The 95,168-nt window shown below is 36.0% G+C and carries 92 protein-coding genes, 7 tRNA genes, 1 rRNA gene, 1 other RNA gene and 1 pseudogene; 13 read left to right on the forward strand and 89 right to left on the reverse strand.

What is annotated here, in order from left to right; genetic code table 11:
• Window positions 1-759: 759 nt before the first annotated feature.
• From KQI71_RS05805 to KQI71_RS05875, 15 genes and pseudogenes are all read right to left on the reverse strand, one after another.
• Window positions 760-1,668 (reverse strand): sensor histidine kinase, encoded by a 909-nt coding sequence (locus KQI71_RS05805; protein ID WP_216434984.1) that lies wholly within the window; start codon window positions 1,666-1,668, stop codon window positions 760-762.
• 3 nt (window positions 1,669-1,671) lie between these two features.
• Window positions 1,672-2,517: an ABC transporter permease gene (locus tag KQI71_RS05810; RefSeq protein WP_216434985.1), complete on the reverse strand. Its 846-nt coding sequence runs from the start codon at window positions 2,515-2,517 to the stop codon at window positions 1,672-1,674.
• Window positions 2,510-3,463, reverse strand: coding sequence for an ABC transporter ATP-binding protein (locus KQI71_RS05815; RefSeq protein WP_216434986.1), 954 nt, complete (start codon window positions 3,461-3,463; stop codon window positions 2,510-2,512). Before KQI71_RS05815 ends, KQI71_RS05810 begins: the two co-directional genes overlap by 8 nt.
• A 51-nt stretch (window positions 3,464-3,514) precedes the next feature.
• The gene (locus tag KQI71_RS05820; RefSeq protein WP_216434987.1) at window positions 3,515-4,198 is read right to left on the reverse strand and encodes a response regulator transcription factor; all 684 of its coding nucleotides are present in this window, start codon (window positions 4,196-4,198) and stop codon (window positions 3,515-3,517) included.
• A gap of 323 nt (window positions 4,199-4,521) precedes the next feature.
• Window positions 4,522-6,069, reverse strand: coding sequence for a glutamine-hydrolyzing GMP synthase (gene guaA, locus KQI71_RS05825; protein WP_216434988.1), 1,548 nt, complete (start codon window positions 6,067-6,069; stop codon window positions 4,522-4,524).
• A gap of 74 nt (window positions 6,070-6,143) precedes the next feature.
• Complete coding sequence (gene metK, locus KQI71_RS05830) at window positions 6,144-7,328, reverse strand: methionine adenosyltransferase (RefSeq protein ID WP_216434989.1); 1,185 nt, start codon at window positions 7,326-7,328, stop codon at window positions 6,144-6,146.
• A gap of 119 nt (window positions 7,329-7,447) precedes the next feature.
• The gene (locus KQI71_RS05835; protein ID WP_216434990.1) at window positions 7,448-8,086 is read right to left on the reverse strand and encodes a phosphate-starvation-inducible PsiE family protein; all 639 of its coding nucleotides are present in this window, start codon (window positions 8,084-8,086) and stop codon (window positions 7,448-7,450) included.
• A 15-nt stretch (window positions 8,087-8,101) separates the two neighbouring features.
• Window positions 8,102-9,397, reverse strand: coding sequence for a UDP-N-acetylglucosamine 1-carboxyvinyltransferase (locus KQI71_RS05840; protein WP_216434991.1), 1,296 nt, complete (start codon window positions 9,395-9,397; stop codon window positions 8,102-8,104).
• An 86-nt stretch (window positions 9,398-9,483) separates the two neighbouring features.
• The gene (locus KQI71_RS05845; protein ID WP_216434992.1) at window positions 9,484-9,987 is read right to left on the reverse strand and encodes a shikimate kinase; all 504 of its coding nucleotides are present in this window, start codon (window positions 9,985-9,987) and stop codon (window positions 9,484-9,486) included.
• Window positions 9,968-10,564, reverse strand: coding sequence for a flavin reductase family protein (locus tag KQI71_RS05850; protein ID WP_216434993.1), 597 nt, complete (start codon window positions 10,562-10,564; stop codon window positions 9,968-9,970). Before KQI71_RS05850 ends, KQI71_RS05845 begins: the two co-directional genes overlap by 20 nt.
• Window positions 10,565-10,577: 13 nt before the next feature.
• The gene (locus KQI71_RS05855) at window positions 10,578-10,994 is read right to left on the reverse strand and encodes an HIT family protein (RefSeq protein ID WP_216434994.1); all 417 of its coding nucleotides are present in this window, start codon (window positions 10,992-10,994) and stop codon (window positions 10,578-10,580) included.
• Between the two features lie 331 nt (window positions 10,995-11,325).
• Window positions 11,326-12,480 (reverse strand): annotated as a pseudogene (locus KQI71_RS05860) (MFS transporter).
• 8 nt (window positions 12,481-12,488) lie between these two features.
• Complete coding sequence (locus KQI71_RS05865; RefSeq protein ID WP_216434995.1) at window positions 12,489-12,848, reverse strand: sugar phosphate isomerase/epimerase family protein; 360 nt, start codon at window positions 12,846-12,848, stop codon at window positions 12,489-12,491.
• Between the two features lie 19 nt (window positions 12,849-12,867).
• On the reverse strand, window positions 12,868-13,314 hold the full coding sequence (locus tag KQI71_RS05870; RefSeq protein WP_216434996.1) for a Gfo/Idh/MocA family oxidoreductase: 447 nt from the start codon (window positions 13,312-13,314) through the stop codon (window positions 12,868-12,870).
• Window positions 13,302-13,994, reverse strand: a complete 693-nt coding sequence (locus KQI71_RS05875) for a Gfo/Idh/MocA family protein (RefSeq protein WP_216434997.1) — start codon at window positions 13,992-13,994, stop codon at window positions 13,302-13,304. The genes KQI71_RS05870 and KQI71_RS05875 overlap by 13 nt, the downstream gene beginning before the upstream one ends.
• 231 nt (window positions 13,995-14,225) lie before the next feature.
• Here KQI71_RS05875 and KQI71_RS05880 point away from each other — a divergent pair, with 231 nt between their 5' ends.
• Window positions 14,226-15,053, forward strand: coding sequence for an AraC family transcriptional regulator (locus KQI71_RS05880; protein WP_216434998.1), 828 nt, complete (start codon window positions 14,226-14,228; stop codon window positions 15,051-15,053).
• Window positions 15,054-15,126: 73 nt separating this feature from the next.
• Here KQI71_RS05880 and recR read toward each other — a convergent pair whose 3' ends face one another.
• The 3 genes from recR to dnaX all read right to left on the reverse strand — a co-directional run bounded on the left by recR (window position 15,127) and on the right by dnaX (window position 17,768).
• A complete protein-coding gene (gene recR / locus KQI71_RS05885) occupies window positions 15,127-15,723 on the reverse strand; it encodes a recombination mediator RecR (RefSeq protein ID WP_216434999.1) in 597 nt (198 codons plus the stop codon).
• A 6-nt stretch (window positions 15,724-15,729) separates the two neighbouring features.
• Window positions 15,730-16,080, reverse strand: a complete 351-nt coding sequence (locus KQI71_RS05890) for a YbaB/EbfC family nucleoid-associated protein (protein WP_216435000.1) — start codon at window positions 16,078-16,080, stop codon at window positions 15,730-15,732.
• Between the two features lie 86 nt (window positions 16,081-16,166).
• On the reverse strand, window positions 16,167-17,768 hold the full coding sequence (gene dnaX / locus KQI71_RS05895; protein WP_216435001.1) for a DNA polymerase III subunit gamma/tau: 1,602 nt from the start codon (window positions 17,766-17,768) through the stop codon (window positions 16,167-16,169).
• Between the two features lie 166 nt (window positions 17,769-17,934).
• Between dnaX and KQI71_RS05900 the strand changes: the two genes are divergently transcribed.
• Window positions 17,935-18,627: a sensor histidine kinase gene (locus KQI71_RS05900; RefSeq protein WP_216435002.1), complete on the forward strand. Its 693-nt coding sequence runs from the start codon at window positions 17,935-17,937 to the stop codon at window positions 18,625-18,627.
• Here KQI71_RS05900 and KQI71_RS05905 read toward each other — a convergent pair.
• The 15 genes from KQI71_RS05905 to KQI71_RS05975 form a co-directional block, all read right to left on the reverse strand.
• The gene (locus KQI71_RS05905) at window positions 18,578-19,501 is read right to left on the reverse strand and encodes a rhomboid family intramembrane serine protease (RefSeq protein WP_216435003.1); all 924 of its coding nucleotides are present in this window, start codon (window positions 19,499-19,501) and stop codon (window positions 18,578-18,580) included. The two genes, KQI71_RS05900 and KQI71_RS05905, sit on opposite strands and share 50 nt — an antisense overlap.
• 63 nt (window positions 19,502-19,564) lie before the next feature.
• Complete coding sequence (locus tag KQI71_RS05910) at window positions 19,565-20,737, reverse strand: DUF6382 domain-containing protein (RefSeq protein WP_216435004.1); 1,173 nt, start codon at window positions 20,735-20,737, stop codon at window positions 19,565-19,567.
• A complete protein-coding gene (locus tag KQI71_RS05915; RefSeq protein ID WP_216435005.1) occupies window positions 20,712-21,227 on the reverse strand; it encodes a TadE family protein in 516 nt (171 codons plus the stop codon). Before KQI71_RS05915 ends, KQI71_RS05910 begins: the two co-directional genes overlap by 26 nt.
• The gene (locus tag KQI71_RS05920) at window positions 21,215-22,066 is read right to left on the reverse strand and encodes a pilus assembly protein (RefSeq protein WP_216435006.1); all 852 of its coding nucleotides are present in this window, start codon (window positions 22,064-22,066) and stop codon (window positions 21,215-21,217) included. Before KQI71_RS05920 ends, KQI71_RS05915 begins: the two co-directional genes overlap by 13 nt.
• Window positions 22,067-22,085: 19 nt before the next feature.
• Entirely contained in the window at window positions 22,086-23,606 is a 1,521-nt protein-coding gene (locus KQI71_RS05925) for a DUF5702 domain-containing protein (protein ID WP_253287961.1), read from the reverse strand.
• Window positions 23,603-23,764, reverse strand: coding sequence for a Flp1 family type IVb pilin (locus KQI71_RS05930; RefSeq protein ID WP_216435007.1), 162 nt, complete (start codon window positions 23,762-23,764; stop codon window positions 23,603-23,605). Before KQI71_RS05930 ends, KQI71_RS05925 begins: the two co-directional genes overlap by 4 nt.
• A gap of 13 nt (window positions 23,765-23,777) precedes the next feature.
• Window positions 23,778-25,094 carry a secretion protein F gene (locus tag KQI71_RS05935; protein ID WP_253287962.1) on the reverse strand — a complete coding sequence of 439 codons (1,317 nt, stop codon included), beginning with the start codon at window positions 25,092-25,094 and terminating at the stop codon, window positions 23,778-23,780.
• Window positions 25,084-25,848, reverse strand: coding sequence for a type II secretion system F family protein (locus KQI71_RS05940; protein ID WP_216435009.1), 765 nt, complete (start codon window positions 25,846-25,848; stop codon window positions 25,084-25,086). The genes KQI71_RS05935 and KQI71_RS05940 overlap by 11 nt, the downstream gene beginning before the upstream one ends.
• Window positions 25,787-27,019, reverse strand: a complete 1,233-nt coding sequence (locus KQI71_RS05945; RefSeq protein WP_216435010.1) for a CpaF family protein — start codon at window positions 27,017-27,019, stop codon at window positions 25,787-25,789. The genes KQI71_RS05940 and KQI71_RS05945 overlap by 62 nt, the downstream gene beginning before the upstream one ends.
• Window positions 27,016-27,858, reverse strand: coding sequence for a hypothetical protein (locus KQI71_RS05950; protein WP_216435011.1), 843 nt, complete (start codon window positions 27,856-27,858; stop codon window positions 27,016-27,018). Before KQI71_RS05950 ends, KQI71_RS05945 begins: the two co-directional genes overlap by 4 nt.
• Window positions 27,846-28,364: a prepilin peptidase gene (locus KQI71_RS05955; protein WP_216435012.1), complete on the reverse strand. Its 519-nt coding sequence runs from the start codon at window positions 28,362-28,364 to the stop codon at window positions 27,846-27,848. The genes KQI71_RS05950 and KQI71_RS05955 overlap by 13 nt, the downstream gene beginning before the upstream one ends.
• Window positions 28,365-28,468: 104 nt before the next feature.
• Window positions 28,469-28,738: a pro-sigmaK processing inhibitor BofA family protein gene (locus tag KQI71_RS05960; RefSeq protein ID WP_216435013.1), complete on the reverse strand. Its 270-nt coding sequence runs from the start codon at window positions 28,736-28,738 to the stop codon at window positions 28,469-28,471.
• Between the two features lie 58 nt (window positions 28,739-28,796).
• Window positions 28,797-29,654 (reverse strand): DUF1002 domain-containing protein, encoded by an 858-nt coding sequence (locus KQI71_RS05965; RefSeq protein ID WP_216435014.1) that lies wholly within the window; start codon window positions 29,652-29,654, stop codon window positions 28,797-28,799.
• Window positions 29,651-32,272: a YfhO family protein gene (locus KQI71_RS05970; RefSeq protein ID WP_216435015.1), complete on the reverse strand. Its 2,622-nt coding sequence runs from the start codon at window positions 32,270-32,272 to the stop codon at window positions 29,651-29,653. Before KQI71_RS05970 ends, KQI71_RS05965 begins: the two co-directional genes overlap by 4 nt.
• Entirely contained in the window at window positions 32,262-32,978 is a 717-nt protein-coding gene (locus tag KQI71_RS05975) for a glycosyltransferase family 2 protein (RefSeq protein WP_253287963.1), read from the reverse strand. The genes KQI71_RS05970 and KQI71_RS05975 overlap by 11 nt, the downstream gene beginning before the upstream one ends.
• A gap of 185 nt (window positions 32,979-33,163) precedes the next feature.
• Between KQI71_RS05975 and gdhA the strand changes: the two genes are divergently transcribed.
• Window positions 33,164-34,498: an NADP-specific glutamate dehydrogenase gene (gene gdhA, locus KQI71_RS05980; RefSeq protein WP_216435016.1), complete on the forward strand. Its 1,335-nt coding sequence runs from the start codon at window positions 33,164-33,166 to the stop codon at window positions 34,496-34,498.
• 101 nt (window positions 34,499-34,599) lie between these two features.
• Here gdhA and KQI71_RS05985 read toward each other — a convergent pair whose 3' ends face one another.
• From KQI71_RS05985 to KQI71_RS06055, 15 genes are all read right to left on the reverse strand, one after another.
• On the reverse strand, window positions 34,600-35,943 hold the full coding sequence (locus tag KQI71_RS05985) for an MATE family efflux transporter (protein WP_216435017.1): 1,344 nt from the start codon (window positions 35,941-35,943) through the stop codon (window positions 34,600-34,602).
• Complete coding sequence (locus KQI71_RS05990; RefSeq protein ID WP_216435018.1) at window positions 35,940-36,173, reverse strand: hypothetical protein; 234 nt, start codon at window positions 36,171-36,173, stop codon at window positions 35,940-35,942. The genes KQI71_RS05985 and KQI71_RS05990 overlap by 4 nt, the downstream gene beginning before the upstream one ends.
• Window positions 36,174-36,272: 99 nt before the next feature.
• Window positions 36,273-37,142, reverse strand: a complete 870-nt coding sequence (locus tag KQI71_RS05995) for a LysR family transcriptional regulator (protein WP_216435019.1) — start codon at window positions 37,140-37,142, stop codon at window positions 36,273-36,275.
• A 543-nt stretch (window positions 37,143-37,685) separates the two neighbouring features.
• Window positions 37,686-38,312, reverse strand: coding sequence for a V-type ATP synthase subunit D (locus KQI71_RS06000; protein WP_216435020.1), 627 nt, complete (start codon window positions 38,310-38,312; stop codon window positions 37,686-37,688).
• Window positions 38,313-38,324: 12 nt separating this feature from the next.
• Entirely contained in the window at window positions 38,325-39,710 is a 1,386-nt protein-coding gene (locus KQI71_RS06005; RefSeq protein WP_216435021.1) for a V-type ATP synthase subunit B, read from the reverse strand.
• An 11-nt stretch (window positions 39,711-39,721) separates the two neighbouring features.
• Complete coding sequence (locus tag KQI71_RS06010; protein ID WP_216435022.1) at window positions 39,722-41,488, reverse strand: V-type ATP synthase subunit A; 1,767 nt, start codon at window positions 41,486-41,488, stop codon at window positions 39,722-39,724.
• Window positions 41,481-42,077, reverse strand: coding sequence for a V-type ATP synthase subunit E (locus KQI71_RS06015; RefSeq protein ID WP_216435023.1), 597 nt, complete (start codon window positions 42,075-42,077; stop codon window positions 41,481-41,483). The genes KQI71_RS06010 and KQI71_RS06015 overlap by 8 nt, the downstream gene beginning before the upstream one ends.
• 20 nt (window positions 42,078-42,097) lie before the next feature.
• The gene (locus KQI71_RS06020) at window positions 42,098-42,406 is read right to left on the reverse strand and encodes a V-type ATP synthase subunit F (RefSeq protein WP_216435024.1); all 309 of its coding nucleotides are present in this window, start codon (window positions 42,404-42,406) and stop codon (window positions 42,098-42,100) included.
• A 16-nt stretch (window positions 42,407-42,422) separates the two neighbouring features.
• The gene (locus tag KQI71_RS06025) at window positions 42,423-42,857 is read right to left on the reverse strand and encodes an ATP synthase subunit C (protein ID WP_216435025.1); all 435 of its coding nucleotides are present in this window, start codon (window positions 42,855-42,857) and stop codon (window positions 42,423-42,425) included.
• Between the two features lie 12 nt (window positions 42,858-42,869).
• The gene (locus KQI71_RS06030) at window positions 42,870-44,816 is read right to left on the reverse strand and encodes a V-type ATP synthase subunit I (RefSeq protein WP_216435026.1); all 1,947 of its coding nucleotides are present in this window, start codon (window positions 44,814-44,816) and stop codon (window positions 42,870-42,872) included.
• Entirely contained in the window at window positions 44,813-45,880 is a 1,068-nt protein-coding gene (locus KQI71_RS06035) for a V-type ATPase subunit (protein WP_216435073.1), read from the reverse strand. Before KQI71_RS06035 ends, KQI71_RS06030 begins: the two co-directional genes overlap by 4 nt.
• Before the next feature lie 43 nt (window positions 45,881-45,923).
• A complete protein-coding gene (locus KQI71_RS06040; protein ID WP_216435027.1) occupies window positions 45,924-46,235 on the reverse strand; it encodes a hypothetical protein in 312 nt (103 codons plus the stop codon).
• A gap of 216 nt (window positions 46,236-46,451) precedes the next feature.
• Window positions 46,452-48,497, reverse strand: a complete 2,046-nt coding sequence (locus KQI71_RS06045; RefSeq protein WP_216435028.1) for a hypothetical protein — start codon at window positions 48,495-48,497, stop codon at window positions 46,452-46,454.
• A gap of 4 nt (window positions 48,498-48,501) precedes the next feature.
• Window positions 48,502-49,545 (reverse strand): hypothetical protein, encoded by a 1,044-nt coding sequence (locus KQI71_RS06050; protein ID WP_216435029.1) that lies wholly within the window; start codon window positions 49,543-49,545, stop codon window positions 48,502-48,504.
• On the reverse strand, window positions 49,542-50,033 hold the full coding sequence (locus KQI71_RS06055; protein WP_216435030.1) for an RNA polymerase sigma factor: 492 nt from the start codon (window positions 50,031-50,033) through the stop codon (window positions 49,542-49,544). The genes KQI71_RS06050 and KQI71_RS06055 overlap by 4 nt, the downstream gene beginning before the upstream one ends.
• Before the next feature lie 181 nt (window positions 50,034-50,214).
• Between KQI71_RS06055 and KQI71_RS06060 the strand changes: the two genes are divergently transcribed.
• Complete coding sequence (locus tag KQI71_RS06060; RefSeq protein ID WP_216435031.1) at window positions 50,215-51,492, forward strand: glutamate-5-semialdehyde dehydrogenase; 1,278 nt, start codon at window positions 50,215-50,217, stop codon at window positions 51,490-51,492.
• 60 nt (window positions 51,493-51,552) lie between these two features.
• On the opposite strand, the gene KQI71_RS06065 is transcribed toward KQI71_RS06060, so the two are convergent.
• The 14 genes from KQI71_RS06065 to spoVG all read right to left on the reverse strand — a co-directional run bounded on the left by KQI71_RS06065 (window position 51,553) and on the right by spoVG (window position 62,796).
• Window positions 51,553-52,275, reverse strand: a complete 723-nt coding sequence (locus tag KQI71_RS06065; RefSeq protein ID WP_216435032.1) for an amino acid ABC transporter ATP-binding protein — start codon at window positions 52,273-52,275, stop codon at window positions 51,553-51,555.
• Window positions 52,262-52,939, reverse strand: coding sequence for an amino acid ABC transporter permease (locus KQI71_RS06070; RefSeq protein WP_216435033.1), 678 nt, complete (start codon window positions 52,937-52,939; stop codon window positions 52,262-52,264). The genes KQI71_RS06065 and KQI71_RS06070 overlap by 14 nt, the downstream gene beginning before the upstream one ends.
• Window positions 52,940-52,963: 24 nt before the next feature.
• Window positions 52,964-53,752 (reverse strand): basic amino acid ABC transporter substrate-binding protein, encoded by a 789-nt coding sequence (locus KQI71_RS06075; RefSeq protein ID WP_216435034.1) that lies wholly within the window; start codon window positions 53,750-53,752, stop codon window positions 52,964-52,966.
• An 18-nt stretch (window positions 53,753-53,770) separates the two neighbouring features.
• The gene (locus KQI71_RS06080) at window positions 53,771-54,595 is read right to left on the reverse strand and encodes a MetQ/NlpA family ABC transporter substrate-binding protein (RefSeq protein ID WP_216435035.1); all 825 of its coding nucleotides are present in this window, start codon (window positions 54,593-54,595) and stop codon (window positions 53,771-53,773) included.
• A 67-nt stretch (window positions 54,596-54,662) separates the two neighbouring features.
• Entirely contained in the window at window positions 54,663-55,706 is a 1,044-nt protein-coding gene (mutY, locus tag KQI71_RS06085) for an A/G-specific adenine glycosylase (RefSeq protein ID WP_216435036.1), read from the reverse strand.
• A 26-nt stretch (window positions 55,707-55,732) separates the two neighbouring features.
• Window positions 55,733-56,443 (reverse strand): ComF family protein, encoded by a 711-nt coding sequence (locus KQI71_RS06090; RefSeq protein WP_216435037.1) that lies wholly within the window; start codon window positions 56,441-56,443, stop codon window positions 55,733-55,735.
• A 53-nt stretch (window positions 56,444-56,496) separates the two neighbouring features.
• Window positions 56,497-57,837, reverse strand: coding sequence for a replicative DNA helicase (dnaB, locus tag KQI71_RS06095; protein WP_216435038.1), 1,341 nt, complete (start codon window positions 57,835-57,837; stop codon window positions 56,497-56,499).
• A 1-nt stretch (window position 57,838) separates the two neighbouring features.
• Window positions 57,839-58,282, reverse strand: a complete 444-nt coding sequence (gene rplI, locus KQI71_RS06100) for a 50S ribosomal protein L9 (protein ID WP_216435039.1) — start codon at window positions 58,280-58,282, stop codon at window positions 57,839-57,841.
• A gap of 2 nt (window positions 58,283-58,284) precedes the next feature.
• Complete coding sequence (locus tag KQI71_RS06105; RefSeq protein ID WP_216435040.1) at window positions 58,285-60,348, reverse strand: DHH family phosphoesterase; 2,064 nt, start codon at window positions 60,346-60,348, stop codon at window positions 58,285-58,287.
• A gap of 542 nt (window positions 60,349-60,890) precedes the next feature.
• Window positions 60,891-61,145, reverse strand: a complete 255-nt coding sequence (gene rpsR / locus KQI71_RS06110) for a 30S ribosomal protein S18 (protein ID WP_216435041.1) — start codon at window positions 61,143-61,145, stop codon at window positions 60,891-60,893.
• Window positions 61,146-61,161: 16 nt separating this feature from the next.
• A complete protein-coding gene (locus KQI71_RS06115; RefSeq protein WP_216435042.1) occupies window positions 61,162-61,611 on the reverse strand; it encodes a single-stranded DNA-binding protein in 450 nt (149 codons plus the stop codon).
• Window positions 61,612-61,629: 18 nt separating this feature from the next.
• Window positions 61,630-61,917: a 30S ribosomal protein S6 gene (gene rpsF / locus KQI71_RS06120; RefSeq protein WP_216435043.1), complete on the reverse strand. Its 288-nt coding sequence runs from the start codon at window positions 61,915-61,917 to the stop codon at window positions 61,630-61,632.
• 95 nt (window positions 61,918-62,012) lie between these two features.
• On the reverse strand, window positions 62,013-62,204 hold the full coding sequence (locus tag KQI71_RS06125) for a DUF951 domain-containing protein (protein ID WP_216435044.1): 192 nt from the start codon (window positions 62,202-62,204) through the stop codon (window positions 62,013-62,015).
• A gap of 304 nt (window positions 62,205-62,508) precedes the next feature.
• Complete coding sequence (spoVG, locus tag KQI71_RS06130) at window positions 62,509-62,796, reverse strand: septation regulator SpoVG (RefSeq protein WP_216435045.1); 288 nt, start codon at window positions 62,794-62,796, stop codon at window positions 62,509-62,511.
• 299 nt (window positions 62,797-63,095) lie between these two features.
• Between spoVG and murC the strand changes: the two genes are divergently transcribed.
• The 4 genes from murC (at window position 63,096) to KQI71_RS06150 (ending at window position 68,057) form a co-directional block, all read left to right on the forward strand.
• Entirely contained in the window at window positions 63,096-64,481 is a 1,386-nt protein-coding gene (murC, locus tag KQI71_RS06135; protein WP_216435046.1) for a UDP-N-acetylmuramate--L-alanine ligase, read from the forward strand.
• 244 nt (window positions 64,482-64,725) lie between these two features.
• Entirely contained in the window at window positions 64,726-65,820 is a 1,095-nt protein-coding gene (locus KQI71_RS06140) for a DnaD domain protein (protein ID WP_216435047.1), read from the forward strand.
• A 16-nt stretch (window positions 65,821-65,836) separates the two neighbouring features.
• Window positions 65,837-66,829, forward strand: coding sequence for an ATP-binding protein (locus tag KQI71_RS06145; RefSeq protein WP_216435048.1), 993 nt, complete (start codon window positions 65,837-65,839; stop codon window positions 66,827-66,829).
• 58 nt (window positions 66,830-66,887) lie between these two features.
• The gene (locus KQI71_RS06150; RefSeq protein ID WP_216435049.1) at window positions 66,888-68,057 is read left to right on the forward strand and encodes a ribose-phosphate pyrophosphokinase; all 1,170 of its coding nucleotides are present in this window, start codon (window positions 66,888-66,890) and stop codon (window positions 68,055-68,057) included.
• Between the two features lie 65 nt (window positions 68,058-68,122).
• Here KQI71_RS06150 and KQI71_RS06155 read toward each other — a convergent pair whose 3' ends face one another.
• The 7 genes from KQI71_RS06155 to tadA form a co-directional block, all read right to left on the reverse strand.
• A complete protein-coding gene (locus KQI71_RS06155; protein WP_216435050.1) occupies window positions 68,123-70,414 on the reverse strand; it encodes a transglycosylase domain-containing protein in 2,292 nt (763 codons plus the stop codon).
• 126 nt (window positions 70,415-70,540) lie between these two features.
• Window positions 70,541-73,030 (reverse strand): hypothetical protein, encoded by a 2,490-nt coding sequence (locus tag KQI71_RS06160; protein WP_216435051.1) that lies wholly within the window; start codon window positions 73,028-73,030, stop codon window positions 70,541-70,543.
• A 153-nt stretch (window positions 73,031-73,183) separates the two neighbouring features.
• Window positions 73,184-73,576 (reverse strand): hypothetical protein, encoded by a 393-nt coding sequence (locus KQI71_RS06165; protein ID WP_216435052.1) that lies wholly within the window; start codon window positions 73,574-73,576, stop codon window positions 73,184-73,186.
• A gap of 66 nt (window positions 73,577-73,642) precedes the next feature.
• On the reverse strand, window positions 73,643-74,287 hold the full coding sequence (locus tag KQI71_RS06170; protein WP_216435053.1) for a GTP pyrophosphokinase: 645 nt from the start codon (window positions 74,285-74,287) through the stop codon (window positions 73,643-73,645).
• 184 nt (window positions 74,288-74,471) lie between these two features.
• Window positions 74,472-74,734: signal recognition particle sRNA large type (gene ffs / locus KQI71_RS06175), an RNA gene on the reverse strand.
• Between the two features lie 83 nt (window positions 74,735-74,817).
• A complete protein-coding gene (locus tag KQI71_RS06180; protein WP_216435054.1) occupies window positions 74,818-76,779 on the reverse strand; it encodes a lectin like domain-containing protein in 1,962 nt (653 codons plus the stop codon).
• The gene (gene tadA / locus KQI71_RS06185) at window positions 76,766-77,248 is read right to left on the reverse strand and encodes a tRNA adenosine(34) deaminase TadA (RefSeq protein WP_216435055.1); all 483 of its coding nucleotides are present in this window, start codon (window positions 77,246-77,248) and stop codon (window positions 76,766-76,768) included. Before tadA ends, KQI71_RS06180 begins: the two co-directional genes overlap by 14 nt.
• A gap of 83 nt (window positions 77,249-77,331) precedes the next feature.
• Here tadA and KQI71_RS06190 point away from each other — a divergent pair, with 83 nt between their 5' ends.
• Window positions 77,332-78,312 carry a DUF6128 domain-containing protein gene (locus KQI71_RS06190; RefSeq protein ID WP_253287964.1) on the forward strand — a complete coding sequence of 327 codons (981 nt, stop codon included), beginning with the start codon at window positions 77,332-77,334 and terminating at the stop codon, window positions 78,310-78,312.
• Here the strand turns inward: KQI71_RS06190 and rsmA are convergent.
• The 4 genes from rsmA to KQI71_RS06210 all read right to left on the reverse strand — a co-directional run bounded on the left by rsmA (window position 78,298) and on the right by KQI71_RS06210 (window position 81,030).
• Window positions 78,298-79,158, reverse strand: coding sequence for a 16S rRNA (adenine(1518)-N(6)/adenine(1519)-N(6))-dimethyltransferase RsmA (gene rsmA, locus KQI71_RS06195; RefSeq protein WP_216435056.1), 861 nt, complete (start codon window positions 79,156-79,158; stop codon window positions 78,298-78,300). The genes KQI71_RS06190 and rsmA overlap by 15 nt on opposite strands.
• Window positions 79,159-79,932 (reverse strand): TatD family hydrolase, encoded by a 774-nt coding sequence (locus KQI71_RS06200; RefSeq protein WP_216435057.1) that lies wholly within the window; start codon window positions 79,930-79,932, stop codon window positions 79,159-79,161.
• Window positions 79,929-80,885, reverse strand: a complete 957-nt coding sequence (locus tag KQI71_RS06205) for an NYN domain-containing protein (protein ID WP_216435058.1) — start codon at window positions 80,883-80,885, stop codon at window positions 79,929-79,931. The genes KQI71_RS06200 and KQI71_RS06205 overlap by 4 nt, the downstream gene beginning before the upstream one ends.
• 74 nt (window positions 80,886-80,959) lie before the next feature.
• Window positions 80,960-81,030: transfer RNA gene (locus KQI71_RS06210), tRNA-Gly, on the reverse strand.
• A gap of 139 nt (window positions 81,031-81,169) precedes the next feature.
• Between KQI71_RS06210 and KQI71_RS06215 the strand changes: the two genes are divergently transcribed.
• Both KQI71_RS06215 and KQI71_RS06220 read left to right on the forward strand, forming a co-directional pair.
• Window positions 81,170-81,742, forward strand: a complete 573-nt coding sequence (locus tag KQI71_RS06215) for a hypothetical protein (RefSeq protein ID WP_216435059.1) — start codon at window positions 81,170-81,172, stop codon at window positions 81,740-81,742.
• Window positions 81,739-82,257 (forward strand): nucleoside recognition domain-containing protein, encoded by a 519-nt coding sequence (locus tag KQI71_RS06220; RefSeq protein ID WP_216435060.1) that lies wholly within the window; start codon window positions 81,739-81,741, stop codon window positions 82,255-82,257. The genes KQI71_RS06215 and KQI71_RS06220 overlap by 4 nt, the downstream gene beginning before the upstream one ends.
• Here KQI71_RS06220 and KQI71_RS06225 read toward each other — a convergent pair.
• From KQI71_RS06225 to KQI71_RS06235, 3 genes are read right to left on the reverse strand one after another with little or no spacing between them, the layout of a single operon-like run.
• Window positions 82,254-82,688, reverse strand: a complete 435-nt coding sequence (locus KQI71_RS06225; RefSeq protein ID WP_216435061.1) for a MarR family winged helix-turn-helix transcriptional regulator — start codon at window positions 82,686-82,688, stop codon at window positions 82,254-82,256. The genes KQI71_RS06220 and KQI71_RS06225 overlap by 4 nt on opposite strands.
• A gap of 23 nt (window positions 82,689-82,711) precedes the next feature.
• Window positions 82,712-84,391 (reverse strand): phosphoenolpyruvate carboxykinase (ATP), encoded by a 1,680-nt coding sequence (locus KQI71_RS06230; protein ID WP_216435062.1) that lies wholly within the window; start codon window positions 84,389-84,391, stop codon window positions 82,712-82,714.
• A gap of 3 nt (window positions 84,392-84,394) precedes the next feature.
• Window positions 84,395-86,191 (reverse strand): DUF885 domain-containing protein, encoded by a 1,797-nt coding sequence (locus KQI71_RS06235; protein WP_216435063.1) that lies wholly within the window; start codon window positions 86,189-86,191, stop codon window positions 84,395-84,397.
• Window positions 86,192-86,313: 122 nt separating this feature from the next.
• Here KQI71_RS06235 and metG point away from each other — a divergent pair, with 122 nt between their 5' ends.
• Both metG and KQI71_RS06245 read left to right on the forward strand, forming a co-directional pair.
• Window positions 86,314-88,263 carry a methionine--tRNA ligase gene (gene metG, locus KQI71_RS06240; protein ID WP_216435064.1) on the forward strand — a complete coding sequence of 650 codons (1,950 nt, stop codon included), beginning with the start codon at window positions 86,314-86,316 and terminating at the stop codon, window positions 88,261-88,263.
• 109 nt (window positions 88,264-88,372) lie between these two features.
• Window positions 88,373-88,636, forward strand: coding sequence for an AbrB/MazE/SpoVT family DNA-binding domain-containing protein (locus KQI71_RS06245; protein WP_216435065.1), 264 nt, complete (start codon window positions 88,373-88,375; stop codon window positions 88,634-88,636).
• A 44-nt stretch (window positions 88,637-88,680) separates the two neighbouring features.
• On the opposite strand, the gene rsmI is transcribed toward KQI71_RS06245, so the two are convergent.
• The 13 genes from rsmI to KQI71_RS06310 form a co-directional block, all read right to left on the reverse strand.
• Entirely contained in the window at window positions 88,681-89,535 is an 855-nt protein-coding gene (gene rsmI / locus KQI71_RS06250) for a 16S rRNA (cytidine(1402)-2'-O)-methyltransferase (RefSeq protein WP_216435066.1), read from the reverse strand.
• 16 nt (window positions 89,536-89,551) lie between these two features.
• Window positions 89,552-90,310 carry a tRNA1(Val) (adenine(37)-N6)-methyltransferase gene (locus tag KQI71_RS06255; RefSeq protein ID WP_216435067.1) on the reverse strand — a complete coding sequence of 253 codons (759 nt, stop codon included), beginning with the start codon at window positions 90,308-90,310 and terminating at the stop codon, window positions 89,552-89,554.
• A complete protein-coding gene (locus tag KQI71_RS06260) occupies window positions 90,291-91,166 on the reverse strand; it encodes a PSP1 domain-containing protein (RefSeq protein ID WP_216435068.1) in 876 nt (291 codons plus the stop codon). The genes KQI71_RS06255 and KQI71_RS06260 overlap by 20 nt, the downstream gene beginning before the upstream one ends.
• Window positions 91,160-92,152, reverse strand: coding sequence for a DNA polymerase III subunit delta' (gene holB, locus KQI71_RS06265; protein WP_216435069.1), 993 nt, complete (start codon window positions 92,150-92,152; stop codon window positions 91,160-91,162). Before holB ends, KQI71_RS06260 begins: the two co-directional genes overlap by 7 nt.
• A 13-nt stretch (window positions 92,153-92,165) precedes the next feature.
• Entirely contained in the window at window positions 92,166-92,783 is a 618-nt protein-coding gene (gene tmk / locus KQI71_RS06270; protein WP_216435070.1) for a dTMP kinase, read from the reverse strand.
• A 12-nt stretch (window positions 92,784-92,795) separates the two neighbouring features.
• Window positions 92,796-94,175, reverse strand: coding sequence for an aminotransferase class I/II-fold pyridoxal phosphate-dependent enzyme (locus KQI71_RS06275; protein ID WP_216435071.1), 1,380 nt, complete (start codon window positions 94,173-94,175; stop codon window positions 92,796-92,798).
• 110 nt (window positions 94,176-94,285) lie between these two features.
• Window positions 94,286-94,358: transfer RNA gene (locus KQI71_RS06280), tRNA-Phe, on the reverse strand.
• 31 nt (window positions 94,359-94,389) lie between these two features.
• Window positions 94,390-94,463 (reverse strand) — tRNA-Met (locus tag KQI71_RS06285).
• An 11-nt stretch (window positions 94,464-94,474) separates the two neighbouring features.
• Window positions 94,475-94,556 (reverse strand) — tRNA-Tyr (locus KQI71_RS06290).
• Window positions 94,557-94,609: 53 nt separating this feature from the next.
• Window positions 94,610-94,682, reverse strand: a tRNA-Thr gene (locus KQI71_RS06295).
• Window positions 94,683-94,705: 23 nt separating this feature from the next.
• Window positions 94,706-94,778, reverse strand: a tRNA-Val gene (locus KQI71_RS06300).
• 11 nt (window positions 94,779-94,789) lie between these two features.
• A tRNA-Asp gene (locus KQI71_RS06305) sits at window positions 94,790-94,863 on the reverse strand.
• A gap of 140 nt (window positions 94,864-95,003) precedes the next feature.
• A 23S ribosomal RNA gene (locus tag KQI71_RS06310) occupies window positions 95,004-95,168 on the reverse strand; the annotation flags it as partial.

Below are 95,168 nucleotides of genomic sequence, written 5' to 3' on the forward strand. Positions count from 1 at the left end.
TTGAAAATCCCCCAGAAGGTATGACGTCCAAGGACATTCGCCATAGGAGCGAGGAGGAACTTCTGGATATGGATGATTTCTTAAATGATGACGAACTTGATGACGATTTCGGTGAAGAAAGTTTCTATATCTTCTAAACTGGCAACCGTTTCTTTGTCATGCCCGCCTCTGTGCGGGCTATTTTCAATTCAACTGAACGCCAACGGCGGTCTTTCCTATAAAGCGAAGAAATCAAGCAGCATCTGCTTGATGACAATATGGTTGTCAAAAAAGACACTGACCGCCTTACTGTAAAAAATTATCCAAATTAGTAAAACCTCCTGAATTATCAAACATAAGATGATAATATCTAATTAAACAGAAAGCACCCACTCCAAAGGTGTATGCTCCGAGTTTAGGTTAATGAATGTCCTTAAGGACACCGCCTATCCTGTTGGCAGACAGGATAGGCATTTTTATTTTCGTCTGCTCTTCCTCGAAGAGCTTTTCTCTTTATCGAGAAAGGCAAGCAACGCTACAATCAAGCTACCAAAGGACATCAACAATGCTAATATCCCAATGAAAATCGAAATGATCTCATAAGCCGTCATCGACGCCATCTCTACGCTCCGCTCCGGTCGGCGCTAAACAATCGTCCCCCCCCCCGGACGCTTAATGCCCTGTCATGGGTACTTTCCTTAGATAGTATCCTAAAATAAGAACTAATGCTTCTGCAAGGATAAATAAAAATTATTGATTATCCCTCTACGTCGCAAAATACTATTTAGCATCGGTTACAATCGGAAAGTTCATTTCAACAATAAACTCTTTTTTTTCTATTTTTGCTTCAATCTCTCCATCCATCCGACTAACCAACTCCTTTGCAATAGATAGTCCCAATCCAGTAGATGTTTTACTTCTGGCAACATCTGCTTTATAAAATCGCTCAAATACCTGATCTATATTAATCTGTTCTGAATGTGTAACCTGATTGCTGATTCTAAGCACCGCCTGATTTTGATCACGTTCCAACACAATGCTAATCTTCTTTTCTCCATGATCCAGCCCATTTTTTATCACATTCTGGATAACACGGCGGAGTTCCTGCCTGTTTCCATGTATATACAACTGTTCTTCCGTAATCTGAATATCCGGCTGAATTTCCATTCTTACCCATTCATCATAGTATGAAAAAACTGTTTCTTTCAAAATCCGGTTCATACAGCACAATGTCAATTCCAAACTGTAAGATTCGTTTTTTAACTTTGTAAACATAAAAAGTTCTTCCAACATTTCATTCAGACTATGAATTCTTTCGTGGATAATGCTTAAATAACGTTTCTGATCCTCTATATTTTCACATTCTTCCATTAGCTGGAAATATCCGTCCAAAGATGTCAGTGGTGTGCGGATATCATGAGAAAGATTTGTATAAGTGTCCGCAATCAGAGCTTCTTTCTCCTGATAATGCTGCTTCTCTTTTCTTCGCAGTTCCAGAAGCTCATTCAACTTGTCAGAAAGCTTTCCTATTCCACCCACATCAAATTCATGGTTAATCAACATGTTACTGTCATGTTTCATCATAAACGCCAATTGGCGGCAGATGTCTTTCACCTGCCGCTGGTATTTCCACATAATAATAAATTGTAAGATAATAATTCCTGCTAATATCCCAATTACGATATACATCCGTTAAATATCCCTCTTTTGAAAAACAACGCTGCTTACTGATATCATCATAACGATGAACACTATTGCCACACCAAATGCCGCCAAACACTCATTTCCACTCGGATTCATAGGAAGCAGTGATAATTTTCCTGTTATCGTATACTTATAAATCTGGAAATTCTGAATTCCTATTTTTTGAATAGCACTATTGATCATCCCATACACAATGGTCATTACATTCATGCTAAGACAGACAGCAATGACCATGCTGATTACATTATTTTTCAAAATAATTGCAATCGCCATACAAATCAGCACAAGTGCATAATGAAGAGCCAGTTCAGTCACAAAATAAGATAAAATTGCCTTTGTATTTCCCCATTCCAATTCCCAGAAAACAATACCATTCGCCGCTGCCTGAAATAAGAATGCACCTGCCATTGTCAGTACCGTAAAGACAGCCAAGGCAATTGCTCTGGAAAAAATGAGAGTTCCTCTATTTCTAACCTGACCTCCTATATTCTTAATATATCCGCTACTGATATCCGCTGTTGAAAACAGAACAGTAAAAATCACCAAAAGCAGTGCATACAATTTTCCTTGGGAATTGGCAAAAAAGATATCATATACCGTCACCTTTTCTCCCGGCTCCGTAGGCAGCGTTACCATCATTCCCACATTAATATTATCCACAGTAGGTTCAGTAACCTGCTCCTGTTTCATGGCATCCTTTTCAGTCAAAAGCTCATAATCTGTCTTGCATAAAAATGTTGTAATCAATAATATTGCTGCCAGTACGATCCAGATTACATACATACTTTTGGTTTTAAGCATCCGGTATAAATCCATTTTTATTATATTAAACATGATCCGCACCTCCCGTCAGATTCAGAAAATAAGTTTCCAGTTCTTCACTGGTTATGGAAATCCCTTTTACCGGAATTCCTGACTTTGCAAGTTCCATATTCAACGCTGCACTTTCATTCAATCGTTCAAAAATATGAATATGCTCTTTATCTGTTACCTGATAGTTGGTAAATCCCATAGAATCCATCACCGGAATCGCCTGTTTCGGATGATCCAATGTCAACTCTATCCGTTCACTGCATCTTCTTATTAATTCTTCTCTTGTAATTTCCTGTAATAAACTTCCATTATGAATAATTCCATAATCAGTAGCAATCTTCGATAATTCCTCAAGAATATGACTGGAAATGCATATTGTCATATTCTTCTCTTTCTGAAGTCTCTGAATCGTATCCCGGATCTCTGCAATACCCTGTGGATCCAATCCATTGATTGGCTCATCAAGAACTAATAAATCTGGTTCTCCAACCAAAGCAAGACCAATTCCCAAACGCTGTTTCATTCCAAGTGAAAAATGTTTTGTTTTTTTCTTTCCCACATCCTCCAGACCGATAATTCTCAATATTTCTTCAATATAACTTTTTTTCTTTATTCCAAACAGCTTGCATTTGATATTCAGATTTTCATATGCAGTCATATTTCCATAAAGTCCCGGTGCCTCAATCAGACATCCTATCCGTGATCGAACTTTTTGCAAATTCTTTCCCTTGTATCCGAACATCTCGATTTCTCCACATGTTGGCTTGGAAAGTCCACTGATCATCTTCAGACAAGTTGTCTTCCCAGCTCCATTCCGACCGATAAAACCATAAATAGCACCTTTTTTAATATGCATATTGACACTGTCCACAGCTTTATGGTGTCCATATTGCTTAGTCAAATTTCTTGTTTCCAATAACATTTCGCTCAAGTTTTTCATCTCCTTTTTCTTATCTGCATTTATCATAAAGGAATAATCCTAATCAAACGCAAATAAATAGTAAAAAAAGAGTAAAGATTATAGATGAAGACGATAACCGATTCCCCAGACTGTTTCAATATATTCCTCAGATGTAACTTTTTTTATCTTTTTACGAATATTGCTTATATGTACATCCAGAGTTTTTGTTTCACCCATATATGGTTCGTCCCACGCATATTCAAAAATGTCCTCTTTACTGAAAACCTGCTTCGGATTTCTGAGCAGTAATTCTAAAATCGCAAACTCCTGTCTTGTTATCTTAGGAAGTATTTTTCCACCAATGCTGACCTGAAAAGTAGCTTTGTTCAATACCATCTCTCTGAACGAAAGGTTAGATTCTTTTATTTCCTTTTCTTCTGTATGACGAAGCTGTACCTGAATTCTTGCCAATACCTCTCTGATTTCAAAAGGTTTCGTTATATAATCATCAGCCCCACTAGTTAAAACCTTTACCTTTTCATCCAAGCTATCTTTCGCAGTCAAAACAATAACCGGAAGATTTCCCTTTTTCCGTATTTCCTCCAGAACTGCTTCTCCTGTAATTCCCGGCAACATCAAATCCAGCAACACCAGTTCATAGCTATGCTCCTGCATATTCAAAAGCAACTTTGCCTCAGTTCCGGAAAACGCCTGCTCACAGGAATAGCCTGCTTTGGATAATGCTTCCTGAAGCAGATTATTGATATTTGTATCATCTTCTACAATCAGTATTTTCTGCATGATAGTTCTCTCCTCTATTTTACACTGTGAAAACATTATTTTCTTGCATTATACGCTTTTCCCTTTTTTCCCGCAATTCCCCCCACAGATCCCCAGAATTCTCCAGTACATAACATACTTTTTGTTCCAGCTGAACTTATAATTTTCAGTATTCCTGAGCTTCCAAGATGCATATATCACTTTTTCCTTACCATTATGCCTTTATTTCTCCATCAGTGCTTTCGCAACCCTTATCCCGCCCACAAATAGAGCCAAACTAGAGCCATTTGATAAAACAAATGCCGGAAGCCCGCATAAATACAGGCTTTCGGCATTTTAATCCGTTATTCAAACTCAATTGTTCCAGGTGGTTTTGAAGTGAGGTCATACATTACTCTGTTGACTCCTTTCACTTCGTTAATAATTCGGTTCATGACTTTGTTCAATACTTCATAAGGTATTTCTGATGCTTCTGCTGTCATAAAGTCGATAGTTTTTACGGCTCTTAATGCTACCGCATAATCATATGTTCTGAAATCTCCCATAACTCCTACACTTCTCATATTTGTGAGAGCTGCAAAATACTGATTGATTTCTTTATCCAGTCCTGCTTTTGCAATTTCTTCTCTGTAAATCGCATCTGCATCCTGTACAATCTTTACTTTTTCTTCAGTTACTTCACCAATGATTCGGATTCCAAGTCCTGGCCCTGGGAATGGCTGACGGAAGACGAGTTTTTCTGGAATTCCTAACTGTAATCCTGCCTGTCTTACTTCATCTTTAAACAGATCACGCAATGGTTCAATAATTTCTTTGAAATCAACGAAGTCTGGTAGTCCTCCCACATTATGATGGGACTTAATCACTGCTGATTCTCCACCCAATCCGCTTTCTACTACGTCTGGATAAATGGTTCCCTGTGCAAGGAAGTCTACAGCTCCAATCTTCTTTGCTTCTTCTTCAAAGATACGGATAAACTCTTCTCCGATGATCTTACGTTTTGCTTCTGGTTCTGTAACTCCTGCAAGTTTGTCATAATATCTCTGCTGTGCATTAACACGAATAAAGTTCAGATCAAACTGTCCGCCTTCTCCAAATACACCTTCTACTTCGTCACCTTCATCTTTACGAAGTAGTCCGTGATCTACAAATACGCATGTCAGCTGTTTTCCGATTGCTCTGGACAGAAGTCCTGCTGCCACAGAAGAATCTACGCCACCAGATAAAGCAAGGAGTACTTTTCCGTCGCCGACTTTCTCACGGATTTCTTTGATTGTACTTTCAACAAAAGCATCCATTTTCCAGTCTCCAGCGCATCCACAAACTCCAAGTACGAAGTTAGACAACATCGTTTTTCCTTCAACTGTATGAAGTACTTCCGGGTGGAACTGAATTGCATATAATGATTTTTCTGCATTTTCTGCTGTTGCTACCGGACAGTCCGCTGTATGAGCAGAAATTTCAAATCCTGGGGCAACCTGTGAAATATAATCTGTATGACTCATCCAGCAAATGGTTTTTTCAGAAACATCTTGAAAGATTTTAGAATCTTTCTTGTCAACAAGAACTTCTGTTTTTCCATATTCACTGACTTCGGCTTTTTCAACTTTTCCCCCAAGAACATGCTGCATTAACTGTGCGCCATAGCATAATCCAAGAACTGGAATTCCAAGTTCAAATAATTCTTTGCTGTATGTTGGAGAATCCGGTTCGTAACAACTGTTTGGTCCTCCTGTCAGAATGATTCCTTTCGGATTCATTGCTTTGATTTTTTCAATATCAATTTTGTAAGAATAGATTTCACAATATACATTGCATTCTCTTACACGACGTGCTACCAGCTGATTATACTGGCCGCCAAAGTCAATCACAATGACTAATTCGTTCTTCACTCGTTTTCCTCCTACATTCAGGAAAATATCCTTATTTATCTTTCGGAATTTTCCATACATATTTTGTCTGGTTTTTATTCACCTTTTAATACATCAACTTTATCCAGTCTTTCCCATGGAAGATCCAGATCGTTTCTTCCAAAATGACCGTAAGCTGCTGTCTGTTTATAAATTGGTCTTCTTAAATCTAACATCTTGATAATTCCAGCTGGTCTTAAATCAAAATGTTTACGGATCAGATCTACTAATTCCTGATTTGATTTCTTTCCTGTTCCAAAAGTATCTACCATAATAGATGTAGGCTCTGCTACACCAATGGCATAGGATAACTGAATCTCACATTTATCAGCTAATCCAGCTGCAACAATATTCTTTGCAACATAACGTGCGGCATAAGCTGCAGAACGGTCTACTTTTGTGCAGTCTTTTCCAGAGAATGCTCCACCACCATGGCGTGCATATCCACCATAAGTATCTACAATAATCTTTCTACCTGTTAATCCAGAGTCTCCATTTGGTCCACCAATAACAAATCGTCCTGTTGGATTAATGAAGAATTTTGTATCTTCATCAACCATAGATTCTGGCAGAATCTTATCAAAGACTTCTCTCTGAATATCTTCATGAATCTGTTCCTGTGTAATTTCAGGATCATGCTGTGTAGAAAGTACAACTGCATCTAATCTAGATGGTTTTCCATTTTCATCATATTCAACGGTTACCTGAGTTTTTCCATCTGGTCTTAAATATGGAAGTGTTCCATCTTTTCTAACTTTTGTCAACTGTCTTGATAATTTATGTGCAAGAGAGATTGGATATGGCATATATTCTTCAGTTTCATTTGTTGCAAAACCAAACATCATACCCTGATCTCCAGCTCCGATTGCTTCGATTTCTTCATCAGTCATATCGGTTCCTCTGGCTTCCAGTGCTTTATCTACACCCATGGCAATATCACTTGACTGTTCATCAATTGCTACGATAACACCACATGTATCTGCATCAAATCCAAATTTTCCTCTAGTATATCCTATTTCTTTTATAGTATCTCGAACGATTTTCTGAATATCTACATAAGCATTTGTAGAAATCTCACCCATAACCATTACAATTCCTGTTGTTGTACATGTTTCGCATGCAACACGGCTCATTGGGTCCTGTTCGAGTAACGCATCTAAAATTGCATCTGAAATCTGGTCACATATTTTATCTGGATGGCCTTCTGTCACAGACTCAGATGTAAAAAGTAATTTATCCATTTTGTGTCCTTTCTTGCATCTCAGCAATAAATCTTTAATTATTTTATTTCCTTTGAAGCATTTTACACCTATCCAAGTGCTTTTTTCAATAGCAAAATACTGAATCTAATGAGAATCTATTACTCCTCTGGCATAAATGGAACATTTTTGCTTCGTATTACTTCGATTTCTAAGATTTTTCCATCGTGTGCTTTTGCAACCCTCAAAGCACCGCCTAAAAAGAAATAACACTGCCCTTCCTGAAATCCGTGTTCATCCGTTTTTACATATTCTATCATTAATTCCTCCAGAGTTTCTCCTTTAAATTCCTCTGGAATCTTCACATGTACTAGTTCATTAATTCCTGCAATTTTTTGTGATGGCAGAAAAATCGTCTTATCTACATCATCAAACTTGCCAAATAAAAATTTCTTAATGGCAAATAAGATGGCAATCGTAACGATACAAATCAAATTTTGCATCGGCGATGTATGTTGTACGATCATTTGTCGTGCAATCGCAAACATTAACACTTCCACAAGGGTATCTGGCGTATGTTTGCATAACATCTTGATAAACTCAATACAGATAACAAGATTGAATGCCACTCCTACAAACTCATAAATCTCTGTTGTATTTGGGTTTGATATCAACAGCTTTACAAGATCTTTCACAAGCCATATTGTCCCGCCAATCACCGCAACTGTAATGATCACCGACAAAATCAGCTCTACCCATTTGGAAACTTTAAACACTTCATTTTTCAGGTATTGTCTCATGCGGGCACTTCTCCTCTATCCTATTTTCAACTTATATTTTGCGGCTTCTTTTTCGCTATTTACAAGCTTGATTTCACCACCAAGCTCTCTTAATTTCTTTTCAAATTCTTCATATCCACGGTAAATATAACCAATTTCACTAACTGTCGTAAATCCTTTCGCTGCTAATCCAGCAATGACAAGCGCTGCTCCAGCTCTTAAATCGGGTGCTTCTACATCTGCACCAGTAAATCCTTCAACCCCTGTAATTACAGCAGTTCTTCCATCTACCTGGATCGTTGCTCCCATTTTTATCAGCTCATCTACATAACGGAAACGATTTTCAAAAATGCTCTCAGAAATTACACTGGTACCATTAGAAAGTGCCAATGTTACTGCTATCTGTGGCTGCATATCTGTAGGAAATCCTGGATATGGCAATGTTTTAATGTTAGTAGATTCCAATCTTTTTGTCGCTGACACGCGAACAGCATCATCAAATTCATCTACCTGTGCTCCAATTTCTATTAATTTTGCACTAATTGCTTCCAGATGTTTTGGAATCACGTTTTTGATCATAACGTCACCTTTGGTTGCAACTGCCGCTGTCATAAATGTTCCAGCTTCAATCTGATCCGGAATAATGGAATACTGACAATCTCCAAAGCGTTCCACACCTTTGATTTTAATAACATCTGTTCCTGCTCCTCTAATTTTTGCCCCCATGCTGTTTAAGAAGTTCGCTACATCAACGACATGTGGCTCTTTTGCAGAATTTTCAATAATTGTATCCCCTTTTGCCAGTGATGCTGCCATCATAACATTGATTGTCGCTCCTACAGAGACAACATCCATATAAATATGACAGCCTCTTAATTCATCTGCCCTTGCACTGATCATACCATTTTCAATTTCAATTTCAGCTCCAAGCGCCTTAAAGCCCTTGATATGCTGGTCAATTGGACGGCTTCCGATTTCACATCCTCCTGGAAGGGCTACTCTTGCTCTTTTATATTTTCCAAGAAGAGCTCCGATTAAATAATAAGAAGCACGAATTTTACGAATAAATTCATTATCAACATCACATTCCGGATGAATCCCTTTTCCACTAATCGTTACTTCGTGCTTACCTGTTCTATCAACTGTTGCTCCAATTTCTCCCATTGCTTGCAGCAATACGTTTATATCTCTTACATCTGGCATATTCTCTATCATACATTTTCCATCGGTCATTACTGCTGCTGCCAGCACAGGTAATGCCGCATTCTTAGCTCCACCAATCACTACTTCACCAACAAGCGGATTTCCGCCTTTAATGATATACTGTTCCATGATACACCTCAATTAATCTATATTATTAAACCTAATTTCTACTTTGGTAATTTTTAAAATCATACATTCTACATTATAACATAATATTATAGGTTTTCCAATACCTTTTCCAATGAGCTTCCTATAGATAATTCATCCAGTTTTACCGTAATATCTGTGTATTTTTCATACAGTGGTACACGTTCACAGTATAAATCATATAAAGTCTGCCCCTCTTTTAACACAACACCTCTTGCTTTTAAATCTCCGAGACGTTTTTCTACAGACTCATAACTAAGCTGTAAATAAATAATCTCACCAATCTCTTTAAAATGTTCCATTGCCTTTTGACAATAAACAACACTCCCCCCAGGTGCAATCACTGCCTCGTTCGCATCAATAGACGCATTTACGTCTTCTTCTATTTCTTTAAATCCATCATTTCCACAATCTGCAATAATTTCCTTTAACAATTTTCCTTCTCTTTGCTGGATAACAAGATCCGTATCGATAAATTCATACCCAAGTGATTTTGCAAGAAGAACTCCTATTGTACTCTTGCCAGAACCTGGCATTCCAATCAGTATATAATTATTTGCTTTTTTTGCCATTGTGTCTTTTCCTTTTCTTTTTTTTCCTTACGGAGTAACCAAATGTACCCAGTTGCTTCCCTGATTCAAAATAACTGCCATGAGAATAAATAAGCGGATTTGTCTTCTCTAAAGCAAATCTTCCATTTTCTTCCATATAATCATCATCTACCATAATATTTACAACTTTTGCCATAAACATATGATGAGATCCCAATGGCACGATCTTTTCTACTTTACATTCAATATTAACCGGACTTTCTGCAATCACTGGTGCATCAATTTCCTGTGCTTCCTGTTTCGTCAGTCCTGTTTCTTTAAATTTATCTACATCTCTTCCCGAACGAACGCCACAAAAATCTGTTGCTTTTACCAAAGCCTTTGTTGTCAAATTAATTACAAAACTTCCACTGTTTTTAATCATCTCATAAGAATGACGTTCCGGTCTTACCGAAATGTATGTCATCGGAGGATTTGTACAAATTGTCCCAGTCCATGCAATCGTAATAATATTATCTTCTCCCTGATCTCTGCATGTAACCATAACTGCTGGAAGAGGATAGATCATATTTCCCGGTTTCCATGATACTTTTGCCATAAATCATATTCTCCTATAATGCATCGCAGATTTCTTTACGAAGCTGTTCCATATCTGCGGCTTCCATCGAATGTTCTTCCCATTTCACTGTAACAGTATCTCCCTCATAACGTGGAATTAGATGCATGTGGAAATGAAAAACAGTCTGACCTGCAATCAATCCATTATTTTGTAAGATATTCATTCCATCGCAGTTTAATGCTTTCTTTAACGCCCTTGCTACAACGGTTGCAAGCTGGAATAATCTTCCTGCTGTTTCTACATCGATATCATAAATATTTGCATAGTGTTCTTTTGGAATGATCAAAACATGTCCTTTACTTGCTGGCGCAATGTCCATGATCACTTTGAACTCCGAATTTTCATAAATTGTATTGGACGGAATATCTCCACTAATAATTTTACAAAAAATACAATCTTCTTTTTTCATGTTTTCAACTTCCTTTCCATTCTTTGACTTTTAATGTACCTGTGAAGTATTTTATCCCATCAGCTGTTTTTTTTCAAGAAGCCTCTTTTTGAATTTTTTGTTACATTTTCATTGCAATTCTATTTTATTTTCAATATTCATAAATATATTCCTAAATTTTTTTTAAGTTTTTGCAATTTTTCACTTTCTATTCACAAATTTTGTGTTATAATAATGGACGTAAAGTAGTTAATACTTTCAAATCCTACCCCTCTTGAGGATGAAAATCCTCTCCTTATTGTTTTAAAAGAAAAGAACCGGCATAAGCTGGTTCTTTTCTTTTTTTATAAAGTTATAATTCTCCTTTTTGCTCACGTTTCATCAGATCTTCAAGAATCTTATCATATTTTTTATCTAACTGATATAATACAAGAACTATTATAACAACAATCCATACAATCATTGGCCCTATTTTATAAACATTCATAATCATACGAATGGCACTTTTCGGCTGACTAATTCCATTTAATGCCGAACTTATATAACCGGCTGCTGATAAAAGACTTGTAATAACCGCTGTTGCAACGCCCGATCCAACTTTTGCTCCAAGGGAACCGCCCGCAAAAATAAGACTTTCCTGGCGAATATGTGTTTTCCACTGTCCGAATTCTACAACATCTCCAAGCAATCCAAAAATAACAGCATTCAATGGTGCAAGACCAATTCCCCTTGTTACACAGCTCATAATAACCCAAGTAAGACTTTCCGGATGAAGAAAATATAACATCTACCCTGCCATTGCAAGAACGGCTCCTGCGAGAGCAATGTTTCTTTTTCCAAACATTTGAAGAAGAAATGGACATAAAAAAGTTGCTGCAATCAAAATTCCAGTTTCCATCAAATACAATGCACTGTAAAGCCACGAACTATTATGAAAAATATATTTACAATAATATGGAAGAATCGTTCCTGTCACACAAAAGATAACATTTTGCATCATCCATAAAATTAGGACTGCCCAGAAATATTGGTTTTTGATCAATGCTCCAAGTGCTTTTTTTATTGGAATCTTTCCCTGTTTTTCTTTTGCTTTAATCTGAACATTCTCTTCACATTTCATAAAGCAAAATTTTTCACGTCCGCGTTTTGCGATCGGTAATGGTATATCAAAAGATTTTACCGGGAACAAATCCTGTTCTACAACAACCCATCCATCATAATTTTTCTCTTCCATAACTTTATGAAGCTTAGCAAAATCAATGCTTCCTTTTCCTGGTTCTACCATGATATCTTCTGTCACTGCTTTTGCAAAAGACCATTTTTCTTCATCCATCTTTGCTTTTACTGCTAAATCACAGTCTTTAATATGAATATATGGAATTCGATCGGCATGTTTTTCATAGAAAGAAATCGGCTCTCCCCCTCCATAAACATGATGTCCTGTATCAAAACACAACTGAACATTTGTATCTCTTAACAATGCTTCTATCTGTTCTTCTGTCTGCACATGGCAATCTACATGAGGATGAAATCCAGATCTGTATACATACTTGAAAGAAGTACAATATATTTTGCTTCTTCAAAATGACTTAAAAGAGCTGCAATATTATCGATTGTTTTGCACATTTCATCTATAGAAGCATCATCTAGGAAATCCCCTCCGACAGTTCCTGCTACCAAAGATAATTCTCTTTTCTCAAGTTCATCTTTTAATTCTGGATATGTATTTGGGAAATATCCCCATGGTCCCAGTTCCACTCCATCATATCCTGCTTCTTTCATCTCATCCATACACCGATTCCATGGTGTCTGTTTTTCATATTCTGGGAACCATACACCCCATGAATCTGGTGCTATTCCCACTTTTATTGCCATCGCTTTTCTCCCTTCCTTCTTATTTTACTTTTACCCATTCATTTGTTTTTGCAGACTTTAAAATTGCTCCTACCGTACGATCAATCTTATATCCAAATTCAAAGTCACATGCGTACTCTTCTCCTTTTGTCAGCGCTGCAAATAACTCATGCACTTCAAGGATCTTCATATCATTATATGCAATAGAAATTCCTCCTGCTGGCTGGAATGCAGAATATCCTTTATGTTTTGGATTTAACAATACTGTTCTAAATCCTCTATCTACTTCATCATCAGACTTTAAATAAACTTGTACTTCTCCCATACGTTCCAGATCATAAAATACAGATCCTTCCGTTCCCTGAATTTCATAAGCAAGATAGTTTTTACGTCCGGTTGCTACACGACTTGCAGCAATTGTTCCAACAGCTCCATTTGCATATTTTGCCATAAATGTAATAATGTCTTCATTTTCTACATCAGCCATTTCAGTGGATCCAGCTTTCTTAGGTCCTTTGGAAATACGGTTGTCGCCATCGCATTGACTTCTGCAATATCTCCCATAATAAACTGAGAAACACTTAACAGATGAGAACCAAGATCTCCTAATGCTCCACATCCTGCCAGTTTATTAATATGTCTCCATATAATAGGAAGAGATTCATCCAAAAGCTGATCCTGATCATAAGTTCCAGTAAAGCGCATAATCTTTCCTAATCTTCCACTCTGTACCAGTTCTCTTACATACGCATTGGCCGGATTCATTGTATTATTAAATCCTACATAATTGATAACCCCTTTTTCTTTCGCGAGCTGTGCAAGTTCTTTAGATTCTTCTGGTGAAATTGACAATGGTTTTTCACAATATACATTTTTTCCGTTTTCTAATGCTGCTTTTGCAACTTCATAATGAAAGGCATTTGGTGTTGCGATATCTACAAGATCGATATCTGGATCTGTCACCAATTCTTTCCAATCCGTTGTAACTCTCTGAAAACCAATCTTATGCTGTGCCTCTTTTGCACTTGCTTCATTTGTATCTGCTACCATTTCAAAAACTGCGGTTCCATAGTCTGGTCCAAACAGCATCTGTGCGTCTAAAAATGCACTACTGTGCGCTTTTCCCATCCATCCTGCACCTACAAGTCCAATACGAATTTCTTTCATCTTCTTTTCCTCCATAAAATTTTAATTACCATTTCATCATTACCATACAACGAAAATGAGTTACATATTTATCCTGATCTATGTTTCTTTCTTTTCTGATGTTTGACTATATTATAGCCATTGATTCTTCAAATGTCATTTCAATCAATGCTCATATTCTATACAAAAATTACTTTTTATGATATACTGTATTCACTTATTATTTTTTATGACAGAAAGGAAGTATCTCTTATGAAAATTGAAGACCGCGGTGTGATCGAACCATCCTTTATGGATTTTACAACTCCATCAAAATTTGCCAGAGAATCTCTTTACTATATTTCAAGATATGGACATTTTTATTGTACAAAAGACTATTGTATTAAAAGAGATTTTCTCGACTCATTTTTGCTTGTCTATATCGTTCATGGAAATTTCAATATAGAAACCCAAAATCAAATTACAGAAGCTTCTGAAAATCAAATCATTCTTCTTGATTGCCATTTTGCACATAAATATTACTGCACTACTCCTACAGAATTTTTGTGGTTTCATTTCAATGGAAATGGCAGCCAACAATACGTTGATTTTTTGCATGAGAAATTTGGATTAATTTTTGAAAACACACAAAGTCTTCGCCATTCCCTTTTATCTATTTTGACCTCTCTACAAACAGCATTGATCAATGAACATCAGGTCTCTTCTAATTTTTCTTCTATTCTCAGTCGACTAGCTGTTCCTGAAAATACAACAATGATTTCTGATCATCCATTAAATCCTTCGGTTTCTTATATCACAAAGCATTATGCCCAAGAAATAAATTTGAATGATCTTGCACACTCCTGCGGACTTAGTGTCTCTCATTTTATCCGTAGTTTTTATCAATATACAGGGTATACTCCTCATGGATTTCTTCTTTCTTTTCGAATTCGTCAGGCGAAACAACTTCTTCTTACAACAACAAAGACGGTAGAAGAAATCAGTGAACTTTGCGGTTTTAACAGTGCTTCCCATTTTGCACGTGCATTTCGAAAACAAGAATCCATGAGTCCTTCTGAATTTCGAAAAATGTCTTTTTAATTTTTTGTTTAAATGGCAATAAAAAAAGATATCTAGTGATAATGATCAATCATTCGATATCTTTTTATTTTTATTAAATTTCTGTTCTGCCTTCCAGTGCGCGAAGCAAGGTAACTTCATCTATATATTCAAGATCTCCTCCTACCGGTACACCGCTTGCAATTTTGCTGACTTTAATTCCTGTTGGTTTTACCAGCTTACTGATATACATCGCTGTTGTTTCACCTTCTAAACTGGAATTCGTTGCAAGAATCAATTCTTTGACATCTCCCTGAAGTCTTGCCATTAATTCTTTTAAACGGATATCTTCCGGTCCGATCCCAAGCATTGGCGAAATTGCTCCGTGAAGCACATGATAAACACCTTCATATTTCCCAGTCTTTTCATACGCCATAAGATCTCTTGTATTTTCTACGACCATAATCGTACTATGATCTCTCTTATCACTGGCACAGATCGGACAAAGTTCCTGATCCGTTAATGTGCAGCATTCTTTACAATAATGGACATTTCTTTTTGCGCTGATGATTGTATCAGAAAGTTTTTTTACCTGCTCTTCTGGCATATTCATAATATGAAATGCCAAACGTCCTGCTGATTTTGGTCCAATACCAGGCAGCTTTCCAAGTTCTTCAATCAGCTGTGTAATCTGATTGCTATAATAATCCATAATCTCTTAGAATGGGAATCCTCCGCCCATTCCACCTAAGCCACCAGTAATCTTGCCCATCTTTGCCTGAGAATCTTCTTCCATTTTGCGAAGAGCTTCATTTGTTGCTGCAACAATTAAATCCTCCAACATTTCAATATCATCTGGATCTACAACTTCTTCTTCTAAAGACACAGAAACAACTTCTTTCTTTCCAGATACAACAACTTTTACAACTCCTCCGCCAGCAGTTGCTTCATATGTGGATTCTTCCAATTCCTTATTTGTTTCCTCCATCTGTTTCTGCATTTTCTGTGCCTGTTTCATTAACTGATTCATATTTCCGCCCATTCCCGGAAATCCTCCTCGTTTTGCCATCTTTTTTTCCTCCTGAATTTATCTTTTTTATTTTATTATACTACAGGTTGATGATCTCATGCCAGTGCTCAGTGATCACACGAACATTATTCCTCAATCTTTACGTCCATATGGATGCAATCTAGATTGATCATATCTGCATCATCCCGTGGATTTTCTATAATTCCAACTTCTAAATTGACATCTCTTCCAGACTGTCGATTTAGTTCCTGCCTCAAAGTTTCAATTCTCTCTGGCTCATCAAGAAAATATCCACTCTCCACATTCATTTCTTTTGGAAACATTACTTTTAAAGCTGTCCCATCTTCATTCACTGTCAGCGTAGCTCGCTGAAGACAAAATTTCATTTGCGGGGAAAGATTTCTTTTGACATCTCTCCAATGATCTACCAGTTCTGTTAATTCTTCCACTTTAGCTTTTGGAAACTTTTCTTCTAATTGCTGCCTTACATTTTTGGGCTGTTGCGTTTTTTCCTGAATCGGCTGTACCTCTTTCTCTTGCACATTTGCCTGAACTGTAATCCCCTCTTTTAAAAGCTTCTCCAACTGTCCTTCCAGTAAACGAACTCTTTCAAGAATGCTACCTTGATCAGATTCCATTTGTGGCTGACAAAGTTTCATCATTTCTACTTCAACAAGAACTCTCTTAGAAGTTGCAAATCGAATCTCATTCAATAGATCTGATAAAATTCTGATATAGCGGATTAACATTGTTTCATTTACCTTTTCTGCTTTTTCCTGCAGCAATTTTAACTGGTCTGTAGAAACATCAAGTGCTTCTCCTGCAGCTGCTCCTTTTCCAACAAGCAAAAGATTTCTCAAATACCAGAGAAAATCTGTAATAAACTGGGACCATTCCCTTCCTTGTTGAGAAGTTTCTGATAAAAGATCCATTACTGCCGTTATATTATGATCCAGGATATCATCCAGAAGATCACTGTAAACTTGAATATCAACAGTTCCAAGAACTTCAAGAGCGTTGTCATATGTAAGTTTTTTTCCAAGATAAAAGGCAATGCACTGATCCATCAGACTCAACGCATCACGCATGGAACCATCTGCCATTCTTGCAATATAAGCAAGCGCCTTATCTTCAACTTCTACCTGCTCTTTATTCATCAAATTTCTAAGCTGATCCTGAATTGTCTGTGCTGTAATACGATGAAAATCATAACGCTGACATCTGGATAAAATAGTAATTGGAATTTTATGAACTTCTGTTGTTGCCAGAATAAAAATCACATATTCCGGTGGTTCTTCCAATGTTTTTAATAGTGCATTAAAGGCTCCAATGGAGAGCATATGCACCTCATCAATAATATATACTTTATATTTTCCTGAAGCCGGTGAATACTGTACCTGTTCTTTGATATCGCGGATATTATCAACACCATTATTAGACGCCGCATCAATTTCGATGACGTTCATAGAACTTCCTTCCATAATCTCCTTACAGGTTTCACATTCATTGCATGGTTCTCCATCCACTGGATGTTCACAGTTTACCGCTTTTGCAAGAATCTTGGCTACCGTTGTCTTTCCGGTTCCTCTTGTACCACAAAATAAATAAGCATGTCCGATTCTCCCGGTCTTAATCTGATTTTTTAGTGTTGTTACAATATGATCCTGACCTTTCACTTGATCAAATGTAGTCGGTCGAAATTTTCGATATAAAGCCATATAAGACATAACGGTCCTCCTTTCTTCCTGATTTTTTACTTCTGAAACATTGTAACATAATCACAACCATTGGAAAAGGGCAAAAAACATCGAACTTTTGCCGACTGTTTTCATTGCGGACATATCTTTTTATGCTCATAATAATAAGTAGAAAAATAGACAGGAGAGATGAAAAATGAATCAGCCTTATGAGCTTACGACATTTTCACACGAGATAAATAATTCATTGACCTTAATTTACGGGCAGCTTCAGTACATAGAAAATACGAAAGAAGAGTTGAAAAAAGATGAACACTGGAAACAAATGAAAGAAGATTTTTCTTCTTTATTTGATCTAATCCGACAGGTTCTTACTCCTTCTGCTCATGCAGCTTCTGCTGCTATGGAACCTCAAGATCTGATTGGAATCTTTCGTGAAGTCCGCTCTTCCTGGGCTTATCGTTTGAATCGTGAAAATATTGGCTTTTATATTCAGGCAAATCCTCCGGGACCTTATTATGTTTACGGATCTAGATCCAAACTCCTACAAATGTTCCACAATCTAATATCAAATGGCGTCAAAGCAATCGAACAAAAGAAAGGTCCTGCAAAATCACCAAATATTACCATTCATTTAAGTCAGGAGCAGGGACATATTGTATTAAATATTTCTGATACAGGAATTGGTATGACAAAAGAACAACAGACAAGAGCTTTCTACCGTGGAGTTTCCTTTCTTCCAAAAGGAAATGGTATTGGTCTGTCTGTTGTTCATGAAATTGCACAGGAAATGCATATTAAAATTCATATGGATTCTGCCATCAATCAAGGCACAACCTTTACCCTTGTTTTTCCGGCCAGAGAACATACAAAACAAAGGCCAGTATAAATCCTGCAACACATCCCCCGATATGAGCTGCATTGTCTGTACCACTGCTTTGAAAACCGTGGTACAGACTTCCTGCAATCATAATAAAAATCCATGGTCCATCAAAATCGTTTAATTGTTTTCTTTTACATAAAAATATTGCTGCCAATGCTCCACAAATTCCAAAAATTGCTCCGGAAGCTCCAACAGACATTGTATGATCTCCAAGCATTCCATAATAAAGAACAGAAACCAGACTGCCAAAAATTCCTGAAGCTGTATATAAAATCAAATACCGGATGCTTCCCATAATCTTTTCAAGTCTTGAACCAAGCAACACAAAGACAATCATATTATTGGCAATGTGGTCCAGTCCATAATGAAGATAATTGGAAGTAAGTAAGCGATAAAATTGGTGTTCTTTTAAAACAAAATCTGATCGGCATCCCCAAAGAGCGTAAATCTTTTCTCCATTCCATTCACATAAAAGAAACAGTAAAATATTAATTATTGTAAGAAGAATCGTGACCTTAAAACTTCCAAAAGAAATCTTTTCTTTTTTCTCTGCTTTTTCTTCTCTCATGGCATATAACATTGCAGAAACTGGTTTATATAATTCTGAAAATTGATTTTCCGGGTCTAAAAATGCATGATTTCCGTGTTCAGAAAGAACAATAATCAAAATCGGAACATAAAATCCAAGTGATTCTTTTCCTTCTTTAACTAATGATTTTAAATCTTCTTCGGAAACTAAACTTCCATCTGGATTTTCATCATAAATAACAAAAATCCCCTTTGTCTTTCCATTCAGTTTTTTCGTATAACATGGTCCAGCTTTTGTACTTACCTGTTGATATCCATGAATCTCCAATAATTGAATTATTTTTTGATACATAAACGCCCCCTGAATCTTTCTTACTTCTTTGCGATCATTGTACCATGGAATCTAATACACTGTCTAATCCTGAGTCTGAGTGAACAGGTATTCTTCTTTTGCAATTTTTATTTGATCTCCTTCTTTCAATTGATGTTTTTTTATTTTCTTTCCGTTAATCTTTGTTCCATTTGTAGAATCAAGATCTTCTATCCATACATTTTCATCTTTCAAAAAAAACTTCAAATGTCTTCGACTCACACCTGTCTTTTCAAGAATATAATCATTTCCCTCCAAAAGACTTCCAATCAAAAAGCCATCACAGGAAATGCAGATTTTTTCTTCATCTTCTTTTTTTGGTATCAGATAACCAAGTGGATCTTCCATTAATAATTCTGTTTTCTGATCGTCTTCTAACAATTGAGTTCTTTCTTCTTCCTGCAAAACAGAAATGTCATGAACTTTAGACCGCTTTGCACTTAACTTATAACAAAAATAGCACAAAGATCCAATAAAACATCCAAGCGCAATTATAAAACCAAGAACAAATTTATAATAAAATCCAAACAAAAAAATTCGAATTGCATATGAAATTGCAATTGCGATTGCAATCAAAAAAAGAAGTGCTGATAAAATCATGAAAGCCATATCTTTTTTCTTTCTTGGTTGTATTATTTCTTGTTTGATCTGTTCTTCTTCCTCTTGTTCTGGTAATTGCAGTTGTTTTAATTCCTTGGGCTGTGGCTTCAGATAATTTTTTACCTGTTCCATATTTGGTTTCTCTTTTACAAGGAAGCTATGAAACTCATAATAAAAACGCACTTTCTGTTTATCTTCATAAGAAATCATTTCCATACAATCTTCCAAAAACTGTCTTAATTGTTCAAAAATATTTTCTTCATATTCTGGAAGATAACAAAATACTGGTTTTTGATTTTTTGTCAGAAAAATAAAGTCCTTCTGAATTTTTAAATGATCTAGATTCAAAAGATAGGATTCTGCCAGTTCCATGGAAGAAAAAAAATCATAGAAAAAAGACCTCGGTTCTATCTCTTCTATTTTTTCTGTTAATGGTGTATAAATTCCAGTTTCAAAGCAATAATATTCTCTTCCATTTTCCATTCGGAATTCACAAGGAAGAAGACATTCCAAAGAGTGATTTTTTAAAATATTTTTTTCATAAGAAACAGAAGTTGTTTTCTCAACAATATAATAACTGGAAAGACCTTCCCTAATCCATTGCTCTTTCAATAACATTCCACCTCCTTATCTGGTCAATTTCTGTTAAATTATTTACTTTATAATTCCCCTTATAATAAAATGCCTTTATCTGAAATAATTCTAATAATTGTGTTCCCGGAATTTCCATATTTGCTGTCACATCTACTGTTATTTCCGAATCTGTACACTTTACTTTTACCTTTTCTACATTTTCCAAAAATAAATGCGTCTTTAAATTTTCTTCAATTTCCTCTTTTACCTTACCAGCATAATCATTCTTATTTGAAAATATTTCACCATACAGGCTTTCTTTATTCTTTTCCTTATAAGAAATCTTTCCTGTCTTATAATCATTTCCCATGGCTGTATCTGCTGCTTTTAATGCCACATTTTCCATCGTCCCACAAATAATTCCACAGTTCATAAAATAACAAGCATAAAATATAAATAGAAGAAAGATTGTAAATACTACTGGAAGCAGCAAGCTGGTTTCCACTGTGATATAACCATCCTCTAACGTCCACATCTCTGACAAGGTCCTAACCCTTTTATTTTGCTTTTGTCTTTCTGATATACTGTTCTTTTGAGACCACTGCATGTGATATCGGTATGATAGGCATCTCCTTCTTTTGCCACATACAAACATGAAATATCCTCCTTGTCTTTATGTTTTTTTGTACACTTCTCACACTCTTTGTATTTTGTTTTTCCAGATAAATATTTTTCTACATCATCATCTACGGAGATATCCAGAACAAGATGTGTACAATTAATATCTGTATGGTAAACACTTTGATTTGGTGTTACATATACAGTTCCTTCTACACTGTCATCTTTCTTTGGAACATATCCAGTCATTGACTTTTGACGAATTTTTTGTGTAAATGTTTTTGTGATTGCCGGAAGAAACGGCAATTCTTTTTTTATAGTATAAATTACCGTAGCTTCATATTCTCTCTGATCATTCAATGAAATCAAAGTAGAAAAAGGAAGCACGGCACTTCCACCAACAAGAGAAGAATGATCTAAAAATTTTTTATTCACACTATTTAAAAATCCAAGTTTTGAAATCTCCTTTGAAGCAAGCTGAATCTCCTTTCCCTTTTTCGAAGCCACATAATCATTTATCGCGGCTTGGCGTACAACTTCTTTCAATCCATGTGCAACCTGTCCATGAATCATCAGCATTTCTGCAGCCGATAAGACGAGCAATAAAACAAATAGAAATAATGGAACAACTAGACTTGCTTCAGCTGTCATAGCACCTTTTTCTGAGGCAGAAAAAGATGCCCTCTTGATTTTTCTGGTTCCTTGTTTATCATTTTGAGTTACCTTCATTGAGAAATATTTTTGGCAAGAGAACATCTCTTTCTGCCTCCTTCCTTTAATAAGATACTACCCTTTGAAACGTCCATTCCTGTTTTGCAGGTGTCGGTAGTTTCATTCCTCCAAATGCCAGTTTTCTAAGTTTTATATCTAGTTTCATCTGACAAGCAGCTACTGTCTGATTCATTTTAAAATCTGGTAATTTCTGCTTTACATTTGCTTCCATGAGATCCATCATTCTTTTGTATTTTTCCATCTTTTCAGCCTGCATAACCAAAAGCAGTCCAAGATAATCTTTATATGAAACTCCATTTTCTACCGGTTTCCTCTGACAGTTTAATCCTGCAAGCTGCGAAAATTCTAACTGCCATGTTGCCTCACTTTTTAAAAGCGGTACTTTCTTTCCTTCTGCAAGATTTCTTACATCAATCACAGACTCTCCATAAGCAAGTGCAAGCAGCAATAAATGTTTTGCTACTGTAATCAATGTCGGCATCGCAGTAATACCCAAAATAGAAGTGGCAAGCAACATCGCTTCTTCCTGAAATTTTGCATTTGTATACACATATGCTATATTTGTTACAAATCTAAGTGCAATGATTCTCCAGAATACAGAACCAAGATTATCTTTTTCCGTATCTTTTCCTGCAATCAAATATTCCACTTCATATTGCAACCCTTCCTTCTTTTCCTTCGATGTCAGATTATGAAAATATTGGACTCCATACATAATCCCTGGAAATTCTGAGACAAGACTTGGTGATTCTGTCTTTTTACTAAGTTCATTCATCTGATTTTTGCTATCTTCTTTCTCCATAAAATTCCAGGACTTTTGTTCAGACTCATCTTTTTTTCCATATTCTATTGGTACTGACAGTGAAGAAACTTCTTTTTGTCCAAGCACAAGGGAGACGGATCCCTGTCTCAATAATCCCATAAATCCTGTCCTTGGATCTTCTTTCTTTTTTTCTTCCTTCGCTTGTGTTTTTACTTTTTTCTTTTTTGTTTTCTCTTTCTTTTTTTCTTCTTCTTTCTTTTTTTCTTCCTCCTTCATTTTTTCTTCTTTTTCTTTGCTCTCCTTTTCTTCCTTATCCATCTTTTCTTGAATTTTTGGAATTTCTTTTCCGGACTCTTCCTTTTCTTTCCACTTTTCTTTCCATGCAGTCAAAAGATCCGCCGGCATTTGATATTTCATAAACTGCCGAATCTGATATTTCAAAACTTCTCCTTCTTCATCCGTTAGAAAAACATCATTAGATATCTGTGTATTCCCAACTTCAAATCGAAAAGTATCACGACTTTCTTCAAGACTCCTTTTTATTTTTTCTGTAAAATCTTTTTCTATTTCTTTTCTATACCTTTGGTCCATTCCGTAAACATGATACATTTCTTCTAGTTCTTTTTGATAATTACCGCGGGTATGGGAAAGCCCCGCCATATAGGCTCCCATTGCTTTCCCTTTTCCCACATACAAATACACACCTTCTACACAGATACTAATTAAAAGTAAAAATACAAGAAACAGGCTGGCAAGAAAGATACTCATACTTCCTCTTTCATCCCGTAAGATTCTTATCATTTTACACTTCCTGATTTTTCTGTAATTGTCTTGAAAATATTTTTTACTACTTTTTGAATATTAGACTGAAAAATAATAACCAAACCAATTAATACAACAATGATCAAAATAACTTCTACAACGCCCATTCCTGATTCATCTTTTAAAAAACTTCTCATGGTAATTTCCCTCCTATGAAAATGTGGACAATGCTGGAAACATTAACAATGTCAAAATAATAACCAGCATTAAGATCATTGGTGCCAGCAGTTTCGTACTCGCCTCCTCTCCCTGCTGTTTTGCATATTCCTTTCTTTCAAAAAAAGCATCCTCTTCTTCTGCTTTCAGGCGTATAAAAAGATCATCTGACCCTCTTGTAATACTCTGAGCAAGCATTGAGGAAAGCTTTCGGTAAGATGCTAAATCCAGCTGATCTCCCAACTCTTGAAAAACTTCTACTTGAGAAACCCCAAAGGAAATCTGCCGGCAGCATTTTCCTATTACTTCATAAACAAACATCGATCGTCCGCTTTTTTTATATTCTTTATAAATTTCTTCAAACACATTTGGTACACTCATTCCAATTTCCAAATACAAAACAAGTTTACTGATAATAATTGGGTATTCTCTGCGCGCTTCTGCCTTTACAACAATAGCCTGCTTTTTATAACGTTCATTTTCCCGGTACCATAAATACACAATAATAAAAATTCCAAGGAAAATGATGGTTGGAAATTTTTGATTCTCTCCTTCCACAGAAATTTTGTTTCCCTCTATTTCCTTTGGAATCGAAAATTTCTGTTTCGTTAAATTATTTTCTTCCATTTTTCTAATCATTGCCATAAGCTTATCTGCTTGTGTTACTTTTTTCTTTCCTTTCCTTGGAACGACACAAACTGGTGTCTTAAAAATTTCTTCTTGCCCTTGGCATTTCATTCTCGCTGTTATCCATACAATTACCGGACTTTTTACATCATCCAAAAAAACTTTACCTTCCGTATTAATTATGGTAAGATCATCACTTTCCCATTGAAGCTGTATATTTTCTCCAGGTATCTGCTCTGGCATATTCAGATTTTCTTTGACTTCATTTAAGGATTTATTATTTCCTTTTAAATACTTTTCTAAGTATTTCTTACCCCTTTTTAATACCTGTGTTATTTCACTTTTTTTATAACCTCTTGGACGAACTTCAAGTTGATAAGTTTCCTTTCCTTCTTTTGTTTTGATTTCAAGAGACTCTTCTTTTGCATCTTCCCCTCGATCATTTCTTGTAATTACAATTTCACGATCCTGCGTCACATATGCTACAGCCATTGCTGCCAAACCAATGATAAAAATAATAGCGAAAATAAGAACCTGACGAACTTGCCTGCACAGACTTTCTATTACCTGTTCCTCGAGCTGCTTTCTATTACCAGCAAATGAATTTTTAATTACTTTTTTTCGTTCCTCCACAAAAGTTTGCGGCAATTTTCCTACAATCTTTCTGGTCCATTTATGCTTCAATGGCCACCACCCTTTCTGCCCAAACATTCGCTACTGCCAAAAGCGCAAGACTTACCGTGGAAAGCAAAATTCCTGGAATACTTTCATAAAGATTTTCAAAATACCCTGGAGTCGCAAGTCTTACATATAGAAGAATTCCATAAGGCATAATCGACATAATTTTCTTTTCCATTCTCTTTGCTGCAGTCATCGTATCAATCTCTTCTTTAATTTGCATTGTCTGATTTAAATGATCTGCACTTTTCCCTATGATTTCAATTAAATTTCCACCATTTCTTCTGACAATCGATACAATCTCTGCAAACTGAGCAAGTTCTTCAAGCTGAATACGATCCGCCATAACAAGAAGCCTCTTATCGACAGGTTCATTAACTTTCAATGAAGTTGTTAACATTTCTAATTCTTTTACAAGCAAACTTTCGTCTTGTTGTTGCTGATGTTTCAATTCTGCACATGCCATTTTCAATGCATTTTCCATAGAATATCCAACAGAAAGTCCATTACTGATCAAAAGCATCATTTCCCTGAAATCTTTTCGAAGATTTTCTCTTTGCTTTTTGAATTTTTTCTTTCTTTGATATTTCATCCATGGAAACAAAAATGGAGCCATAAACATAATTAAGAAAATGCGATCATAAAATAACCAACAGATAAATAGTCCAAGCAATATGCCATATAACAATTGTTTTTTCTCATATCTCCACTGTCGAATCTCGTTGGGAAATTCTTTCCATAAGTGTTTCATAATTTGCATACTGTCCATACTCCTTTAACTTTCTTATGTTTTTAAGTTTCTTTCCAGTTTTCATATTTCCATTTTCATCAAGAAAAAATAAGGGACGTACTGCTATCTCTCCATCATAAATTTCACCAACTTCTACAATTTCCATCAATCTCCTTCTGCCATCGGGCAGTCTGCCAAGATGCACAATGATATCAATGGCTGAAGCCATTTGTCCACGAATTGCTCCTACCGGCATATCAATTCCCATAAGAACCATTGTTTCAATTCTTCGCAGCATATCTGCCGTTCCATTCGCATGACCAGTTGAGATACTTCCATCATGACCGGTATTCATAGCATTTAACATCGACAAAGCTTCTTCTCCTCTGACTTCTCCTACAATAATTCTGTCGGGTCTGGATCTAAGAGCTGCTTTAATTAAATCTTTCATGTCTACTTGATGTTCTCCAGCCACATTTGCATTTCTCATTTCCAGCCGAACCATATTTTCTATCCCATTCAATCGCAATTCTGCTGAATCCTCAATTGTCATAATTCTTTCATTTTTTGGAATACAATTCGATAGACCATTCAACAAAGTTGTCTTCCCACTCCCTGTTCCTCCAGAAATAAAAATGTTATATCTTGCCTGTACAAGAATCTTTAAAAACTCTCCAATCTCTCTAGAAAAAGCTTTTCTTTCATAAAGCCATTCTAAAGTCATTGGCTCACTTGCAAATTTTCGAATTGTCATCGTTGCTCCATCCAATGAAATTGGCGGCAAAATAATATTTACTCGAGAACCATCTTCCAATCTGGCATCTACAATTGGCTGCATTTCATTAACAATACGATTTGCTCTTGCTGCTATCTGTTGAATAACTTGATATAACTTGTCCTCACCAGAAAAGGCATGAGGATAACGAAACAATTTTCCACTCCGTTCAATGAAAATATGATCATATCCATTAATCATAATTTCTGTTACTTCCTCATCTTCCAAAAGATCCTGCAAAATATCTAACTTACGCAATCCATAAAATACATCCCGACTTAATTTTACTTTTTCCTCAAGAAGCATTGGATTGTTTCTGGAAACTTTTAAAATTTCTTCCTGAATCACATCCTGAAGTTCCTTATCTGTAATATCCATTGTAAAATCCAGACGTTCCATTACCTTATTTTTTATCCATTCCTTCATAATCCCTTTGCCACTTCCTTCATCGAACGATTTTTTCTTAATAATATTTCTTCCATCTTTCCACGACTTTTTCCTCCATAACGATTCGTCTGCTTTATAAAATTCAAATAAGCTTGTGTTTTTGTTTCCTGTTCTGTTACCGGAATATATACCTTGTCAAAAAGTGAGAAAAATACAGGTCCCGGAAGACAGGCTGTTCCAGCATCAATCACAAGCAAAATCTGTGCTTTACGAATTTCCTGAAAAAAATATTGAAAATCTTCTATAGAAAGTTGACGATAGTCCATATAACACCCAGCCCCTGGATAACCCATTACTCCCTCTAAAAGTTGTGCATGTGCGCGAAAATATTCTGCACAGTTTTCTTTTCGTTCACGTATCTGAAAAAGCAGCTCATCTGTTTCTTCCTCTTGTGCCATAAATCGATGATATGGTTGCATGCCAAGATACATCATTTCATATCTTTTAGCAATTTCCAAAGAAAGTTGCGTTGTTTCTATTCTAGAAGATGGAGAGTAAACCCCATAAATCATTGGTTCCTCCAAGCGCTGCATATTCATATAATCGTATAAATCTTTTGCAACCTGCGCTGCACTTGGAAAATTTTCATTCTGAATTCGATATGCAGGAACTTCTCCACAATAATGGGAAGACTCTGAAAGAATTAGACATTGAAACATTCCTTCTTGTTCTTTTTCATAGAGTTGTTCTTCATCTTCAAAAAAACAAACCGTCATCGGATATTGTTTCTGATGGTTTAAATACTCCATCAGCCGCTTGCCATAACGTTTATCCGGATGATAGATCCCAGTACAGATCTCTCTTTTCAGAACATCCATAACAGCATCCCTCCTGCATACATCGTAAGATAAGCCAAAAGAACTCCAACGGAAAAATGTAAATAAGCATCTTTGCTACTGCTAACCTGTACATTGTCATAGGAATGAATATGCCCTGATTTCAGGCATGTGGAAATGAAATGATAGAGATAAGAAAATCTCTGACGAAATGCTTTGTGCTGCCATAAAAAAATTGCGGCGTAAAGGCCATTCCAGAAAAATGACAACACGAGAAGCTGAATAACAAGTCTTCCTCCAAGCGGCATCCCGCACACCATAAGAAGTTTAACATCACCGCCTCCAAGCACTCCAAGATAAAAAAGTCCGATACACAAAATAAATGGAATTACTGTTCCCGGAAGAAGATCCTTTAATCGATATCCATAATAAAGACAAATACCTGCTGTAATCAGTGCACCTCCTCCCGTTAACAGATTTGGAATCTTAAAATCTCTCCAGTCAAAAAAGACCGCTGCAAATAAAAAAATAAACATCCATACAATCATGTCTCTTCCCTCCTCCTTTTTCCTTTGTTCCATTATTTTACATTTATTCCATATATTTGTCCATAGTTTTTTATGATTTTATTAAAAAAATACATTGTTCAATATTATGTAATCAAAATTCCTGCTACATATAAAACTACAATCCCTGGAATTCCAAGCAGTGCTCCTGTTCCAATTGAAAAAAGATTTACATCTACCGGTGCATGAATTCCATTCTTGACACATAACACACGAATTCCGTAAATCAAAATAGAACATAAAGTTCCTCGGACAATCAAAATCAAAAGATACGCTGGATTTTTATAAATTCCAAACATGACGCATAACATACAACCAATTGCCATGACATAAAATAACATTTCATTTTGTTCCATAAAAAAATCCCTCCTTATGTAATCCTATGTTACATAAGAAGGGATATTCTCTTCTAATTTATGAAAATAGTGAAGATAGCCAATGAATAACTGTTCGTAACCAACTGGAAATTTTATCAAGAATTCCCTGACTTCCTCCAAGCTGGTCATAGATATCTTTTGCTTGTTCTTTTAATTTGTTTACATTCAAATCCAAATCTGAAATTTTATCCATCAAATCCTGTATCTTCTGACGATCTGTATCTGACAAATTGATATTTAAATCTTTTGCCGATTCATTAATTGCATTTTTAATATCTGAAGAAGAAGTTAGATTGCCTTCTGCTACCTTTTGTTTTACATCGGCAATTAGTTTTTCTGCATCATCAGAACCTATATTTTTTGCAACTTCTCCTGTTGTGACAAGCTCATCATTTGCAGCATCCTTGCTCTTCTGCGAGATCTTCTTTCCTGTCATTTCCTCATATGCTTTCATAACGCCAACCAATGCAGCTGTTCCAGAAATCTTAAATGGTCCGGCTACTTTTACATCTGCATTTTCAACACCGGCTGTTACCAAGGCATTTCGATACATTCCAGATGTACAAAAAGATATATTTTCAGTTGAAACATTAACTCCACTTCCATCCGATGTCTGTTCTACAGTAACTGAAGATAACGCTCTACTTCCAATCACACTCTTTGATAAATAAGAATCCAGATATTTGTGTTCTTCCTGATTGGTAATCTTTACTACCTGATACTCTCCAATATCATCTACACCCAGCAGATCCAAAACCTTCTTTTTGTCCGTCGTACTTAAATCAGCTCCCAGCGCTAAATACTTCTGCGTACTGTCTGCTTTTGTAGTGACACATGGCAATGCCATTAAGATACAAAGTCCTAAAGCAAGAACTCTTGCAAATATTTTTCTCATGACTCTTTCCTCCTTTGTGCTCCTAGTGTACCATATTTTGTGGTACAAATTTGTTTCAAATTACTTATTTTTTTCTTACGAATTTCCCATCCACATAATATTCCAAAAATAATAAAACCAACGATACTAATCAAAATTCCTTCTTTAAATCCAGGAGAAACATATCGAAGTTCTATTTTATGTGTTCCCTTAGAAACTGGAACGCTTAAAAAGGCGTCCCCGATTGCTTTTGTTTTTACTTTTTTCCCATCTACATAAGCAGTCCATCCTTTATCATATGAAATAGAGAAAAATGCCATCCCATCTTTTTCCATATTAATTGTACCCTGAATGTTCGAACTCTTTTGTTTTGTAATATGAAATGCTTGTGCTTCCATCTCGCCATGAAGATCACTTAATACATCTTCGTGAAGCTCTGCCAATGTCAGACGCATAACGCCTTCTTCTTTTTCTTCCTTTAGCTGCACTTTCACTTGAATCTCATCTCCTTCTTTCAGATTTCCAAGATAAAGAATCTGCGAATTCAATCTCCCTGTCATAATCTGATCTCCGTTTTTTTCAATGATTGTATTTTCTGCCCGACTACAATCAAAATGAAGATATAATTGCTTTTGTTTTTTTACATTAATTGTAAAAACAAGATTATCCGGTCTTGCTGTCACTTTGTCAAAAACATACTCTCCGCCTCCATTATCTGATGTAATCTTGCACCCATTCACTTCTGGTTTTTTCGTATCCACCATTTGAAATAGATCAGAAATCCCATAAGCTCGTTGAATCAGATCATTTTGTACATAAAACGGATTTACATCCTTATAATCCCATGAAGTTATTTTAGAAGACATTCCATATCCAATCGCTGTAGTATATGGATTTTTATAAACAGAAACGTCTCCAACAGAATCTGCAATTTCAAAGGATGTCGGACGCATATCTTGTGGTCGATACAACTGGTATTTTATGGAAAATAAATTATTTGTAAACGGCGTTGCACCTTCATATAAATACTCATTTACACCGGTATAAAATCCAAGTTTATCCATAAGATCTACCATTTTCCCGCGTGCAGTAGAACCGAATAATGTCACACAATTTAATGTATGCCAAATACTCTCATCTAACATTTTCCCGCTAGCCAATTCCATTCTCTTACTGATATCATCATTACCGCCATAGGTTTCCTTAATCTTGGCAATCGATTTTGTATCATTAAAATAATCATTCACATCAATGGTTCCATTCGATGAAAATCCAAGAAATGCCATCGCTGTCATTTCGACAATCAATCCCATACAACTTAAAGCCATACACACTTTTCGATGAAGAATTTTTCTTTCATACAAAAAGAAAAAAAGCACATAAGCAATCGCAACAACTGCAGTTATATAAACAGTATTCATTTTGGGATGTGTTTTGGTTGTGTATAATGCTATTGCCATAATAAAAAATAAAAGGCCAAGGCTGATATACATCTTCTTCGCCTGTCTTCGGCTCCTATTAACTGCCAGAATATATCCATCATAGGCCATAGAAAGAAGCAGAAAAATATAAACAAATGCAAAACGATTTGGAATTCCATACTGATTATGAAATCCATGCCATATATAACCAGGCACTGGCATATTAAAACTAAAGAATAAAATTGCCAATAGACATAATCTGCGAATTCTTATGCTTCGTTTGATCTCTTTCGATACAAGATAAAAAAGGGCCATTAATAACGTGAAAATCCCACAATATAAATTAATTTTTGAGTCATCTACCGACATTGTTAACGGTTTGGTCCCAAGAAATTGTCTAGTAAAAATATCACCAAATGTTCCATACCATAATTCTTTCGGGAAATCCCATTTTGCCGAAGATGTCTGCATAATTCCAAGATAAGCTGGTAATAAAGCGGCAGCTGCCATTGCTGCTGAAAGTAACGAATATACTGCAAACCGAAATCCATTTTTTATAAAATCTATGATATTTTTATGTTCATAAAAAATATACCATAAAACTAAAAACAAACAGGTCATAAACGACATATAAAAATTGCACCATAGAGAAAAAAACAATGCCGCACAATATAATTTTCCATTCCCGCATGTTACCATTTTATCAAAACCATATAAAATAATCGGTAATAAAATCATTACCTCAAGCCACATAATATTCCAGCTATATCCAACAATGTAACTTGAAAACCCATAAGCCATTCCAAAAGCGATGATCGAAAGATCATCTTTTTTCATCCGTTTATAAAAATAAAATGCTGCCGTGAAACAGCAAAGAGAAATCTTTACAATATACAGATGACTTAAAACCATATTTAACATCGTTTTTGGGAAGAAAACTATCATAAGATTTAATGGACTTGCTAAATAATAAGCCCATAAACCAAGGAAATTATAACCAAGCCCTGCATGAAAAGAATAAAAAAAGCTATCTGCAGAGCGCAATTTTTCATGATAATCTGCAAAAAATGGCAAATATTGATGAAGTGCATCCACAATCAAAAACGATTGACTTCCAAAAGGCTCTACTTTCATAATAATTGCAATAAGTTCCATTAATAAAAATGGAAGAACAAATGCTCCAATTAAAAATTTATGTCTTTTTATTTTATCTGTCATTTTTCCACTCCCTGACTCTTCGATTGATTTCTATCATCATATGATAACGTTTTCGTATCATAGAAATTATCGAACCATGGGTTAGATCCGTGACATTTTCTCCATGTCTTCGATAATAAATCAATGGTTCTTCTAAAAAAACCACTGTTCCAAGCTGTTCCTCTAAAAGGCCAATCCACTGATCATGAATCCATATCTTATCCGGAATTGGAAGAATCTTTTTTAATGTTTTTCTTCTTACTGCCATGCAACATCCAATATAAGAATTCTTTCTCATATTTTTCCAAAATCCAACGCCACTATCTCTCCATTGAAAAGTTGTCTGTCCTGTCAGATTTAACTGTTCATCCACAATTTCTCCATTATGAACAACTGCACTTACTCTTGGATTTCCAAATGCCTGTTTTACTATTTCTACTTTATTTTTTTTCCATACATCATCCTGATCAGCAAGAAAGATCAGATCTCCTCTACAATTTCGAAATGCATTTTCAAAATTTTTTACAACTCCTTTTCCCGGCCCAAGAACCAGTTTGATTCGAGAATCTTTATCACTCCATTGTCTCAGGAGTTCTTCAGAACCATCACTGGCATCATCGATAGAAATAACAAGCTCATCCTGTTTTTCCAAATTATCCAGGATTGAGCTTATTTGTTCATCCATATATTTTTTCCCGTTATAAAAGGCCATTGCAACTGATATCATATCGATTTTCCTTTCCTTGTCGTTGATTTTCTTGAAATATTATAGCATATCTTATATAATAAGGCTAAGACAAAGGCGTCATAAAGAAAAGGGCGTATTTGCGCCCTTTTCTTTTTGCTTTTTTCTTACAGGGAGTAATGTCCACTGTATACTCACATAATTTATGACTTTAAGGAGGAAACAAAATGTCATATGTAGATGAAGTGATCGAGCAGGTAATTGCTCAGAATCCAGCTGAACCTGAATTTCATCAGGCTGTAAAAGAAGTTTTAGAATCATTAAGAGTCGTTGTGGAAGCAAATGAAGAAGCTTTCAAAAGAGATGCTTTGTTAGAACGTCTTGTTAATCCAGAACGTCAGATCAAATTCCGCGTACCTTGGGTTGACGACAATGGACAGGTTCACGTAAATACAGGTTACCGTGTTCAGTTCAACAGTGCTATCGGACCATATAAAGGTGGTTTAAGACTTCACCCTTCTGTAAATCTTGGTATTATCAAATTCTTAGGTTTTGAACAAATCTTCAAAAATTCTTTAACAGGACTTCCTATCGGTGGTGGTAAAGGTGGTTCTGACTTTGATCCAAAAGGAAAATCTGATCGTGAAATCATGGCCTTCTGTCAGAGCTTTATGACAGAACTGTGCAAATACATCGGTGCTGATACTGACGTTCCTGCCGGTGATATCGGAACTGGTGCAAGAGAAATCGGTTACATGTTTGGTCAGTATAAGAGAATCCGCGGACTCTATGAAGGAGTTTTAACAGGTAAAGGATTATCTTATGGTGGATCTTTAGCACGTACAGAAGCTACAGGATATGGTCTTCTTTATTTCACAGACGAAATGTTAAAATGCAATGGAAAGAGTATCAAAGGCGCTACTGTTGCTGTTTCTGGATCTGGAAACGTTGCAATTTACGCTACAGAAAAAGCTCAGCAGTTAGGTGCAAAAGTTGTTACTGTTTCTGATTCCACAGGATGGATCTATGATAAAGATGGTATCGATGTTGCATTATTAAAAGAAGTAAAAGAAGTAAAACGTGCCCGTTTAACAGAATACGCTGCTGCACGTCCAAGCGCTGAATACCATGAAGGAAGAGGCGTATGGTCTATTCCTGTTGATGTTGCTCTTCCATGTGCAACTCAGAATGAATTACATTTAGAAGATGCAAAACAGTTAGTAGCAAATGGATGCTTCGCAGTTGCCGAAGGTGCTAACATGCCTACTACATTAGAAGCTACAGAATACTTACAAGAACAAAACATCCTGTTTGCTCCTGGTAAAGCAGCTAATGCTGGTGGTGTTGCTACTTCCGCTCTTGAAATGTCTCAGAACAGCGAAAGATTAAGCTGGAGCTTTGAAGAAGTTGATGGAAAATTAAAGAATATCATGATTAACATTTTCCATAACTTAGATGACGCTGCAAAACGTTATGGAATGGAAGGAAATTATGTAGCTGGTGCTAACATTGCAGGATTTGAAAAAGTTGTAGATGCAATGACAGCTCAGGGTATTGTTTAATCCTCATTTGATCATTCATTTATGTCATATGTGTAGTATGTATAGAGTATAAGTATTAAGAAAAAGCGGAGATTTTGGATTCTATCCTATCTCCGCTTTTTCTACTGTTTAATTGCTTTTTGTGTCCTTATCACCGGTGACCTCAGAATCTGAATAATCAATGGAATTACCATAATAAACCATACAATCGGCTCTGCCACGATAACACCTGTATAACCAAGCCATGGCACAAGTGTTGCAGCAATGACAATCTTTCCTACCATTTCCAAAGTACTCGATACAAGTGGTGTAATATGATCTCCAATTCCTTGCATCACATTTCGAATAATACAAATTAGTGCTGTTACATAATAAAAAATGGTATCAAACTTCAAATAATTCGAAGCATTGATAATGACTGACTGTCGATGACTTCCAGTTACCATATAAACAAGTGCCGGCCCGATTGTAAAACTTACGATCATCATACCGGTACTCCAAATACAAGTATAGAGAATCGATAATTTCATTCCTTTTTTAATTCGATCTATTTTCCCTGCTCCCATATTTTGTCCACAAAACGTTGCCATCGTCTGGCCAAATACACTAAACATAATCATAAACATCTCCGTGATCTTACGCGCAGCTGTGTGTGCCACAATAATATCCTGTCCAAGTCTATTGATCGCTGTTTGTAACGTCAGTGAACCAATATTTATGAGAGAACTCATAAATCCCATAGATAATCCGGAACTTAGCATATGTTTTATCATCTTTGCTTCTGGCTCTTTAAAGTCCTCTTTCTTTAATCGCAATAACTCATATTTATGTACCATATAAAAAGCACAGATGACCAGCGCAATCAATTGTGCAAGAACTGTTGCCGCTGCTGCTCCCCATGTCCCCGTTTTTAAAACTGCAACAAAAAACAAATCCCCCACAATATTCAAAAACACAGATAATGCCAGAATCAGCAATGGTGTAATCGTATCTCCGATCGCACGCATAACTGCCGCCAAAATATCATAAAACATCGTCACCCATAATCCTGCAATAATAATCATGATATACTGTTTGGCCGTAGAAAATAAATTTTGCGGAACATTCAGAAAATGGAGAATTGGATTGATAAAACCTACCCCTATCACAATTAAAATAACAGAAATTATAATTCCAAGAACAATTGATGCTGCAAAAGATTTTCTCAAACCTTTATAATCTCCAGCTCCAAAACGCTGTGCAGTAATAATCGCAAATCCATTGGCTAATCCAAGAAGAAATCCAACAATCAAATTACTAATTGTACTCGTTGCTCCAACCGCCGCCAATGATTCCTCTCCAAGGAAAGAACCAACAATTCTTGTATCCGCTAAACTGTATGTAAGCTGCAAAAGATTTCCAAAGAAAATTGGCAATGCAAAGGCAAGAATAATCTTCGATATATTTCCTTTTGTTAAATCTTTCATTCTGAAAAATCCTCCAGCTTCCAGAGACTTCCACTTTCATCCATTCTTACAAAAGTACCCTCATCAATTTCTCTTTCATATAACAATGGATCTTCCATAAAAATGACCGTTTCTCCTTCTACTCCATCTTCTCTTAAAAATACACGATCCATAACAGCCTGACCTTCTGAACGTCCCTCACATCCAAAATCTGGTTCCTCAATTCTTAATACACAATACTTTTTTTCCACAATAATCCCCTTTCTTCTATTATATATATGTTTTATTTAGCCAGTGAACGATTTTTATTTTACCACTCGTTCGCTAGCGAATCAATTTGAAATCTTATTTTAAACATCATCTAAATGTTGTTTTATAAATTTCAGAAATGCACGTGCCGCTGGTGAAATTGCTTGAAGGGATGGAACCGCAATTCCAATTTCCACGTACTCCTTTGGTTCAATAGAACGAAAGACAACATCTCCTTTTAATGTCTGTGTGCTCACTCCATTTACAATTGTAATTCCAAGCCCTGCTTCCACCATTGCCATTGCAGAAATCATATCCCGACACATAAAATGATCTTGTACAATAATATGATTTTTTTCCAAACATCTAGAATTATCTGTTTCTTTCTGCGGGTAGATTTCAATAAATGTTTCTTCATTAATACAGCTCAATGGAATGGTTTTTTCTTTTGCTAATTTATGGTTTTTTGCAATCATAAACTGTAATTCATCTTTCTTTAATGGTATCCAATCATGGTCTCCATCCCTCCAACTAATAATACAAAAATCACATTTATGCTGTCGGATAGCCTCTGTTAATTCTGAACTCGTTCCTTGTAAAGTAGCAAATTCAATTTCCGGATATTTGTTTTCAAAAAGTGCGATCAATTTTGCAATACGACGTAAATACATTCCATAAGAAACTCCTATTGTAATTGTTCCTTTTTTTAATCCATGAATGGACTCTACGGTCTGTTCATAACAGTCTGCATGATACACAAGTTCTCTCATAATTGGTAAAAGTTGTTCACAGTCTGTTGTTGGAATTACACCTTTTCTGCTTCTCTTGAGCATCGAAAATCCTGTCTCTGCTTCCAACGCTGCCAGCATTCGACTAATCCCAGAGGTTGTATACTCAAGGCGTTCCGCAGCCGCTGTAATCGATCCAAGTTCTATCGCACATAACAATGCCTTACATTTTTCTGTTTCCATTTTCCTCTCCTTTCCTTGACAAATCATCAAGGTATCTTTGATATAATATCTCTTTTATCAATCATAAAAGGGACTTATAATACTTGTCAAGGAAAGGATAATGACAGAAGCCGAAACGGACAACTTGCAATATGATATTGTCATTATCTAATCCTTGCGACATTTCCAAAAAGAAATGTTTTTGGAAACCAGCAGTCTTGTGCAGTATACAGATTACTTCTGTCAGTGCTGATTTTTAATATATATATAAATTAAGAGATCCAATGCTCCTAAATATCCTTTCTTTCCTTAAGGATTTGGGGACTGCTCCCCACCCAATCGGATCTCTTTTACAACCACCTGAATATAGGAAAAACCTAACAGAAATAATCGCTCAATTTTAAACCCAAACATTGAAACTGACCTTTCCTATCATTTAGGATTTACTAGAGATTAACTCTCTACTATATACTGATGCTGCACAGACAAGTTCTGGCCCTTCAAAAAAAACAAAAAGACTTCAGAAATTATTTTTATTTCTGAAGTCTTTTTACAATTCTTTTCCTACCACTTATTTCCCTGTTTCATCCGTTTAATTACTTTCAGTCTTGTAAATTCTTCTCTTTCCTTTTCCTCCAATTCATTGGAAATCTTATATACAAGAGCTGTGTAAGTTGGAATTGTAATATTTTTAAGAGCATTGGCTCTTTTTTGTGTTTTCTTAATACTGGTCGCCAGACGATAAGCTGCATTCTCTACCATAGAAAGTTTGATGGTTAGATCTTTTACTTGGCGAAATGCTTCCCTTGCGATATCAATAGATTCATAAGTATCACTTAATGAATATGTCAGGTTATTTTCCTTTGCATCGTATTTTACATGAGGAATTTCCGTCCCCATAATACTTCGTGTCTGTATCTGGATTGATTCTTCAATTGGCACCGTATAAGCAAGCTGCTCTACTTTGCTGATTCCATGTTCAATATTTGCCCTCTGCAGACATGCATAAGCTCTTGTAAATGTTGTATCAATCTGTTCTTGTATATCTTTTGCTTCATCAATCAAGCTCATAAGCTCCCGGATTAAAATATTCCGTTTTTTATCCATCAGCTCATAGCCCTGTTTTGAAAGGGCCAGGGAGTTCTTAGCAAGAATTAGATTTCCTTTCGTTGGGAATTCTCGTGGATCCATATAATTCCCCCTTTACTCATCCTTATCTTGTGGCAGATATTTTTCAATAATCTTCGTATCGATACGATCAAGTTCTTCTCTTGGGAGAATCTTTAAAAGCTCCCATCCAAGATCGAGTGTCTCTGTCATCGTTCGATTTTCATCATGCCCCTGTCCAATATAACGTTCTTCAAACTGCTTTCCAAATTCCAAATATTTTTTATCAATTGGAGAAAGTTCATCCTCTCCAATAACTGACGCTAGATTTCTTGCCTCTCCTACTTTTGCATATGCTGAAAATAATTGGTTGGCAAGGTCTTGATGATCCTCTCTTGTATACCCCTCTCCAATACCATCCTTCATCAGACGTGACAAAGATGGCAATACGCTAATTGGCGGATAAATCGACTGACCATTTAAGTTGCGATCCAAAACAACCTGTCCTTCGGTAATGTACCCAGTTAAGTCAGGGATTGGATGCGTGATATCATCATTTGGCATTGTAAGAATTGGAAGCTGTGTGACAGATCCCTCCGCTCCTTCGATGATTCCTGCACGTTCATATAAAGTTGCCAATTCACTGTAGAGATATCCTGGATACCCTTTTCTTGATGGAATCTCTCCTTTAGAAGAAGAAACTTCTCGCATTGCTTCTGCAAAAGATGTCATATCCGTTAAAATAACAAGGATATGCATATCACAGTCAAATGCTAAATATTCTGCTGCAGTCAGGGCAACTTTTGGCGTAATCAGTCGTTCTACTACTGGATCATTTGCCAGATTTAAAAACATACATACATGATCTGCAACACCACTTTCTTCAAATGTTTTCTGGAAGAAATCCGCCACATCATGTTTAACACCCATTGCTCCAAACACAACTGCAAACGGCTCATCAGATCCATCACCCAAGGATGCCTGTTTTACAATCTGTGCAGCCAATTGATCATGCGGAAGTCCATTTCCTGAAAAAATCGGAAGCTTCTGTCCACGAATCAATGTTGTTAACCCATCAATTGCAGAAATTCCTGTTCGAATATAATTCCTTGGATATCGCCTTCTGACTGGATTTAACGGAAGTCCATTTACATCTCTTCGAAGATCAGAAATTAGAGGACCAAGTCCATCAATTGGCTTTCCAATTCCATTAAAGGTCCGTCCCAGCATATCTGGTGCCAAGGTTACTTCCATTGGATGTCCCGTCAATCTTGTACGAGTATTGCTCAAGGACATGTTTTCTGTTCCTTCAAATACCTGAATAATTGCTTTATCTTCATAAAGCTCTATGATTCTTCCTATCTTTTTTGTATTACCTTCTACTGTAAATTCGACAATTTCATCGTAAAAGGCATCCTGTACGCCCTCCAGAACCACAAGAGGGCCATTGATACTGCTTAATCCTAAATATTCTATTGCCATATCATTACCTCCTATGCGTTCTTTTCAAGTACCGCGTCATAAAAATCATCAATCTCTTGCCGATACAAGTCAAGCATCTGAAGATTATCATTTGGAACATCATATTTGATTGCAATGACACGTTCAAATATATGCTCCGCTTTTAAGACACTCATTGGCATTCCTCTTGCCACAAGTTCACGGCTTTTTTGATAAAGATACAAAATAATTTCCATCATTTTAAACTGTTTTTCCATCGAAACACATGTATCATCTTTATGAAATGCATTTTGCTGTAAAAACCCAAGACGAATAACTTTTGCAATTTCAAGTGTTAGTTTCTGATCATCTGGAAGCACATCTCCCCCAATCAATTTTACAATTTCCATCAAACTATTTTCTTGATTTAAAATTGCCATAAAACGATTTCGATCATCGACAAATTTTGGAGATACATGATCTCTATACCATCCTCCAAGGTCAATTAAATATTCACTATAACTGGTCAGCCAATGAATCGCTGGAAAATGCCTTGCATAGGCAAGGGATTTATCAAGTCCCCAAAAACATCGTACAAAACGTTTGGTATTCTGTGTAACTGGTTCGGAGAAATCGCCTCCCTGTGGAGAAACAGCACCAATAATCGTAACAGATCCATCCGTTCCATTCAGATTATGCATCATACCGGCTCTTTCATAAAAGCCAGATAATCTGGATGCTAAATAAGCTGGGAAACCTTCTTCTGCCGGCATCTCTTCCAGTCGTCCGGATAATTCTCTTAGGGCTTCTGCCCATCTAGATGTAGAATCCGCCATAATTGCAACATCATATCCCATATCCCGGTAATATTCCGCTAGTGTTAATCCTGTATAAATGGATGCTTCTCTCGCTGCAACTGGCATGTTGGATGTATTAGCAATCAATGTTGTACGATCCATCAGCGGATTCCCACTTCTTGGATCAACCAACTGGGAAAATTCTTCCAAAACCTGTGTCATTTCATTTCCACGCTCTCCGCAACCGATATAAATAATGATATCCGCATCTGACCATTTTGCAATCTGGTGCTGTGTCATTGTCTTTCCGGTACCAAATCCCCCTGGAATTGCTGCTGTACCGCCTTTTGCAATTGGAAACATCGTATCAAGAATTCTCTGTCCAGTAATTAATGGAACACTTGCCGGAATACGACTCCTTGATGGACGCGCTACACGAATCGGCCAACGCTGCATCATTGTCAATTCTTTTTCTGTTCCATCTTCCAATTCCAATGTTACAATATGGTCTTTGATCGTATATTTTCCATTCTGTGCTGCAAAGGTAACCGTTCCACTCAATTCTGGGGGAACCATACATCTGTGCACAATAGCTCTTGTCTCTTGGACTTCTGCAATTACATCTCCTCCATGAAGAACTTCTCCTGGCTTCACAGTTATGGTTGTATCCCAAAGTTTTTCCATATCCAAAGAATCAACACTGATACCGCGTGTAATAAAAGCCCCCGCACTTTCTGCAATTCTCTCTAATGGGCGCTCAATTCCATCAAAAATATTATCAAGAATTCCTGGTGCCAATGTTACAGATACTGCCTCTCCAGTTGCCTCAACAATTTCACCTGGTCGAAGTCCTGAAGTTTCTTCATAAACCTGTATCGTCGTACGGTCTTTATCTAGAGAAATAACCTCTCCAACCAGTTTTTCCTTCCCTACATATACCATCTCGGACATTTTAAATCCAGTGTCTCCTTTCAGGTAAATGACAGGACCATTGATTCCATAAATTTTTCCGGTCTTACTCACCTGTGGCACCTCCCTTGAAAGTAAATTCCTGATATTCCTTTTCCAGAGCACCTTTAAATGAATGATCAATCAAAATATTTCGTCCTGGAATTACCGAACGGACCCCACCAATAAAATCTTCTTCACTGACTGTGATTGTCATTCCCGTATATTTTTCCAAATCATCTTTTTTATCCTGATCGGATGAATTAATGTAAATTGTCAGTGGCTGACCATCCGCAAATCTAGCTGCTTTTGTAATATAAGATATCAGAAGTTTTTTATAGTCTTCCGTCTGCATATACTCTTTTATCAATTCAAGTACTTCTTGAAACAGTTCATTTTTTAAATTATTCTGTACCTGGCCAAGTTCTCTTCGGATTTTTATTTGACCTTTAGAAACAACTGTATTAAGTTTTTGTCTTGCCGACGCAGTTTCTGTTTTAATTCTTGTATCTGCCTGCATGGAAGCTTCTTGCTTATGAGTTTCAAAAACATTTTCCAGTGCCTTCTGATGTCGTCTGATAATTTCATTTCCCTGACTTCTGGCCTCTTCCATCGCTGCTTCTTGTATATGTGTAATTTTTTCTTCGATTGTCAACTGGGTCACCTTCTTTCTGCCTCCAGCTATTATAATTTTAAGCCAATTGCTTCATTGACATAGGAAGTAATAAAGTTCTTCTTTCTTCCAGTACCATGCCGATCTGGGATTTCAATCAATAGCGGCATCTGCCGTTCTAGTTTGATCTCATCAATTAAATCCGGAAATTCTCTTCCGAATTTTTCCGTCAAAAGAACAATTCCTATGGATGTATCATTCATTGCCTTCTCCAGTGCTTGCCGGAGCTCTTCTTTTTCATGAACAACAATGCCATCAACACCTGCCAGGCGCATTCCGGTCAGTGTATCTACATTATCACTGATTAAATACATTTTCATAAAACCACTTCCCGATCTAACCTAATTTACCGATGATCATGAAAGAGATGATCAGTCCGTATAAACACACACCTTCTGCCAAACCTACGAAGATTAAAGATTTACCAAGAGCACTCGGATCCTCACTAATTGCACCAAGTGCTGCACTGGCTGCACTGGCAACAGCGATACCACCACCAACACAAGAAAGTCCCGTTGATAATGCAGCTGCAAGATATCCAAGTCCTGTTGACATACCACTATCTGCACTTGCTTGTGCTGCCTGTACTGGATTGCTCACAAACAACATGACCCCTGCGACCACAAAAATTCCAAAGAAGAATAATACGTTGTATGCGAGACTTTTTTTATATCGTTTTTTTGTTCTATCTCCTCTTAAAAAATATCCAAATGGAATCAGAATACTTAAAATTAATGCTGCGATGATTGATAATTTGATTGCTAATGTCATATTGATACCCTCCTAGTTTAATTTATTTGCATGATTGTTAAATGGATGGAATTCCCGTCCAGATCCTTGATAAAAACGACTGAACATTTCATAATATTCTAAACGCAATACCTGAATACCTACGACTAATCCTTCCAGCGCACAAACAATGATGTTTCCTAATACAATGACGATCCAATTGGGAGTTCCTGCTCCATCTGTAATTCCTCCAAGCATCAAAACGACTTCCATCATTGCCGCATGACTAACAGCGAATGCTCCAATACGTACAAAAGAAATCGTATTAGAGAAAAAACTTAACATTGTTTCAAATAATTCAAAAAATCCCTGAACAAAAAACATTCCAACTCCGCTTTCTGTTTTTGGTTTTTTACCTTCTACTAACTGTCCAAGAGGTTCTTTCAGAAAGAATAAAATCACTGGGATTCCAAGGAAAATGGCCAACATAATATTTCCCGGAGTTTTATGTCCTGTCATATATAATACAATTGTCAGAACAAGGAATCCATAAAAGACAAGTCCTGCGACTCCATTTGGACCAAACAACATATTTTCTTTATCTCCGCGTTTTTTTGCATTAATAATCTGGAAAATCATGGCCAAAAGAATTAGGCCCATTCCAAAAGCTACCGCTACAATAAAGACAGTATTCAATTGACCGACAAATGGAAGATTTATCATAGCATGCATTGGTGAAAGCCATAAGGGTTTAATAATGGTTCCCTCAAACCCAAAAAAGCTTCCGAACATAAAGCCAAAGAAGGTGGAAAAAATGCCTGCAATTGATATAATGCCTGCAAGATTCATTTTCTTTGTTTTATATAAAATACCACCGCCAATAAACAAACATAATCCCTGTCCGACATCTCCAAACATCGCTCCAAAAATAAATGTGTACGTCAATGCAACAAAAATGGTAGGATCCATTTCGTTGTGAGATGGAAGACCATACATTCGTATAAACATTTCAAATGGTTTGAAGAATTTTGGATTTTTTAATTTGGTTGGTGGTTCCCCAAAAAATTTTTCTCTTCCTTCTTCTTCTACAATGGTAATACGATCATCATCTTTCGTCTCTTCTATAAAAGCTTTTACATCATCTTCGCTCATCCAACCACACAAAATGTAATAATCTTCTTGTTCATTTTCCAGACGCGCTGCCATCTTTCTTACATCAAAATTATTGGACATTTCTTCCAGAAGATATCTTGCTCCAAGAAGTTTTGCCGCATGTCCAGATAAAAATTCTCCAATTTGTTTCTGAAGATCTTCGCTTTGCTGGTCAAGCAGCTCCATTCTTCTTTTCAAACTCCTACAGATTTCTGCCGGCATTCCCTCATAGTCTTCTGGCACATCCATCTTTTCAAAATGAAGGGAACGGAATGCAGAATCAATCTTTCCCGTTTCCTTATGTGCAGAAAAATAACATCCGTAGACATAGTTTTCATCTCTCGTTCCTTCTAAAAAAATTGCATTCAGATCATCAAATAAATACTTTTCGAGTTTCTGATAATAATCAACAGCAATTCTTCCAAACCTTACTTTCATATAACGGTACTGAAAGACCTCTTTCAAATTTAGCTCCAGAGGTTGAAACGGTTCCAATTCATGATATTTTTCCAGAAGCTCTTCTTTTTGTTTCTTTAATTTTTCCTCTTTACTTTTTAAATCTAAATAATCATGATTTAGATCTCGAATCATATTAATAATTTCATCCTCTGATAAAGATGTATCCATCGGTACCGAAGGATCTGGCAACATTGCCACATACTGTTCTGCTTTTGCCAATGGTTCTTTATATGGATTTAGATCCATAAATGGCAAAAGATTATCGGTTGTTTTCAGTTCTGTGATCGCATTTTCCAGCTGCATTTCGTACTTTGATAAATACTTACTGCTTACCCGGTCAATATCTGTGCGGGGACCAGAAATGCTTAAAAATTTCATCTTTACAATCATCGGGCATTACCTCCTTGATGTCCGGAGTCCTCTATCAAATACTGAAGGGTCTCCCTTTCCGACAAACCATAACGAACGCATTCCAGCGCGGTGGTAATTTTATAAATTTCCTCCTCCTTTAAAAATAAATACTGGTGAATGCTGGCCAGTGAATATGGATGATTCCGATAAGATACTGTTAAAATATGTCTCAAACACTCATTTACAATATCTTCCACATTATGCTGCTCATCCAGCTGATACTTCCGCCCATAAAATGTTTCATTCAAACGACGGAAAAATTCTTCCACAGACGGTGCTTCTACCAAGTCTTTAAACTCCTGATTTCCAAGACGATACTGAATTGGAATAAGCAAATTATAAATATCTGGTGCAAGCATATGATAATATTTTTTTGCTCTATAAATCCATTGCAAATTCAACAAATCAATCTTAGTTCCAAGTTCTTTTGTCAGTGTTTCCTTATCACTTTTATTCCATGCACCTTTGCGTATTTTCCACATCATGGAAAAATAATACAAATCCAATGCTAAATCATAATCAAATAATGTTGAAGCTCCGGATTCCCGAATTCTTGCCAGCGGTGGATAATATTCTGTATTTTTCAAATGATCCACAAGATCATCAATATTTTTTGACATGATTAGCTGATCAATCTTAATATCAGAATATCTATCAAAAAAAGGTTTTTTATAATTCAGATCAAATGGTGCATTATAATGATTAAAAACAATTCTCAAACAATATTTAATTAAATCCACTTCATATCGTTTCATAAAAGATCTCAAAAACTCTTTCTGCTTCATATTAGCAAATCGATATAGCCTTGTATAATCGTCATAAAGAGACTGCACTAGAATCTTTTCAATATTTCCTCTGTGGTAAAGCGATTCATCCATGTGATCGATCAAACTGCCATAGGACCTGGTCTCTCTCAAATATTGTATAATATCCGTCACTGTTCTCATAGACGCCAGGCTTTTATAATCCTCTGGCTTTAGCAACTTGGCGCGCATCGCACAGACTTTGGTTACAATTCCGCTATATTCCATTACGTTGTTCATCATAACCTTGCCTCCTGATGTTCTAAAATTAAGAGTTCCTTTTTTATATTTCTATGATTCTGTGCAGGACTTCTTTTGCATAATCTGTATGATGTTCCTTAAAATCTTTTTTTAAAAATTCTATTTCCTTTCGGTTTTGCTGTTCCTGACGATTCAGAAGTTGTTCCATATTTTCTTCCAGTTCTTTTTGTATAGACTGAAGTTTTTCTTCCGTTTTTTGCTCCATTTGAGTATCAAACTGATTTCTTTTCTCCTGCATTTCTTTTTCTAAAAGATGTTTCTGCTCTTCTGCATTTTCTACGATAGCTCTCGCAGTCATTTCAATTTCTGAAAGTTTATCCGCAATCCGCTCCATAAAAAAACCTCCTTTCTTTCCTGCATTTCTATAAACTTTATTTTACCCCTTTTTATCTATTTTTACTAGCTTTTTCCTTTATTTTTTCCTTATTTTTCGTCATTTTTCACAACACTTTTTTTAAATTTGTAGGTTTTCCATTAAAAATTGAAAAATTTTTTTAAAAAGAAAAAGAACATAAAGCATTTTTTCCTTTGCTTTACGTTCTTTTATTCTTTACCATAACGCCCGTCCGGACACTTTATTACTATAAGATCCCTTTATTTTTTTTGACGAACTTGTAGACTTCACTCTATAATAATAACGTTTCCCTGCTTTTGCCTTTCTATCCTCAAAACATGTTCTTTTATTTCCTTTAACACTGGCAATTTGTTTATAACATCCCTTTGATGTAACGCTTCGATAAATTTTATATCCGCATGCACCGCCAACTCTTCCCCAAGTAAGAACGACTCTTCTTGTTCTACCTTTGGCTCTTAATTTAGACGGAGCCATTAATCTTGGAACGGTTCTGGAAAGCAGATAAGTTGAATTATGAGTTACCTCGTATTCTACATAAGCATCTTCTGCAACTTCCGGTGTCTCTTGTAACAGCTGTGTTTCTCCATTATTATAGTAACTTAGCTTTAACTTATCATCCTTTCGGATTCCATATTTACCACAAAGATACTTATAATTTACGCGCATCTCTGCTTTCCCTGGAAGCACCCCATTATTCGCATATCTCATATATAAAATATAAGGTTCATCCGGATACCCATAATCTTTTCCTTTTACCTTTTTTACCGTTGATGTCAAATTAATATTTTTGCATCTGGATTTTTTTATTTTCTTTCCATTAAAAACCCATTGAACATTTTCATCTTCAAAAACAAGTGTCTTATCTTTTCCGGCAATTGCAAGAAAAAATTCTTTTTTAGCGATTTTGCTATAACGGCAGTCTAATACCGCTGTTTTACCTTCTTTCATTGCACGTAGTTTTTTTACAACTGTTTTAGGATTTCCCACGCTTCCATAATATGCAGTCTTATACTGGCTTGATACCGTAATTTTTTCCGTTTTTTCTCTTGTTATCTTCTGCAAAGGAAAATCTTTGTCATCCAGCTGATAAAATACACTTTTATTTTTTGCACTATAAACACAAATTCCCTTTAGTTTCCACGTTCCAATTCCCCAAAATGGATTGACCGGAATCTCTATTTGATGTTTTCCTTTGCTCAATCCCTTTTGGCTACTCCAATTAAGATTCTTCTCCTGTCCCTTATCATTAACAAAACATAAATCCAAATCTGTAATTTTTTCTTTTCCTGTCTCTAAATTTACTTCCAAGAGTCCCGGTGTTGAAATCTTTTTCTTTTTAATTTCAAGTCTTTTAATCTTTGGTGTCCCATAAGCTTTTTTTACAACAAAATTACGGTTGTGTTGCTTCATTTTTCCTACAATTAAATCATAGGAGATCTCCTTTTGATTCTTATCAGATAAGATAATATCTGTAGCCTCATATTTTCCCATATCCAAATCTTCGATTGGGTAACAAATTTCAACAATCCTATTTCTTTTCACAGCACAAAATGGGATCGTAATAATTCCCTCTTCATCATCTTTACGCCGGTAACCGAAGCCTATTTGTCTTATCTGTTTCCAGTTTCCTGCGAGTTTCATACGGACTTTCAAACCTTTCGATGCATCCACATGATTAGCATTAATAATAGAAAAACTTTCTAATTTAGGTGTCTTCGTTTTTTTATATCCTCTATAATCAGAACGGATGATCCTACAGTTTTTCCCGCTCTTTCTCCACATTTTTACATGTGCGTCTTCATCATAATAGGAAGTATTTCCATTTGCATCTGTTAGAGAAATACTCACGATTTTATAATTTCCTTTGACAACTCTGCAATTATTGTCAAAACTTAATTTTATTCTTTTCTTTCCTGTAAATAATGGTGCTTTTTTTAACTCTTTACAATCAAAATCTGCAGAAATACTTTCCGCACTGTTACGGTTAATCTTACGTTCCAGACACACAGAAATCTCAACAATTCCCGTTCCTTCTTCCATGACTTCCAATTCCATATCCAGTTTATGTCCTTTTCTTGCATCGACATTCCTTGAATTTAAAATACGAAAGCTACGTAAAACAGGTGCAGTATCATCATAATGCACATCCGCATAAACTTGTAAAGGCATATTGGCAAACAAAAAGATCAATGCTAGCAAGCAGATTATGATCTTTCTTATCCGGTCATTCGGATTTTTCATGGTTTCACTCTCCTTTAGTGGTCGTGATGCCCTGTCCGTCAATTTTCTTTTCCATCTGAGTGCCATTCTTTGATTCTTTTAGCCAAACTGGTTTGAAAATCATCTTCCTGGTATCATCATCTGTTCGTTCAAAGAAGACCGTTCCTATCTTGCGATTTTCTTTATTAATATCTGCTGTCTCTCCGAGACTGAGGTATTGCTTTTTATATTCATCTGATAATTCAAATGAAAGAAAATCTTGATCTTCCTGTGACTTCCATTCATACTCTACCTTCATATACCACACATTCAATGTAATATTTTTAATCCGGTAAGAAATATTTTCTTTCTTATTATACACCCAATCATCATTGGAAGCCACTGTTTTTACTTTATACATAGAACGCGGCATAAATTTGATTTTAATCTTTTCTTCCTGTACCTCCCCACCTTTTTCTCCCAGAAATACAAGTGTACACGAGGTTTCTTTTCCGATAAATTTTTGAATTTCTGCAGTATGTTTCTGAAAAGTTCCATAATATTTTGTATTATTTTTTTGATCAGATACTGGTATATAATTTTCCTGTTCCAGCACTTCGCGATCTCCATCTTCCGTCGCAATAATTACTTCTGATGGATAGACATCATCATAATTTCCTTTGTCTTTTACTTCATAGCGTATACTAATTCCTTCACTTGTCATTACTGCGTCGTTTAAATAAATCTTTCCTTTATTTCCAATATTTACTTGTTTATTAATTGGTATTTCATCCGCCTTAACATTCTTCTCATATGTCTGTGAAACACTTATGCAAAATCTTTCGTAAAATCCTCTAAATGTTGCCGCTGCCGGTGTTTTTATTCCAATAATCACAACGCACATACAAGCTGCCATTGCTGTAGCTGCTTGATGAATATGCCTTATAAAAAGCTTCCTTCCTACTTTTGTTTTTGGTTTCTTTTTTTGAATTTGTGCCTGTTTTAAAGTTTCCAAAAGCTCCTGTTCAAAGGATTCCTCTGGTTTGATCCGGGACAACATTTCTCGATATTCTTCTTCTATCCGATTCATAATTCTCCCTCCCTTTCCAATAATAATCCTTTTAATTTTTTTCTTCCTCTAGCCATCCACGTTGTGATGGTAGATTCACTTTTTTTCATAATCTGCGCAATTTCCTTAATTGCATAACCTTCAAAATAATAAAGATATAATACTGTTCGATACTTTTCTGATAACTGATCTATCAATTCCACCAGATAATACTCTTCCTTTGGTATTTCTGGTATATCATAATCTAGCGGTTCATTTTTATGTCTTTTTACTGCTTTTACATAGTTAATGGATGTATTAATTGTCACACGGACCATCCACGCTTTCTCATGTGTTTTATTTTCAAAGTATGGCTTTTTTGTAATCAAACGAACCATAACTTCCTGCACGATATCTTCTGCATCCGGTACACTTTTTGTGTAAGTGAAGGCCAGACGAACAAGAGAATGCGTATATTCACTGATAATCCGGCTTAACTCCTGATCCGAATATTCTTTTGTTTTTCTCATACCTTCAGCAATTCCTTTAATGTTCTTCTCAATATCTCTTCAATAAGAATACAATGTTTGCCTTATTTTTGTCTCATTTTTTTTAAATTTCCCATTTTTACAAAAAAATAAAACAAGAGATAATTGACAAATCAATACATACAAACTTATTATTATTAGATAAGATAACAGGAGGATTTTTATGGGTTTACAAGAAAAAATCGCACAGGTAAAACAAGCTGCTCCTTTACTGGCTGCTACTAGTCTGGAACAGCGAAATAAAGCTCTTGCAGCTGCTGCAAAAGCTCTGGAAACAAAAAAAGAAACTATTTTTAAGGCAAATAAAGAAGATTTAAAAAATGCCAAAGAAAATCATATCCCGGAACCTATTTTAAACCGTCTTAAGTTTGACGAGGGAAAGCTTTCCGATATTATCTCTGGTATCCATGATCTAATTCAAATGCCAGATCCATTATTTCAGACACAACTGGCACGTCAGCTTGATGAAGGATTAAACTTATATCGTGAAACATGTCCAATCGGAGTGATTGGCGTTATTTTTGAATCTCGTCCAGATGCCCTTGTTCAAATTTCTGCTCTATGCATCAAAAGCGGAAACTGCGCCATTTTAAAAGGCGGCAGTGAAGCTATGGAAAGCAACCGTATATTATTTCAGACCATTCATGAAGCAGTTACAAATGCTGGTCTTCCCCAAAATTGTATGCTTCAGTTAGAAGCTCGCTCAGATATTGCTGAACTTCTTGAATGCCATGAATCTGTTGATCTTTTGATTCCAAGAGGTTCCAATGCTTTTGTTCGTTATATTATGGACAACACAAAAATTCCAGTTATGGGACACGCTGATGGAATCTGTCATATTTATGTTGATAAAGATGCTGATATTGAAAAATCGATTCCAATCATTATCGATTCCAAAACACAATATGTATCTGCCTGCAACGCTGCAGAAACATTACTTGTTCACAAAGAGATTGCTAAAAAACTTCTGCCTGCTCTACAAAAAGCGTTCCATGAAAAACATGTGGAACTTCGAGGAAGCAAAGAGGTTCAAGATATTATTGCATGTAATCCTTCTTCAGAAGAAGATGACCATACAGAATATCTTGATTATATTATTTCCATCAAGATTGTTAATGATATGGATGAAGCGATTCGCCATATTAATCATTTTGGATCTCACCATACAGACTGTATCCTAACAGAAGATAATCAAGCAGCTCATAAATTTATGCAGCTGGTTGACTCTGCTGGAGTTTACCAAAATTGTTCTACACGATTTGCCGATGGCTATCGTTACGGATTTGGAGCTGAAGTTGGTATTAGTACCAGTAAGCTTCATGCTAGAGGACCTGTCGGTCTAGAAGGATTATTAAGTTACAAATACAAACTCTTTGGAAATGGTCAAATTGTTGGTGATTATGCAACTGGAAAGAAATCTTTTCACTTTAAGAATCTATAAAAGAAAAAAAGATGTGGCGATGCAAAAAAGCATCGCCACATCTTTTATGAAGTTTAAAGTTTATAATACTTTGCTTAGGAATTCTTTTGTTCTCTCTTCTTTTGGATGATCAAAGATTTCTTCTGGTGTTCCTTCTTCCAAAATCACACCACCATCCATAAATAAGACTCGATCTGCTACTTCTCTTGCAAATCCCATTTCATGAGTTACAACGATCATAGTCATGCCTTCTTCTGCCAACTGTTTCATAACTTCCAGAACTTCTCCAACCATTTCTGGGTCAAGTGCAGATGTAGGTTCGTCAAATAACATAACTTCCGGTGATAATGCAAGTGATCTTGCAATGGCCACACGCTGTTTCTGCCCTCCAGATAATTGAACTGGGTAATTATCTGCTTTATCACCAACGCCAACACGATTTAAAAGTTCCATTGCTTTTTCTTTTGCCTGAGCTTCCGTCATCATTTTATGACGAATTGGTGCTAATGTCACGTTATCAAGAATTGTTAAATGCGGAAATAAATTAAAATGCTGAAATACCATTCCAACTCTTTTTCTCATAGCATCGACATCAAATCCTCTTTCCATCAGATGCATATCTCCAATAACAATCTCTCCTTTGGTCGGTGTTTCCAAAAGATTTAAACATCTTAAAAATGTACTTTTTCCTGATCCGGATGGTCCGATCACACAGACACATTCTCCCTTATTGATATGACAGTTAATGCCTTTTAAAACTTCCAGAGATCCGAAATATTTATGTAAATTTTTAACGTCTATCACTTTGTCTCAGTCTCCTTTCTAACGCATTTAATCCAAGAGTCAAAACTTTCACTAATAAGTAATAAATAAGTGCTGTTCCGAGTAATGGGGCCAATGCCTGAAAAATTCTTGAAATTACGAAGTCTGACACCTTCGTCAAATCAACGATTGATACATATCCTAAAATAGAAGTTTCTTTTATCAGTACGATAAATTCATTTCCAAGAGCAGGAAGAATATTCTTAATCGCCTGAGGCAGGATAATATCTTTCATTGTCTGTGTATAGGATAATCCAAGGGAACGTCCACCTTCCATCTGTCCCTGATCAACAGCCTGGATTCCTGCACGGATAATCTCCGCAACATAAGCTGCACTGTTCAAACCAAAGGTTAAGGAACCTACAAGCAATCCGCCTTGACCTTTTAATATAACGAAATACATGATCATCAACTGTGTAAGTGTTGGAGTTCCACGAATGATGTCAATATACACATATGCGATCTTGGATAAGAGTGTACTCTTTCCTTTCTGCTCTGCTGTCAAGCGCATTAACGCCAATATTGTACCAAGCGCCACACCAATAAGGATCGCAATGACTGATACAAGGATGGTCATCTTTAATCCATCAAGATACAGCAGATACCTCTGTTCAGCGATAAACGCTTTGTAAAATGAATCTAACATTTTGAAACCTTACCTTCCCATGTTCTATTTTACGGAATCAATATATTTTGCTTTCAGCTTATCATATGTTCCGTCTTTTTTGATTGCTTTGATCTGTTTGTTGATCTCTTCTTTGTAAGCTGTGTTACCCTTTGTAAGTGCGATACAATAATACTCAGCTCCTGCAGAGTCAATAACTAATTTTAACTTTTTAGAATTATTTTTCACAAATTCCTGTGCTGGTTTTTCATCGATAACAACCGCATCAATTGATCCGTTTTTCAGATCCATAACAGCATCAACACCTTTTTTAAAACGTTTTACTGTTGCTTTCTTTACAATGGTTTTATTTTTTTCACCAAATTTTTCTCCAGAGGAAATGATATCACCAGTTGTTCCTTCCTGAACACCGATCTTCTTTCCGCTCAGCTGAGATAATTTTGTAATCTTGCTGTCTTTCTTTAAGATAATTGCCTGATTAGATGTATAATAGCTGTCTGAGAAATCTACAGATTGTTCACGTTCTTTTGTCTTTGTCATTCCAGCAATAATCGAGTTGATGGAACCAGATTCCATAGCGCCGATCAGAGATTTAAATTCCATATTTTGAATTTCAACCTTTTTATTCATACGTTTTCCAATTTCTTTGATCATTGCGATATCAAAACCATCTGGCTTTTTCTGATTATCCATGTACTCAAATGGAGGGAATTCCGCATTGGTTCCTACGATAATCTTATCTGGTACTTTACTTTCTTCCTTTTTTCCACATCCCGTAAATAACATAGATGCAGCCATCACACCTGCTAACGCAGCTACTAAAAACTTTTTCATGCTTTTCTCCTTCTTTCTTTAAAATAGCGGTACTACCGCACCATTATAATGTTCTTCTATATACTTTTTCACAGCATCACTTTTTACTGCTTTTACAAGAGCCTTGATAGAATCTTTGTTTTCATCACCCTTGCGGACTGCAATGACATTTCCATAATTTTTAGCTCCAACGGAACCCTTATCTTCTATAGCCAGTGCGTCTTTATCTACTTTTAACCCAGCCTGAATGGCATAGTTGCCATTAATAACCGCAAAGTCTACATCTTTTAAAGATCTTGGAATCTGTGCTGCTTCAATTTCTTTAATTTCAAGATTCTTTGGATTTTTTACAATATCCTTCTTCGTAGCGGTAAGTCCTGCATTTTTCTTTAATGTAATCAGACCTTTTGCTTCCAGCAGAAGAAGTGCTCTTGCCTCGTTTGTTGTGTCATTTGGTACTGCAATCGATGCTCCATTTTTTAAATCTTCCAACTTCTTTGTCTTACCAGGAAAAATCCCAAATGGCTCATAATGTACGATTGCTGCTGAAACAAGTTTTGTTCCTTTTTCTTTATTAAAGTTCTTCATGTAAGTAATATGCTGAAAATAATTGGCATTCAGATCTCCAGAATCCAACGCTGTATTAGGCTGCACATAATCTGAATATTCCTTAATCTCCAATGTATAACCTTGTTTCTTTAATTCCTTTGCAGCTACTTTTAAAATATCTGCATGAGGAGATGGACTTGCTCCAATTACAATTTTTTTAGAATCTTCACTGCTACTCTTTTTTGAAGAACCACATGCAGTAAATACACTGAGACATAGCGCTGCACAAAGTGCAAGTACTAGTGCTTTTTTCATTTTCTTTATACACTCTCCTTTTTCTTTCATTTCCATAGTTATGGATAAATTCATACAATTTATTATTTTACAATACTTTTCGAAAGATTTCAAATGCCGAAGGCAATGCATATACATTTTCCAGTTCTTTTTTCTTCACCCAGCAAAAGTCCTCAATCGGTATATTTTTTTCTAAATGTACGCGGATCCCCTCCATATGCCATTCAATATGACTAAAAATGTGCTTTCCTTTCCCTGCTGGCTCTATGTTTATTTCCTGAATGTTCCATTTTTTCAATTGATCTTCGATGTCTTTTCGATCCATCTTTTGTGAAATATTAGGAAATTCCCACAATCCTGCAAGAAGTCCTTTCGAATTTCTTTTATGAAGTGCAATCATTGTATCGGTTTCTAATAAAAATACAGTTTTATATTCTTTTTTTCTTGCCTTTTTCGGCGTCTTCACAGGAAGTTCATCAATCATGTCTTCTCTATAAGCTTTACAGACGGTATCCCACGGACAAAGATCACAGTTTGGATCTCCATTTGGAATACAAACAATCGCTCCAAGTTCAATTAATGCCTGGTTAAAATCTCCCGGCCGGTCTTCTGGAATATATGGCTGTATTTTTCTTCCAATCTCCTTTTTTGTTTTCTCTTTTAAGATATCAGAATGATCTCCCCATAATCTTGTTAAAACTCTCAAAACATTGCCATCCACCGCTGGAACCTGTAAATCAAAAGCGATGGAACCAATGGCTCCTGCTGTATAAACACCGATTCCTTTTAAACCTAAGAGCTTTTCATAATCTGCAGGTACTTCTCCTGCATACTCTTCCATAATTGTCTGCGCCGCAGCCTTTAAATTTCTTGCCCGATTATAATATCCCAATCCTTCCCATAGCTTCATGAGACGATCTTCCTCCACTTCAGCCAAGTCTTTTACTGTTGGTAATTCTTCCATAAAACGATCAAAATACGGTTTTACAGCCTCCACTCTCGTTTGCTGAAGCATAATCTCCGAAATCCAGATCCTATATGGATCCTTATTTTCTCTCCACGGTAGTATTCTTTTATTGTAATCATACCAGTTTAACAAAGAACCAGTAAGATCATAACGTTGTTGTTCCATTTTCTTCCTTTCTTAAAGTGATCTGCTTATGAATATCCTTGTCCAATTGCAATACAGAAAATATAAACCTTAGAAACACCAAGCTTCTTTAACGCTCTTGTCACTCCTTCTGATGTTGCTCCAGTCGTATAAATATCATCAATCACAAGAACGGTCTTTGGTCTTCCTGTTTTTTCATAAATTTCCTGATTTCCTTGAAAAGCTTTTGCCAATGTTCTTTTTCTCTGCAATGGATCCATTTTTTTTAGTGGCTTTGTATCCCTCTTTCTCAAAACAAGTTTCTTTTCCATTGGACATCCTATCATATCCGCAATTCCTTCTGCAAATATTTCTGCCTGATTAAAACCCCTTTTTCGTCGTTTCGATGCATGCAGCGGCACAGGAATCACTAAATCCGGCTGAATTTTTTTTAATTGTATCAGCTTTCTCTTCTGAATTTCTGAAAGATAATATTCCGCAAATACTCTTTTATTCTTATACTTTATTGCAGCCAACGATTGTATCACGGGTTCTCGATAAATGCAAAGTCCCATTCCTTTTGTAAAACTTTTTGGATGTTTTATACAATCATTGCAATATTCTGCCTCATACGATTCTATCTGTTTTCCACACGAATAGCATACTGGTTCTTGAATAAAAATATTCTTTTTTTCGCATTTCGAGCAAAGTTTTGCGTGTTTTTTTAAAAGTGTTTTTCCACAGAGCGGACAAACCGGTGGAAATAGAAATGATAACATAGAAATACCTCCCCTCAGAGATTGTTCTTTATAGAAGAAAAAGCACTTCACATTTAATGAGGCGCTCTTTCTTTGTTTCCAAATTTTGTATATTGTCCAAGCCATACAAGTTCTACCGTTCCTGTAGAACCATTTCTTTGTTTGTCAACAATAATTTCTGCAATTCCTTTTTTCTCAGAATCTTCATTATAATATTCATCACGATAAATAAACATAACAACGTCGGCATCCTGTTCGATAGAACCAGATTCTCTTAAATCAGAAAGCATCGGTTTTGCCGGCTTTCTTTCCTCCACACGACGACTCAGCTGAGACAGCGCAATGACTGGAGCTTCCATCTCTCTTGCAAGAGCTTTCAATGACCTAGAAATTTCCGAAATCTCCTGCTGTCTGGATTCCGAACGTTTTCCCCCAGACATTAATTGAAGATAATCAATAATAATTAAATCGAGACCATGTGTCTGTTTATATCTTCTACATTTTGATCGTAGTTCCGCAATTGTAATTCCAGGAGTATCGTCAATAATTAATGGAGAACGCCCAATCGTTCCAGCACTTTCCATGATCTTTTCCCAATCAGATTCTTGAAGATCACCGGTACGAATTGACTGAGAATCAACCATCGCTTCCATTGCCATCATACGAGTAACAAGCTGTTCTCTTGACATTTCTAAGCTGAAAATAGCTGTCGGGATATGATCCCTCACCGCTGCTCTCTGCGCAATATTTAATACAAATGCTGTTTTCCCCATTGCTGGGCGAGCAGCGACAATGATCAGTTCCGATGGATGCAGTCCAGAAAGCTTGTAATCAAGATCAGTAAATCCTGTCGCAATCCCAGTAACTCTGCCTGCAGAGCTTGCTGCTTCCTCAATCGCATCCAACGTATTTAGAACTACTTTATCAATAGGGACAAAATCTTCTCTTCCGCTGGCCTGCTGCAAAAGACCAAATACATTTTTCTCTGTATGATCTAAAATTTCAGAGATATCCTCTTTTCCAAGATAGCATTCTGCTGTAATTTCTTCACTAACTTTGATCAGCTTTCGAAGTGTTGCCTTCTCCTTCACAATCCGCGCATACTGTTTTGCATTAGCCGAGGTCGGAACGGTTTCTAGAAGATCACGAATAAATTCCAAACTTTTCATAGAATCCGGAACATCTTTTCCCTTCAGCTTATCCTGCAAAGTTACCAAATCTACTGGTTTACCTTCCTTATAAAGCTCTACCATCGTCCCGAATAAAATTCCATTTTGTTTTTGATAAAAGTCTTCCTGATCTACAATATCAATGACATCTGCAATCGCATCTCGGTCCATGATCATCGCACCAATCACAGACTGTTCCGCCTCCGCGCTGTTAGGCTGTATCTTTTTTACAAATGCCTCATCCATCTTATTTTTCTTCTACCTTTACTCTTAAAGTTGCTGTTACTTCTGGATGAACTTTCACTGCTACATCATGAAATCCAAGGTTTTTAATTGGTTCACAGTGCATTTTTTTCTTATCAAGATCAAATCCAAGCTGTTTTTTTGCTTCCTGAGCAATTTCTTTTGTTGAAATAGAACCGAAAGTTCTTCCACCTTCTCCTACTTTCATTTTTACAACAAGCTGTTTTCCTTCGATTTCCTTTGCAAGAACTTTTGCTTCTGCAAGCTCTTCTGCAGCAACTTTTTTATCATTTGCCTGACGCAGTTTTAAATCATTTAAGGCTTTTTTTGTTGCTTCTACAGCAAGATTTTTACGAAATAGTACATTTCTTGCATATCCATTATTTACTTCTACCACATCATCTTTTTTTCCAACAGATTTTACGTCTTCTAATAAAATAACTTTCATCTTTATATATCTCCTTTTTCCTTCATAATTCTTAAGGTATCAATAATGATTTCCTTTGCTTCCTCGAGAGAGACATCCACGAGCTGTGCGCCTGCCACTGTCAAATGACCACCACCGCCAAACTCTTCCATGATTCTTTGCACGTTAATCTCATCAATCGATCTTGCGCTAACATAGACTCTTTCTTCCACTCCCGTTAATACAAACGAGGCTTCAATTCCATCAATATCCAGCAACTCATTTGCCACCTGAGCTCCTATAACCGTAGGGCTGTCCACACCGATACCAATCAAAGTCGTAATTGCAAAATGCTGATACAAAATATCTGCCTGGCTGATTGCCTTAGAGCGAATACGGTAAGTATCCATACTTTCCCTAGACATTTTTCTTACAAGATTCAGATCTGCACCATTTCTCTTTAAATAAGCAGCAGCCTCAAACGTACGAACCCCTGTTTTATTTACAAAATTGTCCGTATCAACAAGAATACCAAAGTACATGGCATTTGCTTCCATTGGGCGCAATTTTGGTTTCGTACTAACATACTGAAGAATCTCTGCCACTAATTCACAAGTTGAGGATGCATAGGGCTCCACATAAGAAAGAACTGGATTTTTTATCATATCTTTACTCTTTCTATGATGATCCAAGATCACAATCGTATTCGTCTGATCTAATAGCTGTTCACACTCCGTATAATTTGAATGATTAACATCAACAACAATTAGCAATGTGCTTTCATCTGTAATTTCAATTGCTTTTTCATTGTTAATAAACATATCATCATCGTATTCTCCACTTTTTCTAAGTGCTTCCACAATCGGACGTACTGAAATCGTCATCTCATTCATGACAATATGCGCTTTTCTTCCAAGAGAAAGTCCAAGACGATAAAGACCTACTGCCGCACCCATGGCATCCGGATCTGGTATTTTATGCGCCATAATAACAACATTTTCTTTAGATTCCAATAATTCTTTTAATGCATGAGCTTTCACTCGAGCCTTGACTCTTGTATTCTTTTCAACAACTTCACAGTTTCCTCCGTAATAAGAAATCTCTTCCCTATCCTTGATAACCGCCTGGTCTCCTCCACGCCCAAGGGCAAGATCCATTCCAGCACAAGCAAATTCATAGTTTTCTTGATACGTATTTCCATTGATACCAAAACTGATGCTCAATGTCATATCCATGGAATTTCCAAGACTGATATTTTTAATTTCCTTTAAAATTGAAAACTTATTTGTCTTAATCTTATCCAGATATTTTTGTTCAAAGACGACAAAATATTTATCTTTCTCTGTTTTCTTTACAATCCCGGATACATTCTGAATAAACTTATTAATCTTTCGGTCTGCCATTGCAACAAGCATGGAACGTTTCACTTCATCAACATCATCCATAACTTCATCATAATTATCAATATAAATCAGACCAATAACCATCCTCTGATTTTCATTCTGCTCCATATATTTCTTCAAAAGCGTCTGATCAAAGAAATATGCTGCAACGAGTGAATTATCTTTCATCATCTGCTTAGAATAACATTCTTCATCTTCCCCCGAGAAATCCTCAATCCGAATTCTTGTAAATTCTACTTTATAAAAAAATTTCTTTTCTTCTTCGCCTTCCTTTTTTACATAATTAATATGCGAGATCGTATGACTAACATCTGATGGAAGTAAATTCTTATTCAGTTCATGAAAAATTTGGTTTAAATGCTTTCCCTTATTTGACCCTGCAATTTTCTGAAATGCTGCATTACTCCAAAGAATAATGCCGTCTCCATCCAGAAGTGCATACGGAATCGGAAGTTCATGAATCAAGTAATTCTGCACCTGTCCTTGTTCAAACACAAACCCCATACATTCTTTCATGATTTCATTTTTACTGTAATAATAACCAATCGTTTGAAACGTAAAACACAATACAATAAATACAGCTAAAATGATTCCGCACTGGACACTGAAAAAGAAAATGACAATATCTACTGGTATAAGCAACAGCATTACCCGAAACGGTCCCTTCAGATATTGATCAATCTTTGAGTTGTTTCTAATATCCATATTCTGCTCCTAATTGAATGCCTCTTTCAAATATATTTTTACATTTTATTATACCCCGACTGGCGATATTTGTACAGCACTGTACTTGAACAATCTTTATCAACATTTTCTATTTTATTTATAAACCTGAATTATTCATGAGCAACTTTAGTTGCTCATGAATAATTCAGGTTGTAAGTATGATTGCAATGACAAAACTTCCATTGCTTACTTTTAAGATTCTAACTTTTTTCTTCATCTGTAAATTACCTCTTCTGCACGACTGGTATTCCTAATCAATACCTATTTAAATAAATTAATTTCTCTTATTTTACCATACAATGCAAGAATTTGTTTAACAAAACATAACACAAGAAGGAATCCTATTTTGCAGGATTCTCTGCCTGCGACAAGTCGCTTCAGTGACAAATTTCTCCTCTGTCGCAGTGCACCTGACCGGAGGGCTTTTTATTTCATAGAAGATTTCATTAAAATTTCCTATGAAATAAAAAAACCAGGCACCAAAATGGTGACCTGGTTGATCTTTTCTTATTATCTTTATCTTATTCAGCTGTATATGGCATTAAAGATAAATGTCTAGCTCTCTTGATTGCTCCTGTGATCGCTCTCTGATGTTTTGCACATGTTCCTGTGATACGTCTTGGAAGGATTTTTCCTCTTTCAGAAACGTATTTCTTTAATGTTGCAACATCTTTATAATCGATAACAGCATCAGCTTCTGTACAGAAAGTACATACTTTTCTTCTTCTACGTCCGCCTCTTCTTCTTGCTGGAGCATCGCCTTTTGTATAAGCCATGATTTCTACCTCCTATTTAACTAAACGGCAGTTCTTCTTCTAAACCGTCTGGAATGTTCATAAATCCATCACTTGCGGCACTTGGCTGTGGAGCAGGTGCACTCGGCTGAGCAACACTTGCTGCTGCAGAATTTTGTGCTGCAACTGCTTTGCTTTCTGCAAAATCTTGTTCTTCAATAACAACATCTGTTGTATAAACTTTCATTCCATCCTTGTTTGTATAGCTGCCTGTCTGGATTCTTCCAGAAACAACGATTTTCGTACCCTGTTTCAGATACTTTTCTGCAAATTCACCTGCACGTCCGAATGCCACACAGCTAATAAAATCTGCATCTGGTTCATTATCTCTTTTGAATCTACGATTTACTGCTAATGTATATCTGGCAACTGCCAGCGGTCTATCTCCCTGCGTATAACGCACATCAGGGTCTCTGGTCAGTCTTCCCATTAATACTACTTTATTCATATCGGACCCTCCTATCGATTAGGCTTCCTGTTTTACGCATAAATAACGTAATACGGATTCTTCGATACGAAGTTTTTCTTCCAGTTCAGCTGGAACTGTAGCTTCAGCATCAAACTGAATGAAATAGTAGTATGCTTCTTTCATTTTCTGAATTTCGTAAGCTAACTGCTTTTTACCCCATTCATCGACGTTTGTGATTGCAGCACCTGCTGTAGTAATCATTGCCTGAACTTTTTCCAGTAAAGCTGCACGCTGTTCGTCTTCGAGTTTTGCACTTAAAACTAATGCTAATTCGTATTTTTTCATTACTTGCACCTCCTTTTGGTCTAGTGGCTCTTTCCTGTACTGAAAAGAGCAAGGATATTTTCATATACCACGAGTTCACATTCTATCATACTTTTTTACTCTTCGCAAGCTTTTTTTATAAAACCACGAAAATTTTTTTCTACTGATTTTCTTGGAACCATAACCTGTCTTCCACATCCCTGACATTTCAAACGAAAATCCATTCCAACACGTAAAATCTCCCATTGATTTTCTCCACATGGATGTTGTTTTTTCATTTTAATAATATCGCCAATTTGAAATTCCATTCTTGATCCGTTACTGAAACATTATAAAAAGCCATTTTTCTGTTTTTATAATATTGCTTGTTTTACAGTAACTTCCTCCTTCCTTGTTTTTTTCTATTTTCCCAAAATCAAACATTACAATCTATGTTTTTCTTTCCTATATAATTTCCTTATTGTTCCATCTTAACAAACTCCCCTCTTTTCGTCTATAAACACTTCCAAAAGATTTTTTATTTTAATTAACAAGTGATCTAATGGCACAAAAAAAGAACCAGGTTTTATCCTGATTCTTATTTTGTAAAAGAAGAAGCCCTTTTTTCCGTACTTATACTTCTGGTGCTGTAGCGTCAATATCTCCTAACTTCATTGCCTCATACTGTTCCAGGATCAGTCTCTGGATCATATTTCTTGTATCGGAATTAATTGGATGCGCAATATCCCGATATTCTCCGTCCGCTGCCTTACGACTTGGCATTGCGATGAATAGTCCTTTTTCCCCTTCAATTACCTTGATATCATGAACAACGAATTCATTATCAATTGTAATAGACACTACGGCCTTCATTTTACCTTCTTTTGCTACCTTTCGAATACGTACATCTGTAATTTGCATGTTGTCTTCCTCCTAGTTTTATAAAATATAGCTGAAATCACGATCATAGCCATTTATATGACTTCTTCTATGGCACTTGATTGTACAAAATATTATACCATTTTTATCGTAAAATGTGAACAAATATTTTACTTTTTTCAAAGTTTTCATTATTAATTTTTAACATATAGTCTCTATTTCTCCTTTTTTTCTCCGATTTTCCCTATTTTCCTTCTGGACTTCATCTTGCAAGATAAATTTTTGTGCCTTATAATTAAGGAAAAACATTATTCATTATTTAAAGAAAGGACATATTTCGTATGTATCAGATAGATTTTAACAAACCTATTCACGTTCACTTCATGGGAATTGGAGGTATCAGCATGAGCGGACTTGCTGAAATCCTTCTAAAAGAAGGATTTACTGTTTCCGGCTCTGATATTCATCAATCTCCAATAACGGATCGTTTGGAACAAAAAGGAGCTCATATCTTTTTCCAACAGACAGCCGAAAATATTTCATCCGATATTGATCTTGTCGTTTACACCGCCGCAATTAATTTCGACACAAATGAAGAATATAAAGAAGCTGTTCATCAAGGAATCCCTGTGATGAAACGTGCAACTCTTCTTGGTCAGCTTATGCACAATTATAAAAATGCTATTGCTGTTTCCGGAACTCATGGAAAAACAACAACAACTTCTATGCTTTCTGAAATTTTACTTGCTGCAGATACAGATCCTACGATCAGTGTCGGTGGAATTTTAGATGCAATTGGTGGAAATATTCGTGTTGGACATTCTGATACATTTATTACAGAAGCCTGTGAATATACAAATAGTTTCCTTGAATTTTTCCCAAAAATCAGTATTATTCTGAATATTGAAGAGGATCATATGGATTTCTTCAAGGATATCGATGATATTCGTAAATCATTCCGTGCATTTGCACATAAACTTCCAGATTATGGATATCTTGTCTTAAATGGACAAATCGATAATATTCCTTATATTGTAGACGGATTAAAAGCTGATTATGTAACATTTGGACTTAATAATCATGATTTTGATTTTAATGCTCAGAATATCAGCTATGACGAACTTGGACATGCTTCTTTTGATTATTATAAAAAGGATGTTCTCATCGATCACATTCATTTAAATGTACCTGGAGAACATAATATCAAAAATGCACTGGCTGCAATTGCTGTTGCTGACAAACTAAATCTTTCTATGGATTCTGTAAAGAAAGGACTTCTTGTATTCACTGGAGCAAAACGTCGTTTTGAGAAAAAAGGAACCTGTCATGGATTTACAATTATTGATGACTATGCACATCATCCAACAGAAATCAAAGCAACTTTAAAAGCATGTAAAAACTATCCACATCATGAAGTATGGTGTATTTTCCAGCCACATACTTACACAAGAACCTATGCTTTCCTTGATGATTTTGCAGAGGCCTTAAGTCACTGTGATCATGTTATTGTGACTGATATTTATGCAGCTCGTGAAAAAGACACTGGACTTGTCAGTGCAAAGGATATCGTAGATAAAATGGCTGCATATGATGTAGATGCCCGTTTTATCAAAGATTTCGATGACATCGAAAAATTTATTTTGGAAAATTGTAAAGAAAATGATTTGTTGATAACTATGGGTGCCGGAAACGTCGATTCTATCGGTGATTCCCTACTGAAAAAATAGTTATCCACATTATCCACAGGCTTATACACATGCTTTGTATCCGCGGTCTGTGGATTTTTTTTTGTTTTTTCCACAATTGTAAAATCTTTGTAAACCGCATAAATTCGTCATTTTACAATAGTTATCCACATTATCCACATTATCCACATATTGTATGGTTTTTATGGTGTGGATTTCCCTGGTATTTACATTTTTTCTTATGTGGAGTATAGTCAGAATTAGTTTAGAAAAAGAGGAACATTATATGAATTGTATAAAAGTCACAACTACATATCCAACTGGCGGCACCTTGCTTCCAAATGCCTTTGTTGATAATTATATGATCCGTGCCAACGGAGAATACATTAAAGTTTACATTTTTCTTCTCCGTATGGTATCTGAAGGCGCAGATTTCAGTATTCCATGCCTGGCAGATGTACTGGAACTGACCGAAGGTGATGTTACCCGTGCATTAAAATACTGGGAAAAGGAGTCTCTGATCCGCATGGAACTTGTTCACGGGAATATTGAATCCATTGAACTTCTTCCAGTTCCCGGAAAAGTAAAAAAAGTACAGAAAATACAATCTGAACATGAGATTGAGATACATGCTTCTAGAGAAGAAATAGCTGTCTCAAAGACAGCCCATGAACCAATTACACTACCAAAAGGAACTGCCGCTGTTCCGGCAATGAAAACTCTCTCCCCTGACGATCTTCAAAAAAAGGGCGAAGATGAACGATTTTCTTACCTTCTTTATGTTTGTGAGATGTTTATTGGCAAACCTCTAACATGCAATGATATGAATACCTTATTATATATGTATGAAGATCTATCCATGTCATGTGACCTGATTGAATACCTTGTGGAATACTGTGTGTCTAACGATAAGAAAAGCTTTCGCTATATGCAGCAAGTTGCCATTAACTGGTATGAAGACCATATCACTACCGTAGACGAAGCAAAAGCATATAATAAAAATTATAAAAAAGAATACTACTCCATTATGCATGCTTTTGGTTTAAACCAAAATCCTGCACCTGCTCAGGAAAAATATATAAAACAATGGCTAGAAATCGACGGTATGGATCTTTCACTAGTAATTGAAGCCTGTAACCGTACAATCAATGCCATCAGCAAACCAAGTTTTCCTTACGCTGATTCTATTTTAAAACAATGGAAAAAACATAATATTACAACGGTTGAACAGACCAAATCCTTCTATCAGAACCAAAAAGCACCAAAAACATTTACGAATACAAATACGAATCATAATCATCCAACACATAATTTTACGCAGCGTGATTATGATTTTGATGCGCTTGAAGAACAACTTCTTCAAAAACAGTTTGCAGAATAAATCAGGAGAGTTCATTATGCCATTATCGAACCGTGATTATCAAAAAATTATGCGTCTATATGAAAACCGCAGACTTTCAAATTATCATACTCATGAGGAGCGAAAAAAAGAAATTTACGAAAAACTTCCAGAGATTCAAAAAATCGATCAGGAAATTGCCAAAAACTCCATTTCATTTGGACGTAAGCTAATTTTTCAGGATGACCAGAAGATCCGTGATCAATATAAACAAAAAAATCATCGGCTTCTTCTAGAAAAAAAAAGACTTCTGCATAAGGCTGGTTATGCAGATGATTATCTAGAACCAATCTATCATTGTAAAAAATGCAAAGATACCGGTTATATTGGCCAAGAAAAATGTACCTGTTTTCAACAGACAATCATTAATCTTCTTTATACAAGCTCCAATATGGATCGGATTCTTGCGCGTGAAAACTTCCAAACATTTCGCGAAGAATATTACTCGGATCAAATCACACCGAATGGACATCCAAGTCCCCGAACAAATATCAAAAAGATCCGAAAGCATTGTATCGATTTTATTTCTCATTTTCCAGCTGGAGAAAATATTTTATTTCAAGGTTCTACCGGAGTTGGAAAAACTTTTTTAAGTCATTGTATTGCAAAAGAAATTATGGACAAAGGATATACTTGCGTCTATGTTACTGCCTTTCAGTTGTTCGATCATCTTGCAAAACATACTTTTCAAAGAAACAAGACACCGGATGACGACAATATCTATTCTTTAGATATGATTTTAAAAGCAGATTTGCTAATTATTGATGATCTTGGAACTGAAATGACGAACAAGTTTGTTATTTCGCAATTATTTCAATGTCTGAATGAACGATTGATCCAAGAAAAATCTACCATCATCTCAACCAATTTATCTGTAAAAGACTTTCGAGATGCTTACTCAGAACGGATTTTTTCACGGATCATTGAATGTTATTCGTGGCAAAAACTATACGGAGACGACATACGTTTTAAAAAATCGAACTTGACGTAACGTCTTTGTAATGTTATAAACAACTATAGAATGAATAATATACGAAGGAGATAGTATCATGAGACGATCTGACCGCAACTTTACTAAGATTCCTGGCGGAAAATTAGGAATCATCGCTCTTAAAAGCTGTGAAGCTCTTGGAGAAGAAATTGACAACTATATTGTAAAATGGAGAAAAGAAACAAATAGACAGTTTCAGGATTCCATTGCCTGTGACGGATATTTAAGAGATACTTACCTTATGGATGCCGTATGCCCTCGTTTTGGTTCCGGTGAAGCCAAAGGTCTTATCCGTGAATCTGTCCGCGATATGGACCTTTACATTTTAGTTGACGTATTAAACTACAGTCTGACTTACTCACTCTGCGGTTATACAAACCACATGTCACCAGATGATCATTATTCTGACCTGAAACGTATCATCAGTGCCGCTGCTGGTAAAGCAAAAAGTATCAATGTAATTATGCCTTTCCTTTACGAAAGCCGTCAGCATAAGAGAAGTACAAGAGAATCTCTGGATTGTGCTGTTATGCTTCAGGAACTGCAGAGCCTTGGCGTTGATAATATCATCACTTTTGATGCACATGATCCAAGAGTACAGAATGCAATTCCGATCAGCGGATTTGATAATGTTCAGCCAACTTACCAATTTGTAAAAGCTTTGGTAGAAGAATGTGATGATGTTGAATTTGATAAGGATAAATTAATGGTAATCAGTCCAGATGAAGGTGCTATGCAGCGTGCTGTTTATATGGCAAACGTTGTTGGTGTTGATGTTGGTATGTTTTACAAACGTCGTGATTATTCCACAGTTATCGATGGACGTAACCCGATCGTCGCACATGAATTTCTTGGTGATTCCCTGGATGGAAAAGACGTCCTGATCATCGATGATATGATTTCCTCTGGAGAAAGTATGATCGATGTTGCAAAACAGTTAAAGAACCGTCATGCAAAACGTGTCTTCTGTCTTTCAACTTTTGGTCTTTTCACTAATGGACTAGACGTCTTTGATAAAGCCATTGAAGATGGTGTTATTGAAAAAGTTATTACAACCAATCTTACTTACCAAACACCTGAATTATTAAGCCGTGATTGGTATATTTCTGCTGACGTAGGAAAATATGTTGCTCTCTTGATCGATACATTAAATCATGATGCATCTATTAGTGAATTACTTGATCCTACAGAGAGAATCAGTGAATACCTAGAAAAACATACAAAATAAGAATAACAAGTAACAGGAGCGTTACAAAATGTAACGCTCCTGTTTTTTTGTTTCTATTTATTGAATCATTCAGATTCTCTGCTGCTACTCTGTGCATTTTGCTGTGTATGCTCCTGCTGCGGTGCTGCTGTTGTCGGTGCTGCTGTCGTTGCATGTGTAGACTCTGTTGTTGCAGGTCTTTCTGTCGTCGCACTTGTAGATCTTGTAGAAGAAGTTGATGTTCCTGTTGAATGCGTTGATCTTCTTGTTGAGTAGTATGTTGATCTTCCCTGAGAAGCCGTTGTAGAATAATAACGTCTTCCACTGCTTGTAGTACCAACGCTTCCTGTTCCATCACTCTCCGTTGTCATCTTATCAGATCCAGGTGCTGCTGTTGCGGAATACTCTGAATGAACCGCATTCATATATGCACTCCAAATACTCTTTGGATATGAGCTTCCTGTCAGATTATCTACAATCTTATTATCGTCCCTTCCGACCCATATTGCAGTTGTATAATATGGTGTATATCCACAAAACCATCCATCACGGTTATCATTTGTTGTACCAGTCTTACCAGCAGTATCAATATTTGGTACCTTAGCTCCACGACCAGTTCCAGAAATCATATTACTCTTTAAAATATCTGTCATGGCTGCCGCTCCGGCTTTTGTATAAACCGTTCTCTTTGTCGGACTTGTTGAAATAATCTCTTCTCCATCAGAAGTTGTCATTTTCTTAATACAAGTTGGCTCACGGTATACTCCCTTATTTTGTAATGCTGCATATCCAGCTGCCATTTCTTCAGTTGTAGCACCATACCGGAAACCACCGATACATGTTGTATAATACTTATAATCCCATGATGTTAAATATTTAAAGTTCATCTTTTCGAGATATCTCAAAGCAGTCTTTGGACCTAGCTGTTCATAAAGTCTCATTGTAACAACATTACTTGACTTCTCAACAGCTCTTCTCAGACTAATCTGTCCAGAATAAGATCCAGCATAATTTCCTACCCTGTGCGGATCTTTTGCATTCATTGGCGTATCACTTACGATCGAACCTGCAGACCACCCATGTTCCAATGCAGGGGCAAATACAAGCAGCGGTTTAATACTACTACCTGGCTGTCTTGGACTCTGATAGGCACGATTTAACGAATATCCTATATTTTTCTGTTTTCTTCCGCCAACAATAGCAACAACTCTTCCTGTTTCATTATCGATACTTGTTGCAGCTGCCTGTGTTTTGTAGATTCCATTCTTATCTTTCTGAGTAAAATTCTTAAGTTGATTATCTACTTTCTGCTGCAGCTGTTTTTGTGCTTTTGGATCAATGGATGTATAAATACGATATCCTGCACTGTAAAGTGTTCTCTTACACTCTGCATACATCTTTTCATAATCATCATTATATTCCTGTTTTTCTTTGTTGGATTTAAATTTATATTTAAATTCAAATCCTTTCTGTTTCATAATTTCTTTTGTTGCACAATGAATGATATATGTTTCTACATAATCACGTTTTTCTCTCTTCTTTGTTTTTTTAACTTTGATGTCCTCTTTCAAAGCACTCTCATACTGTTCCTTCTGAATCAAATCTTCTTTATACATATCTCTCAGAATCTTATTTCTTCTCTTGATTGTATTCTTCTTATTTGTAAGCGGATCGTATGTCGTTGGATTATTTGGAATTGCAGATAAGAACGCTGCCTCTGACATTGTCAAATTTTTGGCATCCTTATGAAAATATCCTCTGCTAGCTGCCTCAATTCCATAATATCCATTTGCGTAATAAACATTATTCAGATAAAATTCAAGGATTTGATTTTTTGAATACTTTTTCTCAAGCTCTGTAGCAATAAAAATTTCCTTTACTTTTCTCTGCCATGTTTTTTTTCGGTTCAAAAATACCGTCTTTGCAAGCTGCTGCGTAATAGTACTTCCACCCTGGGTAATCTCACCTTTTTTCAATACATAGGTTACTGCTGCACGGGAAATTCCTTTATAATCTACACCGGAATGTTTATAAAAGTTTCTGTCTTCTACCGAAATAACAGATGCAACAACATATACTGGAATATCTTTATATTTCAGATAATATGCATCCTTCTCTCCCCGCAATTTCATATACTGCTTCCCTTTTGTATCATATACGATACTGGTCTGAGATGCTTTAAATGTATTTTCTGTCGATTCAGAAACAATCTTCTTAGCCTCGCTGCGAAGTTTCATTACCTTGCTTCCGAACGCAAACCAGCAGATTAGAACAAGAAATAGAAAAACAACAGAAATTTTCAAAAGAATCTTTCTCTTTTTCTTCTTTTTCTTGCTTCCGGGAATAACCTCTTTTGTTTCCTTTGTTTCTTCAGTCATATTCCTTTCACCTTTCATTTGTTATTGATTCTGGAGTGATTTCCAGAATATATATTTTTATTGTAACATAAAAAACAAGTTTACCGCAATTTTTGCTTCGACATAGTTCGTACTCTGATGTTCCTCTTATTTTGCATAACTATAAAAAACATTTCCTGCTTTTTTAAATTCTGATTCTAGACTCTTCCTGTCTGCCTGAATTGATTTTCCTTTGATCGGATCAAAATATCGAAGTTTTTTCTGATTATAACTTATGATCAATATATAGGTTCCATTGCCGCGTTTCGCCATAATAGCTCTTCCTTTTCCAATAGAATACAATACATCATCAAAACTACATTCACAATAATTAACCGCCTGACGATCAAAGGTTTCAAAAAGTTTGTCAAAAGTATTTCCTTTCATCTTCTTAATGTCATCATAAGAATAATTTTTTCCTTCACTATCTGCCATCATCTTGATGCATGCAATATCTGACTCATCTTTTGTTTTTGCTTTTTCTATAGGAATATTGGCAACTTTGCCATAAGTCTTCATAACTCCTTTTTCCCACAAATACATCTGGTTACAATTTACAACGATACCTCCGCCCTGTTTAGCTTCTTTTATCGCTTCCTTCATACTTGTATAAATACCAGATAATTGTCCTCCTGTATATACATACGCTTTACGATATTTATAAATATTATCTGCGAAATGTACGTTAATTTGTTTTCCTTCTTCTTTCAAACCGATCATCTGATATCCAGGCCTTGTCTGAATATAGACATTACTTGGAAATGCCATATACAGCTGATTCAGTCTTGTTGATGAATACCCATATTCAAAAACAACCTTGTTCTCTGTTTTATCTTTATATCGAATATAGGTAGTGTCTTTCGTCTTATAACTCTTTCCTTTCTTCACAGCTCTTGTCATTGCAACCGTTGTGCCATCCACTTTTGCATCGGTAATATAACTTCCCTTTTGTCCATATTCTTTAATCATATGATCTTTATCCCGAATATAAACATTGCTAAGCGGATACATAATCGTTCCATCTTCCTGATGAACAATCTCTGCTTTTTGTCCAATTCCATACACAAGATCTTGTTCAATAAATCCAATTGGCTTTATAATCTGTGCATCAGAACTAGAAATCGTCCAACTCTTTCCTGTAGACAAGTTCATAACTTTCAAACGATTTTGTGTTTCATTAATTGCTAACATTCCATTTTCTGTAATTACAGCCATATCATTTGTCGCATGTTTTGCAAGAATTTCACTCTTGTCATTGTCAATATCTACATGATAGATTGAGCCTGCCAGATAAAAGTAAAATTGATTATCAGAGCTTAAATAAGCCCCTTTTCCAATATCATCCTTCATATTGTCATACTGCACCGGCGTTTCAATAAAAGTTAGCTCATTGATTTCTTTATTCTTTGCTGAGAATCGATAAACACCGATACCATTTTTTCCTTCATCTTTTCCACGGTTCATATAGCCATACACAACAAATGTCATATCACCGCTCGGTTTCATACTCATAATCTGAATTCCATGTTTTGGATAGTTATTTCTGCTGTCACGATAATCCTCTCCCATAAATGAGAAAACTTTATACATTTCAGATTTCTGGTAATCATAATACCATAATTCACTTCCTGTAACAAATCCAACCTTTTTACCATTTTTAACGCTTAATAGTTGTTTATTATTTTTCCCAATTCCTACAAGAATTCGATTATTGTTACGGTCTATGGAATCATAGCGCATATAACTTTCCATGGAACGTTCATAATTTAATAGATACATACGACTTTCAGAAAATCTTACACGAAAATATTCATTCACCTGATAGTATTGCCGAATTCCTTCTGTGTCAACAGATGACACAATGTATCGAATTTCAAGCGAAGTTACATCTTGCGTGATTTCCTTCACAGTAGGCGGATATACTTTTTCCACCTGAGGTTTCATATCTGCGTAACAAATGGCCTCATTTGTAGACTTTAGATCAACATAAGATAAATCATTTGATGTTGCTCCTTCTTTTGTCTCCAAATATTTGCTAACAAATTCTGTATTTCCTTCTTTTAATGCTGAATTATGGAATTTCTGGGCAAACTTCAGACATTCCTTTAAATGGAAACCTGTTCCATAAATAATTCTAGTATAATATTTAATATTTTCCTTATCTTTTTCCAATGATAATTCAAGAAGATAAGTCTTGCCGGAAGATAATCTAGCATCTAACTGTACTTGAGCCATATTTTTCCCGCTTTTCTTCTGAAAAGAGACATCCCCTTTGTCTAAAACTGTTTTATTGTCTGAATCATAAAGTTTATAGGCAACTGCATCATTTGAGCTTCCTGTTGTAAATAGATTCAGAGAATTACTATCTATCGGTGTCACACTATCTCTGAGTTGAGAAGCATCGATGGTTCCTCTATATCCATGCAGCTGATTGATTTCCTGTCCATCAGAAATCAGAGTAATCATTGGCAAAGTTGCCTGTGATGTTTCCTGAACTCCGTGACTGCTTTTCCCAACCAGTACATAATTCCATAAAATTAATGAAATAATAAAAATGATTCCGAAAACCGAAATCTGAATTGCTTTTTTCTGATTCATTCTTTTCTCCTTCTTCACAGCCTTATATCGTTCATTTTATCCGTTTTTTTATCTTTGTACAACCACTTTAAGTTATTCTTTAGAATTTCTTTTGTGAACTAAAAAAAGAAAGCTGGATGATATTTACATTCCATCCAGCTTTCTCATAATTATTTACGAAAACATTTTTCGTTTTCTCCGGTACCTGCATCTGCGATGACAGATCTCACCTCCAAGCAGAGCTAAGATCATCTGATATAACATCCGATCTTTCTTATCGCCATCCTCTTTTTCATGATATTTTACTTTTTCATAAATTTGGTCTGCTAAAGAAAACATATTGGTCCGATCTATATACTGATCAAACATCATACTCCCTTCATACTCTAGACGATCACAAAAATCCTCGATAAATTCAAGAATTTCTCTTGCCAGTGCAGAATACATTTTAATGATATACTGATAATCATCTTCTTCTCGCTCTTCCTGCCGGATTTCCTCTTGCCCCGGCAGACGTCGCTCCATATTAAAAATCGGTAGATTGCCGAGTCCTTCTCTATCTGCCATTCATATTCTCCTCTTTTTCTGTTGCTATATAGTATGAATGAAATAGAAAAATGTTTCTTATCAATTTTATTCTTCCTGCTGAATACTTTTGACTTCTTCATTGATGGCCAACATCTTACTATCCAGAAAGGCTGCAAGATCCGCACACTCTTTTAATTCTTTCTTTATGTAATCCGGTGCATTTCCTTCATATTTATAATAAATCTTATGCTCTAAAGACGCCCAGAAATCCATAGCTACTGTTCGTATTTGGATTTCAACCTTCGTCGGTACCACACGGTCTGAAAGAAAAATTGGTACCTTTACAATCATATGATAACTTCGATATCCATTTGGTTTTGGATTTATCATATAATCTTTTGTTTTTAAAACTTCAATATCATCCTGTGCAGAAATCATATCTACAATCCGGTAAATATCCGGTGTAAAAGAACAGATCACACGGACACCCGCAATATCATCGATATACTTTTGGATATTTTCCATTGTAACCCCAATGCCTTTTCGAAAAAGCTTTCTCGTAATACTTTCTTCTGTTTTCAGGCGAGATTCAATATGTTCAATCGGATTATATTTATGTACAAATTTAAACTCATCATTCAAAATTTCAAGCTTTGTACGAATTTCTTTTAATGCCGATTTATAAAGAAGTTTCATTTGCTTATACTCAACTAATACATCTTTTACATCAGGTAATTCTAATTCTTTCATTACATGTCTCACTCCTTACCATTTTTCGTATAATCCTATTTTATCACGATTAAGGTTTGTATTCAATCAGATACAATTCAAGAAAAAAAGAGTTTTTTTGCAAATAAGAAAGAATCCTGATTTACCGAGTTCTCCGCCTGCGGTGAGCCACTCCCGAGACAAATTTCCTATAAAATAAAAAAATCCGTGCGGTTTGCGTTGTGCAATGATCCACAGACGTTACCTCTACAGTTAACTCAACCCAGGCACCCTTACGGCACATAGGAGATTCCACTTAGTGCTGCTTCGTTCCCGACCTGACACGGTTCATGGAGTCCTATTGCGTAAGACCCAAATATCAACGCCACTTATAGAGGGCAGCTCTACAGAGCAAAGCCCGAAACAAACCATGACCTCTGCTATAGCGGATTGCAGAAAAAGGGTGCCGCTACCTCCCCGGTTGCACGGAAGCTTTATGACTTGATTAAGTGCATCTTTTTTGATGCAAATCTTATTATACTAAATAGTTTTCTTCTGGTCAATAACCTTTTTCATTTTACTTTAATACTCTTCTCAGCACTGTATGCCCCATAATAATCTTTCCCATTGACGGTTTTCGCTGCACGTACCTTAAAGTAGTATTTTTTCTTACTAGAAAGTTTTTTTATCGTTTTCGAAGTTGATGTAACAGAAGCACTCTTATAAGTCTTTGATCCATCTTTTCGATAATAGATTACATATTTTCCTGCCCCACTTACTTTTTTAACTTTGACTGCAACAGCTCCTTTATCGGAACTCTTTAAAGAAGAAATGGAACTCTTACCTGGAATAATATTGTAATATACAGTTTTACTTCCTCTGTAATCGCCCTGTCCTGTGAAAGTTACAGAATATTTGCCAATATCTTTCCCAGATTTCACGCTCACTTTGTAATCTTTATCTTTTTCTAAAGTCTTTCCATTATAAGACAAACTTGTATTTGGTGTGATTGTCTTTCCATTATAAGTATACTCTTTCGAAATAGAATTTTTACAATATCCAATATGAATACTTGTCACATCTTCATTATTTGTGCAAGCTTTGATACGAATGCTGCCTTCTTTATACAAATCCACCCATTTTTTCGCTGCACTGTTATAAAAATAGCTTTGTCCTTTTGCTGTGTTATTTTTATAAGTGATTGTAACATGACCCAAATTTTCTTTGCTTAATTTAGTATCCGCTGCTATCATATTGGATGCCGTATTGCATGTAGCTACGATAGCAAATTTATCTCCTTTAAGCACCTCTATTTTCTTTGGTAATTTTACAGTATAAGCACCTGCATACTTCTTGCTGACTTTTAACGGAGTACTCAACATCTTCTGTCCGCTTTCTGGATTACCTGACGTTGGATTTTTATAAACCTGAATACTATAGTTGGAATCTGGATCCCATGTTATAAAGTTTACTGCTTCTAAATATTCTGCCTTCGTATCACTTCCTGTTTTCGCAGTGAATACGTTCGCTACTTTTTCTCTCTTTCCAAGCAACATAGAACTAATATCATTTGCCCCATCATAAAAATAATTATTGGCATAAGAAGAAGTCTTATCTACCTCAAATGCTGTAGGATCTGATAAAGATTTTTCTTCATAAGAAATATAAAGATACCCATGATCTCCGATTGATTTTCCATTATACTCTGTTCCCCAGCTATTTTTTACAATCCAGGCACCATTATTTTTTGGCTTATTTGCTTTAAAATTCTTTTTAGAATAATTATCATCCCATCCAACAATTGTAACTGCATGATCGATTATATTATCATTATCTACTTTTGATAAATAAGCAGAATCTGTAAGATCTTTTTTATCTCCTGAATAATAAGTAACTGCTACAGCTCCATAATCTTTAATTGCCTGTTTGATCGCATCTCGATTACTAAATGTTCCAAGAAAATAACTATTTTTCAAACGAAGAACACTTTTATAAGCGTCTGCAGCCTTTACTGTCCATGGAGACTGAAAAGGTACTAAACTTTCATCTGCATATCCGCTCCATTGCGAAAGTGTCAATGCTGCCATATAAAAGTTTCCGCCAAAGTCCTGCCAGTTTTCTCCTGAAATTGATGTATTATCTCCATTTGTATTACCAAGTGGATCATTCACATGATGATAAGTAAAATATCCAAGATGCTTTTCAGAAAGATCCACATCTTGTGCTGTATATCCATTTTTAATTGCTGAAATTTCTCCAGCCGCAACTGCACTAAAGGCCCAGCAAAGTCCTGTATCTCCCTGATTTTTAATCGATGTCACATAATTTTTCTTTACAGAACTATAAGATGACTCGTATGTTTTTTGCACCTTTCGACTTTTTTGGTTCTGATTTTCTTCTGGTGCTTTTACTTTAATTTTGGGAGGAATATATCCCGTTCCTCGTTTTGCCGATGCCTTTACTATTACGTTATTACTTCCAGCAATGCACAGAAGACTTAAACACACCGCAGCCATTTTTTTAATTTTGATCATTTTTTTCCTCTTTCTTTTTTTTTCTAAGATTTTTAAAAAACTCCGACATCATCCTGCTGCATTCTTCCTTCAATACCCCCCGTTCTACTTCAACCTGATGATTAAATGAATCAACCTGCAAAATATTAAGGACGGATCCTGCACATCCTGCTTTCGGATTCATTGCACCTATGACTACTTTTGGAATTCTTGCCTGAACAATTGCTCCTGCACACATCTGACACGGCTCCAATGTAATATACATCGTACATTCTTCTAGACGCCAATCCCCAAGTTTTTTACTTGCTTTTTGAATTGCCAGTAGTTCTGCATGAGCCAATGTCGTTTTTCTTTTGTTTCTTTGATTATACCCTCTGGCAATAATTTTGTCACCAAAAACTATGACACATCCAATCGGAACATCACCTATCGCGGATGCCTTTTTCGCCTGTTTGATTGCTTCTTTCATATATTTTTCATCTTGTGTCATTTTCTATCTCCTCCTGGATTTTTACATATGTCATATTTTTACTTTCTCTTTCATACAATAAATCAAAAAGAGAGTACCTGATTTTGTCTGATTATCGAAGAATTGTATCTTATCTTTATGAATATAGCCATGGAATGAAAGGAGCCAATGTCGGATTTGCAAAAATAGAGCAACGGCAAAAGCAACTACGCCTTTATTTTCATGTGAAAACAAATGAGAACTCCTTACAATATAAACTTTATTTTTATCGCTTTCATCATGGTACAATGGAAGGAATTCTGATCGATACGATAAAAAAGTCAGATTCTGTTCTGGAGTTCCGTCATATTTATCCATTACCCGATGATCTTGATCGCATAGATGGATTTCTTATCTATCACTCAAAAGATCATTTCTTTGGCTCTCAGTGGAAAGACCACCCAATTACCATCCGCAGCTTTACACCTCTTGAAAAGCAAAAACCAAATGTTCCAGATCCAGTTCCTGAAATAAAAAAAGAAGAAACCATTCAAGAATCAGAATCCATACAACAATTGGAGAATAAAGAAGAATTGAAAACAGAGCCCCTTCCTGAAGTAACAAAGACAACGGAAGCAAAAAAAATAGAAGTTGAAGAACTTTCTCAAACAACTTCTCAAAAAAAGGATATTTCCAGCCTTGCAGAATACATCGAAGCCCTTCAATTAGAAAAAGATGCAAAAGAGCAGAGTTCTCCGAAACAAAAGGCATCCTTTGACTGGAAGGAGTACCCCTCCCTGCCCATGCCTTCCATTTATCATTTATCTCCTTGTATTAAAATTAGTCTGGAAGACCTTTCCTTAATTCCAGATCTTCCAGAAAATTTAAAAACAAATGGATTTCTTCTTTTAAACTACGGAAATTTCGGTCATCTTTTTCTTGCATGGAATTCTGAAAAGCAATGCCGATACCTCGGTGTTCCTGGAATTTTCGATAATGAAAAGCGCTTCATCTCCAGTTTGTTTGGTTTTCAAGAATTTCTTACTGTTCCTATGCAAGCTCATAAGACTGGAAACTTTGGCTATTTTATTTTACCGATCCAATAAATTACTTAATTGCGCAAACTGCTCTAGTGTTAATGCTTCTCCACGGATCGTTGGCGATACTCCCATTTCTTCCAGAGCCTTTGCCACTTCTTCCCTGGAGAAGTTAAATCCACTATAATTTTTAATTCCGTTCTGAAGTGTTTTTCTTCTCTGATTAAAAGAGGCACGAATCAACTGAAATAATAATTTTTCATTCGTTACCTTAATTGGACTTTCTTTATATTTTGTCAGCCTGATGACTGCAGATCCAACCCTTGGACGAGGCATAAAACAGTTTGGGGGAACATTCGCTACTACATAAGGTTGTGCATAATACTGCACAGCCAATGATAATGCCCCATAATCCTTTGTTCCAGGACCTGCCTGCATTCTATCTGCTACCTCTTTTTGCACCATAACTGTAATACTGTCAATCGGAACATGACTTTCAAACAATCCCATAATGATCGGTGTTGTAATATAATATGGAAGATTGGCCACAACCTTAATCGGTTTCCCATTATTTCTTTCCTTTGCAATTTTTCCAATATCCACTTTTAAAATATCTTCATTTAAAATACTTACATTATCATATGCAGACAATGTATCCGCAAGGATCGGCAATAAATTTTTATCAATTTCAACCGCCATAACTTCTCTTGCATTTTCTGCAAGATATTGCGTCATAGTACCAATTCCTGGACCGATTTCCAGAACAAAATCATCTTTTGTCACATTCGCTGCCTCTATGATTTTGTCAAGAACTCTTCCATCAATCAAAAAATTTTGACCAAACTTTTTCTGAAAATCAAACTGATATTTCTGAATTACTTCGATTGTTTTTTGTGGATTGCTTAATTTTTCCATTTAAACCTCTCTTATTCGATATAGTTTTCTTGCATTTTCTTCTGTAACCTTTATTACTTCTTCTGTAGAAATTCCCTTTAATTGTGCAATCATCTGTGCCACATAAATCAGATTAAGGGAAGAATTTCTTTTCCCACGATTTGGCTCCGGAGATAAATATGGACTATCTGTCTCTAAAACAATGCGGTCCATTGGTGCATATACCACTGTTTCTTTTAATGTTCTTCCATTTTTAAATGTAACAACACCTCCGACCCCAATATAAAATCCAATATTAAGGAAATCCCTAGCCATCTCTTTTGAATAAGAATAACAATGAACAACGCCTCCAATATCCTGTGCACCGGCTTCTTTCATCATATCCCATGTATCCTTTGCTGCATCCCTGCTGTGTATAATCATTGGAAGTTTTACTTCAGCTGCCAAATTCATCTGTGCTTCAAACCATTTTTTTTGAATATCACGCTCCGGCTCATCCCAGTAATAGTCAAGACCAATTTCTCCGATAGCCACAATTTTTTCCTGTTGGCTGTAAAATTTCAATGTCTCGATATCTTTATATGTCATATCCCCCGTATCACTTGGATGAACACCAACAGCTCCATATATCATTGGATATTTTTTTACCGCTTCTACTGTCCATGCAGATGTTTCCATATTCGATCCTACATTTACAATTGTTCCAATTCCATGATCTTTCATGGAAGCAAGCAGTTCTTCTCTATCTGCATCAAATTTCCTATCATCATAATGCGCATGTGTTTCAAATATCATAATATCTGATCCCTTCTTCTGCCTTTCTCTTTTCCTTTTAATTTTACTGTATTGCCATTCACACAAAGACAGCGAATACTTCTTAAAAATCCTGACATACGGCTATACCCGTAATCTTTTGGATGAAAAACGCCATGGCGACTTTGCAGTTCCAATGTAATCGCTGAAAGATTATCCAGAGATCCTCCATTTCGTTTTACAAAATCAATTACTTCTTTTTCAATAATATCTCTCCCTGGAAGTTCTTTAAACGCAACATAGTAATTGTTATCTTCCTGTTTCAAAACAAGGTTATCCATTTCTTCATCAATAAAAACGCTTAATTTTGTATAACCATAATTTCGTACATCAAAATCAGAAAACTTCTCATTTAGACGATTCCCAATCATTGCAAGATCTACCCGATCGTTTCCATTTTCATTAATTAAGGAAGATATTGTACTGCCAATTTCCTCTAACGATGTAACATTGTCAATCTCTGTATGTTCTATGACTTCTTTATCTTCCTCTTTTTCCTGCTCAAAAATCAAGTTCAAATGGATGAATCGATTACATGCCCTTGTCAAAGCTACCGGTGTCTTAGATTCCCCCATACCAATAATATACTTATGTTCTTCACGAAGACGCATCGCCAGTCTTGTAAAATCACTGTCACTTGTTACAAGACAAAAACCATCTACTTTGTTACCATACAGCAAGTCCATTGCATCAATGACCATTGCCATATCCGTTGCATTTTTTCCAGAAGTATAAGAAAACTGCTGTACTGGAATAATCGAATATTCAAGAAGAATATCCTGCGTCCACCCATTTGCCCGAGACCAGTTTCCATAAATTCTTCGACATGATGCAAAGCCATAAGCATCTAACTCGTTAAAAATAATCGAAGCATACTTAGGACTAATATTATCTGCATCAATCAAAACTGCAAATTGTTTTTTCTCCTCTTCCACTTTCTCACCTTCTTTCTTTTTTATATAAAGAAAAAAAGGATATATTCTTCATGAATATATCCTTTCGTAATCCAAGCGGGTGATGGGAATCGAACCCACGTGATCAGCTTGGAAGGCTGGAGTTCTACCATTGAACTACACCCGCATATCTTTGTGTCGTACCCGACAACAATATTGATTCTACTACAACATCTTTATAATGTCAACACTTTTTTAAAATTTTTTTATTTTTTTGTAATAACAAAAAATAAAACCGAATAAACTGTATCAAAAAGGATTTTCTCATGCTGAATTATCTATGGAGTTTTCTTATTTTAACTGGTTTAATCGTCGGCAGTTTGAATGGTCATATCGTTTCCATGTCTGATCAGATTCTGTCATCATCCAAAGAAGCAATTGAACTTTGTATTTTAATGTTCGGTATCGTTGGACTTTGGTCTGGCATTATGAATATTGCAGTCAGCCTTGGACTAACTGATAAATTGCAAAAATTTCTCTTTCCATTCCTTTCATTTTTATTTCCAAATCTAAAAAATCAAAAAGCAATGGAATATATCAGCACAAATGTCGTGGCAAATATCCTTGGACTTGGCTGGGCTTCTACTCCATCTGGTCTTAAAGCAATGGAAGAACTCCAAAAAGATAACCCACAAAAAGAAATCGCAACAAACGAAATGTGCTCTTTTCTAATTCTTAACATTTCATCACTTCAGCTAATTCCAATCAATATCATTGCTTATCGAAGCCAGTATGGAGCTATACAACCTTCTGCGATTATTATTCCAGGTATCATTGCAACCTGTTGTTCCACACTTGCCGGTATTATCTATATCAAATGGAAGGATCGTAAATTATGATTTCCATGATTGCCAGTTTTATTTTACCGTTTATCATCTTCTTTATTATTCTTTATGGTGCCATTACCCGTCAAGAAATGTATGAACCTTTTCTGTCTGGTGTGAAAGACGGGTTTCGCATCGTTTTAGATATTGCTCCAACTTTAATTGCTTTATTCTTTGCAATTCAAATTTTCCGCTCCTCTGGCGCCATGGATCTTTTTGTGCGTTTTCTTTCTCCTGCTGCCTCCATCCTCCATATTCCAAAAGAAGTTCTTCCCGTTATTTTTGCAAAATTATTTTCTTCTTCTGCTGCAACAGGTTTTTTACTTGATATCTTTAAAACCTCCGGCCCAGATTCTACTCCCGGCTTTCTTGCATCGGTTATTTTAAGCTCTACAGAAACATGCTTTTATATTCTTTCCGTTTATTATTCTTCCATTCATATCAAAAAGACCCGTTATACCCTCAAAGGGGCTTTATTTGCCACCTTTGTTGGTATCGGGGTCTCTGTTTTTATTTGCTGTTATTTTTAATTCTTCGATTTGTAATAGTCGTGGAAATATTGCATAACGCGAATCAACATTTTTTCTTCTTCATCATTCAATGGAAGAAGAAGGCCTTCTATCATCTTATGATGGAAGGCCCGGTGATGTTCGTACGCCTTCTTTCCCTTTTCTGAAAGGGAAATATAGACAACTCTCCGGTCTCTTTCTCCACGCTTTCTTTTTACATATCCTTTTTTTAAAAGATTGTTGATTGCAATGGTCAGTGTACCCACAGTAATATTCAGATCTTTTGCAATCGAAGACATATTTCTTGGTTCTTTCATTCCAATCGTGTCAATGATATGAAGATCTTTATTAGATATATCTTTAAATTCTTCCGTAATGACAGCTTTTTCTTCTTCATATGAGATCCCATGAAACAAATCTACGACTAAATCATTTAATTCATCTTTATCCATGTATACACCTCCATATCTTTCCTTTATTTTACCACAAGATTATGCGCTTCACTAATAACTTTTGCCAAAGCTTCTTTTGCCTGTGTTGGAAGTGCATTATATCCCCCGTTTTCTGTATCTTTATCAAATACAAAGTTCAAACGATCGGTCATTCTTGCTTTTAATTTATCTACATAGGTTTCATCATCAAAATCAGCAATATATCCTTCTACTTCCAAGGTTTCCATATTACTGAATGGTCCCCATGGTTTAAATTGAGCTGTTCCTTCTACTACCTGTTCAATACAAGATAATGTTACCGAAGGTTTGATGTCTTTCCCCATGAAATCTCCAGTATTTAAAATATAGCATTCCACATTACGCTCTTTTACAAGATCTCTGAATTTCTTATAATCATTCACAAGAGGGTATGTACGGAATGGATTTGCATAAGGTTCTACAACCAGACGATCCGGATCAACTCCAGGCGCAAGACGTTCGGCACTGCTTCGTTTCGTTGCAAGGGTAGCTCCCATAACAGAAGCAAGCGCTGCTCCATTTACTTTTACAATTGGTGGAATTGTAGGATCTTTCATAATCCAGAAAATTGCATTGACTGGATAATCAATTTTATCTACACGATTTGGAGACCATAATTTTGATTTAATCGCACGGCCATTTCCATTTCGAATATCTTCTGTTACAAGAACAACTTTTCCTTCATTATCCAGTGTTGCTGAGCAGTTCTGTGCTGTTAGAAGATATTTATTATCCTCACATCCTGTAGGATAATCCGCTGTTTTATCAAAATACGTAGGTTCCATTGCAATAGAGGCGCCAGTCTGTGTATTAATAATAAATGCATCATCATGAAGAACGGTAATATTATCATATTTATTATTGTGAGTTGCATGTGTCAGTGTGGATTTACCAGAACCTGATAAACCAAAGAATGATGCTACATAATGACGATCTTCCGATCCGGAAATCTTAAATTCTTTCTGTCCTCCATGGCAGGATGCATATCCGTTTCGATTTGCAATTGCCCATGCAATTGTCAGAGTTCCTTTTTTATGCTCTCCAAAATATCTCATTCCAAGCAATGCGGCACAGTTTGTTTCTGTGTTGAAATAAGTTAATCCAAGAGGATGATCTACATGTTCCCACTGTGGATCTGAGAAAATATAAATATCTGTTTCATCTGCGATTGGTTTTGATTTTTTGTACATTTCATTATATTCATCTGAACAATACTGGAAATTTAACATCCAAGAATAGAGGATATTTTCTTCTCCTTCTGGAATAAGAAGATGTGCTTTTACCATAAATTCTGGATCTAATCCGATATAAACCTGTGCATGATACATCGTAGACCATCTAGTATCATAAACAGCATCCATCACCTTCAAATCAAGATCATTTGTATCTACTCCTGGTTCACTGGCAATTCTTCTGGCTGCTGCGCATCGACCTGTAACAGAACCATCGTTGAATAAAAGAACTTTGCTTCCTTCTTCCAGACCGATTTCTTCCGGTTTATATACCGGCATATCTGTCACAATTGTTCCTGGTGAATTTTTTGCCAGTTCATATGCCTGTTTCAAATCTTTTACTTCCACAACATTGTTTCCGTAAAAAGCTGCTTCTATAATGGATCTGGTTTTTGAAAAACCTGGTTTTCCTTTTCCAATTTCATCATGTGTGTAATACGCTTTTGTTGACATAAGTTACTCCTCCATTCGTAAGGTTTCGTCGATGCGTCTCTTCAAGATGTCAAAGCTGCACGGTCCTGCATCTAAGATGATTTTGTGGTATGTTTTTAAGTTATATTGTTTACCAGCTTTCTCTTTATAATAATCTTTTAAGTTTTCAAACTCTCTATAACCGACATAATACGAAAGATAATTTGCTGGTTCACGAACGACCATATGAAACAGTTTTTCTGCTTTCATTTCGGAAACTCCAAATTGTCTTAGATATGTTTTTACCTTCTCTAAATTCCATCCTTCATAATGGACAGCGAGATCAATTCTTGAACAAAGAGCAAGATTAAATTTCATTCCAAGGATATTCAATTTTGAAAGCGTCTCCGTATATTTTCCCGCTTCTACTGTTTTATAACTCCATGCTTCTACATAAGTTGCCCACCCTTCCGAATATCCGGGATATTCAAGAATATAACGAATGGGTATTTCCCTTCGAGCCGCATAGTAAATATTTTGATACAGATGCCCCGGATACCCTTCATGTGCAAGTGTTGCATAAAGCTGATTAAAATTTTCCATCTGGCTTTTATTGATGTAAATGGTATTTTGTTCATATGAATCAATAGCCGGTATCATATAAAATGCCGGACTCGCATTCTTTTCCATGGAAGAATGCACATACTTTATGTCACACGCCGCCTGTGGCCCTTCCGGATAATCTTTTTTCATTTTTTTCTGTAATTTTAAAAGAATTTGTTGTGGATTATTCCCCGTATACGGTTTGATATTTAAATTTGCATATTCTTCATATGCTTCTGGGTCTTTTTTACTAAGTTTTGCCGTCTCATAAAGACAGCTCAAAAGATCCTTTTGTGCCATTGCAATAATTTCAGAAACAGACTTTGATGAACCTGTTTTTTGCTGTATCAATGCTTTATAGTATGACTTTCCTTTTGGAAATCCTGCAAGTCCTGCAGAATTTGTTCCATTCCCCTTTAGTACTTTCAAGTCATCTGCAAGTTTTGCATATGCTGGAAGTACCTTTTCCATAACAATCTTCTGGTTTTCTTTTAAAAAAACTTCCCGTCTTTCTTTTTTCAGATTTTTTATTCCAAGAAGTCTTTCCCCAAACGTCTCAATGAGAATATTATTTTCTTTTGCCCCTATATATTGATGAATTTGCGAAACTACTGCATCTACATCATCATCTGACATAAATAATCCTCTCTTAATCTGTTCTTTCTCATAAACCATAACCGATTGAAAATATTGTGCTGTCTGTTCAAGCAAATGAAGATATGTAATAACATCTTCTTCTGTATTCAGACGGTATTCACAAAAAATAACAGGAAGCTGGGCCTGTATGCCTGTAGTTGGACTTAAAACCGTTTTATAGTATGGATATTTTTCACATTGTTCTTTATATTTCAAATAATCATAAAGAGCATCATATGCAAATCTTTGTCTTCTGCAAAGTTTTTTATAAGAAAACTTCTGAAGTTCTTCCATTTCTTTGTGTGTTTCTTTTTTCATGTCCTGATCTTGAACCATTCCTGGAAGTTTTTCTTTACCTTTGATACCATACCGTTCTGGATTTTTGAGTGTATAATGAAGCTGAATGCTGTCATCTTCTATACTTTCTTTAAAAAGTTTTTCAAGATAACGATCAAACTTCTTTTGTAGCGATGTTTCTTTTGCCGTCGATACCGTTGATGAAGACGTCTTATCAGAAACATCCTGTTCCATCCGGCAGCCACAAACTGCCAAAGTCAAAGCCATACAAAGGGCAAATATCCTGATTGGTATTTGTCTTTTCATGAGGGCTCCCTTCTTTTTCATGAATACTACTATTATACTATTTTTTAAAGAAAAAAAATAGACTATCCTAAAAAGATGTACTATAATTAATAGGAATAGAAACCAAAAATCGGAGGATTACTATGAGTAAAAAACCATATTATATTACGACGGCTATTGCTTACACTTCCGGAAAACCTCATATTGGTAATACTTATGAGATTGTTCTGGCAGACAGTATTGCAAGATATAAACGTATGGAAGGATATGATGTATTTTTCCAGACTGGTACTGACGAGCATGGTCAAAAAGTCGAATTAAAAGCAGAAGAACAGGGCGTTACACCAAAAGAATTTGTTGATGGTGTATCTGGAGAAATTAAACGTATCTGGGATCTTATGAATACTTCTTATGACAGATTTATCCGTACAACAGATGAAGATCATGAAAAACAGGTACAGAAAATTTTCAAAAAGCTTTATGATCAGGGTGATATTTATAAGGGTGAATATGAAGGTTTATACTGTACACCATGTGAATCTTTCTTTACAGAAAGTCAATTGGTAGATGGAAAATGTCCGGACTGTGGACGTGAAGTCCAGCCTGCAAAAGAAGAAGCATATTTCCTGAAGCTGAGCAAATATGCAGATCGTCTGATTGAATATATCAATACCCATCCAGATTTTATTCAGCCAGAATCTCGTAAAAATGAAATGATGAATAACTTCCTTCTTCCAGGACTTCAGGATCTTTGTGTATCTAGAACATCTTTCACATGGGGAATTCCTGTTGATTTTGATGAAGGACATATTGTTTATGTATGGCTGGATGCCCTTACAAACTACATTACTGGAATCGGTTATGACTGTGATGGCAATAGCAGCGACCAGTTCAAAAAATTCTGGCCTGCAGATCTCCATCTGATCGGAAAAGATATTATTCGATTCCATACAATTTACTGGCCAATTATTTTGATGGCACTGGATCTTCCTCTTCCAAAGCAGGTATTTGGACATCCATGGTTGCTTCAGGGTGATGGAAAAATGAGTAAATCTAAAGGAAATGTTTTATATGCGGATGATCTTGTTGATTTCTTCGGCGTAGATGCTGTTCGCTATTTTGTTCTTCATGAAATGCCATTTGAACGTGATGGTATGATTTCATGGGAATTAATGATTGAACGTATGAACTCCGACCTTGCAAATATTCTTGGAAATCTGGTAAACAGAACAATTTCCATGTCTAACAAATATTTTGGTGGAATCGTAGAAAACCGCGAGTGTAATGGTGACTATGACGATGATCTTAAAGCTGTTGTTTCTGGAACAAAAGCAAAAGTTCAGGAAAAAATGAAAGACCTTCGTGTTGCTGATGCAATTACTGAAATCTTTAATCTATTCCGTAGATGCAATCGTTATATCGATGAAACAATGCCTTGGGTACTGGCAAAAGATGAGTCTCAGAAGGATCGTCTTGCAACTGTCCTTTACAACTTGGTAGAGGGAATCGTAACTGGTGCAACACTTCTGGAGCCTTATATGCCGGAAACTTCTGAAAAGATTTTTGCACAGCTAAATGCACAGGCAATTCCATTTGAAAAACTTGATACTTTTGGAAATTATGTAAGTGGAACACAGGTAACAGAAAAACCTGAAATTCTTTTTGCTCGTTTAGATGAAGCAGAGGTTATGGAAAAAGCTCATGAATTAATGGAAGCTCAAAAACAGGCTGCTGCTGGAGAACCAGTCATTGATATTGAACCAAAAGATGAAATCAAGTTTGATGATTTCACAAAAATGCAGTTCCAAGTTGGAGAAATCATTGCATGTGAAGAAGTAAAGAAATCAAAAAAATTATTATGTTCTCAGGTTCGAATTGGAAGTCAAGTAAAACAGATCGTATCAGGAATCAAAGCTTACTATAAACCAGAAGAAATGGTTGGTAAAAAAGTTATGGTTCTTGTAAATCTAAAACCAGCAAAACTTGCAGGTGTTCTTTCTGAAGGAATGCTTCTTTGCGCTGAAAATGAAAAAGGAGAACTTTCTCTGGTTGTGCCAGAAAAAGATATGCCCGCAGGTGCAGAAATCCGCTAACCAGAAACATTTATCAGTAAGAAAAGTAAATTGTTTGACAAGCATAACCTCGTATGCTATGGTTAATTCATATATAAAATTGATGATGTTGGAATGAAGGAGGTTGCAGATGAAAAGCACTGGCATTGTTAGAAAGCTTGATGAACTTGGACGTATCACTTTGCCTATTGAGTTACGCCGTAACTTTGATGTAAATGAAAGGGATCCACTTGAAATATTTGTAGACGATGATAAAATCATTCTTAAAAAATACAACCCTACAGATATCTTCACAGGAGAAATGGATGATCTGATCGAATATAAAGGAAAAAAAGTATCAAAGAAATCCATTCTAGAACTGGCACGAATTGCCGGACTCAAGATTTCTGAATAAAAATCAAAAGGAAATTCTGATCGTAACCAGAATTTCCTTTTTTATTATATTTCTTTTTTCAATTCCAATAGTTGCTGATAGACCTCTCTCTTACTAATACCTCTATCTTTCGCTGTTTTTTTCATCGCATCTTTTTGTGTATATCCTTGTTTTAAATAAAGGTCCATATGTTCAGAAAGCGGCATTTTTAAATATTCTTCCTGACTTTCTTCTTTAATTTCTTTCATAGACTTTCCCTCAATAATCATCACACATTCTCCTTTAGGAGGATTTTCCTGATGATACTGAAGAAGATCTTCGATGGTCGATAAAACAACGGATTCGTGTTTTTTGGTCAATTCTCTACATAACGTCATTTTACGATTTCCAAGAACTTCATAAAGTTCGCCAAGGGTTCGAAGCAAACGATGTGGTGCTTCGTATAAAATAATTGTTCTTGTTTCGTTCTTCAGCTGATTTAAAATTTCTTTGCGTTCTTTTTTATCTGCCGGTAAAAAGGCTTCAAAACAAAATCTCCTTGTTGGCTGCCCAGATACGATCAATGCATTAATCAAAGCACAGGCTCCAGGAAGAGAAGTTACTACAATTCCAGCTTCATGGCATTGTCTTACAAGCTCTTCTCCCGGATCTGAAATTCCCGGAGTTCCCGCATCTGTAACAAGTGCAATATTCTTTCCTTCTAATAATTGTTTTACAAGAACTTTGGCTTTTTCCACCTTATTATATTCGTGATAACTAGTCATTTTCGTTTTAATTTGAAAATGATTTAAAAGCTTGATGCTGTGACGTGTATCCTCCGCTGCAATGAGATCTACATTTTTCAATGTATCAAGAACACGAAATGTAATATCTTCCAGATTCCCGATCGGAGTTGCACATAAATATAAAATTCCTGCCATTTTTCTTCCTCCGAATTTATTCCTTTAAGTACGCTTCAGCGTGTTTACTATTTCCAAAATAAATCTTATAAATTTCATCCGTATATTGATTCGGTCGATCATATACAATCAGCGGTGATTCCACTATCATTCTTGATTTTCCACCCTTAACCGCCTCCAAAAGAAAGATATTTGATTCTTTATCCCTGTAGGGATGTACAAACCGAATTCTTTTGGGCTCTAAACCATCCTTCGAAAGCTGATTTAATATTTCAGCAAGCCTGAAACTTCGATGAACAATATATAAAACTCCTTTATTTTTCAGCAATTTCTTCGCCGCCATAGAAATATCCTTAAAAGAACACAAAATTTCATGACGAGCAATTGCCTTTGCCTCTTTTGGATTTTTCAATCCATGATTTCCTATCATATACGGAGGATTGGATGTTATTACATCCATACTATCATGAGAAAAAATCGTAGAAGCCTCTCGAATATCACCTTCTACGATTCTGACTCTTTGTTCTAAATGATTCAACTTCACACTTCGCGAAGCCATCTCAGCCATCTCTGACTGAATTTCAAGTCCCGTAAATGACGCTGCTTGTGGATTTTTTGCTTCCATAAGAATTGGAAGGATTCCTGTTCCTGTTCCAAGGTCGAGTACATTTCCTCCTCGCTTTACCTTTGCAAAATCAGACAAAAGTACTGCATCCATTCCGAAGCAAAATCCATCTTCTTTCTGAATGATCTGATAGCCTTTAATACCAAGATCATCAATTCTTTCTTTTGCCATTTCCTTTACATCCTTGTTTACATCCAGGACAACCTGTTTTCTTTCTTTTCATAATCAAGTCATCAATCTTGTATTCCTGAATTTCCTTATCTCCATTTTCATCTTCTACAATAAGCTTTACTTTCTGTCTTAAAACGTCTACACGCTGTACTTCCCCAACTACACCTGTATTTGTTTTCAGTACATCTCCAATCTTTGGAAGCTTACTATTTAAATATTCATAAGTTTCCTGTTCATTTTTTAGGCAGCACATTAATCTGCCGCACACCCCAGAAATCTTTGTTGGATTTAAGGAAAGATTCTGTTCTTTTGCCATTTTAATGGAAACTGGTGCAAACTCTGAAAGAAATGTATTGCAGCAAAGTTCTCTTCCACAGATTCCAATTCCTCCAAGCATTTTTGCTTCATCACGAACACCGATCTGACGTAATTCAATTCTTGTACGAAAAACAGAAGCAAGATCTTTTACCAATTCTCTGAAATCAACTCTGCCATCTGCAGTAAAATAAAATAAAACTTTATTATTATCAAAAGTATATTCTGTTGCTACAAGTTTCATTTCCAATTTATGATCTTTAATTTTCTGAAGACAAATTTTATATGCTTCCTTTTCTTTCTGGCGATTTTTTGCAGCTTTCTCATCGTCCTCTTCTGTTGCAATCCTAATGACAGGTTTCAACTCATCACTCAAATACTTCTCTTTGATATTTCTTCGCTCTGATACAACCTTTCCATATTCAATTCCTCTGGAAGTTTCCACGATAACATGTTGTCCCATTTTTACCTGAAAATCTTTTGGATCAAAAAAATATATTTTCCCTGCAGTACGGAAACGCACTCCAATCACTTCTACCATACTTTACCGTTCTCCTTCATTGTCAGAAGCAGCATTTCCATTGCCACCTCAAAATTAACATTAGCCATCAATCTTCTTCTGGCTTTTTTAATTTCATCGAGAATATGACTGATCCCCTCAAAAGAAATATAAATTTCTTGTTCTTTGATTTGACGGTATTTATCTTTATAAATCAAATGATTCAGAGAACCTGTTGTTTTAAGCATTAACATATCTCGGTACCATACCGTTAAAATATCAAGGAAATCATAGATTTCATCTTTATATGCCGTCAATGTTTTCAGATAAGAAATAACTTCATATGTTTCCATTGTTTTTATATGAGTTAAAATATTAATTGCTTCCTGGAACATATCTTTAAATTCCTGTGTTGTTGTAACATGCAGTGCTCTTCCAATATTTCCAAGAGAAAATGAGGCAGCAAATGCAATGTCTGCATCACTGGCATCGGTATGATCTTTCAGATACTGCACGATTTTTTCTTCCTTTACAGATCCCAGAGTCATTGTCACACATCTTGACAAAATTGTGTCCAGAAGACGGTCTTTGTTATTTGTTAAGAGAAGAATCACTGCATAAGCTGGCGGTTCCTCTAATGTTTTTAATAAAGCATTCTGCGCTCCTTGATTCATTCGATCTGCATCATCAATAATGTAGATTTTATATTTACCACTATATGGTTTTATATCGATCGTTTCATTGATTCCTTTTCGAATTTCATCAACTCTGATCTCATACTTTTCATGTGTAATATAAATCAAATCTGGATGATTCCCAGATTCTACCTGTCTGCATGCAGTACATTCGCCGCAGCCCTGGTGATTTTCACATAAAAGAGCCTCTGCAAAAGCTTTTGCTAGTGTCATTTTACCACTGCCATCTTCACCACTCAGCAGATATGCATGAGATACCTTTCCCATTTTTATTACTTCTTCAAAATGAGCTATTATTTTTTCATGTCCTACTACTGTTTTAAAACTATTCATATCGTCACCTTCATTACGAAATTATTTTATCAACTGCTGCAGCAATTTTTTTATGGATTTCTTCTATTGTTTGATGTCCATCTACTTTATAAATCCTCTCTGGATGTAAGGCTGCAATCTCTCGATATCCCTTTACAACCTTCTCATGAAAATCAAGGGCTTCCCGCTCCATACGGTCAAGTTCTGCCTGCTCTTTTTTCCTTGAAATACCAGTTTTTGCATCTAAATCAATCATGATCGTCAGATCTGGCAGCGTATCGCCAATTGCATATTGATTGATTTCATAGACAAGTTCAATTCCCATTCCTCGGGCAATCCCCTGATAAACTGCAGAAGACTCTACAAAACGGTCACAAATTACAACTTTTCCCTCTTTTAATGCAGGACGGATTACCTCTTCCATCAGCTGAGCTCTGGCTGCTGTATATAAAAGAAGTTCTGTCATATGACTCATTTCTGTAAAATCTTTATTCAGTATCACCTGGCGGATTGCTTCACTGATTTTTGTTCCGCCTGGTTCTCTACATACTATTATATCATAACCTTTTCTGGATAAATAGTCTCTTAATAATTCAATTTGCGTTGACTTACCAGCACCATCCGGGCCTTCCATTGTAAGAAATACTCCCATTTTTCCATCCTTTCATTTCACTATATTTATTTTTCCATCAAAACATCCTACAATCTTCATTTTATTTTTCTCATATTGTTGAATTTTTTGAACAATATCTCTACTAATTTTCTCACCCGGAACGATCAATGGAATTCCAGGTGGATATAAATAAACAAAGTCTGCACCTATGTTTCCGACTGATTCCTCAAGTAACACCTGTTTTTTCTTTTTCCGAGATATTTCTTCCGGCAGAAAAATTTTCTCATTTTGTATCATATGAAAATTTTCTATCTGATCATTTTTCTTTTCTGAAATATTCTGATCAATTTCTAAAAGTGCATCCACCAACTTTTGCAAACCTTCTCTTGTATCACAGACACTTGTCATTGCAATAACATAAGAAAGTTCAGACATCTCCAATTCCATCTGATACTTATCCCTTAAAATACAAAATAACTGCTCTCCTGAGATTGTTGTATTCTTTGTTGAAATTACAATCTTACTAATATCATCTGTAGTTATCAACTTCAGGTGCTTCATTTTCGAAAGTTGTCCACAAATTTCCTTCATTTGATCCATATATTGTTGAAAACTTTCTCTTTTTTCATTACATTTGTTGATACAACATTCTATTGAAGCCATAAGAATATAAGAAGGACTACTACTTTGAAATACCGATAATTTTTTTTGCATCCAACTTTTACTAATCCTATCTGTACATAAATGTAAGATTCCTGTCTGCGTAAGCGATGGCAATGTCTTGTGAAGACTTTGTATAACAATGTCTGCTCCCTGAGAAATGGCACTCTCCGGAAAATCTCTATGAAAAATAAAATGAGCTCCATGTGCTTCATCTACAATCAATGGTATGTCATTTTCATGTAATGTTTCAGAAATACCTCGAATTTCTGAAATTCTACCTTCATACGTTGGTGAAACAATAACCGCTGCTTTGATATTTTTTTCTTCCTTTAAAATTTTTCTCACTTGATCTGTTGTAATTCCACGGCAAATTCCCATGTCATCCACCTCTGGATAAAGATAAATGGGGTCAAGTCCTAAAAGTTCTATTCCATGATAAACCGACTTATGACAATTCCTAGCCACCAAAATTTTATCTCCTATATGACAAGTCGCTGCAATCGCTGATAAATTTCCAGCTGTTGTACTATTAATAAGGAAATAACTTTCTTTTGTCCCATAAATTTTTTTTGCTTCATCCATAGCTTTTCGGATCATTCCCTCTGGTTGATGAAGATCATCATATCCTGTAATTTCCGTAATATCCATAGAAAATAAAGTATTTCCAAGGAAAACATCTTCGCAGTTTCTTTTATGTCCAGGCATATGAAAAGGATAAGCTCCCTTTTCTTTTAATTCTTTTAATTTCTCATAAATAAACTCTGACATTTAAGAATTTCCTTCCATATTTATTATACTTTTTATTCTATCACAACCATGTTCCCTTGCAAATAAAAAAGAAGTTCAGCGCAAACTCCACACCAAACTTCAAAAAAAGATGCCCAGAGCCGGAATCGAACCAGCGACACGAGGATTTTCAGTCCTCTGCTCTACCGACTGAGCTATCTGGGCATGATATTTATGAACTTTTTATATAGAAAAATTGCGGGGGCCGGATTTGAACCAACGACCTTCGGGTTATGAGCCCGACGAGCTACCAGACTGCTCCACCCCGCGATAATGGTAAGTGGTGGGAGAAGGATTCGAACCTTCGAAGGCGTTGCCAACAGATTTACAGTCTGCCCCCTTTGGCCACTCGGGAATCCCACCATATATATCTAAAACACCTTTATGACTGAATCTCTTCAGTCATCAGGTGTGTAAGCCGTTGACCGGACTTGAACCGGTAACCTGCTGATTACAAATCAGCTGCTCTGCCAATTGAGCCACAACGGCATGTCTTTTCTTTTCAATAAAAATGGGACCAACAGGGCTCGAACCTGTGACCCTCTGCTTGTAAGGCAGATGCTCTCCCAGCTGAGCTATGATCCCACAATAAAAAGCGACCCGGATGGGAATCGAACCCACGACCTCCGCCGTGACAGGGCGGCGCTCTAACCAGCTGAGCCACCGGGCCAGAATCAAATAGCTAAAAACTAAGGATCCTCCACTTTCTCTATAGCTTACATCTCTTAGTCTCTACTTCTTATCAAGATATTACATACCTTCAAAACATCATACAAGATCTATCAACATCTTTCTTTCACACAACCTTCCTTGGTTAAAGCCTCGACCGATTAGTAACAGTCAGCTCCATGCGTTGCCGCACTTCCACCTCTGCCCTATCTACCTCGTCGTCTTCAAGGGGTCTTACTACCTTACGGTATGGGAAATCTTATCTTTAGGGGGGCTTCACGCTTAGATGCCTTCAGCGTTTATCCC

Origin of the sequence: Anaerostipes sp. MSJ-23, from assembly GCF_018918155.1 — a bacterium.
In the GTDB taxonomy this organism is placed as follows: Bacteria; Bacillota; Clostridia; order Lachnospirales; family Lachnospiraceae; genus Anaerostipes.

What these genes read in the sequence shown, in the direction of transcription:
- KQI71_RS05875 (WP_216434997.1), bottom strand. Translation starts at nt 13,994, where the DNA reads ATGAAAGAAATTCGTATTGGACTTGTAGGTGCAGGATGGATGGGAAAA.
- rpsR (WP_216435041.1), bottom strand. Translation starts at nt 61,145, where the DNA reads ATGGCTTATACAAAAGGCGATGCTCCAGCAAGAAGAAGAGGCGGACGT.
- KQI71_RS05870 (WP_216434996.1), bottom strand. Translation starts at nt 13,314, where the DNA reads ATGGCTGATGTAGAAAATGAAGACATTATTACATTTATGGCAAAATAT.
- mutY (WP_216435036.1), bottom strand. Translation starts at nt 55,706, where the DNA reads ATGGAACAACAACGTTATGATCTTACTGGTTCTTTGTTAAACTGGTAT.
- KQI71_RS06180 (WP_216435054.1), bottom strand. Translation starts at nt 76,779, where the DNA reads ATGATCAAAATTAAAAAAATGGCTGCGGTGTGTTTAAGTCTTCTGTGC.
- KQI71_RS05865 (WP_216434995.1), bottom strand. Translation starts at nt 12,848, where the DNA reads ATGGCAATAAAAGTGGGAATAGCACCAGATTCATGGGGTGTATGGTTC.
- KQI71_RS05840 (WP_216434991.1), bottom strand. Translation starts at nt 9,397, where the DNA reads ATGGAACAGTATATCATTAAAGGCGGAAATCCGCTTGTTGGTGAAGTA.
- recR (WP_216434999.1), bottom strand. Translation starts at nt 15,723, where the DNA reads ATGGATTATTATAGCAATCAGATTACACAGCTGATTGAAGAACTTGGA.
- KQI71_RS06090 (WP_216435037.1), bottom strand. Translation starts at nt 56,443, where the DNA reads ATGTTATCATTTCTATTTCCACCGGTTTGTCCGCTCTGTGGAAAAACA.
- KQI71_RS06150 (WP_216435049.1), top strand. Translation starts at nt 66,888, where the DNA reads ATGAGACGATCTGACCGCAACTTTACTAAGATTCCTGGCGGAAAATTA.
- KQI71_RS06140 (WP_216435047.1), top strand. Translation starts at nt 64,726, where the DNA reads ATGAATTGTATAAAAGTCACAACTACATATCCAACTGGCGGCACCTTG.
- KQI71_RS05995 (WP_216435019.1), bottom strand. Translation starts at nt 37,142, where the DNA reads ATGGAAACAGAAAAATGTAAGGCATTGTTATGTGCGATAGAACTTGGA.
- KQI71_RS06230 (WP_216435062.1), bottom strand. Translation starts at nt 84,391, where the DNA reads ATGTCAACAAAAGCGTATTACACACATGATGAAATTGGAAAAGGAAAA.
- KQI71_RS06040 (WP_216435027.1), bottom strand. Translation starts at nt 46,235, where the DNA reads ATGGAGCGGATTGCGGATAAACTTTCAGAAATTGAAATGACTGCGAGA.
- KQI71_RS06070 (WP_216435033.1), bottom strand. Translation starts at nt 52,939, where the DNA reads ATGTTAGATTCATTTTACAAAGCGTTTATCGCTGAACAGAGGTATCTG.
- KQI71_RS05955 (WP_216435012.1), bottom strand. Translation starts at nt 28,364, where the DNA reads ATGATTGTATGGATGTTTATTTTTTTATTTGCAGCGGTCTTTTTTGAC.
- KQI71_RS05850 (WP_216434993.1), bottom strand. Translation starts at nt 10,564, where the DNA reads ATGGCAAAAGTATCATGGAAACCGGGAAATATGATCTATCCTCTTCCA.
- KQI71_RS05810 (WP_216434985.1), bottom strand. Translation starts at nt 2,517, where the DNA reads ATGTTTAATATAATAAAAATGGATTTATACCGGATGCTTAAAACCAAA.
- KQI71_RS06145 (WP_216435048.1), top strand. Translation starts at nt 65,837, where the DNA reads ATGCCATTATCGAACCGTGATTATCAAAAAATTATGCGTCTATATGAA.
- rplI (WP_216435039.1), bottom strand. Translation starts at nt 58,282, where the DNA reads ATGAAAGTTATTTTATTAGAAGACGTAAAATCTGTTGGAAAAAAAGAT.
- KQI71_RS05845 (WP_216434992.1), bottom strand. Translation starts at nt 9,987, where the DNA reads ATGGCAAAAAAAGCAAATAATTATATACTGATTGGAATGCCAGGTTCT.
- KQI71_RS06055 (WP_216435030.1), bottom strand. Translation starts at nt 50,033, where the DNA reads ATGAGAAAAACAAAAGAATATTCGGATCAGGAGTTAAGCCGGATTATC.
- KQI71_RS06020 (WP_216435024.1), bottom strand. Translation starts at nt 42,406, where the DNA reads ATGAAAATGTATTTAATCAGTGATAATGTAGATACACTGACCGGAATG.
- KQI71_RS05880 (WP_216434998.1), top strand. Translation starts at nt 14,226, where the DNA reads ATGAAAATTGAAGACCGCGGTGTGATCGAACCATCCTTTATGGATTTT.
- KQI71_RS05930 (WP_216435007.1), bottom strand. Translation starts at nt 23,764, where the DNA reads ATGAGAAGTTTTTTAAAAGATGAATCAGGAATGGGCGTTGTAGAAGTT.
- murC (WP_216435046.1), top strand. Translation starts at nt 63,096, where the DNA reads ATGTATCAGATAGATTTTAACAAACCTATTCACGTTCACTTCATGGGA.
- KQI71_RS06000 (WP_216435020.1), bottom strand. Translation starts at nt 38,312, where the DNA reads ATGGATCCACGAGAATTCCCAACGAAAGGAAATCTAATTCTTGCTAAG.
- KQI71_RS05940 (WP_216435009.1), bottom strand. Translation starts at nt 25,848, where the DNA reads ATGCAAATTATGAAACACTTATGGAAAGAATTTCCCAACGAGATTCGA.
- gdhA (WP_216435016.1), top strand. Translation starts at nt 33,164, where the DNA reads ATGTCATATGTAGATGAAGTGATCGAGCAGGTAATTGCTCAGAATCCA.
- KQI71_RS06225 (WP_216435061.1), bottom strand. Translation starts at nt 82,688, where the DNA reads ATGGATAAAGATGAATTAAATGATTTAGTCGTAGATTTGTTTCATGGG.
- tadA (WP_216435055.1), bottom strand. Translation starts at nt 77,248, where the DNA reads ATGACACAAGATGAAAAATATATGAAAGAAGCAATCAAACAGGCGAAA.
- KQI71_RS06050 (WP_216435029.1), bottom strand. Translation starts at nt 49,545, where the DNA reads ATGAATCGGATAGAAGAAGAATATCGAGAAATGTTGTCCCGGATCAAA.
- KQI71_RS05835 (WP_216434990.1), bottom strand. Translation starts at nt 8,086, where the DNA reads ATGAGACAATACCTGAAAAATGAAGTGTTTAAAGTTTCCAAATGGGTA.
- KQI71_RS05900 (WP_216435002.1), top strand. Translation starts at nt 17,935, where the DNA reads ATGAATCAGCCTTATGAGCTTACGACATTTTCACACGAGATAAATAAT.
- KQI71_RS06215 (WP_216435059.1), top strand. Translation starts at nt 81,170, where the DNA reads ATGCTGAATTATCTATGGAGTTTTCTTATTTTAACTGGTTTAATCGTC.
- KQI71_RS06275 (WP_216435071.1), bottom strand. Translation starts at nt 94,175, where the DNA reads ATGTCAGAGTTTATTTATGAGAAATTAAAAGAATTAAAAGAAAAGGGA.
- rsmI (WP_216435066.1), bottom strand. Translation starts at nt 89,535, where the DNA reads ATGGCAGGAATTTTATATTTATGTGCAACTCCGATCGGGAATCTGGAA.
- rpsF (WP_216435043.1), bottom strand. Translation starts at nt 61,917, where the DNA reads ATGAAAAAATACGAATTAGCATTAGTTTTAAGTGCAAAACTCGAAGAC.
- KQI71_RS05805 (WP_216434984.1), bottom strand. Translation starts at nt 1,668, where the DNA reads ATGTATATCGTAATTGGGATATTAGCAGGAATTATTATCTTACAATTT.
- KQI71_RS06165 (WP_216435052.1), bottom strand. Translation starts at nt 73,576, where the DNA reads ATGGCAGATAGAGAAGGACTCGGCAATCTACCGATTTTTAATATGGAG.
- holB (WP_216435069.1), bottom strand. Translation starts at nt 92,152, where the DNA reads ATGAATAGTTTTAAAACAGTAGTAGGACATGAAAAAATAATAGCTCAT.
- KQI71_RS05820 (WP_216434987.1), bottom strand. Translation starts at nt 4,198, where the DNA reads ATGCAGAAAATACTGATTGTAGAAGATGATACAAATATCAATAATCTG.
- metG (WP_216435064.1), top strand. Translation starts at nt 86,314, where the DNA reads ATGAGTAAAAAACCATATTATATTACGACGGCTATTGCTTACACTTCC.
- KQI71_RS06220 (WP_216435060.1), top strand. Translation starts at nt 81,739, where the DNA reads ATGATTTCCATGATTGCCAGTTTTATTTTACCGTTTATCATCTTCTTT.
- KQI71_RS05975 (WP_253287963.1), bottom strand. Translation starts at nt 32,978, where the DNA reads ATGATATCAGTTGCAATGGCCTTTTATAACGGGAAAAAATATATGGAT.
- KQI71_RS06075 (WP_216435034.1), bottom strand. Translation starts at nt 53,752, where the DNA reads ATGAAAAAGTTTTTAGTAGCTGCGTTAGCAGGTGTGATGGCTGCATCT.
- dnaB (WP_216435038.1), bottom strand. Translation starts at nt 57,837, where the DNA reads ATGGATGAGGCATTTGTAAAAAAGATACAGCCTAACAGCGCGGAGGCG.
- KQI71_RS06160 (WP_216435051.1), bottom strand. Translation starts at nt 73,030, where the DNA reads ATGAATCAGAAAAAAGCAATTCAGATTTCGGTTTTCGGAATCATTTTT.
- KQI71_RS06035 (WP_216435073.1), bottom strand. Translation starts at nt 45,880, where the DNA reads ATGAACAACGTAATGGAATATAGCGGAATTGTAACCAAAGTCTGTGCG.
- tmk (WP_216435070.1), bottom strand. Translation starts at nt 92,783, where the DNA reads ATGGGAGTATTTCTTACAATGGAAGGCCCGGATGGTGCTGGTAAGTCA.
- KQI71_RS06060 (WP_216435031.1), top strand. Translation starts at nt 50,215, where the DNA reads ATGGGTTTACAAGAAAAAATCGCACAGGTAAAACAAGCTGCTCCTTTA.
- KQI71_RS05970 (WP_216435015.1), bottom strand. Translation starts at nt 32,272, where the DNA reads ATGACAGATAAAATAAAAAGACATAAATTTTTAATTGGAGCATTTGTT.
- KQI71_RS05950 (WP_216435011.1), bottom strand. Translation starts at nt 27,858, where the DNA reads ATGGATGTTCTGAAAAGAGAGATCTGTACTGGGATCTATCATCCGGAT.
- KQI71_RS06105 (WP_216435040.1), bottom strand. Translation starts at nt 60,348, where the DNA reads ATGGATATTAGAAACAACTCAAAGATTGATCAATATCTGAAGGGACCG.
- KQI71_RS05920 (WP_216435006.1), bottom strand. Translation starts at nt 22,066, where the DNA reads ATGTTCTCTTGCCAAAAATATTTCTCAATGAAGGTAACTCAAAATGAT.
- KQI71_RS05905 (WP_216435003.1), bottom strand. Translation starts at nt 19,501, where the DNA reads ATGTATCAAAAAATAATTCAATTATTGGAGATTCATGGATATCAACAG.
- KQI71_RS06235 (WP_216435063.1), bottom strand. Translation starts at nt 86,191, where the DNA reads ATGAAAAGACAAATACCAATCAGGATATTTGCCCTTTGTATGGCTTTG.
- KQI71_RS06255 (WP_216435067.1), bottom strand. Translation starts at nt 90,310, where the DNA reads ATGGCAAAAGAAAGAATTGATGATCTTGGTATTAAAGGCTATCAGATC.
- KQI71_RS06155 (WP_216435050.1), bottom strand. Translation starts at nt 70,414, where the DNA reads ATGACTGAAGAAACAAAGGAAACAAAAGAGGTTATTCCCGGAAGCAAG.
- KQI71_RS05855 (WP_216434994.1), bottom strand. Translation starts at nt 10,994, where the DNA reads ATGAAAAAAGAAGATTGTATTTTTTGTAAAATTATTAGTGGAGATATT.
- rsmA (WP_216435056.1), bottom strand. Translation starts at nt 79,158, where the DNA reads ATGGAAAAATTAAGCAATCCACAAAAAACAATCGAAGTAATTCAGAAA.
- KQI71_RS06115 (WP_216435042.1), bottom strand. Translation starts at nt 61,611, where the DNA reads ATGAATAAAGTAGTATTAATGGGAAGACTGACCAGAGACCCTGATGTG.
- KQI71_RS06170 (WP_216435053.1), bottom strand. Translation starts at nt 74,287, where the DNA reads ATGAAAGAATTAGAATTACCTGATGTAAAAGATGTATTAGTTGAGTAT.
- KQI71_RS05985 (WP_216435017.1), bottom strand. Translation starts at nt 35,943, where the DNA reads ATGAAAGATTTAACAAAAGGAAATATATCGAAGATTATTCTTGCCTTT.
- KQI71_RS05945 (WP_216435010.1), bottom strand. Translation starts at nt 27,019, where the DNA reads ATGAAGGAATGGATAAAAAATAAGGTAATGGAACGTCTGGATTTTACA.
- spoVG (WP_216435045.1), bottom strand. Translation starts at nt 62,796, where the DNA reads ATGCAAATTACAGATGTACGTATTCGAAAGGTAGCAAAAGAAGGTAAA.
- dnaX (WP_216435001.1), bottom strand. Translation starts at nt 17,768, where the DNA reads ATGTCTTATATGGCTTTATATCGAAAATTTCGACCGACTACATTTGAT.
- KQI71_RS05925 (WP_253287961.1), bottom strand. Translation starts at nt 23,606, where the DNA reads ATGATAAGAATCTTACGGGATGAAAGAGGAAGTATGAGTATCTTTCTT.
- KQI71_RS06125 (WP_216435044.1), bottom strand. Translation starts at nt 62,204, where the DNA reads ATGGAATTTCAAATTGGCGATATTATTAAAATGAAAAAACAACATCCA.
- KQI71_RS06200 (WP_216435057.1), bottom strand. Translation starts at nt 79,932, where the DNA reads ATGATATTTGAAACACATGCGCATTATGATGATAGGAAATTTGATGCA.
- KQI71_RS05915 (WP_216435005.1), bottom strand. Translation starts at nt 21,227, where the DNA reads ATGTGGACGTTAGAGGATGGTTATATCACAGTGGAAACCAGCTTGCTG.
- KQI71_RS06260 (WP_216435068.1), bottom strand. Translation starts at nt 91,166, where the DNA reads ATGGTAGAAGTGATTGGAGTGCGTTTCCGTACTGCAGGGAAAATATAT.
- KQI71_RS05910 (WP_216435004.1), bottom strand. Translation starts at nt 20,737, where the DNA reads ATGTTATTGAAAGAGCAATGGATTAGGGAAGGTCTTTCCAGTTATTAT.
- KQI71_RS05965 (WP_216435014.1), bottom strand. Translation starts at nt 29,654, where the DNA reads ATGAGAAAAATATTTGCAAGAGTTCTTGCTTTAGGACTTTGTATCTTA.
- KQI71_RS05960 (WP_216435013.1), bottom strand. Translation starts at nt 28,738, where the DNA reads ATGGAACAAAATGAAATGTTATTTTATGTCATGGCAATTGGTTGTATG.
- KQI71_RS06030 (WP_216435026.1), bottom strand. Translation starts at nt 44,816, where the DNA reads ATGATTGTAAAGATGAAATTTTTAAGCATTTCTGGTCCCCGCACAGAT.
- KQI71_RS05890 (WP_216435000.1), bottom strand. Translation starts at nt 16,080, where the DNA reads ATGGCAAAACGAGGAGGATTTCCGGGAATGGGCGGAAATATGAATCAG.
- KQI71_RS06005 (WP_216435021.1), bottom strand. Translation starts at nt 39,710, where the DNA reads ATGGCAATAGAATATTTAGGATTAAGCAGTATCAATGGCCCTCTTGTG.
- metK (WP_216434989.1), bottom strand. Translation starts at nt 7,328, where the DNA reads ATGGATAAATTACTTTTTACATCTGAGTCTGTGACAGAAGGCCATCCA.
- KQI71_RS06245 (WP_216435065.1), top strand. Translation starts at nt 88,373, where the DNA reads ATGAAAAGCACTGGCATTGTTAGAAAGCTTGATGAACTTGGACGTATC.
- KQI71_RS05815 (WP_216434986.1), bottom strand. Translation starts at nt 3,463, where the DNA reads ATGATAAATGCAGATAAGAAAAAGGAGATGAAAAACTTGAGCGAAATG.
- KQI71_RS06080 (WP_216435035.1), bottom strand. Translation starts at nt 54,595, where the DNA reads ATGAAAAAAGCACTAGTACTTGCACTTTGTGCAGCGCTATGTCTCAGT.
- KQI71_RS06045 (WP_216435028.1), bottom strand. Translation starts at nt 48,497, where the DNA reads ATGAAAAATCCGAATGACCGGATAAGAAAGATCATAATCTGCTTGCTA.
- KQI71_RS06025 (WP_216435025.1), bottom strand. Translation starts at nt 42,857, where the DNA reads ATGACATTAGCAATCAAATTATCAATCATCGCAGCATTAATTTTAAGT.